General features: G+C 65.3%; 92 protein-coding genes, 1 tRNA gene and 1 pseudogene. 48 read left to right on the top strand and 46 right to left on the bottom strand.

Annotated features, from left to right (window positions below; all coding sequences use genetic code 11):
- Positions 1 to 283 precede the first annotated feature (283 nt).
- A complete protein-coding gene (locus tag CG471_RS30550; protein WP_180275618.1) occupies positions 284 to 664 on the bottom strand; it encodes a transposase in 381 nt (126 codons plus the stop codon).
- An 87-nt stretch (positions 665 to 751) separates the two neighbouring features.
- Here CG471_RS30550 and CG471_RS31180 point away from each other — a divergent pair, with 87 nt between their 5' ends.
- Entirely contained in the window at positions 752 to 940 is a 189-nt protein-coding gene (locus CG471_RS31180) for a hypothetical protein (protein WP_257211444.1), read from the top strand.
- Between the two features lie 160 nt (positions 941 to 1,100).
- On the opposite strand, the gene CG471_RS06405 is transcribed toward CG471_RS31180, so the two are convergent.
- The 3 genes from CG471_RS06405 to CG471_RS06395 all read right to left on the bottom strand — a co-directional run bounded on the left by CG471_RS06405 (position 1,101) and on the right by CG471_RS06395 (position 2,493).
- On the bottom strand, positions 1,101 to 1,913 hold the full coding sequence (locus CG471_RS06405) for a phosphotransferase family protein (protein WP_099231241.1): 813 nt from the start codon (positions 1,911 to 1,913) through the stop codon (positions 1,101 to 1,103).
- A 12-nt stretch (positions 1,914 to 1,925) separates the two neighbouring features.
- The gene (locus CG471_RS31745) at positions 1,926 to 2,099 is read right to left on the bottom strand and encodes a hypothetical protein (RefSeq protein ID WP_373562046.1); all 174 of its coding nucleotides are present in this window, start codon (positions 2,097 to 2,099) and stop codon (positions 1,926 to 1,928) included.
- 85 nt (positions 2,100 to 2,184) lie between these two features.
- Positions 2,185 to 2,493 (bottom strand): hypothetical protein, encoded by a 309-nt coding sequence (locus CG471_RS06395; RefSeq protein WP_180275626.1) that lies wholly within the window; start codon positions 2,491 to 2,493, stop codon positions 2,185 to 2,187.
- Positions 2,494 to 2,712: 219 nt separating this feature from the next.
- Between CG471_RS06395 and CG471_RS06390 the strand changes: the two are divergent.
- A pseudogene (locus CG471_RS06390) lies at positions 2,713 to 2,844 on the top strand (IS481 family transposase); the annotation flags it as partial.
- A gap of 561 nt (positions 2,845 to 3,405) precedes the next feature.
- Here CG471_RS06390 and CG471_RS06385 read toward each other — a convergent pair.
- Positions 3,406 to 3,918 (bottom strand): outer membrane protein assembly factor BamE, encoded by a 513-nt coding sequence (locus CG471_RS06385; protein WP_004209273.1) that lies wholly within the window; start codon positions 3,916 to 3,918, stop codon positions 3,406 to 3,408.
- A gap of 162 nt (positions 3,919 to 4,080) precedes the next feature.
- On the opposite strand from CG471_RS06385, the gene CG471_RS06380 reads away from it, so the two are divergent.
- The 3 genes from CG471_RS06380 to dinB are packed head-to-tail and all read left to right on the top strand — an operon-like array spanning position 4,081 to position 6,296.
- Positions 4,081 to 4,608: a ubiquinol-cytochrome C chaperone family protein gene (locus tag CG471_RS06380; protein ID WP_099231235.1), complete on the top strand. Its 528-nt coding sequence runs from the start codon at positions 4,081 to 4,083 to the stop codon at positions 4,606 to 4,608.
- On the top strand, positions 4,605 to 5,150 hold the full coding sequence (locus CG471_RS06375; protein ID WP_004209271.1) for a DUF177 domain-containing protein: 546 nt from the start codon (positions 4,605 to 4,607) through the stop codon (positions 5,148 to 5,150). Before CG471_RS06380 ends, CG471_RS06375 begins: the two co-directional genes overlap by 4 nt.
- Before the next feature lie 48 nt (positions 5,151 to 5,198).
- A complete protein-coding gene (gene dinB / locus CG471_RS06370) occupies positions 5,199 to 6,296 on the top strand; it encodes a DNA polymerase IV (protein ID WP_099231233.1) in 1,098 nt (365 codons plus the stop codon).
- Positions 6,297 to 6,299: 3 nt separating this feature from the next.
- Here the strand turns inward: dinB and CG471_RS06365 are convergent, their stop codons facing one another.
- Positions 6,300 to 7,103 (bottom strand): DUF1134 domain-containing protein, encoded by an 804-nt coding sequence (locus CG471_RS06365; RefSeq protein WP_099231231.1) that lies wholly within the window; start codon positions 7,101 to 7,103, stop codon positions 6,300 to 6,302.
- 231 nt (positions 7,104 to 7,334) lie between these two features.
- On the opposite strand from CG471_RS06365, the gene CG471_RS06360 reads away from it, so the two are divergent.
- Both CG471_RS06360 and CG471_RS06355 read left to right on the top strand, forming a co-directional pair.
- Positions 7,335 to 7,426: transfer RNA gene (locus CG471_RS06360), tRNA-Ser, on the top strand.
- A gap of 199 nt (positions 7,427 to 7,625) precedes the next feature.
- Entirely contained in the window at positions 7,626 to 7,901 is a 276-nt protein-coding gene (locus CG471_RS06355; protein ID WP_017499409.1) for an HU family DNA-binding protein, read from the top strand.
- A gap of 111 nt (positions 7,902 to 8,012) precedes the next feature.
- Here the strand turns inward: CG471_RS06355 and CG471_RS06350 are convergent, their stop codons facing one another.
- Complete coding sequence (locus CG471_RS06350; RefSeq protein WP_099231255.1) at positions 8,013 to 9,542, bottom strand: UxaA family hydrolase; 1,530 nt, start codon at positions 9,540 to 9,542, stop codon at positions 8,013 to 8,015.
- Between the two features lie 46 nt (positions 9,543 to 9,588).
- On the opposite strand from CG471_RS06350, the gene uxaC reads away from it, so the two are divergent.
- A complete protein-coding gene (gene uxaC, locus CG471_RS06345) occupies positions 9,589 to 10,998 on the top strand; it encodes a glucuronate isomerase (protein WP_099231229.1) in 1,410 nt (469 codons plus the stop codon).
- 4 nt (positions 10,999 to 11,002) lie between these two features.
- Here the strand turns inward: uxaC and CG471_RS06340 are convergent, their stop codons facing one another.
- Entirely contained in the window at positions 11,003 to 12,037 is a 1,035-nt protein-coding gene (locus tag CG471_RS06340; protein WP_099231227.1) for a LacI family DNA-binding transcriptional regulator, read from the bottom strand.
- 91 nt (positions 12,038 to 12,128) lie between these two features.
- On the opposite strand from CG471_RS06340, the gene CG471_RS06335 reads away from it, so the two are divergent.
- Positions 12,129 to 12,680, top strand: a complete 552-nt coding sequence (locus tag CG471_RS06335; RefSeq protein WP_099231225.1) for a phosphotyrosine protein phosphatase — start codon at positions 12,129 to 12,131, stop codon at positions 12,678 to 12,680.
- On the opposite strand, the gene CG471_RS06330 is transcribed toward CG471_RS06335, so the two are convergent.
- From CG471_RS06330 to CG471_RS06315, 4 genes are all read right to left on the bottom strand, one after another.
- Entirely contained in the window at positions 12,649 to 13,857 is a 1,209-nt protein-coding gene (locus CG471_RS06330; protein WP_099231223.1) for a carboxylate--amine ligase, read from the bottom strand. The genes CG471_RS06335 and CG471_RS06330 overlap by 32 nt on opposite strands.
- The gene (locus CG471_RS06325) at positions 13,854 to 14,834 is read right to left on the bottom strand and encodes a hypothetical protein (protein ID WP_099231221.1); all 981 of its coding nucleotides are present in this window, start codon (positions 14,832 to 14,834) and stop codon (positions 13,854 to 13,856) included. Before CG471_RS06325 ends, CG471_RS06330 begins: the two co-directional genes overlap by 4 nt.
- 157 nt (positions 14,835 to 14,991) lie before the next feature.
- The gene (locus CG471_RS06320; protein WP_099231219.1) at positions 14,992 to 15,489 is read right to left on the bottom strand and encodes a flavin reductase family protein; all 498 of its coding nucleotides are present in this window, start codon (positions 15,487 to 15,489) and stop codon (positions 14,992 to 14,994) included.
- 101 nt (positions 15,490 to 15,590) lie between these two features.
- Entirely contained in the window at positions 15,591 to 17,852 is a 2,262-nt protein-coding gene (locus tag CG471_RS06315; protein ID WP_099231253.1) for an NADP-dependent malic enzyme, read from the bottom strand.
- A 137-nt stretch (positions 17,853 to 17,989) separates the two neighbouring features.
- Between CG471_RS06315 and mutS the strand changes: the two genes are divergently transcribed.
- Both mutS and CG471_RS06305 read left to right on the top strand, forming a co-directional pair.
- The gene (mutS, locus tag CG471_RS06310) at positions 17,990 to 20,632 is read left to right on the top strand and encodes a DNA mismatch repair protein MutS (RefSeq protein WP_099231217.1); all 2,643 of its coding nucleotides are present in this window, start codon (positions 17,990 to 17,992) and stop codon (positions 20,630 to 20,632) included.
- Between the two features lie 9 nt (positions 20,633 to 20,641).
- Entirely contained in the window at positions 20,642 to 23,404 is a 2,763-nt protein-coding gene (locus CG471_RS06305) for a [protein-PII] uridylyltransferase (RefSeq protein WP_099231215.1), read from the top strand.
- A 23-nt stretch (positions 23,405 to 23,427) separates the two neighbouring features.
- Here CG471_RS06305 and CG471_RS06300 read toward each other — a convergent pair whose 3' ends face one another.
- The 13 genes from CG471_RS06300 to CG471_RS06240 form a co-directional block, all read right to left on the bottom strand.
- Positions 23,428 to 23,928, bottom strand: coding sequence for a L,D-transpeptidase (locus CG471_RS06300; protein ID WP_099231213.1), 501 nt, complete (start codon positions 23,926 to 23,928; stop codon positions 23,428 to 23,430).
- Positions 23,925 to 24,986: a GTP cyclohydrolase II gene (gene ribA, locus CG471_RS06295; protein ID WP_048938000.1), complete on the bottom strand. Its 1,062-nt coding sequence runs from the start codon at positions 24,984 to 24,986 to the stop codon at positions 23,925 to 23,927. Before ribA ends, CG471_RS06300 begins: the two co-directional genes overlap by 4 nt.
- The gene (gene xth, locus CG471_RS06290) at positions 24,986 to 25,783 is read right to left on the bottom strand and encodes an exodeoxyribonuclease III (protein ID WP_037508937.1); all 798 of its coding nucleotides are present in this window, start codon (positions 25,781 to 25,783) and stop codon (positions 24,986 to 24,988) included. The genes ribA and xth overlap by 1 nt, the downstream gene beginning before the upstream one ends.
- 247 nt (positions 25,784 to 26,030) lie before the next feature.
- Positions 26,031 to 26,669: an outer membrane lipoprotein carrier protein LolA gene (locus CG471_RS06285; RefSeq protein WP_099231211.1), complete on the bottom strand. Its 639-nt coding sequence runs from the start codon at positions 26,667 to 26,669 to the stop codon at positions 26,031 to 26,033.
- A gap of 407 nt (positions 26,670 to 27,076) precedes the next feature.
- Positions 27,077 to 29,401 (bottom strand): DNA translocase FtsK 4TM domain-containing protein, encoded by a 2,325-nt coding sequence (locus CG471_RS06280; protein ID WP_099231209.1) that lies wholly within the window; start codon positions 29,399 to 29,401, stop codon positions 27,077 to 27,079.
- A 231-nt stretch (positions 29,402 to 29,632) separates the two neighbouring features.
- A complete protein-coding gene (locus CG471_RS06275; RefSeq protein ID WP_099231207.1) occupies positions 29,633 to 30,124 on the bottom strand; it encodes a GNAT family N-acetyltransferase in 492 nt (163 codons plus the stop codon).
- On the bottom strand, positions 30,121 to 31,038 hold the full coding sequence (locus tag CG471_RS06270; protein WP_180275625.1) for a DMT family transporter: 918 nt from the start codon (positions 31,036 to 31,038) through the stop codon (positions 30,121 to 30,123). The genes CG471_RS06275 and CG471_RS06270 overlap by 4 nt, the downstream gene beginning before the upstream one ends.
- A 15-nt stretch (positions 31,039 to 31,053) precedes the next feature.
- Positions 31,054 to 31,284 (bottom strand): hypothetical protein, encoded by a 231-nt coding sequence (locus CG471_RS06265; RefSeq protein ID WP_099231203.1) that lies wholly within the window; start codon positions 31,282 to 31,284, stop codon positions 31,054 to 31,056.
- The gene (ispG, locus tag CG471_RS06260) at positions 31,281 to 32,426 is read right to left on the bottom strand and encodes a flavodoxin-dependent (E)-4-hydroxy-3-methylbut-2-enyl-diphosphate synthase (RefSeq protein WP_099231201.1); all 1,146 of its coding nucleotides are present in this window, start codon (positions 32,424 to 32,426) and stop codon (positions 31,281 to 31,283) included. Before ispG ends, CG471_RS06265 begins: the two co-directional genes overlap by 4 nt.
- Before the next feature lie 51 nt (positions 32,427 to 32,477).
- Complete coding sequence (locus tag CG471_RS06255) at positions 32,478 to 33,779, bottom strand: OmpP1/FadL family transporter (protein ID WP_099231199.1); 1,302 nt, start codon at positions 33,777 to 33,779, stop codon at positions 32,478 to 32,480.
- Positions 33,780 to 34,201: 422 nt separating this feature from the next.
- Positions 34,202 to 35,584, bottom strand: coding sequence for a phosphoglucomutase/phosphomannomutase PgmG (gene pgmG / locus CG471_RS06250; RefSeq protein WP_099231197.1), 1,383 nt, complete (start codon positions 35,582 to 35,584; stop codon positions 34,202 to 34,204).
- A gap of 19 nt (positions 35,585 to 35,603) precedes the next feature.
- Positions 35,604 to 36,062 carry a molecular chaperone DnaJ gene (locus CG471_RS06245; RefSeq protein WP_099231195.1) on the bottom strand — a complete coding sequence of 153 codons (459 nt, stop codon included), beginning with the start codon at positions 36,060 to 36,062 and terminating at the stop codon, positions 35,604 to 35,606.
- The gene (locus CG471_RS06240; RefSeq protein WP_004209209.1) at positions 36,062 to 36,868 is read right to left on the bottom strand and encodes a division plane positioning ATPase MipZ; all 807 of its coding nucleotides are present in this window, start codon (positions 36,866 to 36,868) and stop codon (positions 36,062 to 36,064) included. Before CG471_RS06240 ends, CG471_RS06245 begins: the two co-directional genes overlap by 1 nt.
- A gap of 108 nt (positions 36,869 to 36,976) precedes the next feature.
- Here CG471_RS06240 and panC point away from each other — a divergent pair, with 108 nt between their 5' ends.
- On the top strand, positions 36,977 to 37,822 hold the full coding sequence (panC, locus tag CG471_RS06235; protein ID WP_029547424.1) for a pantoate--beta-alanine ligase: 846 nt from the start codon (positions 36,977 to 36,979) through the stop codon (positions 37,820 to 37,822).
- Here panC and CG471_RS31175 read toward each other — a convergent pair.
- From CG471_RS31175 to hemE, 4 genes are all read right to left on the bottom strand, one after another.
- Entirely contained in the window at positions 37,819 to 37,953 is a 135-nt protein-coding gene (locus tag CG471_RS31175) for a hypothetical protein (protein ID WP_257211443.1), read from the bottom strand. The two genes, panC and CG471_RS31175, sit on opposite strands and share 4 nt — an antisense overlap.
- Before the next feature lie 173 nt (positions 37,954 to 38,126).
- Complete coding sequence (locus CG471_RS06230) at positions 38,127 to 38,732, bottom strand: hypothetical protein (RefSeq protein ID WP_048938008.1); 606 nt, start codon at positions 38,730 to 38,732, stop codon at positions 38,127 to 38,129.
- Between the two features lie 118 nt (positions 38,733 to 38,850).
- Complete coding sequence (locus tag CG471_RS06225; protein ID WP_099231193.1) at positions 38,851 to 39,291, bottom strand: CopD family protein; 441 nt, start codon at positions 39,289 to 39,291, stop codon at positions 38,851 to 38,853.
- Complete coding sequence (hemE, locus tag CG471_RS06220) at positions 39,291 to 40,352, bottom strand: uroporphyrinogen decarboxylase (protein WP_099231191.1); 1,062 nt, start codon at positions 40,350 to 40,352, stop codon at positions 39,291 to 39,293. The genes CG471_RS06225 and hemE overlap by 1 nt, the downstream gene beginning before the upstream one ends.
- Before the next feature lie 291 nt (positions 40,353 to 40,643).
- Here hemE and CG471_RS06215 point away from each other — a divergent pair, with 291 nt between their 5' ends.
- From CG471_RS06215 to CG471_RS06165, 11 genes are all read left to right on the top strand, one after another.
- Entirely contained in the window at positions 40,644 to 41,471 is an 828-nt protein-coding gene (locus CG471_RS06215) for a pyruvate, water dikinase regulatory protein (protein WP_026108809.1), read from the top strand.
- Positions 41,468 to 42,061 (top strand): nucleoside triphosphate pyrophosphatase, encoded by a 594-nt coding sequence (locus CG471_RS06210; RefSeq protein ID WP_099231189.1) that lies wholly within the window; start codon positions 41,468 to 41,470, stop codon positions 42,059 to 42,061. The genes CG471_RS06215 and CG471_RS06210 overlap by 4 nt, the downstream gene beginning before the upstream one ends.
- Positions 42,058 to 42,897: a shikimate dehydrogenase gene (gene aroE / locus CG471_RS06205; RefSeq protein WP_099231187.1), complete on the top strand. Its 840-nt coding sequence runs from the start codon at positions 42,058 to 42,060 to the stop codon at positions 42,895 to 42,897. Before CG471_RS06210 ends, aroE begins: the two co-directional genes overlap by 4 nt.
- Positions 42,898 to 42,908: 11 nt before the next feature.
- Positions 42,909 to 43,502, top strand: a complete 594-nt coding sequence (coaE, locus tag CG471_RS06200) for a dephospho-CoA kinase (protein WP_037508908.1) — start codon at positions 42,909 to 42,911, stop codon at positions 43,500 to 43,502.
- A 32-nt stretch (positions 43,503 to 43,534) separates the two neighbouring features.
- Positions 43,535 to 44,236 carry a DNA polymerase III subunit epsilon gene (dnaQ, locus tag CG471_RS06195; protein WP_004209199.1) on the top strand — a complete coding sequence of 234 codons (702 nt, stop codon included), beginning with the start codon at positions 43,535 to 43,537 and terminating at the stop codon, positions 44,234 to 44,236.
- Between the two features lie 71 nt (positions 44,237 to 44,307).
- A complete protein-coding gene (hpf, locus tag CG471_RS06190; protein ID WP_004209198.1) occupies positions 44,308 to 44,904 on the top strand; it encodes a ribosome hibernation-promoting factor, HPF/YfiA family in 597 nt (198 codons plus the stop codon).
- 130 nt (positions 44,905 to 45,034) lie between these two features.
- On the top strand, positions 45,035 to 45,502 hold the full coding sequence (locus CG471_RS06185) for a PTS sugar transporter subunit IIA (protein ID WP_004209197.1): 468 nt from the start codon (positions 45,035 to 45,037) through the stop codon (positions 45,500 to 45,502).
- Positions 45,462 to 45,959 carry a PaaI family thioesterase gene (locus CG471_RS06180; RefSeq protein ID WP_099231185.1) on the top strand — a complete coding sequence of 166 codons (498 nt, stop codon included), beginning with the start codon at positions 45,462 to 45,464 and terminating at the stop codon, positions 45,957 to 45,959. The genes CG471_RS06185 and CG471_RS06180 overlap by 41 nt, the downstream gene beginning before the upstream one ends.
- Positions 45,952 to 46,302 carry a DUF1491 family protein gene (locus tag CG471_RS06175; protein ID WP_004209195.1) on the top strand — a complete coding sequence of 117 codons (351 nt, stop codon included), beginning with the start codon at positions 45,952 to 45,954 and terminating at the stop codon, positions 46,300 to 46,302. Before CG471_RS06180 ends, CG471_RS06175 begins: the two co-directional genes overlap by 8 nt.
- A 175-nt stretch (positions 46,303 to 46,477) precedes the next feature.
- A complete protein-coding gene (locus CG471_RS06170; protein WP_063975995.1) occupies positions 46,478 to 47,149 on the top strand; it encodes a cell wall hydrolase in 672 nt (223 codons plus the stop codon).
- A 103-nt stretch (positions 47,150 to 47,252) separates the two neighbouring features.
- On the top strand, positions 47,253 to 47,759 hold the full coding sequence (locus tag CG471_RS06165; RefSeq protein ID WP_010335781.1) for an MmcB family DNA repair protein: 507 nt from the start codon (positions 47,253 to 47,255) through the stop codon (positions 47,757 to 47,759).
- A gap of 39 nt (positions 47,760 to 47,798) precedes the next feature.
- Here CG471_RS06165 and CG471_RS06160 read toward each other — a convergent pair whose 3' ends face one another.
- The gene (locus CG471_RS06160) at positions 47,799 to 48,437 is read right to left on the bottom strand and encodes an ankyrin repeat domain-containing protein (protein ID WP_004209192.1); all 639 of its coding nucleotides are present in this window, start codon (positions 48,435 to 48,437) and stop codon (positions 47,799 to 47,801) included.
- A 44-nt stretch (positions 48,438 to 48,481) separates the two neighbouring features.
- On the opposite strand from CG471_RS06160, the gene CG471_RS06155 reads away from it, so the two are divergent.
- From CG471_RS06155 to CG471_RS06140, 4 genes are read left to right on the top strand one after another with little or no spacing between them, the layout of a single operon-like run.
- Positions 48,482 to 49,135, top strand: a complete 654-nt coding sequence (locus CG471_RS06155; RefSeq protein ID WP_099231183.1) for an SCO family protein — start codon at positions 48,482 to 48,484, stop codon at positions 49,133 to 49,135.
- A gap of 3 nt (positions 49,136 to 49,138) precedes the next feature.
- Entirely contained in the window at positions 49,139 to 49,564 is a 426-nt protein-coding gene (locus CG471_RS06150) for a YcgN family cysteine cluster protein (RefSeq protein WP_010335778.1), read from the top strand.
- Positions 49,521 to 50,255, top strand: a complete 735-nt coding sequence (locus CG471_RS06145) for a M48 family metallopeptidase (protein ID WP_373562045.1) — start codon at positions 49,521 to 49,523, stop codon at positions 50,253 to 50,255. Before CG471_RS06150 ends, CG471_RS06145 begins: the two co-directional genes overlap by 44 nt.
- 4 nt (positions 50,256 to 50,259) lie before the next feature.
- On the top strand, positions 50,260 to 50,520 hold the full coding sequence (locus tag CG471_RS06140; protein WP_099231181.1) for a hypothetical protein: 261 nt from the start codon (positions 50,260 to 50,262) through the stop codon (positions 50,518 to 50,520).
- On the opposite strand, the gene CG471_RS06135 is transcribed toward CG471_RS06140, so the two are convergent.
- Positions 50,517 to 51,341, bottom strand: a complete 825-nt coding sequence (locus CG471_RS06135; RefSeq protein ID WP_099231179.1) for a rhodanese-related sulfurtransferase — start codon at positions 51,339 to 51,341, stop codon at positions 50,517 to 50,519. The genes CG471_RS06140 and CG471_RS06135 overlap by 4 nt on opposite strands.
- A 65-nt stretch (positions 51,342 to 51,406) precedes the next feature.
- On the opposite strand from CG471_RS06135, the gene pdeM reads away from it, so the two are divergent.
- Both pdeM and CG471_RS06125 read left to right on the top strand, forming a co-directional pair.
- Positions 51,407 to 52,066, top strand: coding sequence for a ligase-associated DNA damage response endonuclease PdeM (gene pdeM, locus CG471_RS06130; protein WP_099231177.1), 660 nt, complete (start codon positions 51,407 to 51,409; stop codon positions 52,064 to 52,066).
- 190 nt (positions 52,067 to 52,256) lie between these two features.
- Positions 52,257 to 55,052 carry a TonB-dependent receptor gene (locus CG471_RS06125; protein WP_180275627.1) on the top strand — a complete coding sequence of 932 codons (2,796 nt, stop codon included), beginning with the start codon at positions 52,257 to 52,259 and terminating at the stop codon, positions 55,050 to 55,052.
- Here the strand turns inward: CG471_RS06125 and CG471_RS06120 are convergent.
- Entirely contained in the window at positions 55,030 to 55,764 is a 735-nt protein-coding gene (locus CG471_RS06120; protein ID WP_099231175.1) for a YggS family pyridoxal phosphate-dependent enzyme, read from the bottom strand. The two genes, CG471_RS06125 and CG471_RS06120, sit on opposite strands and share 23 nt — an antisense overlap.
- Positions 55,765 to 55,787: 23 nt before the next feature.
- Between CG471_RS06120 and CG471_RS06115 the strand changes: the two genes are divergently transcribed.
- From CG471_RS06115 to CG471_RS06105, 3 genes are all read left to right on the top strand, one after another.
- On the top strand, positions 55,788 to 56,342 hold the full coding sequence (locus tag CG471_RS06115; protein ID WP_180275624.1) for a thiamine phosphate synthase: 555 nt from the start codon (positions 55,788 to 55,790) through the stop codon (positions 56,340 to 56,342).
- A gap of 95 nt (positions 56,343 to 56,437) precedes the next feature.
- The gene (locus tag CG471_RS06110; RefSeq protein WP_004209181.1) at positions 56,438 to 56,761 is read left to right on the top strand and encodes a carboxymuconolactone decarboxylase family protein; all 324 of its coding nucleotides are present in this window, start codon (positions 56,438 to 56,440) and stop codon (positions 56,759 to 56,761) included.
- Complete coding sequence (locus CG471_RS06105) at positions 56,748 to 57,167, top strand: putative quinol monooxygenase (protein WP_257211442.1); 420 nt, start codon at positions 56,748 to 56,750, stop codon at positions 57,165 to 57,167. The genes CG471_RS06110 and CG471_RS06105 overlap by 14 nt, the downstream gene beginning before the upstream one ends.
- 61 nt (positions 57,168 to 57,228) lie before the next feature.
- Here CG471_RS06105 and CG471_RS06100 read toward each other — a convergent pair whose 3' ends face one another.
- Positions 57,229 to 57,957 (bottom strand): hypothetical protein, encoded by a 729-nt coding sequence (locus tag CG471_RS06100; protein ID WP_004209179.1) that lies wholly within the window; start codon positions 57,955 to 57,957, stop codon positions 57,229 to 57,231.
- Between the two features lie 234 nt (positions 57,958 to 58,191).
- Between CG471_RS06100 and CG471_RS06095 the strand changes: the two genes are divergently transcribed.
- The 6 genes from CG471_RS06095 (at position 58,192) to CG471_RS06070 (ending at position 65,622) form a co-directional block, all read left to right on the top strand.
- Entirely contained in the window at positions 58,192 to 58,638 is a 447-nt protein-coding gene (locus CG471_RS06095; protein ID WP_004209178.1) for a DUF3576 domain-containing protein, read from the top strand.
- A 103-nt stretch (positions 58,639 to 58,741) separates the two neighbouring features.
- Positions 58,742 to 61,255, top strand: a complete 2,514-nt coding sequence (gene leuS, locus CG471_RS06090) for a leucine--tRNA ligase (RefSeq protein ID WP_099231169.1) — start codon at positions 58,742 to 58,744, stop codon at positions 61,253 to 61,255.
- Positions 61,256 to 61,319: 64 nt separating this feature from the next.
- Complete coding sequence (gene lptE / locus CG471_RS06085; RefSeq protein ID WP_099231167.1) at positions 61,320 to 61,865, top strand: LPS assembly lipoprotein LptE; 546 nt, start codon at positions 61,320 to 61,322, stop codon at positions 61,863 to 61,865.
- Positions 61,862 to 62,890 carry a DNA polymerase III subunit delta gene (gene holA, locus CG471_RS06080; RefSeq protein ID WP_004209175.1) on the top strand — a complete coding sequence of 343 codons (1,029 nt, stop codon included), beginning with the start codon at positions 61,862 to 61,864 and terminating at the stop codon, positions 62,888 to 62,890. The genes lptE and holA overlap by 4 nt, the downstream gene beginning before the upstream one ends.
- Before the next feature lie 43 nt (positions 62,891 to 62,933).
- The gene (gene msrB, locus CG471_RS06075; RefSeq protein WP_004209174.1) at positions 62,934 to 63,338 is read left to right on the top strand and encodes a peptide-methionine (R)-S-oxide reductase MsrB; all 405 of its coding nucleotides are present in this window, start codon (positions 62,934 to 62,936) and stop codon (positions 63,336 to 63,338) included.
- A 190-nt stretch (positions 63,339 to 63,528) separates the two neighbouring features.
- On the top strand, positions 63,529 to 65,622 hold the full coding sequence (locus CG471_RS06070) for a transglycosylase domain-containing protein (RefSeq protein ID WP_099231165.1): 2,094 nt from the start codon (positions 63,529 to 63,531) through the stop codon (positions 65,620 to 65,622).
- 9 nt (positions 65,623 to 65,631) lie between these two features.
- On the opposite strand, the gene CG471_RS06065 is transcribed toward CG471_RS06070, so the two are convergent.
- Positions 65,632 to 66,597, bottom strand: coding sequence for a retroviral-like aspartic protease family protein (locus CG471_RS06065; RefSeq protein ID WP_099231163.1), 966 nt, complete (start codon positions 66,595 to 66,597; stop codon positions 65,632 to 65,634).
- A gap of 278 nt (positions 66,598 to 66,875) precedes the next feature.
- On the opposite strand from CG471_RS06065, the gene rho reads away from it, so the two are divergent.
- Positions 66,876 to 68,132, top strand: a complete 1,257-nt coding sequence (gene rho / locus CG471_RS06060) for a transcription termination factor Rho (RefSeq protein ID WP_004209171.1) — start codon at positions 66,876 to 66,878, stop codon at positions 68,130 to 68,132.
- 116 nt (positions 68,133 to 68,248) lie between these two features.
- A complete protein-coding gene (locus tag CG471_RS06055) occupies positions 68,249 to 68,968 on the top strand; it encodes a YjbE family putative metal transport protein (RefSeq protein ID WP_004209170.1) in 720 nt (239 codons plus the stop codon).
- A 39-nt stretch (positions 68,969 to 69,007) separates the two neighbouring features.
- On the opposite strand, the gene CG471_RS06050 is transcribed toward CG471_RS06055, so the two are convergent.
- From CG471_RS06050 to CG471_RS06040, 3 genes are all read right to left on the bottom strand, one after another.
- Complete coding sequence (locus CG471_RS06050) at positions 69,008 to 70,030, bottom strand: phytanoyl-CoA dioxygenase family protein (protein WP_180275623.1); 1,023 nt, start codon at positions 70,028 to 70,030, stop codon at positions 69,008 to 69,010.
- Between the two features lie 147 nt (positions 70,031 to 70,177).
- Positions 70,178 to 71,149, bottom strand: coding sequence for a quinone oxidoreductase (locus CG471_RS06045; protein ID WP_257211441.1), 972 nt, complete (start codon positions 71,147 to 71,149; stop codon positions 70,178 to 70,180).
- Complete coding sequence (locus CG471_RS06040; RefSeq protein WP_099231159.1) at positions 71,149 to 71,850, bottom strand: dienelactone hydrolase family protein; 702 nt, start codon at positions 71,848 to 71,850, stop codon at positions 71,149 to 71,151. Before CG471_RS06040 ends, CG471_RS06045 begins: the two co-directional genes overlap by 1 nt.
- Before the next feature lie 164 nt (positions 71,851 to 72,014).
- Between CG471_RS06040 and CG471_RS06035 the strand changes: the two genes are divergently transcribed.
- The 7 genes from CG471_RS06035 (at position 72,015) to pepN (ending at position 80,528) form a co-directional block, all read left to right on the top strand.
- A complete protein-coding gene (locus tag CG471_RS06035; RefSeq protein ID WP_004209166.1) occupies positions 72,015 to 72,272 on the top strand; it encodes a DUF6489 family protein in 258 nt (85 codons plus the stop codon).
- Entirely contained in the window at positions 72,273 to 73,559 is a 1,287-nt protein-coding gene (mnmE, locus tag CG471_RS06030; RefSeq protein ID WP_099231157.1) for a tRNA uridine-5-carboxymethylaminomethyl(34) synthesis GTPase MnmE, read from the top strand. It begins immediately after the preceding gene.
- Positions 73,560 to 73,648: 89 nt separating this feature from the next.
- Positions 73,649 to 75,499: a tRNA uridine-5-carboxymethylaminomethyl(34) synthesis enzyme MnmG gene (gene mnmG, locus CG471_RS06025; RefSeq protein ID WP_099231155.1), complete on the top strand. Its 1,851-nt coding sequence runs from the start codon at positions 73,649 to 73,651 to the stop codon at positions 75,497 to 75,499.
- Positions 75,496 to 76,137, top strand: a complete 642-nt coding sequence (gene rsmG / locus CG471_RS06020; protein WP_099231153.1) for a 16S rRNA (guanine(527)-N(7))-methyltransferase RsmG — start codon at positions 75,496 to 75,498, stop codon at positions 76,135 to 76,137. The genes mnmG and rsmG overlap by 4 nt, the downstream gene beginning before the upstream one ends.
- Entirely contained in the window at positions 76,134 to 76,916 is a 783-nt protein-coding gene (locus CG471_RS06015) for a ParA family protein (protein WP_004209162.1), read from the top strand. Before rsmG ends, CG471_RS06015 begins: the two co-directional genes overlap by 4 nt.
- Positions 76,913 to 77,842 (top strand): ParB/RepB/Spo0J family partition protein, encoded by a 930-nt coding sequence (locus CG471_RS06010; protein ID WP_004209161.1) that lies wholly within the window; start codon positions 76,913 to 76,915, stop codon positions 77,840 to 77,842. The genes CG471_RS06015 and CG471_RS06010 overlap by 4 nt, the downstream gene beginning before the upstream one ends.
- Positions 77,843 to 77,924: 82 nt before the next feature.
- A complete protein-coding gene (gene pepN / locus CG471_RS06005; protein WP_099231151.1) occupies positions 77,925 to 80,528 on the top strand; it encodes an aminopeptidase N in 2,604 nt (867 codons plus the stop codon).
- 42 nt (positions 80,529 to 80,570) lie between these two features.
- Here the strand turns inward: pepN and CG471_RS06000 are convergent, their stop codons facing one another.
- Genes CG471_RS06000 through CG471_RS05985 form a run of 4 tightly spaced genes read right to left on the bottom strand, consistent with a single transcriptional unit; the run spans position 80,571 to position 84,150 of the window.
- Positions 80,571 to 81,185 (bottom strand): ABC-type transport auxiliary lipoprotein family protein, encoded by a 615-nt coding sequence (locus tag CG471_RS06000; RefSeq protein WP_180275622.1) that lies wholly within the window; start codon positions 81,183 to 81,185, stop codon positions 80,571 to 80,573.
- Positions 81,186 to 81,196: 11 nt separating this feature from the next.
- A complete protein-coding gene (locus tag CG471_RS05995) occupies positions 81,197 to 82,159 on the bottom strand; it encodes an MlaD family protein (protein WP_099231149.1) in 963 nt (320 codons plus the stop codon).
- Between the two features lie 3 nt (positions 82,160 to 82,162).
- A complete protein-coding gene (locus CG471_RS05990; RefSeq protein WP_004209157.1) occupies positions 82,163 to 83,038 on the bottom strand; it encodes an ABC transporter ATP-binding protein in 876 nt (291 codons plus the stop codon).
- Positions 83,038 to 84,150, bottom strand: a complete 1,113-nt coding sequence (locus tag CG471_RS05985) for an ABC transporter permease (protein ID WP_004209156.1) — start codon at positions 84,148 to 84,150, stop codon at positions 83,038 to 83,040. The genes CG471_RS05990 and CG471_RS05985 overlap by 1 nt, the downstream gene beginning before the upstream one ends.
- Positions 84,151 to 84,248: 98 nt before the next feature.
- Here CG471_RS05985 and CG471_RS05980 point away from each other — a divergent pair, with 98 nt between their 5' ends.
- The gene (locus tag CG471_RS05980; protein ID WP_180275621.1) at positions 84,249 to 84,923 is read left to right on the top strand and encodes an HAD family phosphatase; all 675 of its coding nucleotides are present in this window, start codon (positions 84,249 to 84,251) and stop codon (positions 84,921 to 84,923) included.
- Positions 84,924 to 84,925: 2 nt separating this feature from the next.
- On the opposite strand, the gene CG471_RS05975 is transcribed toward CG471_RS05980, so the two are convergent.
- The 5 genes from CG471_RS05975 to CG471_RS31170 form a co-directional block, all read right to left on the bottom strand.
- The gene (locus CG471_RS05975; protein ID WP_180275620.1) at positions 84,926 to 86,779 is read right to left on the bottom strand and encodes an AsmA-like C-terminal region-containing protein; all 1,854 of its coding nucleotides are present in this window, start codon (positions 86,777 to 86,779) and stop codon (positions 84,926 to 84,928) included.
- Between the two features lie 67 nt (positions 86,780 to 86,846).
- Positions 86,847 to 87,779 carry a 2-hydroxyacid dehydrogenase gene (locus CG471_RS05970; RefSeq protein WP_099231143.1) on the bottom strand — a complete coding sequence of 311 codons (933 nt, stop codon included), beginning with the start codon at positions 87,777 to 87,779 and terminating at the stop codon, positions 86,847 to 86,849.
- The gene (locus CG471_RS05965) at positions 87,779 to 89,119 is read right to left on the bottom strand and encodes a cystathionine gamma-synthase family protein (protein WP_180275619.1); all 1,341 of its coding nucleotides are present in this window, start codon (positions 89,117 to 89,119) and stop codon (positions 87,779 to 87,781) included. The genes CG471_RS05970 and CG471_RS05965 overlap by 1 nt, the downstream gene beginning before the upstream one ends.
- Before the next feature lie 194 nt (positions 89,120 to 89,313).
- The gene (locus CG471_RS05960) at positions 89,314 to 89,616 is read right to left on the bottom strand and encodes a type II toxin-antitoxin system RelE/ParE family toxin (RefSeq protein WP_099231139.1); all 303 of its coding nucleotides are present in this window, start codon (positions 89,614 to 89,616) and stop codon (positions 89,314 to 89,316) included.
- Positions 89,613 to 90,055, bottom strand: a 443-nt coding sequence (locus CG471_RS31170; RefSeq protein ID WP_257211439.1) for a CopG family ribbon-helix-helix protein, incomplete at its 5' end; no start/stop codon positions are given. The genes CG471_RS05960 and CG471_RS31170, both read right to left, overlap by 4 nt.

The following is a 90,055-nucleotide window of genomic DNA, read 5'->3' as shown; positions in this document are numbered from 1 at the left end:
GGCAGCGCCGCCCGCCAAAAGCTGATCGAGAAGCTCATTCGGTATGGCAGGTTCTTTGCGTCGTGACATAGTGGGACTCCTTGTTGCCCATTATGCCCGGCCACACACGGAAATCCTGACAGTCCCCGCGCGTGCCTTTAGGCGCCTGTTCTTCGGGGCACGACCGCGTAAACGGGTCATCTTCGTCGTCGTTGCCGTTTTGTCGATAAAATAAAGCCGGTGCCGCTCTTCGCGCATGCGCGGCTGCCGGTCCAGTCGCCACCTCCGGCGTGCCAGACTGACATCATCGCGTCCGCACTCCGACGCCATCAGCTGTTTTTTTATATCGGAAGTCAGCTGAAAGGAGGATCCGGGACAAGGAAGCGGGGTGCGCCTTCAGCCCGCTATTTTGCTCCAATTTCTTTGCCAGTTCCGGCATCGTGATGTCAGGTTGCTCGTCCACCCAGCGGATCAATGTCGTCAGGTACGCCGCTAATTTCCCCGCACCTGGCGGTCGGCCTTGCGGTGCCGGTGCCGCTGATCCCGTCTTCGAAACCCGCTGCACAAGCTTGATCGCGCAACTCGGACTGACTCCAAAACGGCGGGCGGCTTCACGCCGCGAGTACCCCGCCAAAACATGTGCCGATATCCGTTCTCGAAGATCGCTCGAATAGGACTTACCCATGTTCCACCTCCGCCAAGAAATGAATCATGGATCCGCAAAAAAGGGAATCTCCAGCGCGATTCCCATTTCAGGTTCGATGCTCTAGATATGGTCGTCGACTGGTCGGTCTTCACTTATCTCTATCCGGGCAAATCCTATCTCTACACTGTCGACGCCTTTTGCGCGCTGAAGCCCGGCGGCAAGATGATCTTCTCCTTCCTCGAATTGGAAGAGCCTGCCCATGACCGGGTATGGAACGCCAATCTAGAGCATCTGCGGACAAGTCATCCCGCATAACATCTCGATGCCTTCCTGCATCGCGACTAGAACCGCCGCTTTGCGCGCGACGCCGGTTTTAAAGAACCACGCTTTACCGGTGGTTTGGGCGAAAGCCACCATCCACCATTCCGCGTTCTGGCAAAGCCTGGCCGAACTGGAAAAGCCAGCCTGATCCTTCTCATCGGGAGACGGGCAGCCCCACCTGTTTCAGCGCCGCGTCCAAATAGCGCATGAACGCCGGCGTTCGCCCGGTGGCATCGCGCGCGCGCAGCCAGGCCAGCGCTACTACGGGCCGCCAGTTATCGATGTCGCGGGAGCTGACACCCGACGCCGCATGGGGCCTGCGCAACCGCCGCGCAGCCCAGTCACGCCACAGGTTCGTTACCCAGTCGGTCGGCCCGACGCCAAATCGCATTAGCATTTCGGATCGCACCACGTCCGCCGCAGGATGTCCGGCTGCTGCCTTCGACCAGTCGATTACCATCAAGCCCTGCGGCGTCATCATGACATTGCCCAGATGAAAATCGCCATGGGTCAGGGTGTCACTATCTGGCAATGTCTCAAGATAGGCGGTGGCGGTGTGTTGCAGCGCATCGGGCGCGGGGCCGTGGACAATATCGGTCGCCAGCACCTGTTTCAGCGACCGCAACTTTCCGCCACCTGTCCGATGCATGGCTGCGTGAAGTTCACCCATCTGGTCCAAAGCCCACCCTGCCCGCATCGGATAGCGACGGACCCAATCCATCAACGTCACGCCCTCCAGTCGGGGATAGACGATGCCCCGTCGCCCATCCCATACCCTTTGCTCAATCGCCACCGCTGTAGGCACGCCGCAGGCTCCGGCATAGACCGACGCGTTGGCCTCGCGCGCGATCATCTCGTTCGACACACTGTCGCGAAACAGCTTCAGTGCCTGACCTGCTCCAATATCGAAAAGTTCCGCGCTCGCGCCTTTGGCTATGATTGAATAGGGGGATGTACGCTCGTTCATTCGGGTATGCTATCAGACCCTGTGGCTATGGTCATGTCCGCGCATAGCGATCTTCACAACGGATAATATCATCCTCCCCGGCATAGGGATCGACCAGCACATCGATAAAAAAATGACGATGCAGCCCGCATTTTCGATCCGGTGCTGTGCCTCGACCGGTATGTAGATAGACTGGCTCTCCATCATTACTGACACGCTACCGTCAAGTGTGACGTGCGCCATCCCTTCGACGATGATCCAATGTTGGACCGGTGGAAATGGCTTTGCAGGCTCAGTGCCGGGCAGTAATGCGTTTGACTTGGAAGTGCCCGCTAATCAGCAGGCTGTCGTGCAACCCCATGGCCGGTGATTCGGGGAGAAAGCCTCTGCTCCGCGCCGCCTTTGTTTGTAGCGCCTCGACCACCTTATTCATGTCCTGCGCACGCGATTTGTCTGCGATCAGCACCGCATCGCTCATCGCCACCACTTCAATATGGCCGATAATCTCCAGTCGGTCGCTTTCGGATCGCAACAACGTATTGCGGCAATCCATCACGGTTGCCGGGCCGGACGGCGAAACTCCAAGTGTGTCCGGCTCCATGTGGCCCCTGACCGCGTTCCAGTCGCCTAGGTCTAACCATCCCACATCATAGGGGACGACAGACAGATTGTCGGCACAATCCATAAGGGCAACCTCGATGGCAGTATTGTCCGCCCTGCCCCACGGGCCGGCCGGTAGGCGCAGAACCCGATATCTGCTTCAGCCTGTTCGTCGCCATGCGAACGCTGTCCAGCATGTCCGGCACTTGCCGTTCGAACACGAACCATCAAGGACGAGACCGTGAAACGCTTCCACTACAAGAGGCATGACTAGCTCCAGGCGCACCACGCCGACTTCATGGCCGCCTACAACCTCGCCCGCCGGCTCAAAACGCTCAGCGACCTTACACCCTAAGAATACATTTGGTAGAAACAGGAAGTCAGAGCAAGACAGCTCATCCTCAACTCGATCCAAAGCTAGCGCGCCCCCTTCCTGGCTCTCGCCTGTACTATCCAAGCCGTCGGCAAAAATTGTGGGCGCTCAATTTTCTCATCGAAGGGATACGGCATCGCCCCTAAGGCTGCCAGCTTTTCTCACACTCGCCAGTAGTACGAATAATCGACAGCGTCGAACGGAGCCACCATTGATCGAAGGCACGGAACCGAATCATTATGTCCACATTCGTCCAGCCTTTTCCACGAATTGAAAGCATGCTAATGATGCCGTTGGCGAATTCGCAAGTCTACGATTTGACTGTAAAATTAATCGTTTAGGTCGTTAGACCGAAAGCTCTTCTGCACCACTTTCCTTCGGTAAGAAGGAAGCAAAAACCGCCGGAAACGGCGGTTTTTTTGTGCCTGGCGCAGCTCGAACCGCTGTCGATCCGATGGCCAGATCATGCCATCCGAACAAAAACGCCGCCCGGTCCATGATGGACAGGACGGCGCCTATAACTTCGCAGTGCGACCAGCCTCAGCTGCCGTTCGGGCCGCCGCCCGGACCGGCGCCGCCGGCCGAGCCGGCACCCATGGCACCCACGGCACCGATATTGCCGAAAATCTCGTCGAACAGGCTGCGATGGCGACCCAGCGTCGGGGTCTTGTCGCCGGTCGGCGAGATGTGCGCGACCTGCTCCAGGCCCATGCGATCGACCGCGACGACATTGCCCGCCGGGTCGAACCGGACATGCAGAACCGTCTGCGACACCGGCTTGGGATTGGAGAAGGCAAGCGAGCGCATGTCGCGCGACACATAATACCAGTCCTGTTCGCCGAACTGGGCGACGAAGCTGGGACGGCCCAGCGTGCCTTCGACCGAGGCACGGTTGTCGATGCCGGGCTGGACGGAGTCCACCAGCAGCTTGTCGACCTGATAGCCCTGATGCGTGCGGATGCGGGTACAGCCCGATGCGCTGATCACGATCGCGCCGAGGCCCAGAGCCAGCAGGAAACGCCCGCGGCGGGACTGGCGGCTAAACTTGCGCATGGTCTTCTCCTGCGGGGACGGGCCCGCGAACCCAAGAAACAGAAAGCCGCCATTGCATCGGGCGGCCCAGCGATCAATATGGAAATGCGCAGGCCCCGGCAAGGGGCGCACGCGCCCGCGAAGCCCGCTGGCCCACATTCCATCACGAAAAGACGGCAACCCATGTCTCAATCCCGTCCTTCCTTCCTCCAGCGCCTGCTGGGCCGCGATGATCCGAAGGCGGGCCTGATGCCGCTTTATCATGCGGTGGTGGCCGAGGGACGGCAGCCGCACTGGTATCTGCAGGGCGGTGTGCCCGATACGCTGGATGGCCGGTTCGACATGATCGTCGCGATACTGGCGCAGGTGCTTATGCGACTGGAGGCGCTGGGCGCGGCGCAGGAGAGCGTGTGGCTGACCGAGCTGTTCGTCGACGACATGGACGGCCAGCTGCGCCAGGAAGGGATTGGCGATGTCGTCGTGGGCAAGCATATCGGCCGGATGATGAGTGCGCTGGGCGGACGACTGGCGGCCTATCGTGCGGCCTTGACGGGGGAGGGCGATCTGGAGGATGCGCTGCGCCGAAACCTGTATCGCGGCGATGCCCCGTCGGCAGAAGCGCTCTGCCATGTCGAGGGCGCGCTGCGCGCACGCTGGACAAGGCTGGCCTGCCTGACCCGCGACGCCTTGCTGGCTGGAGACCTTGGATGAGCGACATGATCGAATTTTCGCGCCCCGTGCGCGCCGACCAGCTGGGCAAGCTGGGTGACAGCCTGGTGACCATCAGCGCCGATGAGGGCGAGCGTGCCGCGCTGATGCGCCGTTTTGCGCTGCTGGCGCTTGATCGGCTGGAGGCGGATTATCGGCTGAGCGCGGAGGGCAGCACGATCCTGGCACGCGGCCGGGTCCGCGCCGCCCTGGCCCAGCCCTGCGTCGCCACCGGCCTGCCGGTGCCCGAAACGATCGACACCGATTTCCTGCTGCGCTTCGTGCCCGAGAGTGGCGACCTGCCCGAGGGCGAGGAACTGGAGCTGGACGCGGAGGATTGCGACACGATCGGCTATGACGGCAATGTCATCGACATGGGCGAAGCGGTGGCCGAGACGGTGGCACTGGCGATGGAACCCTATCCGCGCGCGCCGGAGGCCGACAGCTATCTGCGCGAGGCCGGGGTGCTGACCGAGGATCAGGCGAGCCCCTTTGCCGCGCTGCTGGCCATGGCTAAGGATGAAAAGGGCAAGAAGAAGGGCTGACACGCCCGACTGTTTCCCTTTCGTTCCCATGGTGGCATAAGGCCGGCCATGGACGCCCCGCCGCCCACGCTGCGCAAGATCATCCATATCGACATGGACGCCTTTTATGCGTCGGTCGAACAGCGCGACGATCCGAGCCTACGCGGCAAGGCGATTGCCGTCGGCGGCGGCGGTCCGCGCGGTGTGGTCGCCACCTGCAGCTATGAAGCGCGGAAATTCGGCGTGCGATCGGCGATGCCGGGCGCCAGGGCACGGCGGCTGTGCCCCGACCTGCTGTTCGTGAAGCCGCGCTTCGAAGTCTATCGAAGCGTATCTGCCCAGATCCGCGCGATCTTCGCGCGCTTCACCGACATGATCCAGCCACTCTCGCTCGACGAGGCTTATCTGGACGTGACGCAGAACAAGCCGGGCATCGCGTCGGCGACGCAGGTGGCGCAGGAAATCCGGCGGCTGATCCAGGAGGAAACGGGCCTCACCGCATCGGCGGGCGTGTCCTACAACAAGCTGATCGCCAAGCTGGCGTCGGACCAGAACAAGCCCGACGGGCTGTGCGTGGTGCGGCCGGCGGAAGGCGCCGACTTCATGGCGCGCATGCCGGTGCGGCGGATTCACGGCATCGGTCCGGTTACCGCCGAACGGATGCACAAATTGGGGATCGAGACCGGCGCCGACCTGCGCGATCGCGACTTGCCCTTCCTCCAGACCCATTTCGGCAGCAGCGCGCTCTTCTATTATCATGCCGCGCGCGGTGAGGACGACCGGCCGGTGCATGAGCGGCAGGAGCGCAAGTCAGTCAGCGTCGAGGACACCTTCTTCGAGGATCTTGTCGCCGAGGAGGCGCTGTTGCACGAGATCGAGCGGATCGCGGAAAGCCTGTGGACCCGGATCGAGAAAGCACAGGCCTATGGTCGGACCGTGGTGCTGAAGGTGAAATTCGCCGATTTCCGCATCATCACCCGGTCGCGCAGCTTTGCCGCGCCGGTCCGTTCGGTCGAACAATTGGTGGACGCTGGTCGCGCGCTGCTGAAGGCGCAATTACCGCTGCGCATGGGAGCCCGGCTGCTGGGCCTGGGCGTGCATAATCTGGAAGGCGAGGGGGAAGCGGGGGAGAGCGGCGATGCGGGCGCCCAGCTCTCCCTGCTATGACCGTCAGAAGGGCAGCCAGGTCCGCTTTTCGCTGAACTTCATATAGCCGGCATTGACGCCGAGGCGGTAACCGACGCCCAGGCGGATCGGGATCAGCACCACGCTGCCCCAGCGCAGATAGCTGGCGGTGAAGCCACCGACCAGATAGGCGGTGCCTTCGGCGGCCGGGAAACGATGGTAGAGATCCTGGCTGTCATAGAGATTATAGACCAGGACGAAGGTGTTGGCGGCATTGCCGCCGACGTCGAAGCCGATCGACGGGCCGGTCCAATAGACTTCGCGCTTACCCTCGATCTTGTGGTTGAGCGTGCCCGAACCATAGCGCAGGCCGACCACGAAGGCGCCCGACGCCTCACGCCCGGAAATATAGGCATTGGGCTGGCCCTGATCCTTGAGGATCTTCTCGATGATGCCGGCCAGGCCCTCGGCCCCCTTGCCGAAAACGCCTTCGGCCGCGCCGATCAGATCATCTTCCTGATAGGATTCGCCCGGCGCCATAGCGGCCGGCGGCGAATTGGAGGTGACCGGCGCGCCGGTGGCGGTCGCCCCGCCGGCAGCGGGGGCGGCATTATAAGTGCCGGAATCAGTCGAGCTGGCTGGCGGCGGCAGGCTGGTATCGACGCCGGGATCGGTCGGCGTGCTGTTCTGGACCGGCGGCGGCGCAAGATCGGAATCGATCGCCGTGTTGGGATCGACCGTGCGAATCTGCGCGCTGGCGACCGGCGCCAGCAGGAGCCCGCCGAGTGCCGCCATCAGGGCACCCACCCGTGCGAAGCGGGCGCCCGTGCGCCCCATGCTGCCGATCATTACCCGATACTCCCCGAAGCCCGCGCTTGAAAACATTGGACAGATTATCCGTCGCCAAGCTGAAACGACAATGAACGAACGCCCACCGGAGTCGATTCTAAGCCAGATTGAATCCGATTGTGCAAATCCGCATGAAAAATCGCACATTTGGACCGTTGCCATGGATCAAAGCCGTCGCTATAGCCCGTCGCCTAGCCACTGCCTCCCGGTTTCCGGTAGGCAAATTCGTGCGGAGACGTGGGTGAGTGGCTGAAACCAGCGGTTTGCTAAACCGTCGTAGCCTTAAGGGGCTACCGAGGGTTCGAATCCCTCCGTCTCCGCCACCTTTCCATTGATAATGATCCGGCCGCTCAGGCCGCAACATCGGCCTTCGAACGGCCGGTTGGCATCGTCGCATGCACAAAGCGTCGAAAACGCCCCATTAACCGCACTTTTAAGCGCAATCGGACGCTTGGGGGCGATGGACCTTGGCTTTCGTGCCAGCTATGCAATGCGCGCCAACAACAAAGGAAAGTCTATTCCATGAACAACAGCGACCTCGCCGACAGCCTGGCTTCGGCCAACAACATCACCAAGGCCGATGCTCGCAAGCTGGTCGATGGCGTGTTCGCCGCGATCGCCGATGCTGCCGCGAAGGGCGAAGAAGTTTCGCTCAACGGCTTCGGCAAGTTCAAGGTCAAGGACACGCCCGCCCGCGAAGGCCGCAACCCTTCGACCGGTGCGACCATCCAGATCGCTGCCGCCAAGAAGCTGACCTTCACCCCTGCAAAGGCGGTCAAGGACAAGCTGAACGGCTGAGGAACTGGCCCGGTGCCCGCCTGATGGCGCGGCACCGGGCTTATTCTCCCGGCATCCTCCGGTCCCGCACGGACGGATCGCCCCAACGCCCATTGATCCTTGGGCGAAAAACTAAAGGGTTACGCCGCGCTTCCAGATGCCGATGGCGCGTTCGTCATTTACCTCGTTCCGGGCCGGCGCCCCGTTGGCAATCGCGACGATATGCGCCAGCAGCGCATCGGCCACGGCATCCATCCCTTCCTGCAGGACGCGTCCGGCGTCGAAATCGATCCAGCCCGGCTTGCGATCGGCCAGCGCGCTGTTCGACGCGATCTTGACCGTCGGCACCGGACTGCCGAGCGGCGTGCCGCGACCGGTCGAGAACAAGGTCAGGGTTGCGCCAGCCGCCGCCAGCGCTGTCGTCGACACGGCATCATTGCCGGGGCCTTCCAATATGGTGAGGCCGGTGCGGCTGATCCGGTCGCCATAGTCGATGACGTCGGTCACGGTGGCGATCCCGCCCTTCTGCACCGCGCCCAGCGATTTTTCCTCCAGCGTGGTGATGCCGCCGGCAATATTGCCGGGACTGGGATTTTCCGACACCGGCTCGCCATGGTCGAGGAAATAGCGTTTGAAGCGGTTGACCACCTGCGTCAGCCGATCGAACACGGCCTCATTCTCAGCGCGCTGCATCAACAGCGTCTCCGCGCCGAAAATCTCCGGGATTTCGGTCAGGATCGCGCTGCCCTGTGCCTGGGCCACGGCATCGGCCATCCGACCGATCAGCGGATTGGCGGTGAGCCCGCTCATCGCATCGGAGCCACCGCATTTGACCCCCAAACGCAGCGCCGAAAGCGGCACATCCTGCCGCTGATCCACGCTGGCGAGATCGATCAGTTCGGCGAGCGCCGTCATGCCGGCCTCGAACTCGTCGCTTTCACTCTGCGCGCGCACGGTGCGCAGCCGGTCGCGGCGATCCGGCGGAATGCGCGACAGCAGCGCATCGAGCTGGTTGGATTCGCAGCCCAGTCCAAGCAGCAACACCCCCCCGGCATTGGGATTGAGCGCCAGAGAGGCGAGAATCGCGGCCGTGCCGTCCAGATCGGCGCCGAGTTGCGAGCAACCAAAGGGGTGATTGAAGGCATGGACGCCGTCGATACGCCCCTCCGCCAGCGCCGCCCCCTTCATCGCCAGCCGCTCACCCAGCCGGCCGACACAGCCCACGGTCGGGAGAATCCATATCTCATTACGCGTGCCGACACTGCCGTCGGCGCGGACATAGCCGCGGAAATGCGGGACGGGTCGGTCCGTCGGGGATAGCGGCTGCGGCTGCGCGCCGGTGAAGCGATAGGCCAGTTCGCCCGAAAGCGCGGTGTGGAGATTATGGCTGTGGACATGCTCGCCGGCCAGGATCACCCGCGTCGCCAGGCCGATCGGCGCGCGATAGCGGCGGACCGGCGCGCCGGCCGGAATCTCATGAAGCGCGAACTTGTGCCCGGCCGGGACCGGATCGCGCAACTGCACATCGGCCTTGCCGACCCGCACGGTCTGCCCTGCCTCCAGCGGGTGCAGCGCGACGGCGACATCATCTTCGGGTGCGACCTGAAGGGCCAGCAGCGGGGCGGTTTCGGCAAGGATCGACATGGGTTTGGAATAGGCCATTGCCAGCGTTGGCACAAGGCGGTAACCGGCGGACAAGGAGATCGCCATGCATCCGCTTACCCTGTCGCCCGACCGCCTGTTCCCCGCCGATCCCACGACCCGTTCGATCGCCCGCGCGCTCTATGCCGAAGTCGCCAACCTGCCGATCATCAGCCCGCATGGCCATACCGACCCGGCCTGGTTCGCCACCAATGCCCCCTGGTCCAACGCGACCGAACTGCTGCTGGCGCCCGACCATTATCTGTTCCGCATGCTCTATTCGCAGGGCATCGCGCTGGACGATCTGGGCGTGCCGCATCGTGGCGGCCTGCCCGATACCGATCCGCGCGCCGCATGGCGCCTGTTCGCCAGCCATTATCATCTGTTCCGGGGCACCCCGTCGAGCATGTGGCTAGACCATGTCTTTGCCGAAGTGTTCGGGCTGGACATGGCACTGGACGCGCAAAGCGCCGACCAGGTCTATGATGCGATCAACGCGGCGCTCGCCACCGACGCCTTCCGCCCGCGCGCGCTGTTCGAGCGGTTCAATATCGAATTGCTGGCGACGACCGAAGGGGCGGACGACGATCTGCGCCATCATCAGGCGATTCGGGAATCCGGCTGGCAGGGGCGGGTGGTCACCACCTATCGCCCGGATTCGGTGATCGATCCCGAGCATGAGGAATTTCGAGACGCGCTGGTCCGCTTCGGCAACATGACCGGCGAGGATGTCGAAAGCTGGCAAGGCTATCTGGCCGCCCATGCCAAGCGCCGCGCCGATTTCCGCGCCATGGGTGCGACCGCGACCGACCATGGCTTTGCGACGCCGCGCACCGCCAATCTGTCGACGGTGGAATGCGAGGCGCTGTTCGCGAAGATCGTCGGCGGCACGGCCGATGCCGAGGATGCCGAACTGTTCCGCGCCCAGATGCTGACAGAAATGGCCAAGATGAGCCAGGCCGACGGCATGGTGATGCAGATCCATCCCGGTTCCTGCCGCAACCATAATGCCGCCCTGTTCCACAGCCATGGTCGCGACAAGGGCGCCGACATCCCGATGCGCACCGACTATGTCGGTGCCTTGAAGCCGATGCTGGACGTCGTCGGCAACGACGCCAACCTGACCATCATCCTCTTCACCCTGGACGAGACCACCTATGCCCGCGAACTGGCGCCGCTGGCCGGCCATTATCCGTGCCTGCGGCTGGGCCCGGCCTGGTGGTTCCATGACAGCCCGGAAGGGATGCGCCGCTTCCGCGAGATGACGACGGAGACCGCCGGCTTCTACAATACGGTCGGGTTCAACGACGACACCCGCGCCTTCCTGTCGATTCCGGCGCGGCATGATGTCGCCCGTCGTATCGACTGCGCCTTCCTGGCGCGACTAGTCGCCGAACATCGGCTGGCCGACTGGGAAGCGGCCGAGCTGGCTAAGGAACTGACCGTGGGCCTGGTGCGTCGCGCCTATCGGCTCTGATCGGTCAGGCGGGGGCGGGACCGCTCGATTCCGCCTCCACCAGGCGCAGCGGCGGGGGCAGTTCGGCGGTCACGGCCTGCCCCTCGATCCGGTCGATCAGCTGCTGGGTCGCGATCCGCGCCATATCACCAAAGGGGCGCCAGATGGTGGTGAGCGCCGGCGACACGACATGCGACAGCAGGCTGCCGTCGAAGCCCACGACCGACAGCGACTGCGGAACGGCAATGCCCTTGATTCCGGCGCATTTGAGGACGCCGGCCGCCATGACGTCATTGGCGGCGAAGATCGCCGTGGGCGTGGTCGGCAGCGACAGGAAACGCTCGGCGGCGGCAAGCCCCGACTGGAAGCCGTAATCGCCCTCGGCCTCGTCCAGCAAAGTGACACCGGCGGCGGCCAGCGCCTCGACAAAGCCCGCCCGGCGCTCCTGCGCGGAGATGGCGTTGGCCGGGCCGCCGACCATCGCGATGCGGCGATGGCCAAGATCGAGGAGATAGCGCGCTACCTGTGCGGCCGCCTCGCGCTCGGGCGACAGGATCACATCGGCATAGCCGGTGATCGGCAGGGCCGACAGGGCAACGGCGGGAATGTGTTCTCGCGCCAGGGCTTCGGGCAGGCCGGCAATGCCCGATACCGGCGGCAGCACCACCAGACCGTCAGTGCGCGAGCGGCGGACGAATTGCAGCACATCCTCGACCGAGGCCGCGGCATCCATCGGGGTTGGGTGGACGACCAGTTCATAACCGCGCCGGCCCGCTTCGCCGACGATACCGCGCTGCACGGCGTCGAGCACCAGCGCGTTGCGATCATTATGGACCATGCCGATCAGGAAGGAGCGGCCCATCGCGAAGGCGCGCGCGCGCATGGAGGGACGGAAATTGAGCGCCGCAATCGCCTGCTGGACGCGCTCGCGGGTTTCCGCATTGACCTTGGGCGACTGGTTGAGAACCCGTGATACCGTTCGGATCGAGACGCCCACCGCAGCGGCGACATCGGCAATGGTGGAATCGCTTCCCTGCGGGCTGTCCTTTGTTGATCGCATCTTTGCGGCTAGCCACAGGGAGAGGGAAATCGCAACCTGTTTGGGCTAAGGCCCTTCCAATGGATTCCCTGCTCCCCATCGGCACCGTCGCATGATCAACGCGCGGTTCGGCACATTTCGCGGTCTGGTGCGCCTGGCCCTGTCCTATCCGCAGCTCGCGCTGGGGCGATCGGCCACGCTGCGCCCCAGCCCGGCCGAAGTGCGCCGGCTGGTCTTCGTCTGCCAAGGCAATATCTGTCGCAGCGCCTTTGCCGATGTGGTGGCCCACAAGGCCGGCGCCCGCACGGCCTCTTTCGGCCTGTCGACCACCACCGGACGACCGGCCCATGATCCGGCAATCGCGGCGGCGCAGGCCCTGGGTCACGACCTGTCCGCCCACAAGGCGCTCGATAGGACGGACTATCAGCCGCAGCCGGGCGACCTGCTGCTGGCGATGGAAGTGCGGCAACTGCATCGACTGGCTGCCGATCCGCGCCTGTCGCACCTGCCGCGCCAGTTGCTCGGCACATGGACACAGCCGATGATGCCGCATCTGCACGATCCCTATGGCCTGGACGATCGCTACATGGCCTATTGCCTGCAGCGGATCGAGCAGGCGGTAACGGCGCTGGTCAGGACTTATCCCGGCGCAACGCCTTCCTGACGATCTGCCCCAGATCGCGCAGCAGCGGCCGGGGATCGCTGAAGCTGAAGACATAATAGCGCATGCGCAGGTCGAGAAAGCCGAGCAGATAGGCGCAAAGGTCGCGCCATGGGCGGGCGCGGAAGAAGGGATCGGCGATCTTTCCGCCCATCAGCAATCGCAACAGGCGCTTGGTTTCCGGCACCATGTAGCGGGCGCGCAGCGTATCGCGGGGCAGGGGCGCCGCATCCGTTTCACCCAGCACCGCCCGGCGATAGGCTTCCCAGGCGAAATGGGCATGGCAATGGCCGGCCAGCGGCAGGCTGCCCCAGAAACGGCCGTTCACCTCCATCAACCAGTAATGATCGCTGGCTTCATCATAGCGATATTCGACCATGGCCGGCCCCTGCCAGCCGAGCGCGCGCAGCAATTGTTCGGACAATGCCATCTGTGGCCCATGGCGATCGCGCGGTTCGGCACGGCACAGGGTCGATACGCCCCCTTCGGGCGGCCATTCGTGCAGGCGGCGATGCTGGAAATGCAGGGTCGCATCACCATCGGCCATGAACAGCATCTGCCCGAGGCCCACGCCGCTGCAATATTGCTGGATCATCGGCCAGATACCGACCGGACGATAGCGGGCAAGCAGCGCCTGCAACGCATCCGGCGTCCGTACATATTCCGCCTTGATCCATTCCAGCCCGGCCCGTTCGAGCAGCGGCATAACCGCCGGCGGGTTGGCCCATTTGGCGACCAGCGGATAGGGCATGGATGCGGCATGGGCCTGGAAATCGTCGCCCGCCATCGGTTGCCAGGTTCGCGGTATCAACAGGCCCTGCGCCGACGCGACCGCCAGGGTGCGGCGCTTGTCAATCACCTGGTTGAGCGCTTCGGCGCGCGGAACCAATATATGGCAATCGCCGATCATCGGCGGCAGCAGCGCCAGATCGAGCAGATCGGTCTCCGAAATGGCGAAGACAGCGCGGGCGCCGGTCCGGGCGATCAGGCCGGGCAGCCAATCGGCCGCCGGACCTGACGGCCGACCGGTGCTGTCCGTGCAATAGCGCGATGCCGCCGCGATCCCGCTTGCCGGCCCGACGCCATGGACCGGCACGCCATGGCGGCCGAGTTCCCGGACGATGGTCAGGCTGATCGCATTTTCCAGGCCGATGACGATCGCGCAGGGCAGGCGGCTCACGCAGGCACCAGCCGATGTTCGTAGCGCCAGGTCGCCCAGGCCTGTTGCGCGACACGCAGGCCGGTGCGCAGCCGGTTGGGCGGCACGCGGGTCAGGGTACGGGCGGGGGCATCGGCGAGCGCGGGCGACAGATCATGGAAGCCGGCAGGACGCATGCCCGGCGTCGCCGCTGCGGTCCGGCACAATTGCTCGAACCGGCGCATCACCGCGCGGTTCGGGCGCATCCGGTCGCGCGAGAGCATTTCGAAACTATGGGTGACGATGACGAAGGCATCATGACCTTCCTGCGCGGCGTGACGCATGCCGGCGCGCATTTCGGCGGCCGACATGGCGCAAATTTGTGCAGGGCGGAAATGGCCGGGGCGATCGGCGATCCCCGACACGGGCAGTTCGACCAGCCCCTGGGCGCGAACCGCGCCGATCTGGCCGGCATCCATGCTGATGCCGCACCCATGACCGAGATAGGCCGGATTGACGCTGCTGTCCCAGCCGATGCCGATCGCCGCCAGCGCCCGCAGCGTATCGTCATTGGCGCCGAAATTGCCGGCCCGGAACGCGCTGATCCGCGGAGCGCCCGCCTGTTCCAGCAGGTCGCGACCAAGGCCAAGCAGGGTGATCTGGTCGGCTAGGCTAAAATCGCCGATATTGCGGCCCTGTCGCCCTTCAATCGGCGAATCTTTGGCCCAGGCCAGCCATTCGCTGTGCAGATGGAGCTGCACTTCATGCCCACGCCCGACGATGGCCGCGACGATGGGCTGGAGAAAGGCGGGACCGTGGATCAGCGCGGGCAGGGGATCGAGGAAGAAGACGCCCTTGAGGCCATGACGGTCCATCAGGTCCATCTGCCAGCCGATGCCGAAAGCACCGGCCGCCGTCTCGCCCCAGATCGACTGGCGTAGATTCTGCTCAAGACCGACGCCGCGCTGGTGCAACGCTGCGGACAATTCGGTGTCGATGGTGATGAGCAGCGCAGTCATGATCAGTCCGATCCGGAATGGGGACGATGATAGACGGCAGACGTTAAGGAGCCGTGATGTTTCTGACCCATGTATGGATCATTACGGCCTTTTAACGAGCTTTACCCCTTTTTTCTTGCCCTCTTGCCCGATCAGACGGCGTCGCGCCGCCCGTTCCTCATGCCAGCAGCGAAAATTCGCCATAATTGCCCTGGAAGAACAGCAGCGGCCGGTCGGGCCGTTCCACTTCCAGCGCAACCACCTCACCCAGCACGATATAATGATCGCCGGCTTCATGCACGGCATGCAGGCTGCAATCGATCCAGGCGACGACATTGTCGATGATGGGCGATCCATTGTCGGATACGCGGTGCGACACGCCGGCGAACTTGTCGGGGCCAGGTGCGGCCAGCTGGCGGCAGAGCGGCTGCTGATCGCTGGCGAGGACATTGACGCAGAAGCGGCCGATCTGCTGGATGCGCGGCCAGCTGCCCGAGCTTTTGGCCGGGAAGAAGGCGACCAGCGGTGGATCGAGCGACACCGAGGTGAAGGAGCCGACCACCATGCCAACCGGGGTGCCATCCTCGGCGGACGCGGTGACGACGCACACGCCGGTCGGATAATGGCCCAGGACGCGGCGGAAGGTGGCACTGTCGATCATGGTTGCGCTGTTCATGCCATGGTCTTCCAGCAGACGATGGCGCAAGGCAAGCGAAACCGGTCAGAAACCAACCGGTCGTAGCGGATAGGGGCGGGGCTGGTGCCCCGCCCCCCTCATCAGAGCGCGATACCGCCGGCGGCCAGCACGGCCAAGGTCAGCAGTTCCGACGCGTTGGACGACATGGTCGCGATCTGCACCGACTTTTCCATGCCGACCAGCACCGGGCCGATCATCGACGTGCCACCGAGTTCGCGCAGCAGCTTGGCTGAGATATTGGCCGACTGCAGCCCCGGCATGACCAGCACATTGGCCGGACCGGACAGGCGGCTGAACGGATAATTCTTCATCACGGTCGGATTGAGCGCTGCATCCGGCGTCATTTCGCCTTCATATTCGAAATCGACGTCGCGCTGGTCGAGCAGCTTCACCGCATCGCGCACATTGTCGAGGAAGGCGCCGGGCGGATTGCCGAAATTGGAATAGGACAGGAAGGCGACGCGCGGGTCATGGCCCATGCGGCGCGCGACCGCGACCGTGCCCTCGGCAATGTCGGCCAGTTCGGACGCAGACGGCCGTTCATGGACGGTGGTGTCGGCCAGGAAGACGGTCTTGTCCTTGGTCACCATGACATGGATGCCGAAGGGGGTACGGCCGGCCGCCGGGTCCATCACCCGCTTCACTTCGCGCAGGGTCTGGCCATAGGGCCGGGTGACGCCGGTGATCATCGCATCGGCCACACCCATCTTCACCAGCAGCGATCCGAAGATGTTGCGGTCGCGGTTGACCATCCGCTCGCAGTCGCGACGCAGATAGCCGCGCCGCTGCAACCGGGCATAGAGAAGATCGACCATCTCGGGCACCAGCGGCGAATTGACACTGTTGTGCAGTTCGAAGCTGTCGGGATCCTGGACGCCCAGTTCCTTGAGCTTGTCGCGCACATGATCGCGGCCGACCAGCACGGGAATACCATAGCCCAGCTCGCGGAACTGGATCGCGGCGCGCAGCACCACTTCCTCTTCCGCCTCGGCGAAGACGACCCGCTTGGGATTGGCCTTAGCGAGTTCATAGGCGCTGGTGAGAACCGAGGTGGTCGGGTTGAGCCGCGCCTTGAGCGAGTCGCGATAGGCGGCCATGTCGGCGATCGGCTTCTGTGCGACGCCGGTATCCATCGCCGCCTGGGCGACGGCGGCCGGCACCACCTCCATCAGCCGCGGATCGAACGGCGCGGGGATGATATAGTCGGGGCCGAAGCTGTGCGAACGGCCATAGGCCTTGGCCACTTCCTCGGGCACCTGTTCGCGCGCCAGGTCGGCAATCGCCTTGGCGGCGGCCAGCTTCATCGCCTCGTTGATGCCGGTCGCCCGCACGTCGAGCGCACCGCGGAAGATGAAGGGGAAACCCAGGACATTGTTGACCTGGTTGGGGAAGTCCGAGCGGCCGGTGGCGACGATCGCGTCGGGACGCACGGCATGAGCGTCGGGCGGCAGGATTTCCGGGTCGGGATTGGCCATGGCGAAGATGATCGGATTGGCCGCCATCGACTTGACCATATCCTGCGACATGGCGCCGGCGACCGAAAGGCCCAGGAACACATCGGCGCCCTTGACCGCTTCGGTGAGGGTCCGCGCGTCGGTCTTGACCGCATGGGCCGACTTCCACTGGTTCATGCCCTCGGTGCGACCCTGATAGATCACGCCCTTGCTGTCACACATGATGACGTTTTCGTTCGGGACGCCCAGCGCCTTGATCAACTCGGTGCAGGAAATGGAGGCGGCACCGGCGCCGTTCACCACCACCTTCATGTCCTTCATGTCGCGACCGGTGAGCAGCGCGGCATTGATGACGCCCGCCGCCGCGATGATCGCGGTGCCATGCTGGTCGTCATGGAAGACCGGAATGTTCATCCGCTCCTTGAGCGTCGTTTCGATGACGAAGCATTCGGGCGCCTTGATATCCTCAAGATTGATGCCGCCGAAGCTCGGCTCCATCAGTTCGACCGCGTCGATGAAGCGATCGACATCCTCGGTCTTCAGCTCGATATCGATGGAATCGACATCGGCGAAGCGCTTGAAGAGGACGGCCTTGCCCTCCATCACCGGCTTCGACGCCAGCGCGCCGAGATTGCCAAGACCCAGGATCGCCGTGCCGTTGGAGATGACCGCGACCAGATTGCCCTTGGCGGTATAATCATAGGCAGTCGCCGGATCTTCGGCGATCGCGCGCACCGGCACCGCGACGCCGGGCGAATAAGCGAGCGAGAGATCGCGCTGCGTCGCCATCGGCTTCGACGCGATGATCTCGATCTTGCCGGGGCGGCCGGTCGCGTGGAAGAACAGCGCCTCGCGCTCGGAAAATTCCACATTTGACTTTTCGGTCATCGCGATACCCACATAATGGAACAATAGCGCCGCCCTAGCGGCAAGATTATCTTGTGGGCAAGTGCGAGAAGCGCAATTTTCCTGCCCTTTGGCGAAGCTCTGGTTTCAGCGGAGCGATCAGGCTATCCGCTTGCCCCATGGCCAATTCGACCTCCACCACCACCCAGCCTACCCCCATGATGGCACAATATTTCACCCTCAAGGCAGAGGCGCAGGATTGCCTGCTCTTCTACCGCATGGGCGATTTCTTCGAACTCTTCTTCGATGACGCCAAGATGGCGGCCGCGACGCTCGACATTGCGCTCACCAGCCGTGGCGAACATGCCGGGCAGCCGATCCCGATGTGCGGCGTGCCAGTGCATAGCGCCGAATCCTATCTCGCCCGGCTGATCAAGGGCGGCCATCGCGTCGCCATTGCCGAGCAGACCGAGACGCCGGCCGAGGCCAAGGCACGGGGCGGCAAGGCGCTCGTGGCACGCGCCATCGTCCGCTATGTCACCGCCGGCACGCTGACCGAGGAAACCCTGCTCGACAGCCGGCGCGACAATATGCTGGTCGCGCTGGCCCAGACCGGCGGCGAAGGCGAGCTGGGCCTGGCCGCCGCCGACATCTCGACCGGCCGGTTCGAGACGATGACCGTGCGCGCCGGCGACCTGCCCGCCGAACTCGCCCGGTTGCGGCCAAGCGAAGTGGTGATCGCCGAAGGGTCGACGCTGGAGGTCGCCAACAGCCATCCGTTCGACAAGGCGGCCTTTTCCAGCACCCGTGCCGAAGACGCGCTCAAGCGCCTGTTCGCGGTCGCGACGCTGGATGGCTTCGGCCAGTTCAGCCGCGCCGAACTGGCGGCTATGGGCGGCCTGATCTCTTATCTCGACCATGCGGGGAAGGGCACGCTGCCCTTCCTGGCGCCGCCGTTACGCAAGACCAGCGGCGCCCATGTCGCCATCGACGCGGCGACGCGCGAGAGCCTGGAAATCGTCGCGACCACCGGCGGCACCCGCGCGGGCAGCCTGCTGGGCGCGGTCGACCGGACCGTCACCGGGGCAGGCGCCCGGCTGCTGGCACAGGATCTGTCGGCGCCGCTGATGGATGCGCCGCTGATCGACGCGCGGCTAGGCCTGGTCGAGCTGTTCCATGATGACGCGACGTTGCGCAGTCAGTTGCGTGCGGCGCTGCGGGCGCTGCCCGACATCGGCCGCGCGCTCGGCCGTGTCGCCGTGGGGCGGGGCAGTCCGCGTGACCTCGGCCAATTGCGCGACGGCCTGGGCGAAGCGCGATTGCTGCGCGAGCGGCTGGGGCGGCTGGCCGATCAGCCACTGCTGCTGACGCAATTGCTGCCGGCGCTCGACGGCCATGGCGCGCTGGTCGATGCGTTGGCGCGCGCACTGGTGCCGAGCCCGCCGACCGAGACCAATAATGGCGGCTATATCGCCGACGGCTTCGACCCGGCGCTCGACGAACTGCGCCGCCTCGCCGGTGACGGCCGCCGCGCGATCGCCGCGCTGGAGGCGCAATATCGCGAGCAGACGGGGATCAGCGCGCTCAAGATCCGCCATAATGGCGTGCTGGGCTATCATGTCGAGGTGCCGGCCCGCGCCGCCGACCAACTGATGCAGCCCGAAAGCGGCTTCACCCATCGCCAGACGCTGGCCGGGGTCGTGCGCTTCAACTCGATCGACCTGCATGAACAGGCCGGACGGGTGGCGCAGGCCGGTGCCCATGCGCTGGTGGCGGAAGCCGCCCATCTCGAAACGCTGATCGAGGCGGTTCTGGACCGCAAGGCCGACATCGCCCGCGCCGCCGATGCGCTGGCACGGCTGGACGTTGCCGCCGCGCTGGCCGAGCGGGCAGCCGAAGGCGGCTGGCAACGCCCCCATTTCGTGGTCGAGGACGGGGTCGGCCCCTGCCTCGACATTGTCGGCGGGCGCCATCCGGTGGTCGAGGATGCGCTACGCGCGCAGGGCCAGCCTTTTGTCGCCAATGATTGCCGGCTGGTCGCGACCGACCGGCTATGGCTGGTCACCGGCCCGAACATGGGCGGCAAGTCGACCTTCCTGCGGCAGAATGCGCTGATCGTCATCCTGGCCCAGGCCGGTGCCTTCGTACCGGCGGAATCGGCGACGCTGACCCTGGTCGACCGCCTGTTCAGCCGCGTCGGCGCCTCCGACAATCTGGCGCGCGGCCGGTCGACCTTCATGGTCGAGATGGTCGAGACCGCGGCGATCCTGGCGCAGGCGACCGAACATAGCTTCGTCATCCTGGACGAAGTCGGGCGCGGCACATCCACCTATGACGGGCTGGCGCTCGCCTGGGCGGTGGTCGAAGCGGTGCATGAGGTCAATCGCTGCCGCTGCCTGTTCGCCACCCATTATCATGAGCTGACACGCCTGTCTGAAACGCTCGATGCGCTGTCGCTGCACCATGTGCGGGCGCGCGAATGGAAGGGCGACCTGGTGCTGCTGCACGAACTGGCCGAAGGGCCGGCCGATCGCAGCTATGGCCTGGCGGTGGCGCGGCTTGCCGGCTTGCCGCCCCTGGTGCTCAAGCGCGCCAAGGATGTGCTGGGCCGGCTGGAGGCAGGCAAGGCGAAGACCGGCGGCATTGCCGCAGGGCTGGACGACCTGCCGCTGTTCGCCAGCGTAGCAACCCAGGCCGAAGAGGTGGTCGATCCGCTGCGCGCGGCACTGGATGGCATCGATGCCGACGCCCTGTCCCCGCGTGAGGCACTCGATCACATATATCGGTTGAAACAACTGGCTGCCGCCAGTCACCACGAGTAGACGAGAGCCATGGTCATGCAGTTCCCCAGCCTGGGGTCGCGCCGCGCGATCATTGATCGGCGCGCGATTTCCGACAGCATCAACGCCCTGGCGCAGGAGCATCGGGGCGATCCGATCAAGCTGCGCGGGCTGATCGTCAAGGAACTCAAGGCCGCTCTGGAGCATGGCCGCGAGGATGTCGCGCGCCGGCTGGAGGCGAAACCGACGCGCGGGCGCGAGGCAGTGACGGCCTTTGCCTTCCTGATCGACCAGATATTGCGGCTGCTCTACGACGCCACCACCCATCATCTTTATCCCGCCGGCAACCGCAGCACAGGCGAGCGGATCGTGCTGATCGCCGTCGGCGGCTATGGCCGGGGCGAGATGGCGCCGCACAGCGATGTCGACATCGGCTTCATCACCCCCTGGAAGCCGACCGGCTGGACCGAGCAGATCATCGAATCCATGCTCTATTCGCTGTGGGATCTGGGGCTGAAGGTCGGCCATAGCAGCCGTTCGATCGACGAGACGATGCGGATGGCCAAGGCCGACCTCACCGTGCGCACCGCCCTGCTGGAAGCACGCTATGTGTGGGGCGACCGGGCGCTTTACGAGGAAGTGGCTGTCCGCTTCGACAGCGAGATCATGCAGGGCACCGCCCGCACCTTCGTCACCGAGAAGCTGGAGGAACGCGACGAGCGCCACCGCCGCATGGGCGACAGCCGCTATGTCGTCGAGCCCAATGTCAAGGAAGGCAAGGGCGGCCTGCGCGACCTGCACACGCTGTTCTGGATCGGCAAATATGTGAACCGGGTGAAATCGGTCGCCGAACTGGTCGATGTCGGCCTGTTGACGCAGAGCGAGCTGCGCCAGTTCCAGAAGGCCGAGGATTTCCTGTGGGCGGTGCGGTGTCACCTGCACATGATCACCGGTCGGGCCGAGGATCGGTTGACCTTCGATCTGCAGCTGGAAACCGCGACACGGATGCATTTCACCGCGCGGGCCGGCCGATCCGGGGTCGAGCGCTTCATGCGCTATTATTTCCTCAACGCGAAGGCGGTCGGCGACCTGACTGCGGTGTTCCTGGCGCATCTGGACGACCAGCTGGCCGAGCGCGGACGCCGCTATATTCCGTCGATCTTTCGCCGACCCAAGAAGCTGGACGGTTTCGTGCTGGATCGCGGGCGGCTGGCGCTGCCGAGCGATGATTTCTTCCAGGCCGATCCGGTTCGCCTGGTCGAGATTTTCGCCGTGGCCGACAGGCATGGGCTGCAAATTCATCCGAGCGCGATGCGCGCGGCCAGCCGCGACGCCGGCCTGATCACCGCCAAGGTGCGCAAGGATGCACGGGCCAATGCCGCCTTCATGGATGTGCTGACCAGCCCGCGCGACCCGGAAACGGTGCTGCGCTGGATGAACGAATCTACCGTGTTCGGCCGGTTCATCCCCGATTTCCGCCGCGTCGTGGCGCAGATGCAGTTCGACATGTATCATCATTATACGGTGGACGAGCATACTATCCGCGCCGTCGGCCTGCTGGCCCGGATCGAAAAGGGCGAACTGGCTACCGATCATCCGCTGGCGACCGAGCTGATGGGCAAGATATTGTCGCGCCGGGTGCTCTATGTCGCGGTGCTGCTGCATGACATCGCCAAGGGGCGCGGCGGCGACCACAGCATATTGGGTGCGGAAGTGGCGGAGCATCTCTGCCCGCGCCTCGGCCTGACTGCCGCCGAGACCGAGACCGTCGCCTGGCTGGTGCGTTATCACCTGTTGATGTCGGCCACCGCCTTCAAGCGCGACCTGGCCGATTACAAGACCATCCTCGATTTCGTCGAAGTCGTGCAGAGCCCCGAGCGACTGCGCCTGCTGCTATGCCTGACCGTGGTCGATATCCGCGCGGTGGGGCCGGGCGTCTGGAACAGCTGGAAGCGGCAGTTGCTGGGCGACCTTTATGACGCGGCCGAGGAAGTGCTGCGCCTGGGCCACAAGCAGAAGGGCCGCAGCGAACGCGTTGCCGCCAAGCAGGAGGCGCTGCGCGAGGCGCTGGGCATGGATGAGGCGACCTTCGCCACATTCAGCGGCCGCATGCCCGAAAGCTACTGGATCGCCGAACCGGATGATATCCTGGTCCATAATGCCCGGCACATATTGGAAGCGGGTGACTCCTCGCTGTCGATCGCCGCGCAATATTATCCACAACGTGGTGCGACTTTGGTCACCGTCTATGCGACCGACCATCCGGGCCTGTTCTACCGCATTGCCGGCGCCATCCATCTGGCCGGCGGCAACATCATCGACGCGCGCATCCATACGACGCGCGACGGCGTCGCGATCGACAATTTCCTGGTGCAGGATCCGCTGGGCGGTGCCTTCCACAGTCCCGAGCAGCTGGCGCGGATCAAGGCGGCGATCGAGGATTCCCTGTCCAACCGCCACCGCATGATCACCAAGCTGGAAGCGCGCCCGCTGCCCCGCACCCGCGCCGAAGCCTTCCGCATCGAGCCCAATGTGCTGATCGACAACAAGGCGTCGAACCGCTTCACCGTGATCGAGGTGAATGCCCGCGATCGGCCGGCGCTGCTGTTCAGCCTGGCCAATGCGCTGTTCCAGTCGAAGGTGACGGTCCACAGCGCCCATGTCGCCACCTATGGCGAGCGCGCGGTCGACACCTTCTACGTCACCGACCTCTTGGGCGGGAAGATTGAGAGCAAGGCCCGGTTGCAGACGCTGGAGCGGCGGCTGCTGGAGGCGGCCGGCGGCGAAGTGGGCGAGGCACTGGAGCGCGCCTGATCGCTACTCAGGCGCCTAAATTCTCAAGCAATAGTCATGACGTCGCCGGGTGACAGCAAGGGTAACAGGCGCAGCATGTCGTCGCGGTCGACCGCGACGCAGCCGGCGGTCGGACGTCCTTCGGATAGATGGAAGAAGATGGCGCTGCCCATGCCCGGCACCGGCGGCGCATCATTATGGCCCAGGATGACGATCACGTCATAGGCGTCGTCGCTGCGCTGCAGGCTTTCGGTCGAGAAGGGCCGGGGCAGGCGCACGGGACGGTTATAGGCGGGATCGGCCGGATCATCCGACCAGCCATCCCCCGCATGGGTCCAGCGCCAGGGTAGGGCGATGCCGGTGGCGGAGACCTTGCCGGGGCGCAGCAGCACCGCACGGATCGGCCAATTGCCCAAGGGGGTGCAGCCATCGCCTTCGCGCTTGTCGGCGGCCGCGCAAGCGCCGCTGCGGCCGATGGTGCAGGCCATGTCGAGATCGCCGAATCGCAGCCGCCCGGCGGCGACATCGACATGGATGACACTCATAGCTGGTGGCCGGTCCGGTCGCGCTTGGTGGCGAGATAGCGTTCATTATGCGGATTGGCCGGCAGGATGATCGGCAACCGCTCGACCACTTCGATCCCGGCCGCCTGCAACCCGGCAACCTTCTGCGGATTGTTGGTGAGCAGCCGCACCCCGCCAATGCCGAGCAGGTCGAGCATCCGCGCCGCGACCGAGAAATCGCGCGCGTCGATCGCGAAGCCCAGCCGCACATTGGCGTCAACCGTGTCGAAGCCCTGATCCTGCAGCGCATAGGCGCGCAGCTTGTTGACGAGGCCGATGCCGCGCCCTTCCTGGCGCAGGTAGAGCAGCACACCCCATTGGGCGTCGGCGATCTGGTGCAGCGCCTGATGCAATTGCGGGCCGCAATCGCATTTCAGGCTGCCGAACACGTCGCCGGTCAGGCATTCGCTGTGGATGCGGATGACCGGGGGCGATGCGTCACGCTTGCCGACCACCAGCGCGACATGTTCGCGCGGCTCGTCGGGGCTGCGGAAGGCGATGATCTCCGCGCTCTCGCTCGCCGATACGGGCAGGCGGGCACGGGTGGCGATGGCGAGGTGGATGGCATCGTCATAATCGCCGACATCATCGGCGCTGACTTCCGCCTCGACCGGGCCGTCGCCTTCGGTAAGGAAATAGGCGGGCAGGATACCAGCCAGCCGGGCAAGGCGCAGCGCGGCCTTGGCTGCCTGCGGCGCTGGCAAGGCCCGCGCGCGGAATGGCCCCTTGAGCGGCGAGGCGAGGTCCAGCACGGGATCGGAAATCGAGGTCGCGACATCCGCGTCGATCCACGGCGCTCGTTCGATCAGCACCGGCAGGTCGGGATCAGCCGCCGCCAGCTGGTTGGCGAGCTTCAGCGTTTCGGCGCGGGCGGCGGAGATCAGGATATCGGCCTGCCCCTGCGGATCGAAATCGGCCAGCGTCACCGCATCCGCGCCCTCGATCGCCATCAGCCGGATGGCGCCATCGGGCGCGGTCAGGCGGATCGCCCAGCCGCGACGCAGCGCATCGATGGCGCGGGCAGCATCCCGCCCGTTCATCAGAAGGCGAACTCGGTGATGATCGGGATATGGTCGGACGGCTTTTCCCAGCTGCGCGCGGGTTCGACGACACGGTGGGCGACCGCCTTGTCGGCGACATCCTTGGTCATCCACATATGGTCGAGGCGACGGCCGCGATCCGACGCCGCCCAATCCTTCGCGCGATAGCTCCACCAGGTGTAGAGGCGCGCGGGGGCAGGGTGGAAATGGCGGCCGATATCGACCCAGTCGTTCGACGCCTGCAACCGGCCCAGCAGCGCGCATTCGACCGGCGTATGGCTGACCACGTCGAGCAGCTGCTTGTGGCTCCAGACGTCGCATTCCAGCGGCGCGATGTTGAAGTCGCCGGTCAGGATCGTCGGCTTGTTGTCGAGCGCGCCGGACCACTCGATCATCCGCTCGATAAAGTCGAGCTTCTGGCCGAATTTCGGATTGACCGTGCGGTCGGCGACATCGCCGCCGGCGGGGACATAGACATTCTCGATCCGCACGCCATTGTCGAGGCGGATGCCGACATGACGCGCTTCGCCATTGGCCTGCCAGTCGAACCGGTCATCCTCATGGATCGGCACCTTGCTCATGATCGCGACGCCATGATGCATGCGCTGGCCGTTCAGCACTTGATGGACATAGCCCAGCCGCTTGAACATGTCGGTGGGGAAAATCTCGTTCACCACCTTGGTTTCCTGCAGGCAGAGAATGTCGGGCGCTTCCTCGGTCAGGAAGCGTTCGACGATGTCGATCCGGGCGCGGACGCTGTTGATGTTCCAGGATGCAATCGAAAGGGTATCGGCCATGAAAAGCACCTAGGGTGCCGCGCGCCCGCGCGCAAGCGCCGGACAAAGTAAGACCCCCGCTCCGGGGGCGTGGAACGGGGGTCTCGATCGCGCCCTTGAAGCGCTTTGCGACGGGAGCGGTGTGCCGGGTAACAGGGGGGAAATCCCGGTCTACGTCTCTCGCCGTGATCTCTATCTAGGCGATCCGATATGAGCGGCAGATGAACGATGGCAGAAAGTTTTCAGCCCATCGTTCCTGCGGCCCGCCCTAGCCGTTCGGACGGCCGCGCGGACGCGGATCGGTCCAACGGAAGGCGGAATCGGCGACCGGCACGCCATATTGCTGGTTCGACAGGCGCACCGCCGTGCGATTATTCTGCGCGTCGAGCGCGACCCAGCCATAAAGCTCCAGCCCGGCCGGCGACGCGGGCTTGCGCTTGAAGATCATGGTGATGGTGCCGAATTCGGGCCGCTTGGGGTCTTTCGCCTGCACGCTCAGCACGGTCGGGTCGCCGGTGGGGACGACGGTGCCGAATTTCGACAGATCCTTGGTCGGGTCGATCAGGGCGGCCAGCGGCGAATTGCCGATCGGCCAGCGCTGCACCTGGCGCACCTCATAGTCGATCAGGGTCAGCGCCTTGCCATCACCCACGATCAGCAGCGGCACGCCCTTTTCATATTGGAAGCGGATCTTGCCCGGCTGTTTCAGGGTCAGCTTGCCGGTCAGCACCTGACCATTGCGGTCGGTCTGGCTGAAATCGGCGGTCAGGGTGGTGACGGCGCGGATATAGGCATTGACCTGATTGAGGTCGGACGGTGCCGTCTGCTGGGCAAGGGCATAGCCCGCCGGCACCGCAACCAGCGCGGTGGCGAGGGACAGGGCGACAGGCGCGAGGATGCGCTTCATGCAATCATCTCCGGGTTGTTCGGAAAAGGGGGCATAGGAGGTGGGGCTTGAACCCGCTGTGAACCTTGCTGTTCCATCGCAGGGAAAGGATCGATCGGAAAGACCAGACGGGGGAGAGCGGCCGTGAAATGGCTGGCTCGATCCCCCGTGCTCCCGCCTCGCCATGCCGGTCTTACCGGCGGCACCGCTCCAATTATGTTTATCGGCGCGGCAGCAGCGACGCCTGCCTAGACCGATTCGCGGACAAAAAAAAGGCTGATCCGAAGATCAGCCTGAAAAGTTTTTAGGAGAGGATGCCTGAAAGGCCTGTTCCTAATGTCCCAAAGCCCCTGTCACGACAAATGCGAAGGCAGCAAGCATGGTTGCACGGAACGCAATCGCTCAAGGAAAACAGGCATTTCGTAGCGTCAGAGCGGATTGCCATTCTCATCGCGCAGCACTTCGCGGCGGCCGACATGGTTGGGCGGGCCGACCAGCCCTTCCTCCTCCATCCGTTCGATCAGGCGTGCGGCGCTGTTATAGCCGACTCGCAGCTGGCGCTGCAGCCAGCTGGTCGAGGCCTTCTGATTCTCGAACACCAGCTGGCAGGCCTTACGGAACAGCTGCGCGTCCGGGCTGTCATCGCCCAGGTCCACGCCGTCGAGCGCGAAGCTGCCTTCTTCCGGCTCTTCCGTGACCGCCTGGATATAATCGGGCGCGCCCTGCGCGCGCCAATGGTCGGCAACCACGCGCACTTCATCGTCCGAAACAAAGGGACCATGGACGCGCATCAGGCCCTTGCCGCCATGCATGTAGAGCATGTCGCCCTTGCCCAGCAGCTGTTCGGCACCCTGTTCGCCCAGGATGGTGCGGCTGTCGATCTTGCTGGTCACGAAGAAGCTGATGCGGGTCGGCAGGTTTGCCTTGATGACGCCGGTGATGACGTCGACCGAGGGACGCTGGGTCGCGAGGATCAGGTGGATGCCGGCGGCGCGCGCCTTCTGCGCCAGACGCTGGATCAGGAATTCGACTTCCTTGCCCGCCGTCATCATGAGGTCGGCCAGCTCGTCGACCACCACCACGATCTGCGGCAGCGGCTGGAAATCGAGCTGTTCTTCCTCATAGATCGGCTTGCCGCTCTCGGGGTCATAGCCGGTCTGGACGCGGCGGCCGAGCGGCTTGCCCTTGGCCTTGGCGGCGCGAACCTTCTCGTTGTAGTTGGCGAGGTTGCGGACCGAGATCGACGCCATCATGCGATAGCGATCCTCCATCTGCTCGACCGCCCATTTGAGCGCGCGGATCGCCTTGCTCGGTTCGGTCACGACCGGGGCAAGCAGATGCGGGATGTCGTCATAGGTCGACAGTTCCAGCATCTTGGGATCGATCATGATCAGGCGCAGCTGGTCCGGCGTCATGCGGTAGAGCAGCGACAGGATCATGGCGTTGAGGCCGACCGACTTACCCGAGCCGGTGGTGCCTGCGATCAGCAGATGCGGCATCGGCGCCAGATCGGCGATGATCGGCTCGCCCGAGATATTCTTGCCCAGGATGATCGGCAGGGTTGCTTCCGCACCGAATTGCTCGCTGGTGATCAGTTCGCGGAAGGACACGCCCTCACGATTGGTATTGGGCAGTTCGATGCCGATGACGGTGCGGCCGGGAATGGTCGCGACGCGTGCCGACAGCGCCGACATGTTGCGCGCGATATCGTCGGCCAGCGCGATCACGCGGCTCGCCTTGATGCCAGGTGCCGGCTCCAGCTCATACATGGTGACGACGGGGCCGGGGCGGACCTCGACGATATTGCCCTTCACATGGAAGTCGTCGAGCACGCTCTCCAGCAGGCGGGCGTTGCGTTCCAGCGCCGCCTTGTCGATCTTCTGCCCCTGATTGGCGGGAATCGGATTGAGCAGGTCGGCCGGCGGCAGCGAGCTGTGGCCGAACAGATCATCCTGCGACACCGGCGCGGTCGAGCGCTGCACCGGGGCGGGCTTGGGTGCCTGGATGGTGATTGGCGGCTTGGGCTCGTTCGACACCTGCTTGCGCGGCGCGATCACCCGCTCGACCGGACCGTCATCATCCTCGTCCAGATCGGCAGCTCCCCCCTGTCCCGCAAAGGCGAGCGAGGGGCGCGGCAGGCTGAGCCGGGGCAGGGTCGGACGGCGGATGGTGAAGATCGGCTTTTCCAGCGCCAGGCTGCGATACCAGACGAAGAGGCCTGCCAGCATGGCCACGACCACCAATATGCCGATGATCCAGCCCTGCGCGGCCGGCGCCTGGGCGGTCAGGCTCATCACCCCCTTGGCGGTGACAAGGCCGATCATGCCGCCCCAGCCGGAGGGCAGGCCTACCAGCGGATCGGGCTGGAACAGGGCCAGCGCGATGCCGATCAGGATGATGCCGACCAGGCATTTGCCGAACTGCGCCTTCCACCCGATCATCTCATGATCGCCCCACAGGCGACGGGCGGTAATCCCCATCAGCGGCAGCAGCAGCGCGATCGGCACGCCGAACAGCAGCAGCAGCATGTCGGCCACCATGGCGCCGGGCGCGCGCATGATGTTGGCGACATGATCGCCCGCCACCGTGCTCATCGACGGGTCGCTGGGCTGATAGCTCAGCAGCGCCAGCGCCAGGAACAGGGTCGCCAGAAACAGCGAGATCGCTCCGATCAGCGCGCCGCTGCGCACGATGCTGCGCTTGAGCATTTCGCGCCATTCCGGCGCGCGCTTGGCTCCGCGGCTGACAGCCATGGTCAAATGTCCCCCAAATGTTCCGTTCCGGCACAATGCGCCGAGCCAGGAGTCCCCGTCAAGCCTGCGGCCCCTCGGCTCGTCCCGCCCCATCCGCAACATTGCGTATGTCGCGGGCCTGGGGCGCAGGCGCAAAATAGGCGGCGAAAGGAGATATCGCCATGTTCGCCTCTTTCTATCCCGCCTTTGTCGTGATTGCCCTGAGCAGCTTTGCGATCGTGCTGCTGGGCGTCAGCCTGCAGGATGCGATGCGAGGGCGCTGAGCGCGTCGCCATCGACGCGCTGCACGGTCCATTCGTCCATCGGCCGGGCGCCGAGCGCCCGGTAGAAGGCGATGGCCGGCGCGTTCCAGTCGAGCACCGACCATTCGAGCCGAGCGCAGTCGCGCGCGATCGCCAATCGGGCGAGACGGGCGAGCAGCGCCTTGCCTGCGCCGAGGCCCCGCGCTTCAGGCAGGACGAACAGATCCTCCAGATAGAGGCCCGGACGCCCTTCGAAGGTCGAGAAATTGTGGAAGAAGAGGGCAAAGCCGATCGGCGCGCCATCATGCTCGGCGATCAGCACCTCCGCCATTGGCCGGGGTCCGAACAGATAGCGGGCCAGCGTCTCGCGGTCGGCCTTCACTTCATGGGCCAGCTTCTCATAGTCGGCGAGCGCCAAGATGAAATTCCGGATGGTATCGATATCCGTCGATTGCGCGTCCCTGATGATGACCTTGCTCATGCCGCTCCTGCTTCCACATGGGCGATATCCGCCTGTTTCGTGCGCGCGGCGATAAGGCAGCCGGCGACGATCAACAAGGCACCGGCAAGAGTGGTGAGCGTCAGTTGCTCGCCAAAGGCGAGCCAGCCGAAGATCGCGGCCCAGACGAAGGCGGTATATTCGACCGGGATCAGCCGCTGGGCCTCCGCACGCGCATAGGCCCAGGCGAGCGCGGCGAGGGAGGTGAAGGCCAGGATTGCAGCCAGCAGCACCAGCGGTAGCGCCGATCCGGTCGGCACGATCGCCCAGGCCGGCGCGCCGACCGCGAACACGCCCAGCATGACGAGATGCTGGAAGAAGGCGACCTCGATCGGCGTGGCAAGCTGCGCCTGCTGGCGCTGGAGGATCAGGTTCCAGGCGAAGAGCATCGCCGAGAGCAGCACCGCGCCGGCGCCCATCAGCGCGTCGCCATCATAGTCGCCGCGCATCCGCCCCGACAGGATGACGCCCACCCCGACCAGGCCGAGCAGCGAGGCGCCGATCGCCTGCCGCCCGATCCGTTCCTTGAGCAGCAGCGCCGCGAGATAGAGCGCGATCAGCGGAGCGATGAAGGAGAGGGCGATGGCTTCGGCCAGTGGCAGGCGCATGATCGCCCAGAAGAAGAAACTGGCCATCAGCGCCACGACAACGCCGCGCAGCAGATGCAGGCGCAGCACGGAGCGGTTGGGCCAGCGCTGGCGGGTGGCGAACATCAGGACCAGCCCGAGCAGGCTGCCGGTGATCGCGCGCCAGAGCAGCGCATTATAAAGGCCGATCGAGAGGCTAAGCCCCTTCATCGCCGCATCCATCACCGAAAAAAGCGCGACGCCAAGGCAGCAGATGAGGAAGGGCAACAGCACGGACGGGCTGCGGGGAGAGGAAAGCGGACGATCCATCGACGGGTGAAGGGATCAGTCGCGACCGGGGCCGACGATCCTGCCGATATGCAATTCGTCGATATGAAGCCGGGTGATCCGCGCCTTGCCGATGCGCAGTCGACCAATGGCCAGGGCGCCGACCGCTATTGCGCCCAATGCGACCGCGCCCAGGGCCAATGCCCCAAGAACGGACGCGCCGACCGCCTGCGCACCCGTGGCGCTTGCGCCATGGACGATGGCGGACCGGTCGGCGCTGTCCGTCATTCGGCTGCCTGGACCTGTCCCGCGTCAATTGCCGCCGCTTCGATCTCGGCCGCCTTGGCCTCGACCAGCCTGACGATATGGTCGACCATGTCGGCGTCCTGGATCGTGTGATCGGTGACGCCCGACAGATAGACCATATGCTTGCCGTTGCCGCCGCCGGTCAGGCCGATATCGGTCTCGCGCGCTTCGCCCGGACCGTTGACGACGCAGCCCAGCACCGAGAGCGAGAGCGGCGTGTTGATATGCTGCAGCCGTTCCTCCAGCGCCTGGACGGTGCGGATCACATCGAAGCCCTGCCGCGCGCAGCTGGGGCAGGAGATGACCTTGACGCCGCGGGTGCGGATGCCGAGCGTCTTGAGCATCTCATAGCCGACCCGCACTTCCTCTTCCGGTTCGGCCGAGAGCGATACGCGGATCGTGTCGCCAATGCCGGCCCAAAGCAGGTTGCCGATGCCGATCGCGCTCTTGACCGTGCCGCCGATCAGGCCGCCGGCTTCGGTGATGCCAAGGTGCAGCGGGCAGTCAACCGCGTCGGCCAGCTGCATATAGGCCGCGACCGCCAGGAACACGTCGCTCGCCTTCACCGCGACCTTATATTCGTGGAAATCCTGGTCCTGCAGCAGCTTGATATGGTCGAGTGCGCTTTCGACCAGCGCTTCCGGGCAGGGCTCGCCATATTTTTCGAGCAGGTCGCGTTCCAGGCTGCCGGCGTTGACGCCGATGCGGATCGAGCAATTATTGGCCTTGGCGGCGTCCACCACTTCCTTCACCCGCGCGGCCGAACCGATATTGCCCGGATTGATGCGCAGGCAGGCAGCACCGGCATCGGCGGCTTCCAGCGCACGCTTATAGTGGAAATGGATGTCGGCAACGATCGGCACACGCGCGGCGCGGACGATCTGTTTGAGCGCCGCGGTCGATTCCTCATCGGGGCAGGACACGCGGATGATGTCGACGCCGGCATCCTCGCAGCGACGGATCTGATCGATCGTCGCCTTGACGTCATGGGTCAGCGTGTTGGTCATGGTCTGCACCGTGACCGGCGCGCCGCCACCTACGGGGACATTGCCGACCATGATCTGCCGCGACTGCCGTCGGGCGATGTCGCGCCATGGGCGCAGGCCGGGATTATGTTCGGACATGAAAAGGGGCTCCAGATCTCTGGAGCCCCCTATAAGCATTAAAGCGGCTTTTTAGAAGCGCGCGGTCAGCGATGCGGCAACCTGGTCCGCATTGCCGCTGGTCTGTGCCAGGGTCGTGGCGGTGACGGTGGCCGGCGACGGGTAATAGCTGTCGGGGCGGATGATGTTCGCCTTTTCCACCCAGGTATGGGCGTAGGCGACGTTCAGCGCGAAGGCCGGCGAGATATTCCAGGTCGCGCCGCCCGTCAGCCACACGCGATCGCCATCGGGCACGCGGGTGGTCAGATGCTGCGGATTGGTCGGCGAACGGTCGAACATGGTGCCCGCGCGCAGCGTGAAGGCGGGGCTGAAATCATATTCGCCGCCCAGGCTGACGCTGTAGCTGTCCTTGTAATCCAGTTCCTTGTTGGTGGTGCCGGTGGCCGAGGTGACCGCGATCCCCTTGAAGCTGGACCAGCCATACCATTTGCCGGTGATCATCGCGCGCAGGTTCGGCGTCAGTTTGTGCATGAAAGACACGGTGACGATATCGGGCAGGTCCAGCGGTGCCGAGGCATCGAACTCGCCATTGGCGGCGCTGAGCGGCGTCACCAGGCCGGAAATGGTCTGGGTGCCCTTGAGCTTGTGGTTGATGCCCGACCGATAGTGGACGCCGACATTGGTGGTGCCGTTGGTGTAGAACAGGCCGGCGTTCCAGCCGACGGTCCAGTCATCGCCCTTCAGCTTGGTGAAGCCGTCGGTGGTGACCAGCGGCGACACCTGCGGCAGCGCGTTGGTCAGGTTCGCCTTCACATATTGCACGTCGACGCCGCCGCCGATCGAGAAATTGTCGTTCAGCTTGAACGCGGCCGACGGCTGGATGTTGTAGGTCTTGAGGTCGGTGTAGATCGAGTCATAGCGACCGAAGAAACCGTCATCATATTCCAGCTTCAGGCCGAAGGGCGCATTGACGCCGAGGCCCAGCCAAAGCCGGTCGGTGACCTGCGCCGAGGCGTAGAAATTGGGGACCGGAATGACGCTTTCGAACGGCTGGCCACCGTCATTGCCGGTCACCGGCACGCGGGCGGTCGAACCGGGGACCGAGCGATAGCTGCCACGATTGGTCTGGTGGGCGGAAGCCATCAGGGCGTTGACGCCGGCCGAAACCTGGACGCCCGACAGCTGGGTCATGGCGGCAGGGTTGAAATAGATGGTCGAAGGATCGTCACCTGCAGCGGCGCCGCCAGCCATGGCGCGGCCGGTTTCCACCGGCGACTGTTCCTGAAGATAGAAGCCACCGGCCAGCGCCGGCATCGGTGCGACAATCGCGCCGGTCAGCAGGATGGTGGGAAGAATGCGACGGCGAAGGGACATGGCGTTTCCTCTGCTAAAAACTCATTTGGCCATTTGGTGCGGGCGCTTAAACGCCTCATGCGACTTATGGAACCATGCGCATAACAGCTATCCCGACGATTTCTACAGGCGCCAATGACGGATTTCCGCGATTTTTCGTTCAATTGCCCGGATTTCGGCCGGCTGGACGCTACGGCAAGTGCCGCCCTGTTGCGTCAACGTCACAGGTCAAAAAAAAAGCCGCCCCGAGGGACGGCTATGAAGTTTTAGGAGAGGATGCCTGAAAGGCGAGTTCCTTTTGCGGCCAGACGGCGTTCGTCGCAAATGCGAAACATGATGGCGCGATTGCGTTTCATGCAACCGGTGTCACAAGACCATGTTTCCCTAAGGGAAATTCCGCATGAAATAATGATAGCGATATCAATTTTGCGCGCTGCGTCAGGCTATTTCGCCGCTTGCAATCGCTGATCGACGCCCGAATCACGCAAATGGGATTCGATTTCGGCCAGCAGACGCGCCAATCCTGCGGCATCCGACGCCTCCGCCCGCGCGGTCAGCGCATTCTGGGTGTTGGACGCGCGCAGCAGCCACCAGCCATCGACAGTGCGGACGCGGGCACCATCGATCGACTCCACGATTGCGCCGGATGCAATCAGGCGGTCGCGCAGGTCTTCGATGATCGCAAACTTGCGGTCTTCCGGCACGGCGATGCGGATTTCCGGCGTGTTGACCATTTCGGCCATGTCGCCGCGCAGGTCGGTGATGGTGCGGCGCAACCGGGCCGCGGCGCGGATCAGGCGAACGGCGGCATAGAGTCCATCATCAAAACCGTAGAAATCGTCGGCGAACATGATGTGGCCGGTCATCTCGCCACCCAGCGGACTGCCAATCTGCTTCATTTTGGACTTGATATGGCTGTGCCCGGTCTTCCACAGCACCGGTTCACCGCCCAGCCGCTCAACCTCGTCGAACAGGGCCTGGCTGGCCTTCACATCCGCGACGATCGGGGCGCCGGGACGATCCTTCAGCACCACCTGCGCGAACAAGCCGAGCAGCTGGTCGCCCCAGATGATCCGACCGAGGCCGTCGACCACGCCGATCCGGTCGCCATCGCCATCGAAAGCCACGCCGAAATCGAGCTTCCTGGAGAGGACAAGGGAACGAAGATCGGCCAGATTCGCTTCTTCGGTGGGATCAGGATGATGGTTGGGAAAATTGCCGTCTACATTGGTGAAGAGCAGATGATGCTCACCCGGCAGGAGTTGCACCAGCTTCTCCACGACCGGTCCTGCGGCGCCATTTCCCGCGTCCCAGCCGATCCGCCAGGCGGCGCCGTCGAAATCGCGCACCAGCCGTTCGACATAGGTCGGCATGATATCGACATCGCGCACCCGGCCTTCGCCCGCCAGCCAGTCGCCGGCCGCCGCCATGGCGCCGAGCTGCTGGATCGCCTCGCCATGAAAGGGCGCATGATCCAGGACCAGCTTGAAACCATTCTGATCTGCGGGATTATGGCTGCCGGTCACCTGGATGGCGCCCGCCACGTCCAGTTCGGCCTCCGCATAATAGAGCATGGGCGTGGGACCGAGACCGACACGCAGCACATCGACACCACTGTCGGTGAGGCCGCGCACCAGCGCGCCCTCCAGCATGGACGAACTCAGCCGCCCGTCATAGCCGACCGCGACCGCTGATCCGCCGGCGCGCCGGACCCAGGTCGCGAAGCTGCGCCCCAGCGCATAGCCGTCCGCTTCCCCGAGCATCGGGCCGACAACGCCACGCATGTCATATTCGCGCAGCAGGGTCGGGTGGAAGCGATGGGCCATATAGTCCTTTCTGGGGCAATCAGCCGGCGGACGGACGATCCCGCTCGGCAAGGTCGGCCAGCAACAGGTCGCGCGCGGCATTGATCTGGGCAGCCAGCGCTTCGGTTCCACCCTTGTCGGGATGGACCGAGGCGATGAGGCGGCGATGTGCGGCGCGGATGTCGGTTGCGCGGGCATCCGCCGACAGACCGAGCAGGGCGCGGGCGCCCTCCACGTCGGCCCTGTCAGTCTGCACCGGCGGCGCAGCCTTGCGCTTGGCGCGGTTAGCCCCCTTCTTCGCCTTGCCCTGCGACGCGAAGAAAAGGGCCGCGCCCAGCAGGATCGGCGCGCCGAGCGCCGGCTTGCCCTTGGCCGCCAGCACTGCGCCGACCAGCGCCGCCCCCAATGCCATGCCATCCTTGGTCGACATGCGCTGCAATCTCCCGGTCCAGATGAGCCAGCCCGCCAGGCCGATCAGCACCAGCGCGATCAGCACCATCAGGCAGCGCCGAGCATGTCCACGGACGCGGCATGATCGCCGGTCGGCAAGGCCAATCCGGCCACCATCTCGCGCAGTTCCTGGCGTGCGGCGATATGGCTGATGCCCAGGTCGCCCAGATGTCCCTTGTCGAGCAGGGTCAGGCCCGAGGGAAAGAGTTCGCGGAAGATGACGCGTTCCGACAATCCGGGAATGACGCGGAAGCCGACCCGGCGCGACAATTCCATCAGCGCATCGCCGACGCGCTTCTTGTTGCGGGCGTCATGATGCTGGACACGGTTGCGCAGCACCACCCAGTCGATCGACACGCCATCGGCCTTGGCGCGGGACTTGCGCGCTTCGAAGATGAGTTCGGAATAGAAGGACAGGCGGCGCACCCGGAAGGTTTCGGCATCGACCTGGCCGATCAGGTCGAAATCGACGAAACTGTCGTTCATCGGCGTGACCAGCGTGTTGGCGCGGGCCGCCATATGCCGGGCGAAATCATCGTCGCGACCGGGCGTGTCGACGATCAGGAAATCCTTGCCCTCGGCAACCGCGGCCGCCTGTTCGTCGAGCGCGGCGACATTGTCGCCCTGAAACACCGCAAAGTCGGGCGCCGACAGGTCGATGCCGCGGCGGCGCGCGGTTTCGGCGCGGTTTTCCATATAGCGGGTGACGGTGCGCTGGCGCGGGTCGAGATCGATCAGGCCGACGCTATGGCCGAGCGCGGTCAGCGCGATCGCCGTGTGGACGGCGGTCGTCGACTTGCCGGTTCCGCCCTTTTCATTGGCGAAGACGATGAGGTGCGTTTGCGCGTTCGCCATCGGACCTTGATAACCCCGTGTTTGTCGCTCTAGATTCTTGACGGTCCCGTGGCGCGAAGCCTAGCAGGACGCCCCTGTGTCCCTGCCCTTATCGGAGCCCCTCGTCCCGTGCAAATTCTCCGTGACCTTCCCGCCCTGCGTGCCGCCGTTGCCGCGCTGAAGTCCGACGGAAAGACGCTGGCGCTGGTTCCCACCATGGGGGCGCTGCATGACGGGCATATGGCGCTGGTGGAGGAAGCGCGCCGCCATGGCCGGCACGTCGTTGTGTCGATCTTCGTCAATCCGCGCCAGTTCGGCCCGAACGAGGATCTGGACGCCTATCCCCGGCGCGAGGCGAAGGACGCGCAGCTGCTGCAGGCGGCCGGCGTCGACATATTGTGGGCGCCAAGCGTGGAAGTCATGTATCCGGCCGGCTATGCCACCAATATCCGAGTGTCGGGGGTGAGCGAAGGGCTGGATGGCGCGGCGCGGCCGGGCCATTTCGACGGCGTCGCCACGGTCGTCACCAAGCTGTTCAACCAGGTCGCGCCCGATGTCGCGATCTTTGGCGAGAAGGATTATCAGCAGCTCGCCGTGATCCGCCGCATGGTCGCCGACACCAATCTGGACATCGAGATCATCGGCATGCCGACCCAGCGGGCCGAGGATGGTTTGGCTCTGTCGTCGCGCAACGCCTATCTCAGCGAACAGGAGCGCAAGGATGCGCTGGCGCTGCCGCGCGCGCTGGGTGAGGCGAAGCGGCAGATCGAGAAGGGCGAGCCGGTCGAGGCGGCACTGGCCAAGGCAATCGCCACGCTGGCGACCCATGGTTTCGACCCGATCGACTATGTGACCCTGTGCGACGCAGACAGCCTGGAGCCGATCGCGACGCTCGACCGTCCGGCACGGCTGCTGGGCGCGGCGAAGCTGGGCAAGACCCGGCTGATCGACAATATCGCGGTCGATCCGGCCTAAGCCGAAAGTCCGCGCTTGAGAAGGACAGCGGCAAGGACGAACAGGCCGACCACCGCCCAGCCCTCCCAGGTGCGGGGACCATAGCCCCAGCCGATACGCTTTGGGCCGAACCAGATGCGCGGGTCATTCATGGGCGCCTTCCGCTTAACTTCGCACATTTCCCGCACATTTTGACATTATGTTGCGCGGGGGCGATCCTATTCGCCTGTCACCCGATCGGCGACACTCCCGCTATAGCATGGTCATGGCGGCGTAGGACAGCAGCCGGAGGGACCGGGGCGAAGGCCCCGATCCCCCCTGTCGATCAAAGTGCGCCAGCGGCCGGAGAAGCGGTGCCGGCTTCGACCGGAGCCGGGGTCGCGGCGATCGGCGCGGGCGTCGCCGCCGCGCTGTCGACCGAGAAGGCCAGATCCTCGTCCAGGAAGGCGGGGATGATCGAGCCCGACGGGATGTTGGCGCTGGTGCCGGTGGTGAAGAAGCCGGCGACCGGGATCAGCGCGATCGCACCGACGACGCCGGCGGTGCCGGTCACGCCCTTGTCATTGAAGGTGCCGGTCAAGCGCACCTGCCGGCCCCCCAGCCGGACATAGAGCACGCGGCCCTCGATGAAGCCGGACTTGCCCCACATGCCCTTGTTCCGCACGCTGGTGATTTCCGCGATGCCGGGCGTGCCCGCAGGGATCACCACATTATTGCCGACCATCACGGCTTCGGCAGTCTCGATATTGACGCGATCGCCGACCTTCACCGCCTTCTTCTTGGTGGTGAGTTCCACCAGCGTGCGAACGGGCACCTTGGCACCGGCGCGCAGGACATTGCCATCGACGGCAGGCGCGATGGTGACGGCAGGCTGCTGCGCAGCCGCCATCGGCGCGGCCAACGCGGCCGCGCAGAAAAACAGACGAATCATGATACCCCCACAGAAAGTCCGCAGGATGCGGACCGGCGGAGGCAAAGCATAGTCCGAAGACTTGCGCCAGAGGCCAAGTAAAGCGCCCGATCTTTTCGGACGCTTTACGCTACGACCGTCAGAAGGGGCGGACGATCACCATGATGACGATCACCGCCGCGGCGATGCCGGGCACTTCGTTCAGCATGCGCAACTGCTTGTCGGCAAGGCTGCGCTGACCGCGTGCGAGCTTCTTTGCATAGCTGGCGGTCCAGCCATGATAGCCCGACAGCGCCAGGACGAAGAGCAGCTTCAGGTGGAACCAGCCGAAATGCCAGGCGCCGATTTCCACCATCAGCATCAGGCCGAAGACCCAGGTGAGGATCAGCGACGGGTTGAGGATGATCTTGAGCAGGCGCGTCTCACGCTCGATCCAGCGCTGGTCTTCCGCCGAGCCCGGCACGGTTTCCTGATGATAGACGAAGAAGCGCGGCATCATGAACAGCCCCGCCATCAGGAAGATGACGAAGATGACATGGGCGGCCTTCACCCACAGATAGGCAGCGCCGAGATAGGGCATCAGCGTGTCTCCGTTCCGCGCACATAGGCGATCAGCGCCTCGACATGGGCGATCGGCGTATCGGGCAATATGCCATGGCCCAGATTGAAGATATGGGGCCGGCCGGCAAAGGCGGCGCGCAAGTTATCCACAGCCTGTTCCACCGCCTGACCGCCGGCAATCAGCGCCAGCGGATCGAGATTGCCCTGCACCGGAAGCCCGGCGGGCAGCGCCTGGTTGGCCCAATGCGGGTCGACTGTTTCATCCACACCCACCGCATCGACGCCGGTGCCGATCGCATAGGCCGGCAATTTCGCGCCGGCGCCCTTGGGAAAGCCGATCACCGGAATGTCGGGATGGAGCGCCTTCAATTTGCGGACGATCGCGGCATTGGGCTCTATCACCCAGCGTTCGAACTGGAGCGGGGCAAGGCTGCCGGCCCAGCTGTCGAACAATTGCACCGCTTCCACGCCGGCTTCGATCTGGCCGGAGAGATAGATGACGGTTGCGTCGACGATGGCGTCGATCAGCGCGGCGAAGCGATCGGGCTGTTGATAAGCCATGCGACGCGCAGCGCCCTGGTCCTTGCTGCCCTGTCCCGCGACCATATAGGTGGCGATCGTCCAGGGACTGCCTGCAAAGCCCAGGAAGGTCACCGACGGGTCCAGCGCGGCCTTCACCTGCCGCACCGTTTCATACACAGCCTCATAGCGGCTGAAATCGGGTTTCAGCGACGACAGGTCGGTCTCCGCCAGGATCGGGGCGAGACGCGGGCCTTCGCCGGCCTCGAACCAGAGATCCTGTCCCATTGCATAGGGGACGATCAATATGTCGGAAAAGAGGATGGCGCCGTCAAAGCCGAAGCGGCGCAGCGGCTGGAGCGTGACCTCTGCCGCGGCGGCGCTGTCATAGACCAGTTCGAGGAAGCCGCCTTTGTCGGCCCGGAGTGCGCGATATTCCGGCAGATAGCGGCCGGCCTGGCGCATGAGCCACATCGGCGGGACGGGCGGCACCGCGCCGCGCAATACGGAAAGGAGCGGCTTGGCGCTGACTGCGCCGGCGTGAGCGTCGGGACCCGTCATGAACTCTCTACTTTATAAAGATATTTAAAAAGGAATGTTGAGGTTGTTGGGCTGTTGGTTCGGGGGTTTATGCGCTGTCCCCGCTTTTGCCAACAGCTTGACTCCCGGAGTCACGCGATTCCGCGGCGAGTCATCTGAATCATCCCCATTACCCACAGGCTGTGGATAAGATTCCGGCCCTGTTGAGAGGCTGTGGATAAGATTCCGCTTTCTGGGGACGAAATGGGGCGGCAAAGTTATCCACAACTCTATCCCTTGCTTTATCCACAGGGGACTCACAGAGATATGCCTGTGTCACGTATCCATCTTCACCTGCTTTCGGACTCCACCGGCGAGACGCTGGAGAATATCGCCAAGGCGGCGATCGGCCTGTTCGAAAATGTCGAGGCGATCCGCCATTTCTGGCCGATGGTCCGATCCGAAGTGCATCTCGACCGGATCATGGAGGAGATATCCGCCCATCCCGGCCTGGTGCTGTTCACGCTCACCAACCATGTGCTGCGGCGACGGCTGGAAACGCGCTGCCGCGCGCTCGGTCTGCCCCATGTCGCCGCGCTGGACAGCGTGGCCGATGCCCTGTCCAACATATTGGGGCAGGAAACCCGGACCCGGCCGGGCCGCAAGCATATCCTCGACGAAGCCTATTTCGCCCGGATCGAGGCGATCCAGTTCACCATCGCCCATGATGATGGCGTGGGGCATGAAAATTGGGAGGAGGCCGATATCGTCCTGGCGGGCGTGTCGCGCGCGTCGAAGACGCCGACCTCCATCTATCTTGCCAATCGCGGCTACAAGACCGCCAATATCCCGCTGGTGCCGGAATCGCCGCCGCCGCGCAGCCTTTATGGTCTGAAGCATCCGATGGTGGTGGGCCTGACCATCAGTCCCGAGCGGCTGATCCAGATCAGGCGCAACCGGTTGCTGTCGCTCAACCAGGCGCCAGAGACCGCCTATGTGGATAGCGACAAGGTGCAGGAGGAACTGGCCTTTGCCCGGCGCATGTTCGCCGACAATGGCTGGCCGGTGATCGACATGACCCGCCGGTCGATCGAGGAAGCGGCCGCCGCCATCATCAACCTGTTCAACGACCGCGAACTGGCGGAAGGAAATGAAGCATGATCGTCCTAGCCTCGCAGAGCGCCAGCCGGCGCGCCATGCTGAGCGCGGCCGGTGTGCCGTTCGAGGCGCTGTCGCCCGGTGTGGATGAAGAGGCCGCCAAGGAAGCGCTGCGCGCCGATGGCCATGACGGTCGCGCGCTGGCCGATGCACTGGCGGAGCTGAAGGCGCTCAAGGTGTCGCGCCGCGTGCCGGGCGCGCTGGTGCTGGGCTGCGACCAGACCCTGACTCTCGACGACGGGACGATGATCGACAAGGCGATCGACAAGGCGGATGCTGCGCGCATCCTGCGCCTGCTGTCGGGGCGGGTGCATCATCTCCACAGTGCGGCGGTGATCGTGCTCAACAATGAACCGATCTGGCGCCATGTCGAACGGGTAAGGATGACGGTGCGGACCCTGTCCGACGGATTCATTGACTCCTATCTGGAGGACGACTGGGACGAATGCCAATGGTGCGTCGGCTGCTACCGGATCGAGGGGCCGGGCGCGCAACTGTTCGCCAAGGTGGAAGGCAGCCAGTTCGGCATCCAGGGCCTGCCGCTGCTGCCGCTGCTTGACTTCCTGCGCATAAGGGGCGTTCTGGCGTCATGACCGACAAGCTTCCCTATGCCCCCCTCCCTTATGCAGAGGTGATCGGCGATCCGATCGACCACAGCAAATCGCCCCTTATCCACAATTTCTGGCCGCAGGCGCTGGATATCGAGGCGGAGTATAAGAAGACCCATGTGACGCCCGAGGGGCTGTCCGCCTATTTCCTGCAGCGTCGGGCCGATCCCGACTGGCTGGGCTGCAATGTCACCATTCCCCACAAGATCGCGGTGATGGACTATACTGATGATCCGGGTGGAGTGCGCGACCGGATCGGTGCGATGAACACCATCGCCAGCGAGACCGGCGGGCCGCTGATCGGCACCAACACCGATGCCGGCGGGTTCCTGCAGCCGCTGCTGCGCGACAAGTGGAAGGGGCGCCATGCGGTGCTGATCGGCGCGGGCGGCGCGGCGCGGGCGATCCTGTTCGCGCTCACCAGCCTGGGCGTCCCGGAGATCACGATCATGGCGCGCGATCCGGCCAAGGGACAGGCGCTGCTCGACCGGGCCGGGGTGAAGGGCAAGGTGATCGGCATGACGGATGCGCTGCCGGCCGCCGACCTGCTGGTCAACAGCACGTCGCTGGGCATGGTCGGCCAGCCGCCGCTGGATCTGGACCTGTCGCCGCTGCCGGCGAGCGCGACCGTCTATGACATCGTCTATGCGCCGCTGGAGACGGGCTTGCTGAAGGCGGCGCGCGACCGGGGCCTCAAGACGCTGGACGGGCTGGAAATGCTGATCGGCCAGGCGGCGCTGGCATTCGACATCTTCTTCGATGCGGAGGCACCGCGCGAACTGGACGCGGAACTGCGCGCGCTGCTGCTGGCGGCGGACTGAACGGCGACGGGGTGAAGATCTACGGCCTCACCGGCTCGATCGGCATGGGCAAGTCGGCGGTTGCGGCGATGTTTCGCCGCGAGGGCGTGCCCGTATTCGATGCCGATGCCGAGGTGCATCGGCTGCAGGGGCCGGGCGGCCGGCTGATCCCGGCGATCGAGGCGCGCTTTCCCGGTACCACCGGGCCGCAGGGCGTCGACCGGGCCAAGCTGGGCGCGGCGGTGTTCGGCCACCCCGCCGAATTGAAGGCGCTGGAGGCGATCGTCCATCCCGCCGTGGGCGAGTCGCGCCGGCGATTCCTCAAACGCCATCGGTCGCGCCAATTCGTGATCCTGGACGTGCCCCTGCTGTTTGAGACGGGCGGCCACCGGCGCATGGCGGGCATCATCGTCGTCAGTGCGCCCGCCTGGAAACAGCGGCGGCGGGTGCTGGCCCGGCCGGGCATGACGGTGGCAAAATTTCGTAGAATCCTGCACTTGCAGCTGCCCGATGCTGAAAAGCGGCTAAGGGCAGACTATATCATCAACACGGGCACGACATTTGCCGCAACCCGAGCACAGGTCAGGCGTCTGGTCGCTTGCCTTGGCGCCCGGACAGGCAGATAAGTAGAGTCATAGAGAGTCGGTTCAAAAGGGCGATGCGCGAGATCATTTTCGACACCGAAACGACGGGATTTGATCCGGCATCCGGCGATCGGCTGGTCGAAATCGGGTGCATAGAGCTTATCAATCGCGTGCCGACCGGCCGCACCTTCCATGCCTATTATAATCCACAGCGCGACATGCCCTCCGCCGCCGAGGCGGTGCATGGCCTGTCGAGCCAGTTCCTGTCGGACAAGCCGCTGTTCCGCGAGGGCGTGGCCGAGCTGATGGATTTCCTGGAGGACAGCCCGCTGGTGGCGCACAATGCGCGCTTCGACTTCGGATTCCTCAATCACGAATTGAAGCTGTGCGCGCGCGACGCCGTGTCGATGGACCGGATGATCGACACGGTCGCGATTGCCCGCACCCTGCACCCCGGCGCCAAGCACAGCCTGGACGCGCTCTGCACCCGGTACGGCATCGACCGCAGCCACCGCGTCAAGCATGGCGCGCTGCTCGACGCCGAACTGCTGGCGCAGCTCTATGTCGAATTGACCGGCGGCCGTCAGATCGGCCTGGGTCTTGCACAGGAGGAAGAGAAAGAGATCGTCAGGGTGGAACTGACGGAAACCGCCGTTGTTCGCCCTGTTCGTCCCGCGCGCGTCTTCACGGCGAGCGCGGAGGAGCTGGAGAGGCATGCCGCTTTCGTCGCGAAGCTGGATAAGCCGCTCTGGCTCGAGGAGGCGCCGCCGGCCTGAACCTGCCGGCGTTTGCCACGTGCCAACCGGGCCGCTGATCCGGCGTCCCGGCAAGAATAAGGAGAAGGCATATGGATATCCGTGTTTCCGGGCATCAGGTCGAGACGGGCGAGGCGCTCAAGCAGCACGTCAGCGACCGGCTGGAAGCGATAGCCGAGAAATATTTCTCCCGCACGATTTCCGCCCAGGTGACCTTCCGACCGGCCCCGCATGGCGCCTTCCATTGTGATATCGTCTGCCATGTGATGACCGGCCTGATCCTGAAGGGCGCCGGCGAGGCGCAGGAGGCGCATCCCGCCTTCGACCAGGCATCGGACCGGATCGAGAAGCAGCTGCGCCGCTATATGCGCCGCCTGAAGGACCGCAGCATCCAGGCCGCCGCTGCCGAGGCGCAGCGCGCCAATGGCTATAGCGTCGATGATATCGACGGCGCGGGTTACACCATCTTCGCCGGTGCCGCCGACGAGGAGGCCGAAGTGGCCGATGCGCCCCTGATCGTCGCCGAAACGCGGGTCGACATTCCCGAGGCCAGCGTGTCCGACGCAGTGATGATGCTGGACCTGCGCAACACCAATGCGCTGCTGTTCCTCAATGCCGGCACGTCGGCCTATAATATGGTCTATCGCCGTCAGGACGGCACGATCGGCTGGGTCGAGCCGCGCGGCTGACCCCCTGCCAAGCCGGGCCGCCTGTTGACCTCCGGGTGCAGGCGGCCTATGGGGCCGGGCTTTAGTTTCTCCGAGCAACGCGCATTTTTTTCGACAGGCTGGGCGCGCCTCGGCTGCCCCCGGAAGTAAAATGGTGCATTTCAACGATATTGTCTCGCCGGACGCGCTGGCCACCGAGGTGACTGTGAACGGCAAGAAGATGCTGTTCCAGAAGATCGCGGCTCTGGCGGCGCAATCCTATGGCGTGGATGCCGAAGCGGCCGCCGATGCGCTGCTGGAGCGCGAGCGTCTGGGCTCCACCGGTTTCGGTGGCGGCGTTGCCATTCCCCATGCCAAGCTGCCGGGCCTCGATCGCATGTGCGGCGTGGTCGTGCTGCTCGATCCGCCGGCGCCGTTCGACGCGGTCGATGATGCGCCGGTCGATATCGTGTTCGCGCTGCTGTCGCCGCAGGATAGCGGCGCCGAGCATCTCAAGACGCTGGCGCGGGTGTCCCGCTATCTGCGCGACGAGGCGCAGGTGACGCGCCTGCGCGGTGCGAAGTCGGCCGAGGCGCTGCATGCGCTGCTGGCCGGTGGTGAGGCGCGTGACGCCGCCTGAGGCCGCCGCGCTCGCCAGTGGCGAGGCGGCGCATTTCCGCGCGCTGGAGCATCTCTACAACAGCGCGCCGATCAACGACCTGTTCCTGTCGACCCTGCGCGTGCCGGAACCCAGCCGGTCGGTGATCGATTTCGAGGTCGACGAGCGGCATTTCCATGCCGCCGGCGCGGTGCATGGCACCGTCTATTTCAAGATGCTGGACGATGCGGCCTTCTATGCCGCCAACAGCCTGGTCAGTGATCGTTTCCTGCTGACCACCGCCTTCAACCTGCTGTTCACCCGGCCGATCGGCCCCGGAAAGCTGCGCGCCGAGGGGCGCTGGATCAGCGGCAAGCGCCGCGTCTATGTCGCCGAGGCGAGCATCCTCGATTCGGACGGGGAAGAGGTGGGGCGGGGCACCGGCACCTTCATGCGGTCGCAGATTCCGCTGTCATCGCTGCCGGGATATCATGGCTGAGGACAGTCCGGCCGCGCGGCTGACCAGCGCGATGCTGGTCGGCGCGCTGGTGAAGCGGGTGAATGCCGCCGGCGGATTTGCCATGATCCTGGCCAAGGGCGATGCAATGAGCGGCGTCATCCTGGTCCAGGTGATGGACAAGGGGCGGGAATCCGCAATTTTCGAGCGGGTATCGAACTTTCGCGGCGGCCATGCATTGATGCGCTGTGGCCCCCCTGCGGAAGAGGGGCCGGAGGCGTTCGCCGCCTACGCGGAACGCCGGCGCAGATCGGACCCCGACCTGTGGCTGGTGGAGCTTGATATCGCGGATGCGGAACGGTTCGCCGCTGAAACGATCTGCTGATCGTTGACTCCTTGCACGCGCGCGGGCAATGGCGGCCAACGCTGAACGCGCAGGTTGCCTGCATTCGTCCATGGGGGGCGGGCCGGTAAACACGCAGACGGGGGGCGGCCGAACGTCACAGAATATCGGTTACAATCGACGTTTCTGGCCAATAACCGCACGATTTTGAGCAATAATGAGTTTTCGTCTGAAGGCCGCGATCATCGCGGCATTTACGCTGTCGGCCGCTGCGGCTGTTACGGCGTCGGACATGTCGAGCGCCAGCGAGGCCTCCCTGTCCACGGTTTCCCTGCCGGAAACCGCCGCGCTGACTAGCGCACCCACGGCCGGCACCAAGCCTGCCGTCGTTTTCGCTGCGCCGCAGGAAGTCGCGCAGTCGCTGGATTCCGGCTCCAAGGCTGGCAGCAATTTTTCGACCGATATCGAGCCCAAGGCCGAGACCCTGGCAGCCCTGGTTGATGCGCAAGGCGCTCCCGAGGATGTCGAAGGCGACATGAAGTGCCTGGCCGGTGCGGTCTATTTCGAATCCAAGGGTGAAACGCTGGAGGGCCAGTTGGCCGTCGCCCGCGTCATCATCAACCGCGCCAAGTCGGGCCGCTTCGCCAGCAGCCTGTGCGGCGTCGTCTATCAGCCGAGCCAGTTCAGCTTCGTGCGTGGTCACGGCATGCCGCCGATCAACATCGCCAGCGATTCCTGGCGCGAGGCGGTTGCGATCGCGCAGATTGCCCTCGACGACAGCTGGGACAGCCAGGCCGAAGGCGCGCTGTTCTTCCATGCCCGCCGCGTGTCGCCGGGCTGGGGCAAGACCAAGCTGGCGTCGATCGACAATCACGTCTTCTATCGCTGATCCGCGCTCACCGCGCGACAGAGACGCCCTTTTGAAGGCCGGTTCGGACCCCATGTCCGAATCGGTCTTTTCTTTTGTTCCCTTCCTGTTCTAATCTGGTGCCATGACCATCCAAGACGCCGCCCAAGACGCCGATCGCTGTTCACCGCTGACCGACGGGACCGCGCTGGCGGTTGCGCGCGGCACGCTGCGCCTGTTTCATCGCCATGACATGAACGGCATATTGGAAGTGCCGTTGCCCAATGGCCGGCGGGCCGACATCATGGCGATCGACAGTGCCGGGCGCCTGACCATCGTCGAGATCAAGTGCAGCCGGGCGGACCTGCTGGGCGACATGAAATGGCCGGATTATTTCGACTATTGCGACCGCTATTTCTGGGCGGTGCCATCGGGCTTCGACACCAGCCTGTTCGACAGCGAGGCGCTGTGGCCGGCTCGCACCGGCCTGATCGTCGCCGACCAATATGATGCCGAACTGGTGCGTGCCGCGCCGTTCGAGCCGCTGGCCGCTGCCCGGCGCAAGGCAGAGACGCTGCGCTTCGCCCGCCGCGCCGCCCGCCGCCTGTCGGCGCTGGCCGACCCGGATTATGCAGCGGAACTGGGCTGGTAAGGGTTAAAGAAAAGGGCGGCCAGTCCGCCCTTTTTCATATCAGAAAACCGGACCCTGGACCGGGCCCTTGGGCGCTGCGGCGTTGGCCTTGGCGGAATCGAGGGCCTCGACCAGACCCGGCGTGCGGCTGTCGCGTTCGGCATAGTCGCGGGCGGACATGCCGGCGATCGTGTCGCGCTTGTCCGCATTGGCGCCCTGCGCCACCAGCAGGCGGACCAGGCCGATGTCGCGCAGCTGCACCGCGCGGATCAATGCGGTCTCGCCGCTGCCATTGGTCTTGTCGACCTGGGCACCGCGGGCGAGCAGCAGGCGCACGCCTTCCTCGTACCGGTTCTGCACGGCGAGCAGCAGCGGCGTGGTGCCATTATTGTCGGCCAGGTTCGGATTGGCGCCCTTCGACAGCATGAAGTTGAGCCAGGTCGTGTCGCGGCGGCCGATGACGATGTGCAGCGCGGTTTCACCGGTGGTGACGTCACGGCTGTTGATGACGGTCGAACCCGGCTTCTGCAGCAGGTCGGTCGCCTTTTCGCCGTCGGCGTCCTTCACCGCCTTGAGGAAGTTGTAATTGTTGGAAAACTGGGCCTGGGCCGCAACCGGGGCCATCAGTGCCAGGGTGATGGCGGCAGGCCGCGCCAGAAACAGCCAGGTGGAAAGTCCGCTCTTCATCCCAATCTTCATCGTCGCGCGCCCCGTTCGATTTGCAAATCGGCCCATAGCAAGGCATGGCAGGCGACACCATGAACAAAGCGCTGATCTCGCTCGCCCTGCCGCTTCTGGCCTTGCTGACGGCATGCAATATGGGGGCTGGCGGCAACGCATCAAGCGGCGAGAGCGAGCAGGGCAATCTGGTCGGTGCGCGCATCGGTGCGCCCTTCACCCTGACCGACCAGGACGGCAAGACCGTGCATTGGGACGATTATAAGGGCCAGTATCGGATCGTCTATTTCGGCTACACCTATTGCCCGGATGTCTGCCCGGTCGATCTGCAGCGGATCATGCAGGCGTTCAGTGCCTTCGAGAAGGCAGCGCCCGCCCGCGCCGCGAAGGTGCAGCCGATCTTTATCAGCGTCGATCCCAAGCGGGACACGCCGGCGGTGCTGAAGCCCTATGTCACAGCCTTCCACCCGCGCCTCGTCGGCCTGACCGGCACGCCGGAACAGATCGCGAAGGTGGCCAAGGACTTCGTCGTCCTCTACAATGCGGAAAAGCCGGAAGGGGCGAGCGACTATCTGGTCAGCCACAGCCGCACGCCCTATCTGTTCGGGCCGGACGGCAAGCCAATCGCGCTGGTGCCGGTCGATGATCCGGGCACGCCGGACGTGGACGAGGGCGCTCCGGATATCGTGCGCGCCTTTCTCGAAAAATGGGTCAAGTGACATTTGGACTTCTGGGACAAGCCCCTCGACAAGCTGAACCGCGCCGAATGGGAAGCGCTGTGCGACGGTTGCGGCAAATGCTGCCTGCACAAGGCGGAAGATGAGGACACGGGCCGCATCTATCCGACCAATGTCGCCTGTCGACTGCTCGACCGGCATAGCGGCCAATGCACCAACTATCCCGACCGGCGGCGGTTCGTGCCCGATTGCGTGCGGCTGACCCCGGCCAAGGTGAAGCAGATCAGCTGGCTGCCGCGCACCTGTGCCTATCGGCTGCGCGAGGCGGGGCTGCCGCTGCCCGAATGGCATTATCTGGTCTGCGGCGATCGCGAGGCGGTGCATCGGGCCAAGGAATCCGTGCGCGGCTGGACCGTGGCGGAGGCCGATGCGGGCGATTGGGAACATCATCTTGTCGACCGAGAGCTCTGAGGCAGAAATCCTGATCGATGGCGTCGCCATGCCGGTGCGGGTGCGCCGGTCCGCGCGGGCGCGCGCCTACAAGCTGACGATCGACGGGTTGCGCGGCGAATTGCGGCTGTCCTTGCCGGCGCGGGCGAACCTCAAGCGCGCGCTCGGCTGGGCACAGGGCCATGAGGATTGGGTCCGGGCGCAAATGGCGGTGACGCCGGCGGTGACGCTGCTGGGTGACGGCGCGACCTTCCCGCTGGAGGGGCGCGAGGTGCGCATCTGCTGGATTGCAGGGGCGACCCGGACGATCCGGCTGGAGGGCGACCGGCTGATCCTGGGCGGGGCGGCGGAATCGGTCGGTGCGCGGGTGCTGCGCTGGCTGAGGACACGGGCCAAGGCCGTGCTGGAGGCGGAGACGCTGGCGATGGCGCAGGACCATGGCCTGATCGTCGCCTCGGTCGGCACCGGCGACACGCGCAGCCGCTGGGGCAGTTGCACGTCGAGCGGGGCGATCCGCTATAGCTGGCGGCTGATCCTGGCGCCGGCCTGGGTGCGGCGATCGACCGTGGCGCATGAGCTGGCGCATCTGCTGCACATGGACCATAGCCCCGCCTTCCACGCCGCCCATGCCCGCATCTATGGCGAGGATCCACGCCCGGCGCGCGCCTGGCTGAAGGCGCATGGGGCGGGCCTGCACCGCTATCAGGCCTGAACCGATGGCGCGCCGGAAACGCTATCTGACCGCCACCATGCCCGACGGCTATGTGAAGAAGATCGGGCCGACCGCCGACCCCTTCACCCATTATTGGCGGATCGTCGCCATACTGGAAAATGGCAAGACCGAAGTGTTCTGGGGCCATACCCGCTCGCTGGCTGAGGCGAAGAAGAAGCGCGCCGCCGCACCCGACGGCGCGCGGATGCGCGGCTGGAAATCCTATCAGTTCGAGATGGTCGAACTGGTGGAAAGCGCGGATTAGCCCCGATGCGGCCAGGCGCCGTCGGCGTCGCCGCCGGGGCAGTCATGGTCGGCATCGCGCGGATAGGGCAGGCCGCAGGCGCTGCAGGTGGCATAATGGCCTTGCTTGAGGCCATGGCCGACCGCGACCCGCTCATCGAAGACATAGCAGTCGCCCTGCCAGCGGCTTTGCGCCTGTGGCATTTCCTCCAGATAGCGCAGGATGCCGCCCTTGAGGTGATAGACCTCGTCAAAGCCGCGCGCCTTGACCAGCGCGGTCGATTTTTCGCAGCGAATGCCGCCGGTGCAGAACATCGCGATCTTCGGGCTGCGGCCTTCGTCGCGCAGCTTGGCGGCGAAATCGTCGAACCAGGCGGGAAATTCGCGAAAGGAGCGGGTGGCCGGGTCGATCGCATTCTCGAACGTGCCGACCGCCACCTCATAGGCGTTGCGCGTGTCGATGATGACGGTGTCGGGATCGGCGATCAGCGCGTTCCAGTCCGCGGGATCGAGATGCACGCCGGCTTGATGGGCGGGGTCCAGGTCGCCCGCGCCCAGCGTCACGATCTCCGCTTTCACCTTCACCTTCATCTTGCCGAAGGGGGCGCTGTCGGCTGTCGCATATTTCACATCGACATCGGCGCAGCCGGGCAGGGCGCGGATATGGGCGACCAGCCGCTCGATCGCGTCGGCCGTGCCCGCGACCGTGCCATTGATGCCTTCACGCGCCAGGATCAGCGTGCCGCAGGTGCCAAGATCGGCGCACAGCACGCGCAGATCGGCGGCGGTTGCCTGCGGGTCGGCGAAGGTGGCGAAACGGTAGAGGGCTGCGACGGTGAACATGGGGAGCCCTATAGGCGCTGGCGCGCATACTTGAAAGCCGGGCGAAGAGGGCGCATAGCCGGGTGATGGTTCCCCTTTCGTTCGCAGGTCATGATTTCCTGGCTTTGCCGGAGGCGGCTTTGTTCTGGCCGGCGCAGGGCGCGCTGCTGGTGGCCGACCTGCATTTCGAGAAGGCGAGCTGGTATGCGCGCTTCGGCCAGTTCCTGCCGCCCCATGACAGCGCGGCGACGCTGGACATGATCGAGGCGCTGGTGGAACGGACCGGCGCGCGGGCGATCTGGTCGCTGGGCGACAGTTTCCATGATGCCGACGGCGCGGCGCGGCTGGACCCGCGGGCGCGGGCGCGATTGCAGGCGCTGACCGAACGGCTCGACTGGCTGTGGATAACCGGCAATCATGACGTCGGCGTGGCGCATATGCCGGGCGGACGCCGTGCGGTGGAGGCGGAGGTGGACGGCGTCTGGCTGCGGCATGAGGCCGACCCGGCCGACCCCCGGCCGGAGATATCGGGCCATTTCCACCCCAAGCTGCGCCTGTCGCTGCGCGGCCGGCATGTATCGCGCCGCTGCTTCGTCGGATCGCCGACCAAGCTGATCCTGCCGGCGCTCGGCGCGCTGACGGGCGGGCTGGATGCGGGCCATGGCGAGATACAAAAGGCCGTCGGGCCGGGTGCAATGGCGTTGATACCCGTTTCCGACCGATTGCTGCGCTTTCCGCTGACGTAAGCAAACGCTACGGAAACCGGGCGTTAAATTGTTGCTGCTAGGCAACAGGGCCATGCAGCCATCATCACGCAACTGCGGAAAACGCCCGGAATCACGCGATATATTGCGTTATTCCGACTGTGGCAGCATAATCGCGCATAGTCCCGACCCGGCAAAAAGCCAGGCGGGCCAGGAGAGGATGCACATCATGATGCACAAGAGCCTTTGGCTGCTGTCCGCCGGTGCCGTCGCGCTGGTGGGCGCCATACCGCTTGCCCATGCCCAGGATGCCGCGCCGCAGGCGGCGGTGGACACCGAAAGCGTCGACATCATCGTCACCGCGACCCGCCGCGCCAGCCCGTTGTCCGACGTGCCGATCGCGGTATCGGCGGTCGGCCAGCAGGCGATGCAGAATAGCGGCGCCAATGATATTCGCGCGCTCAACCAGCTGGCGCCGTCCCTGCTGGTCTCTTCGACCGGGACCGAGGCCAATGGTTCGGCCCGTATTCGCGGCATCGGCACGGTCGGCGACAATCCTGGCCTGGAAAGCTCGGTCGCGGTGTTCATCGACGGCGTCTATCGGTCGCGCACCGGTGCGGGCCTCAATGATCTGGGCGAGATCGAGCGGGTCGAGGTGCTGCGCGGGCCGCAGGGCACACTGTTCGGCCGCAACGCGTCGGCGGGCCTGATCAACATCGTCAGCAAGGGGCCGGAATTCACCCTGGGTGGCATGGCCGAGGCGACCTATGGCAATTATGATTATTGGCGCCTGGCCGGGCGCATCACCGGCCCGATCGCCAAGGGGATCGCGTTGAGCCTGGACGGCGTCTGGTCGAAGCGTGACGGTTTCTACGATCTGGTCGATACCAGCGGCAACAAGGTTGGTGATACCAATGATCGCGACCGCTATTTCCTGCGTGGTCAGGCGCTGATCGAACCCAATGATGCCCTGTCGATCCGGCTGATCGGCGATTATACCAATCGCGACGAAAGCTGCTGCGGCGCGGCCTATGTCGAGACGCGCGAACGGCGGCCGGCGACCGGCGGCGGCTATAGCACGGCGCCGTTCAACCGCATCGGCGCGATCCTGGCCGGGCAGGGCAGCGTCTTCCCCGCCGATCCCTATGATCGCGAGCTGACCATCACCGAAGGGCGCGACTATGTCAGCAAGCTCAAGGATTGGGGCGTGTCGGGCGAGATCAACTATGATCTGGGCGGCGCGAAACTGACCAGCATCACCGCCTATCGCGACTATAAATCCCGCGACTATGGCGATTATGACTATTCGGGCGCCGACCTTCTCTATCGTGATCCCAACACCTATCGCCAGTTCAAGACCTTCACCCAGGAATTGCGGGCGCAGGGTTCAGCCTTCAACGAGGCGCTCGACTGGCTGGTGGGCGGCTATTACGCCAATGAGAAGCTGACGCTGGAGGATAATATCCGCTTCGGCGCCGACTATGGCCGCTTTGCCGCCTGTCGCCTGATGGCGGGCGCGGGCGTCAACAGCAACTTCACCGCAGCGCAACTGGCGGCCTGCGGCAGCGGTCTTGCCACGTCGGCGCTGATCGGTGGCACGCAGGCCAATCTCAACGCCGGCCTGACCGCCGCGCTGATCAATGCCGGATTGCCGGCCGGCGTCGCGGCGGCACAGGCGGGGGCGATCTCCACCGGTCTTGGCAATGGCCTGCGCGCGCTGGCGGCGATCCCGGAAGGCACCGGTGACGTTGCCTCCATCTATCGCCAGAAGAGCGAGAATTGGGCGCTCTTTACCCATAATATCATCCACATCACCAAGCGGCTCGATCTGACCCTGGGCCTGCGCTACACCCATGAATCGAAGAAATTCTCTTCGGATTTCAATAACAACAACGCGACCTGCGCGGCGTTGCAGGCCTCTTCGCTGCCGACGCTGGCGACCAATGCGGCGCTGGGCAGCGCGGCGGCGCTGGCGGGCGGCATCCTGACGCTCGGCTGCCTTGGCAATGGCTCGACCACGCTCAATGCGCTCGACCTCAACGACAAGATCAGCGACGGCGAGTTCAGCGGCACGGCAGTGCTGTCGTGGAAGCCGATCGACGAGATGCTGGTCTATGGCAGCTATTCCAAGGGCTATAAGGCGGGCGGCTTCAACCTCGACCGCTTCCAGCTGGGATCGACCGGCCTGAACACGGTGCCGGCGGTCTATGCGCCGCGCACCAATGCCGATGTGACGAGCCTGCGCTTTGCCGCAGAGAAGGTCGATGCCTTTGAAATCGGCTTCAAATATACCCAGCCGAAATGGAGCGCGAACATCGCGGCCTTCCGCCAGGAGTTCAAGAATTTCCAGCTGAACACCTTCAACGGCACCAGCTTCGTCGTGCAGAATATCAATGGCTGTGACAGTGCCCTGTCGGCGGCGCGGACCTGCGATTCCGGCGATGTCGGGCCGGGCCTGATCAGTCAGGGCGTGGAGCTGGAACTGACCGCTTCACCGGTGCGCCATTTCCGCCTGACCGGTGGCCTGACCTACGCACGGGCGAAATTCGCCAAGCGGCTGGTCGGCAGCGGCGATGGCAGCGTGCCGCTCGATCCTGCGCTGTTCCTGTTGCCCGGATCGATCAACAGCAATGCGCCGCAACTGGTGACGACCGCGAGCATGGCCTGGACGCCGGATATCGGGTCGAACGGCCTGTCCGCGCTCTTCTACATCGATGGCCGCATGATGAGCGACTATAATACCGGCTCCGATCTGTTCCCGGAAAAGGCGCAGGACGGCTTTGCGGTGTTCAATGCGCGCGTCGGTCTGCGAGGCAAGGACCAGCGCTGGGCGGTCGAATTCTGGGGCCAGAATATCTTCAACCAGGATTATACCCAGGTCGCCTTCAGCAGCCCGCTCCAGTCGAGCAGCCCGGCGACATCGACCACCGGTCAGTTCGTGCAGGGCGCGCCGATGGCGAACCAGCTGATCTCTGCCTATCTGGCTGAGCCCCGCACCTATGGCATTACCTTGCGGGGGCGTTTCTGATCATCCCTAGGCCGCTCCGGGGGACGGGGCGGCTGACGGGGGCGCGTTCGCCGAACAGGGCGGTGCCGACGCGAATGTCGGTGGCGCCCAGCATCAGGGCGGTTTCGAAATCGCCCGACATGCCCATCGACAGGCGCGGGAGTCCCTCTTCCCGCGCCATTTTCGCGAGCAGGGCGAAATAGGGGGCGGGCTCCACATCGGCCGGCGGCACGCACATCAGGCCGAGCAGCGGGATGTCGGCGTCGCGCGCGGCGGCGATCAGCGCCGGCACATCGGCGATCGGACAGCCGCCCTTCTGTTCCTCGGCACCGATATTCACCTGGATGAAGCAGGGCAGGCGCTTGCCCGCGGCGTCCATCGCCTTGGCGAGCGCGCTCAGCAGCGAAAGGCGATCGAGCGAATGGATGACGTCGAACAGGGCGACGGCATCGGCGGCCTTGTTCGACTGCAACTGGCCGACCAGATGCAGGGTCAGATCCGAGAATTGCTCGCGCAGGGCGGGCCATTTGTCCTCGCTTTCCTGGACGCGGTTTTCGCCGAAGACGCGCTGGCCGGCGTGGATCAGCGGAAGGATCGCTTCGGCCGACTGGGTCTTGGACACGGCGATCAGGTTGATGTCGTCGGCGCTGCGCTGGGTCAGGCGGGCGGCGCGGTCGATCTGGTCGCGCAGGGTGGCGAGGCGGGCCGCAGCTTCGGGGATGTCGATGTTCATGGCGGCTGCTATAGGCGATGGCCATGCACGCCCGCCACCGCAAAAAGCTGCCCGGCCTCTGGCTGATGACCGATGAGCGGGTGGAGGATGCGTCCTTGCTGGCGGCGGCGGCGCGCATGCCACGCGGGCGCGCGGGGATCGTCTTTCGCCATTATCGCACCGAGGCGGTGAAACGACGCGCGCTGTTCGAGGTGTTGCGGGCGATTGCGCGGCAGCGGCGGCTGGTGCTGATGCTGGCGGGGGACGCGCGGACGGCGGCGGCCTGGCGCGCGGATGGCTGGCATGGGCGGGATGGGCCGAAAAATTTCCACAGACTTATCCACAGCCTGGCGGCGCATGATCGGCGGGAGATTCAGGCGGCGGCGCGCGCGGATATGGTCTTTCTGTCGCCGCTGTTCCCGACCCGGTCGCATCCCGGTGCCGGGGCGCTGGGGCGGATCGGTTTTGCGGCGCTCGCGCGGCAGGCGAAGGCCCCCGTGATCGCGCTGGGCGGGGTCAGGGTAAAGCACCGCCATATGCTGCGCGGCATCGGCGCGGCGGGCTGGGCGGCGATCGATGGATTGACCGATGATATATGAATCCGGGTCATGGGGCCTAGCGCGGATACGGGCCTAATAGCCTGTGGATAAGTCGGGTAGGCTGGGGGACGCCGTCCATTTTGCGGAGACCCTACATGACCGAACCCACTGACGCGCGCCGATCCTTTGGCGATCTGGCGCCTCATCTGGCGGAAATGACCGACAAGACCCTGTTCGGCGAAGTCTGGGCCGATCCGGCACTATCGCCGCGCGACCGCAGCCTCATCACCATCACCAGCCTCATCTCGCTCTATCGCGGCAATGAGCTGCCCTTTCACCTGCAGCGGGCACTGGACAATGGGCTGACGCGCGAGGAGATCATCGCGACCATCACCCATCTGGCCTTCTATGCCGGCTGGCCGCCGGCGATGACGGCGCTGGGGATCGCCCGCAAGCTGTTCGACGATGCGCAGGGCTAAGGCGGCGATGGGCGTATTGACGCTGGCCGCCTTCATGCTGGGCATCGGAGCGGGGCGACAGGCCAAGGCGCAGGCCGCGCCGGACAAGCCGATCGTGCGGATCGCGGAGCTGGAGATCGATCCGGCGCAAATCGAGGATTATAAGGTCTATCTGCGCGAGGAGATTGCCGCATCGGTGGCGCAGGAGCCGGGCGTGCTGTCGCTGTCGGCGGTGGCGATCGCCGGGAAGCCGGCGAGCATCCGCCTGCTGGAAGTCTATGCCAGTGACGCGGCCTATCAGGCGCATCTCAAGACACCGCATTTCCTGAAATATAAGCAGGGCACTGCCGACATGGTGCAGTCGCTACGCCTGATCGAGACGGAGCCGGTCATGCTCTGCGCCAAGGGTGGCGGCAGTTACTGCTGACGCATTGGAGTGATCGGCATCAGGCGATGCCTATCGTCCGTATCCTTGCTCTTTCAGGCGATCAGAATTTGAAGATGGTGCCCAGATAGACGGCCTGGTTGTCCTGGCGCTCGTCGGTCATCGGGGTCAGGCGGCCGGCAACGCTGTTGTTGTAGCGGATGCCCGCCGTCACGTTCAGGTTGCGGGTCAGCGAATAGGAGCTGGCCAGATCCAGCGAATAATCCTTGTCCGCACTCGGGTTGCGGACGGTCGCCGTCGGCTCGCGACGGCTTTCCAGCAGCACCTTGGTGCTGAAGCGATCCTTCTTGCCGTCATCCAGCGAGAAATTCTTCGCATCGACCATGGTTTCGACCGGCACCGGGTCCAGCGCCTTGCGGCCGGTATTTTCCGGCAGGGCGAACTTGCGCCAGCCATGCTCGCCGTTCAGGCTGAAGCTGACGGGCGCGATGTTGACCGGGACCACCGAGCGGTTGGCGGCGACGCGATCGACGTCGCTGGCGCGGACCATGACGGTGATCGAGCGCTGGCCGCTGAGCGAACCGCTGGTCGGCGTGAAGCGGAAATTCTGACGACCGGCCGAGGCGGCGATCTTCGCATAGGCCGCAGCCAGACGCGAATCCTTGGTCGTGGGGGTGAAGGAGGAAATGCTGCCCAGCGCGCCGAGCGACACCGGGGCTTCCTCACGCATGCGGACGAGATCGGTTGCGGCGCCAAAAGCGGGCGACAGCATGAAGCCAGCGACGGCGATTGCCGAGCCTGCCAATGCCAAATGTCCCCGTTTCACGCGCATGATTCGAATCTCTTCCCCACCGGTTATTTTTCAAGACGCATTAGACACCAAAAAGCGCCATTGACCAGAGGCGCTATCCGCTTTTTGTCTGAGCTGTTGCACAGAGCACACAGACTCCGAGGACGGGTTGCGACGATCCGTGGCGTGTCGGACCCGCGCGCCCCCTTGCCCAATGGCGCGCGTCGACTATAGAAGCGGGGCGTTTTTCGTCTTTTTCAAGCTAGGACATGCCTGATGGTCCGTCGCCTTCCCGTTACCCTTTCCTCCGGTCTTCTGCTGGCTGCGCTCCTGCCGCTTGCCGCATGCGGGGGCGGCGCGAAGGAACGGCCCAAGGCCGATCTGGCCGCGTCGAAGGTCACCACCATCGGCGTCAACGCCTATCTGTGGCGCGCCAGCCTGGACACGCTGTCCTTCATGCCGATGGTGCAGACCGATTCCAACGGCGGCGTCATCGTCACCGACTGGTATACCAATCCCAACACGCCGAGTGAAAGGATGAAGGTCACCGTGTCGATCCTGGACCAGGATCTGCGCGCCGACGCGCTGCGCGTGGCCGCCAGCCGCCAGGTCAACCAGAATGGCCAGTGGGTCGATGCCCCGGTGCAGGCCGCGACGGTGCAGAAGCTGGAAGAGATCATCCTGACCAAGGCGCGCGACCTGCGCCGCATGGCGATCGGCTGAACCACCCCTTTCGGGCGCGACTGATACGGTAACGCCCTGTTTTCAAACCATCGGGGCTGGGCTTTTACAGAGCCCAGCCCGCTTGCATTTGTAAGGACATGACATGCAAAGGCGCTTCAACCCGCTGGAGGCCGACGCCCGCTGGCAGGCCGTCTGGGACGAGAAGCAGAGCTTCAAGGCGGACGATGCCTCGACGAAGCCGCGCAGCTACGTGCTGGAGATGTTCCCCTATCCGTCGGGGCGCATCCATATCGGTCATGTCCGCAACTACTCGATGGGCGACGTGCTGGCGCGCTTCCGCCGGATGACCGGCCATGAAGTGCTGCATCCGATGGGCTGGGACGCGTTCGGCATGCCGGCCGAAAATGCGGCGATGGAAAAGAAGGTGCATCCGGGCGAATGGACCCGGTCCAACATCGCCAACATGCGCGCGCAGCTGAAGAAGCTGGGTTTCGCGATCGACTGGAGCCGCGAACTCGCCACCTGCGAGCCGGATTATTATGGTCATGAACAGGCGCTGTTCCTGGACATGCTGGAATCGGGTCTGGTCTATCGCAAGGAAAGCCAGGTCAACTGGGATCCGGTCGACATGACCGTGCTGGCGAACGAGCAGGTGATCGACGGGCGCGGCTGGCGCTCGGGCGCGTTGGTCGAGAAGCGCAAGCTCAACCAGTGGTTCCTCAAGATCACCCAGTTCGCCGACGATCTGCTGGAGGGCCTCCAGACGCTCGACCAGTGGCCCGACAAGGTGCGGCTGATGCAGGAAAACTGGATCGGCAAGTCGGTCGGCCTGCAGTTCAGCTTCAAGCCGGTCGCGCCGTTCGACAGCGAGATCGAGGTCTATTCGACCCGCCCCGACACGATCTTCGGCGCCAGCTTCGTCGCGATCGCGGCCGACCACCCGGTCGCGCAGGCCGTCGCCGCGAACAACCCCGATGCCGTTGCCTTCATCGAGAAGTGCAAGGAAGGCGGCACCACCGCCGCCGAGCTGGAAACGGCGGAGAAGCTGGGCTTCGACACCGGCCTGACGGTCGCGCATCCGTTCGATCCGGAATGGCACCTGCCCGTCTTCATCGCCAATTTCGTGCTGATGGACTATGGCACCGGCGCCGTCATGGGCGTGCCCGCGCATGACCAGCGCGACCTCGACTTCGCGCGCAAATATATGCTGCCGGTCGAGCGTGTCGTCGCGCTGGATGGCGAAGCCGACAAGCCGATCCATGACGAGGCCTATACCGGCCCCGGCCATCTGGTGAACTCGCGCTTCCTGGACGGCATGGCGGTCGAAGCCGCCAAGGCCGCCGTCATCGCCCGCGCCGAGGGTGAAGGCTGGGGCGCGGGCAAGACCGTGTTCCGCCTGCGCGACTGGGGCGTGTCGCGCCAGCGTTACTGGGGCACCCCGATCCCGGTCATTCATTGCGATGATTGTGGCGTGGTGGGCGTGCCCAAGGACCAGCTGCCGGTGAAGCTGCCCGAGGATGTGACCTTCGACATTCCCGGCAATCCGCTGGACCGCCACCCGACCTGGAAGCATGTCGATTGCCCGTCCTGCGGCAAGGCAGCGCGGCGCGAGACCGACACGCTCGACACCTTTGCGGATTCGAGCTGGTATTTCATCCGCTTTGCCAGCCAGCCCGACGACAAGCCGTTTGATCGTGCGACCGTCGAGCAGTGGTTGCCGGTCGGCCAATATATTGGTGGCGTGGAACATGCGATCCTGCATCTCCTCTACGCCCGCTTCTGGACCCGCGCGCTGCAGCATATGGGCCAGCTCGGCTTTGCCGAGCCCTTCACCGGCCTGTTCACCCAGGGCATGGTGACGCACGAAACCTACAAGGCCGGCGATGGCAGCTGGCTGTCGCCGCAGGAAATCAAGAAGTCCGGCGACGACTATATCCATATCGAGAGCGGGGCGCCGGTCACGGTCGGCCGCGTCGAGAAGATGTCCAAGTCGAAGAAGAATGTCGTCGATCCCGATGACATCATCGAACAATATGGTGCCGACGCCGTGCGCTGGTTCATGCTGTCGGACAGCCCGCCCGAGCGCGACCTGCCCTGGACCGAAGCCGGCATCGAGGGCAGCTGGCGCTTCGTCAACCGCGTCTGGCGCCTGTTCGGCGAAGCCGATGCGGCGGCGGAAGGCCAGGACAAGGCGCTCGACCGCAAGCTGCACCAGACGATCGACGGCGTCGCCAAGGATATCGAGGCGCTGGGCTTCAACAAGGCCGTCGCCAAGATCTATGAGTTGGTGAACGCGATCGAGAAGGCCAAGCCGTCGGCCAGCCGCACCGCGGCGATCCGCGCACTGGCGCTTCTGGTCGCGCCGATGACCCCGCACCTGGCCGAAGAGGGCTGGGCCGAGATGGCGCAGCCGGGCCTGATCGCCGAAGCCGCCTGGCCGGCGGTCGATCCGGCACTGCTGGTCGAGGATGAAGTGACCATCGCCTGCCAGGTGATGGGCAAGCTGCGCGACACCATCACCGTGCCCAAGGGCACGCCGAAGGACGAGCTGGAAAAGCTGGCGCTGGCCGCGCCGAACGTCGTTCGCACGCTGGATGGCGCCACCCCCAAGAAGGTGATCGTGGTGCCCGATCGTCTGGTCAATCTGGTCATCTGACCTGTGCCCGTCACCCCGACCTTTGGTTCGACAAGGGCGGGGTGACGGGATAAGGATCATGCCCATGAAGCGCATCCTTCCCCTCGTCGCCCTGACTCTCCTTACCGCCTGCGGGCTGCGCCCGGTCTATGGCGGCGGCAGCCATGGCGCGGTGGCGCAGGGGCTGGGTCATGTCGAAGTGCAGGATATTGCGGGCAAGGGCGGCTGGCTGATGCGCAACGCGCTCAACGACCGGCTTGGCGCGATCAGCAATGGTTCCGGCCCCAGCTACAAGCTGGTGGTGAAGCTGGACGACCAGATCAGCGGTTTCGGTTTGCGGTCCGACGCGGCCATCACCCGTGAGCGGCGCACGCTGCGGGCGCGCTATCAGCTGATCGACGAAGCGACCGGTGCGCAGGTGCTGGACGACAGCGCCGGGTCGGACGCCGGCATCAACGCGACGTCGAGCGAATATGCGACGATCGCGGCGGAAGACACGGCGCTGGAGCGGCTGTCGGAGATCGTGGCCGACCAGATCGTCACCCGCCTGGCGCTGTATGCGACGCGCAAGGAAGGCGCCCAGGCGGCGCCATCGCCGGCCCCGTCGTCGGCGGCGTCGACCGGCCAGTGAAAGCCAATCGCGGCCAGATAGAAAAGGCGCTCGACGCGCCGCCGTCGGATATCCGCTTCTTCCTGCTCTATGGTCCTGACGAGGCGGGCAGCACGGCGCTCGCCAGGCGGCTGGAGCGGGCGATGGGGCCGGGGGCCGAGCGGGTCGACCTGGACGTGGCCACGCTGCGCGAGGATCCGGCGCGGCTGGCGGACGAGGCGGCGTCCTTCTCGATGTTCGGCGACAAGCGCTGGGTGCGGATCAACGGCATGGGCGATGAATCGCTGCCGGCGGTTACGGCGTTGCTGGAGGCGGAGGCGGCGGGCAATCCGGTGATCGCGATTGCCGGTGCGCTCAAGGCGACGTCGAAGCTGGTCAAGCTGGCGCTCGACCACAAGGGCTGCATGGCCTTCATCTCCTATCAGCCCGATGCGCGCGAGGCCGAGCAGATCGCCATGGCGACCGCGCGCGAGAACGGCCTGCGCCTGCCGCAGGAACTGGCGCGCCGCATCGTCGACCTGGCCAATGGCGACCGGGCGCTGATGGGAATCGAGATCGAGAAGCTGGTCCTCTATCTCGACGCCGCGCCGGAACAGCCGCGCGAGGCGACGGCGGAGGCGCTGGACGCGCTGTCGGCCGACAATCCCGATTCCGACGCGGCGCCGCTGGTCAATGCGGTGTTGGGCGGCGACCTCAGGGCGATGCACAAGGAACTCAACAATCTGGCGGAGATCGGCGCGGCCATGGCATCGGTGATCCGGCCGCTGCTGACCCGCGCCATGCTGATCGCCAATATCCGCGCGGATTTCGACAGCAGCGGGCGGCTGGAGGCGGCGGTGGAATCGGCCGGCAAGGCGGTCTTCTGGAAGGAGAAGGGGCTGGTCACCCGACAGGTGCGGCTGTGGGACGCGACCGGCATCGCCCGCGTCATCCAGCGTCTGGCCCAGGCCGAACGGTCCAGCCGCGGCGGCAAGGGGCTTGGCGACCTACTGGTGCGGCATGAGCTGCTGGCGATCGCCCGACAGGCGGCGCGCGAGCGGGCCTGATCGCGGACTTGATAAGGTCTTCGGCGGACGCCATATTGCGGCCATGGAAAAGCTGGACCTGAGCGAAGCCGAATGGCGTGCGCGCCTTTCCCCCGAACAATATCATGTGCTGCGCGAAGCGGGCACCGAACGGGCCTTCACCGGCAAATATAACAGCAACAAGGCGGACGGCGTCTATTATTGCGCCGGTTGCGGCGCGGAGCTGTTCGATGCCGAGGAAAAATATGACAGCGGGTCGGGCTGGCCCAGCTTCACCGCGCCGGTCGATATCGACGCGGTCGAGGAAATCCGCGACGCCAGCCATGGCATGATCCGCACCGAGGTGCGTTGTGCCACCTGCGAAGGCCATCTGGGCCATGTCTTCCCTGATGGCCCCGGCGTCAACGGCCTGCGTTACTGCATGAACAGCGCGTCGCTGGATTTCAAATCGCGCGACGACGCGGAATAAGAGCGTCATAGGGACGGACTGGTGCGGGGCGGGGGCAGCATGTCCTGCCCGCCCCGGCTTGTTCGTACCTCCACCGATAATATTCATCGCGGGTAAAGCCGCATCATCCTTACAGACCGGGGAGTTTTCCGGACGAGCGCCCTGATTTGCGCTGGTCCGGGCCGGTAATAGCGCGTATCCGGGGCGGCAAATGGCACGATCTGACAAGAGCAAGAAGGCGCCGGGCAAGGCGAAGAAATGGCTGGTGCGCGGGCTAAAGATCGGTCTGGTCGGCGCCTTTGCCGGCTTGGTCGCGATCGGCGTGGCCGTGTTCATCGCGATGCAGTCACTGCCCGACTATAACAGCCTCAAATCCTCCCCCAATGGCCAGATGATCCGCGTCCATGCGGCGGACGGATCGGTCATCGTCTCCCTGGGGCCGAGCTTCGGTCGCTGGCTGAGCTATGACCAGATTCCCTCGGTCATGGTCGATGCGATGGTGTCGACCGAGGATCGCCGTTTCTACATGCACCCCGGCGTCGATCCGGTCGGCATGGCACGCGCGGCCTGGGTCGCGCTGGAACGACGCGGCAGCGGCCGGCGCTGGCAGGGGGCTTCGACCATCACCCAGCAGGTCGCGCGCAACATCTTCCTCAACAACAGCTATAGCTGGGGCCGCAAGGTCCGCGAGATGGTGCTGGCGATGGCGCTGGAGCGCAAATTCTCCAAGCAGCAGATCCTGGAACTCTATCTCAACAAGGTCTATTTCGGCGGCGGGGCCTATGGCATCGACGCCGCCAGTCGCAAATTTTTCGGCCATCCCGCGCAGAGCCTGGACCTGCCCGAGGCGGCGATCATCGCCGGTTTGGTGAAGGCGCCGTCCAGCTATTCGCCCACTGCCGATGCCGAGGCCGCGATCGGCCGCGCTGGCGTGGTGCTCGACCTGATGCAGGAAAATGGCAAGATCAGCGCTGCCGATCATGCCAATGCCAATCTGGACGGCGTGCGCATGGCGCCCGAGCCGCCGCAGAACAGCGTGCGCTATTTCACCGACTGGGCGCTGCCGCAGCTCGATACGCTGATCGACGAGCCCAATGAGCCGCTGGAAGTCTATACCACCATCGACCTTGGCATGCAGAATGCCGCGACCGCGGCGGTAAAGGCCAATGTGTCGAACGGCATGCAGGGCGCGCTGGTCAGCCTGGATCGCGACGGCGCGGTGCGCGCCATGGTCGGCGGGCTGGACTATGTGACGTCCAACTATAATCGCGCGACGACCGCCGTGCGCCAGCCCGGCTCGGCCTGGAAGATCTTCGTCTACATGGCGGCGCTGGAGGCAGGCTATACGCCTGATACCGGCGTCACCGACGAGCCGGTGACGATCAATGGCTGGAGCCCGCGCAACAGCAATGGCCGCTTTGCCGGCGCGATCGATATCCGCACCGCCTTTGCCTATTCGATCAACACGGTCGCGGCGAAGCTGGGCGTGGAGGTCGGCTTCCCGACCGTCGCCGACATGGCGCGCCGCTTCGGCATCACCACGCCGATCAACACCCACCCCTCGATGGTGCTGGGCACGTCGGACGTGCGGCTGATCGACATGACCCGCGCCTTCGCCTCGATCGCGCGCAAGGGTGTGGCAGTCACCCCCTATGGCATCACCAAGGTGACGACCGCCGACGGACGGATGCTCTACCAGCATCAGGACGATACCAGCCGCGTGCTGGTGGCGCCCTGGGTCGCGGCGGGCATGACCGACCTGATGCAGACCGCGGTCAGCACCGGCACCGGCAAGGCGGCACAGATCGGACGCCCGGTCGCGGGCAAGACCGGCACCACCAACAGCGGCAAGGATGGCTGGTTCCTGGGCTTTTCCAGCGGCATCACCACCGGCGTCTGGGTCGGCCGCGATGACGCCAAGGCGGTGCCTTCGCTCTATGGCGGTCGCGCGCCGGCCCACGCCTTTGCCGATTATATGAAGGTCGCCGTCGCCAAGCGGCCGGTGGAGCAGTTCGAGACCCAGGTCACTCTGCCCGAATGGCAGCTGGAGCCGGACGAGGAAGCTTATTATGGCCAGCCGGATAACGGCATGGAAGGCGGCATGATGGTCGATGAAAATGGCCTGCCGATCGACCGTGCCCGGCCGGCCGGCAGCGAGGCGGAGGATGGCGAGGAAGCGGCCCAGCCCGATCCGGCCGATCGCCCGGCGCCGCCGCGCCTGGACCAGCAGTGGATCGACAATGTGCTGGGCCGCACGCCGCGCCAGCGCCAGCCGGCCCAGCAGCAGCGACCCGAAAATCCCTGATCCCGTGCCTCAGCGTCCCTGACGGGGCGCTGAGGCCGCCAGCCGGACCGGATCGAGCGCGCCGGTATCGGGCAGCAGGAAATCCACCTTGCCCCGGCCGAAGTCGATCGCCACCCGGTCGAACAGCCGCAGCGCGTTCATCCCCAGCATCAGCGCGGGCTTGTCGGCCAGGCCCAGCTCGGCAAAGGGGCTGGCCTCGGCGAACAGCACCGGCACGCCGGTCAGCTTGACCCGGCCCATGCGCACGAAATCCAGTCGCCCGACATCGCCGGTCAGCGTGTCGCCGGTCACGCTGATCAGGCTGGCCTGCAGCAGTTCGGGGGCGCGTTTCTTGCGGAGCAGCTTGTCGCGCAGCGCCAGATTGCCGACGCTGAAATTGGCGCCGGTATCCAGGATGATGTTCACCTTCATCCCGTTGACGTCTGAATCGAGCAGGATCAGCTGCCCCTTGCGCCGGCGCGCCTCGACGATGATCGCATCGGGATCGCGCGGGGCCAGGCGGCGGCTTTCGCTGATCTCCATCCGGCCAGTGCGGAAATTGAGCAGCACCCGCTTGGCATGCAGGCTGTCGAGGCCGAGCAGGCCGGCGGCGCCAAGATGCTCGCCGTTCAGCACCGGTGCCTCTATATCGTCCACCGTGGTCGCGCCGAAGCCGAGCCGGGGCACGGCGACGGTCGGCACCTCCGCCTTGCCCGTCATGCTGAGGATGGTGACGATCCGCCGATTGGGCAGGGCGAGCCGGTCGGCCAGGTCGCGGGCGATGACCGTGCGCTGCGAGCCGGTGTCGATCACGAAGTTCCACGGCCCCTTGCCGTCGATATTGATGGGAATGGTGACGCGGTCGTCGAGCGAGGGGCCGGTGCGGACGACGGTGGGGGGTATGTCGGGATCGAGCGGGGGGCTATCCTGCGCGGCGAGTGGCAGCGCGGTGAGCGCGCCCGTGGCGATCGCCATCAGGGCACGGAAATAACGCATTTCCTCATCCTTCCGATATTTTATGTCTCATCATATCATGGGGCAGGATATGTCGTCCATCGCCGCAGATGGGGCACCACCTGTCGAAAATCCCCGGATAGCCCATGATTTCAGGCGGAATAGGGAAATGTCCTCGCTTGACTTGAGGGCCGGGCGCTCGCTAAACGCCGACTATTCCCCTCGCCCGTCCGGCGCGAGGCTTTCCCGAGACATTGACCGGGCAAAATCTCCTTTCTTACCCGGCTATTCTATCCCTCACTCCATCGGACCGACTCGCAATGCATCTCAAGGACCTCAAGAAGACAGTTCCCGCCGACCTCGTCACCATGGCGGAAGAACTGGGCGTCGAGGGCGCATCGACCCTGCGCAAGCAGGATCTGATGTTCGCCATCCTGAAGGCCGAGGCCGAAAATGGCGCGCAGATCATGGGTGAGGGCACGATCGAGGTGCTGCCGGACGGCTTCGGCTTCCTGCGCAGCCCTGAGGCGAATTTCCTGGCCGGTCCCGACGACATCTATGTCTCGCCGAACCAGGTCCGTCGCTTTGGCCTGCGCACCGGCGACACGGTCGAAGGCGAGATCCGCGCGCCCAAGGATGGCGAGCGCTATTTCGCCCTGACCAAGCTGCTGTCGGTCAATTTCGATGATCCGGACGTCGTCCGCCATCGCGTCAATTTCGACAACCTGACCCCGCTCTATCCCGAGCAGAAGCTGCGGCTCGACACGCTGGACCCGACCATCAAGGACAAGTCGGCCCGCGTCATCGACATCGTCTCGCCGCAGGGCAAGGGCCAGCGTACGCTGATCGTCGCGCCGCCGCGCGTCGGCAAGACGGTGATGCTGCAGAACATCGCCAAGGCCATCACCGACAATCATCCCGAAGTCTTCCTGATCGTCCTGCTGATCGACGAGCGCCCGGAAGAAGTCACCGACATGCAGCGCAGCGTGAAGGGTGAGGTCGTTTCCTCGACCTTCGACGAGCCTGCCACCCGCCACGTCCAGGTCGCCGAAATGGTGATCGAGAAGGCCAAGCGCCTGGTCGAGCACAAGAAGGATGTCGTCATCCTGCTCGACTCGATCACCCGTCTCGGCCGCGCCTACAACACTGTCGTACCCTCGTCGGGCAAGGTGCTGACCGGCGGCGTCGACGCCAACGCGCTGCAGCGCCCGAAGCGCTTCTTCGGCGCCGCGCGCAACATCGAGGAGGGGGGCTCGCTCTCGATCATCGCGACCGCGCTGATCGACACCGGCAGCCGCATGGACGAAGTCATCTTCGAAGAGTTCAAGGGCACCGGTAACTCGGAAATCGTGCTGGACCGCAAGGTTGCGGACAAGCGTATCTTCCCGGCGCTGGATGTCGGCAAGTCCGGCACCCGCAAGGAAGAGCTGCTGGTCGAGAAGCCGACGCTCAGCAAGATGTGGGTGCTGCGCCGCATCCTCATGCAGATGGGCACGGTCGACGCGATGGAATTCCTGCTCGACAAGATGAAGGATTCCAAGACCAACGAGGATTTCTTCGCGACCATGAACCAGTAAGCGCGGCGGCGGCTGCGCGGATGTGCGGCCACCCTGCCATATATTTTGCGGTGAGAGCCGGGCCATGTATATGGTCCGGCTTTCTTCATTTTCACATACAGGGACGTTAGGCCGTCATGCTCGACCTTATCGCCACCGCCGCTTCGGCCGCCCAGGGGCTCGGTTCCCCGGCGGATATCTGGCAGCATATCGTCAACGACTTCAGCAATATCGGGACGCCCAGCGCCCTGGCCGCCTTTGGCCAGGTGCTGATGATCGATATCCTGCTGGCGGGCGACAATGCGATCGTCGTTGGCGCGCTGGCCGCCGGCCTGCCGCCCAAGCAGCGCCAGCAGGTCATCCTGATCGGCATCATCGCCGCGCTGGTGCTGCGCATAGGCTTTGCGCTGGTGGTCAGCCAGCTGATGCAGATTGTCGGCCTGATCCTGGCCGGCGGCCTTTTGCTGTTGTGGGTCAGCTGGAAGATGTGGCGCGAATTGCGGCCCAATGCCGGCGCGCATACGCCTGATGATCCGAGCGACGACGATGTATCGGGCGTGCGCCCGGCCAAGAGCTTTGCCGCCGCCGCCTGGTCGGTGGCGATCGCCGACGTCAGCATGAGCCTGGACAATGTGCTGGCCGTGGCCGGCGCGGCGCGGGAACATCCCGGCATCCTGATCATCGGCCTGATCCTGTCGGTGGCGATGATGGGCATCGCGGCGAACATCATCGCCAAATATATCGAGCGCTTCCGCTGGCTGGCCTATCTGGGCCTGGCGGTGATCGTCTATGTTGCCTGCTCGATGATCTATGACGGCATCATGGACCGGTCGGTCGGCATATTGACGCTCTTCTGATCGATCTGATCGACGCTATCGCAATCGGCCCGCCCACGCTCAGTCGTCGGCGGGCCTTTTCATGCCTGCGGGCCGCCAGGGATGGCCGATCCAGCGCGCTACGGCATCGCGCAGCCCCCAGCGCAGGTTGATGCGCCGTTCGGTGATGCCGGGCAGGCTCCAAATGTCGAGCCCCACCAGCGGGCGGAAGGGGTTGCGCCGGCCATAGGCCCAGAGTTCGACGCGGGTGGAACGCTGTGCCGCTTCGCCCCGCGCATGGAAGCCGAATGTGTCGGCGATCACCAATTTGTTGGCAGGGACCGGAAACTGGCGCGGCGGGGGGAGGCCAAGACCGGCCAGTTCCGCTTCGTCGATCCGCAGCGATCCGCGCGCCGACAGGCGGCAATCGCCATCACGCGCTGTCAGGCTGCGCTGTTTCTCCCAGGCCGCGCGCGCGGGGGTCAAGCGATGCGATCCGGGCACATAGGTGAAGGGGCCGCCTTCGGCCGGGACATCCTCCAGGAACAGCCAGGCCTTCATCGCGGGATGGAAGGTATCGGCGTGCAGTTGGGTCTGCGGATCGGGCGCGCCGTCCCGCCGATGGGTGAGAATGGTCTGGATGTAGATCAGCGGCTCGACGTTGAAGCCGGCGGCATAGCGCGCCAGCGCACGCCAGCGGGGATGATCGAGAAAGCGGGCCATAGCGGGCATGGCGCGCCGTGCAGCCCCGTCCAGCGCGTAACGGCGGGTGATGGTGTGGCCCTGTGCCATTTCACGTGGAACAGCCTGATAGGCCGCAATCTGCTCGCGCAGGGCAGCAAACTGCTCCGGCGGCAGGAAGTCGCGAATCTCGATGAAACCGTCGCGATCAAAGGCATGACGATCGGCTGCGGAGAGATCTGCGGCGAGACGCGAGCGACGACGGGCTGTCATCCATTGGGCGAGCCTGACGCGCCCGACATGGAGGCCCAGCGCATTGAGCCGGGACGAACCGATCAGCGGATTGTCGAGAAAAGATTTGGCGCCAGTTGCCAGCTGCACGGTCCACCATGGCAGCAGGATCAGCTTGGCCAATCGGGGCATGTTCTTGTTCTTCCGGGACGGCTGCATCTCCTGTCGGATACTGCAAATGGCGATCAATAGGGAAGGGCGGGCAGACCGCCTGCACAAAAAAAGGGACGGCATGTGCAAATGCCGTCCCTGATAGGATTATGCAGATCAACCAGAGGCTTAGGGGATCAGGATGGTGCTGCCGGTCGTCTGGCGCCCTTCCAATGCGCGATGGGCGTCCGCGGCGTCGGCAAGAGCGAAGCTCTGGCCGATCTGCGCTGACACGATCCCGCGTGCCATACGGTCGAACAGGCGTTCGGCGGTGTTGGCCAGATCTTCCGCCGTCGCGACATAGTCGAACAGGGTCGGGCGGCTGATATAGAGCGAGCCATTGCGGCTGAGGTCGAGCAGGCTGATCGGCGGCACCGCGCCCGATGCATTGCCATAGCTGACCAGCAGGCCGCGGCGGCGCAGGCTCGCGAGCGATGCGGCCCAGCTATCCTTGCCGACGCCATCATAGGCGACGGCGACGCCCTTGCCGTCGGTCAGGTCGCGCACCTGTGCCACCAGATCGTCGAGCGGGCCGGACAGGCTGTGATCGGCATCGACTTTGGCCGCCTTTTCCGGCGATCCGCTATGGGCGATCACGACCACGCCCTTGTCGCGCAGCCAGGGCACCAGCACCGATCCCACGCCGCCCGCGGCGGCATGAACCAAGGCGACATCGCCGGGCAGCAGATCGATCATGTCCTCGGCGAGGTAGCAGGCGGTCATGCCCTTGAGCATCATCGCGGCGGCATCGCGCGTGCTGACAGCATCCGGGATGCGCACGACCCGATCGGCCGGGACGATGCGGTGGGTGGCATAGGCGCCCAGGCCCGCCGCGCAGCCGACCTTGTCCCCCACGGCAATGCCGTTGACGCCAGGACCGACGGCGAGGACATGGCCCGCACCCTCCGATCCCAGCGTCAGGGGCAGGGGGGCAGGGTAGAGGCCGGTGCGATAATAGGTGTCGATGAAATTGAGGCCGACCGCATCCTGCGCGATCAGTACCTCGCCCTCACCCGGCGCGCCGGGATCGAAGCGCTCCCGCTCGATCGCCTCGGGCCCGCCATGGGCCCGGACGATCATCCGCCATGCATCACCCGACATCAGGCGAGCGCCTGCGCGAAGAAGTCGGCGGTGCGGCGGTCGGCCAATTGCGCGGCTTCCTCGACCCGGCGATCGCCCATCTCGGCGGCGAAGCCATGATCCAGCCCTTCATAATCATGCAGGGTGACGTGGCGGTTGTCCTTCAGCCCGTCATGCATCTTGGCCTGAACATCAGCGGGGACGAAGCCGTCATGGGTCGGGATATGCAGCATGGTCGGCTTGCCGATGGCATGTTGTTCGCCCAGCAGCCCGTCGATGCCCACGCCATAATAGCCGACAAAGGCATCGCCATCGGTGCGGCAGGCGGTCATGAAGGCAACGCGGCCGCCCAGGCAATAGCCGACGACGCCGACCTTGGCCGGGCCTTCCAGCATCGCGCGCGCGGCGCGGATGGTCGCCTCGATATCGCGGACGCCCTGATCCTGGTTGAAGCGGGGGATATAGTCGAGCGCCTGCTGCATCTGTTCGGGGATGTCAGCGTCCAGCTCGATATGCGGATCGATGCGCCAGAACAGGTCGGGCGCGATCGCCAGATAACCGGCGCGGGCCCAGCTGTCGCACTTGCGGCGGATGCCTTCATTGACGCCGAAAATTTCCTGGATGACGATGATCGCCGCCTTGGCCGGGCTGTCGGGCGTGGCGACATAGGCGTCGAACTGGCCGTCGCCTTCCAGCGTCTTGATCGGAATATAGTCTGCCATGGGATATCCTTCCGCCTTGGAGAGTCTGTTGGTCGAGGCGCATATTGGCGCCTTGGGCGAGGGGCGCAAGCGCGCTGTCACGCCCAAAAAATTTGCCATCGCCGGCCTGTTTGCGGCATGAGATGGAGCGACAGGCGGATGACCGCGACAGGGAAGGGCAGCAGATGAAAGTGACCGTCGACGTGGATTGCACCCCGGCCGAGGCGCGCGCCTTTCTGGGCCTGCCGGACGTCAGCCCCATCCACGACAAATATATCAAGACGATGCTGGACAGCATGGACGGCATCGGCAGCGTCGAGCAGATGGAGACCCTGTTCAAGAGCTTCTCGCCGATGGGCGATGCCGGCGTGCGCCTGTTCAAGCAGATGATGGATATCGGCCTGTCCGGCATGGCGGGCAAGAATGGCGACAAGAAGGATTAAGTGAGCGAGACGATCTTCGCCCTGTCGAGCGGTGCGCCGCCGGCGGGGATTGGCGTGGTGCGCGTCAGCGGCCCGATGGCGGGTGCGGCGTTGCAGGCGCTGGCCGGGCGACTGCCCACCCCCCGCATGGCGAGCCTGGCGCTGCTGAGCGATCCGCGCGACGGTACGCCGCTCGACCGGGCGTTGCTGTTGTGGTTGCCGGGGCCGCGCACCGTGACGGGCGAGGATATGGCCGAGCTCCATTGCCATGGCGGCCGCGCGGTGATTGCGGCGGTCGAGGCGGCGCTGGGGGCGATGCCGCAGTTGCGCCGCGCAACTGCGGGCGAATTCACCCGCCGCGCCTTTGCCCATGGCCGCATGGACCTGAACGAGGTCGAAGGATTGGCCGATCTGCTGGCGGCCGAGACGCAGCAGCAGCGGCGTGCCGCGCTGGCGATGATGGAGGGCCATTTCTCGCAGCGGATCGACGGCTGGCGGATGCGGCTGCTCGACCTGTCTGCGATGGCCGAAGCGGCGCTCGACTTCTCCGACGAGGATGATGTCCCCGACGCCGATATCGAGGCGCGGATCGGGCAGGGGGTGATGGCACTGGCGGATGATGTCGGCGCACTGTTATCCGCACCTTCTGCCGAGCGGCTGCGCGACGGCATTCGGGTTGTGCTGGCCGGGCCGCCCAATGCCGGCAAGTCGACCTTGCTCAACCGGTTGGTGGGACGCGAGGCGGCGATCGTGTCCGACATTGCCGGCACCACCCGCGACCGGATCGAGGTGCCCGCTGCGATCGGCGGCACCGCCTTCCTGTTCACCGACACGGCCGGGCTGCGCGACGAGACCGGCGATGCGATTGAGGCGATCGGCATCGATCGCGCACGCGCCGCGCTGGAGGCGGCGGACATCATCCTGTGGCTGGGCGACCCGGCCGAGGCACCGCGCGAGGATGCGCTGCTGATCGCGGCGCAGAGCGATGTCGCGCTATATGGTTCCGACCGGGCCGGTTTGCGTCTGTCGGCGCGGACGGGGGCGGGGGTGGACGCGCTTGTGACGATGCTGCTCGATCGGGCGGCGACGCTGCTGCCGGGCGAGGGCGACTACGCCCTGCATGCGCGGCAGCGGGAGGGCGTGCGGGCTTTGCATGACCATCTGATCGCGGCAGGCGCGGCCCGTGATCTGCTGGTATTGGCGGAGGAGTTGCGCCTGGGACGGCGGACGATTGATGCGCTGACCGGACAGGCGGGGACCGAGGATATGCTCGACCGTCTCTTCTCGGGATTCTGTATCGGGAAGTAGGTGAAATTTCCGCGTGTGATGGCTAATAGTGTGATGTTCCACGTGGAACGCTTTTGACCGCAGGCCCCTGAATCTGATATGGGGCCGGCATGCGAACAAGCTATGATGTGATCGTGGTCGGTGGCGGCCATGCCGGCTGCGAGGCGGCCGCTGCGGCAGCGCGCAAGGGCGCTGCGGTGGCGCTGCTCACCTTCGAGCGGGCGACCGTGGGCGCCATGTCCTGCAACCCGGCGATCGGCGGTCTGGGCAAGGGCCATCTGGTCCGTGAAGTGGATGCGCTCGACGGCTTGATCGGCCGCGCCGCTGACGCCGGTGCCATCCATTATCGCATGCTCAACAGCAGCAAGGGCGCGGCGGTGCAGGGACCGCGCGTGCAGGCCGACCGCAAGCGCTACAAGGCGGCGATCCACCGGATGCTCGACGCCCAGACGGGGCTGGAGATTGTCGAGGGCGAGGCGATCGGCCTGATCGTCCGCGAAGGCACTGTGGCGGGTCTGGCGCTGGCCGATGGCCGGACGCTGGCGGCGCCCTCGGTCGTGCTCGCGACCGGCACCTTCCTGGGCGGCAAGCTGTTCCGGGGTGAGGATGTGGATGTCGGCGGTCGCACTGGTGAGCGGGCGGCAACTGCGCTGGGCGTGCAGTTGCGCGAGATCGGCCTGCCGATCGGCCGGCTGAAGACCGGGACGCCGCCGCGCATCGACGGCCGCACCATCGACTGGGCGGTGCTGGAGGAGCAGGCGTCGGACGGCGAGGGCTGGACCATGTCGCCGTTGTCGGATCATCGGCCGCTGCCGCAACTGGCTTGTGCCATCACCCGCACCAACGAACGGACCCATGCGATCATCCGCGAAGGGCTGGGGCGGTCGCCCTTGTTCAGTGGCGCGATCGAGGGGCGGGGGCCGCGCTATTGCCCGTCGATCGAGGACAAGGTGATCCGCTTCGGCGATCGCGACGGCCATCAGATCTTCCTGGAGCCCGAAGGGCTGGACGATGCGCTGGTCTATCCCAATGGCATCAGCACCTCGCTGCCGGCCGATGTGCAGCGGGCCATGATCCGGTCGATGCGCGGGCTGGAGCATGCCGAGATCGTCGTGCCGGGCTATGCGGTCGAATATGACCATATCGATCCGCGCGCGCTGGATGCCAGCCTGGAAGTGCGGGCGCTGCCCGGCCTCTTCTGCGCGGGGCAGATCAATGGCACGACCGGCTATGAGGAGGCGGCGGCCCAGGGGCTGGTCGCCGGCACCAATGCCGCGGCGCGGGCACGGCGCGAGGCACCGATGATCCTCGATCGGGCCAGTTCCTATATCGGCGTGATGATCGACGATCTGGTGTTGCAGGGCGTGACCGAACCCTATCGCATGCTGACCGCGCGGGCCGAATATCGCCTGCGGCTGCGCGCCGACAATGCCGAGACGCGGCTGGGCGAGATCGGCCTGGCCCATGGCATCATTGGTCCGGATCGGGCGGCGCGCTTTGCCGCACGGGCCAGTGCGCGTGCCGCGATCGAAGCGGAATTGGCGCAACCCTTTACCGCGACCGAGATGGCGCGGGCAGGGGCGAGTGTGCGGCAGGATGGCGCGCGGCGCAGCCTGTTCGAATGGGCGCGCTTCCCCGAGGTGCAGGCCGATCTGCTGGTGACGCTGGCGCCGAGCCTGGCAGAGGCGCCGGCTGACCTGCGCGCCGAGATATTGGAGGACGCCCATTATGCGCCCTATCTCGAACGACAGGATGCGGAGATTGCCGCCCTGCGTCGGGATGAGCGCGTGGCCATTCCGGCGGACTTCGACTTTGCCAGCGTCGGCGGCCTGTCGACCGAGATGATCGAGCGGCTGGACGGGGCCCGTCCCGACACGTTGGCCGCTGCGGGCCGTATCCGCGGCATCACCCCGGCGGCGCTCGCCGCTATCCTTGTCCATGTGCGGCGGAAGGCAGCATGACCGAAGACGAAGCGCGGGCCTGGCTCGACGCGCATTTTGATGTTCCACGTGAAACATGGGATCGGCTGGAGCGCTATGTGTCGCTTTTGCTGTCCGCGATGGACGAGCAGAATCTGATCGCCGAATCGACGCGGCCCCATGTCTGGGCGCGGCATATCGTAGACTCGGCCCAGCTGCTCCTGCATGCCAAGGATGCGGGGGAGGGGCTGTGGATGGACCTCGGCTCTGGCGCCGGCCTGCCCGGCATTGTCGTCGCCAGCATGTCCGACCGGCCGCTGATCATGGTCGAATCGCGCCGCAAGCGGATCGACTTCCTCAATGATGTGATCGCCGAGCTGGGGCTGAGCAACGCCTCCGTCTTTGGCGGTCGGGTCGAGGTCGCGCCGCCGACCAAGTCGGCCGTCATCAGCGCCCGCGCCTATGCGCCGTTGCCCAAATTGCTCCAGTCGGCCCAGCATCTGTCCGATGAAAAGACGATTTGGGTGCTGCCCAAGGGACGAAATGCGCAGAATGAACTGGAGACCGCGCGTCCGGCATGGCAAGGTGCGTTTCATGTGGAACGCAGCGTGACCGACGCCGACAGCGCCATCATCGTCGCGCGATCCGTCAAACCTGTCAAAAAGAAGGGTCGAGGATGATTTGTATCGCCATCGCCAATCAGAAGGGCGGAGTCGGCAAGACCACCACGGCTATCAATCTGGCGACCGGCTTGGCCGCGACGGGGCTGCGCGTGTTGCTGGTCGATCTCGATCCGCAGGGCAATGCCTCGACCGGGCTGGGCGTCAATCATGCCGATCGCGAACGGTCGAGCTATGACCTGCTGGTCGGCAATTGCGAACTGGACGAGGCGGTGGTCACCACCCGCGTGCCCAAGCTGGACCTGATCCCGGCGACCCAGGATCTGTCCGGCGCCGAGATTGAGCTGATCGATTATGAGCAGCGCACCCACCGGCTGGAACGGGTGCTGGCTGAGGCCCCGGCTGGCCGCTGGGACATCTGCCTGATCGACTGTCCGCCCTCGCTCGGCCTATTGACGGTCAATGCGATGGTGGCTGCGCAGTCGCTGCTGGTGCCGTTGCAGTGCGAATTCTTTGCGCTGGAGGGGCTGTCGCAGCTGTTGCAGACGGTCGAGCGCATCCGCAGCCGGTTCAACACCGGCCTGTCGATCTTGGGCGTGGCGCTGACCATGTATGATCGCCGCAACCGGCTGACCGATCAGGTCGCCGACGATGTTCGCGCGGTGCTGGGCGACCTCGTCTTCACCACCGTCATTCCGCGCAATGTGCGCCTGTCCGAGGCGCCGAGCCATGGCGTGCCGGCGCTCATCTATGATTTCCGCTGTTCGGGGTCGGAAGCCTATATGCGTCTGGCGCGCGAATTGATCGCGCGTCTTCCCCGGCAGGAGGTAGCGGCTTGAGCGACGAAATTGGGGAAAAGCAGAAGCCGGTAAAGCGGCCGCACGGTCTGGGCCGTGGCCTGTCGGCGCTGCTGGGCGATGTGAGCCGGGAAGAGCCGGTGGCGGCGAGCGCCAACAGCGCCGCGCCGTCGAGCAAGGCGGTGCAGAATATCGAGGTTGCGCTGATCCAGCCGCACCCGGAACAGCCGCGCCGTCATTTCGACCAGGATGCGTTGCAGGAGCTGGCCGACAGCATCGCCAAGCGCGGCGTGATCCAGCCGATCATCGTGCGTCCGCACGGCGGTGGTTTCCAGATCGTCGCGGGCGAGCGGCGCTGGCGCGCGGCGCAGAAGGCGCAGCTGCATCGCATCCCGGCGATCGTGCGCGACTTCGACGAGCAGGAAACGCTGGAAATCGCGCTGGTCGAGAATATCCAGCGCGAGGATCTCAACCCGATCGAAGAAGCCGAGGCCTATCGCAAGCTGATCGGCGAATTCCATCATAGCCAGGAAGCGCTGGGCCGCATCGTCGGCAAGTCGCGCAGCCATATCGCCAATCTGATGCGCCTGCTCGACCTGCCCGATCCGGTGCAGCAGGCGGTGTCGCACGGGCGGATCAGCATGGGCCATGCCCGCGCGCTGATCGGCGTGCCGGGCTGCGAATCGATGGCGTTGATGGTCGAGCAGAAGGGGCTTTCGGTCCGCGAGACCGAGCAGCTGGTGCGCAAGACCAAGAAGGGCGAGGATGCCGAGCCCAAGTCGCGCGGCGCAACTCCCGGTGGCAAGGATGCCGATATCGCCGCGCTGGAACAGCATCTGGCCGATATTCTCGGCCTGAAGGTCGAGATTGCCGACAGCGGTGAGGGACCGGGCACATTGTCGCTGCGCTATTCGACCCTCGACCAGCTGGACATGCTGTGCCAGCGCCTGTCGGGCGAGCGGATCTAAAAACGCCGCGTCGGTTCGGTTCTGGATGAGGGGGACGTGCAAAGCGCTTCCCCCTCACAGAATCAGGCACTAGGCTGGTGCCATGGCCGATATCCAATCCACCCAAGCCGCCGCCCCCGCCATCATCCGCCGCGCCGATTATCGCGTGCCCGACTGGCTGATCCCCGACATCGCCCTCGACTTCGACCTGGATGCCGCGCGGACGCGGGTCTGGTCCGACATGTCGGTGGCGCGCAATGGTGACCATGACCGGCCGCTGCGGCTGGACGGTGACGGGCTGGTGCCGCTGGCGGTGAAGGTCGACGGCCGCAGCCTCAACGAAACGGAATGGACGCTGGAGGCCGGCGCGCTGGTTGTGCCGCTCAGCGATGCGACGCACAAGGTCGAGGTGCTGGTCGAGCTGGCGCCCGAGAGCAACAGCAAGCTGATGGGCCTTTATGCCAGTGGCGGGCTGCTCTGCACCCAGTGCGAGGCGGAGGGCTTCCGCCGCATCACCTTCTTCCCCGACCGGCCGGATATCCTGTCGCGCTACAGCGTGAAGCTGACCGCCGACAAGGCGCGCTACCCGATCTTGCTCGCCAATGGCGATCCGGTCGAGCAGGGCGATCTGGAGGGGGGCCGCCATTGGGCGCTGTGGAATGATCCTTTCCCCAAGCCCTGCTATCTCTTCGCGCTGGTGGCCGGCGACCTCGCCTGCAACGCCGACCGTTTCGTGACGATGAACGGGCGCGAAGTGGCGCTGGGCATCTGGGTGCGCGAGGCCGACCTGCCGCGCACCGACCATGCGATGCAGGCGCTCAAGAACAGCATGGCCTGGGACGAGCGCGTCTATGGCCGCGAATATGATCTGGACGTGTTCAACATCGTCGCGGTGGCCGACTTCAATTTCGGCGCGATGGAGAATAAGGGCCTCAACATCTTCAATTCGCGCTACATATTGGCCGATCCCGAGACCGCGACCGACATCGACTATGATGGTGTCGAGGGCGTGGTGGCGCATGAATATTTCCACAACTGGTCGGGCAATCGCGTCACCTGTCGCGACTGGTTCCAGCTGTCGCTGAAGGAAGGCTTCACCGTCTTTCGCGACCAGAATTTCTCGGCCGACATGGGCAGCCATGCGGTCAAGCGGATCGAGGATGTGCGCATCCTGCGCGCGGCCCAGTTCCAGGAGGATTCCGGCCCGCTGGCGCATCCGGTGCGGCCCGAATCCTACATGGAAATCAGCAACTTCTATACGGCGACCATCTATAACAAGGGCGCCGAGCTGATCCGCATGATGGCGCTGATGCTGGGCGCGGAGCGGTTCCGCGCCGGCACCGACCTCTATTTCGACCGGCATGATGGCGAGGCGGCGACCTGCGAGGATTTTGTCCGCGCGATGGAGGAGGGCGGCGAGATCGACCTTGGCCAGTTCCGCCGCTGGTATGAGCAGGCGGGCACGCCCCATGTCCGCGCGCTGCTGAGCCATGATCCGGTCAGCCGCACGGCAGAACTGTTGCTGGAACAGAGCGTGCCGGCGACGCCGGGCCAGCCCGACAAGCGGCCGATGGCGATCCCGCTGCGCGTCGCGCTCTATGATCCGGCGACCGGCAGCCATCATGGTGACCAGTTGCTGATGCTGACGGAGGCGCAGCAGCGTTTCACGTTCGACAATTTCGCCAGCCTGCCGATCCTGTCGATCAACCGCGGCTTTTCCGCGCCGGTGATCGTCGAGACCAATCGCAGCCAGGCCGACCTTGCCTTCCTGTCGGCGCATGATGACGATCCCTTCGCCCGTTATGAGGCGATGCAGCAGCTGATGGTCAATGTGCTGGTCGGCCAGGTGGCGGGCCAGAGCGTCGATATGAGCGCGGTGGTCGACGCGGTGCGCAACACCATCACCGATCCGCTGCTCGATCCGGCCTTCGTCGCGGAGGCTGTGCGCCTGCCGAGCGAAGCCTATCTGGGCGACCAGATGAAGCAGGTGGACCCGGATGCTATCCATGCCGCCCGCGATGCCCTCCAGACGCGCCTGGGCGCCGATCTGGAGCCGCTGTGGCGCGATATCCATGCCAGAACCAAGGCGAACGGCTTTGCGGTCTCCCCGGCCGCCAAGGGCGCGCGCAAGCTGCGCAATGTCGCGCTGCTCTATTTGGTCGCCTCGGGCGCCGAAGACGGCCCGGCGATCGCCTATGCCCAGTATAGCGAGGCCGACAACATGACCGAACGCCAGTCGGCACTGGCGACGCTGGCAAGCGGCACCAGCCCTGAGCGGGAGGCGGCGCTCGACATCTTCTATAATCGCTACAGCGACGACGCGCTGACGCTGGACAAATGGTTCCAGACCCAGGCCTTCGCCTTCCATCCCGATACGGTGGAGCTGGTTGCAGAGCTGGGCCAGCACAAGGCGTTCACGCTCAATAACCCGAACCGGGTGCGATCGCTCTATGGCGCCTTTGCCGGCAACCAATGGGCGTTCCACCACAAGTCGGGCAAGGGCTATCGGCTGGTCGCCGACTGCATCATCGCGCTCGACAAGCTCAATCCGCAGACGGCGGCGCGGCTGGTGCCGCCGCTCGGCCGCTGGAAGCGCTTCGATGAAGGCCGCGCCGCACTGATGCGGGCGGAACTGCAGCGCATCCTGAACGAGCCCGGCCTGTCCAAGGACGTGACCGAGCAGGCGAGCAAGAGCCTGGAGGGATAAGGGAAAGGCGGCGGCCGGGGCGCTCAAACCCCGGCCGGGCCATCAGTCCTTTTGCGCCGCGACCCAGGCGGCGACGTCGGTCGCCACCTTGTTGGCGGCGCTGTTGAGTGGCGCGCCGACGCTGCCGGCGTCGATCTTGCCGCCGACCGGCGCGCTGGCGGTGAAGCGCTGGCGGGCGATCGCGACGCCGGCCGGGGTCATCAGTGCCGCGTCGAAGGTGACGACGGCGTTGTTGCTGGCCTGGTCGATGGTGAAGCTGATCAGCTCGCCGCTCAGGCGCTGGCCGCCGTCACCGGAAAACTGGCCGGGATCGAGCACGATCCGGTCGGTGGTTGCCGACACGGTTTCGGCCAGCAGGCGGCGGAACAGATGGCGGGGCGTTTCGGCCCATTGCACCTTGGTGACATAGGCGACGGAGGTCGGCGTCACCTGCACCGGCACGCGCACCGTGTCGATGACGCGCGCGGCTTCGGGATCGACGATGATCAGGCTGCGGCCGCCGCCGGCATTGCTCTGCGTGCCTGTCGGCACCTTGTGCGCGGCGTCTAGCGTCAGCAACTGCTGCGGCGGCTTGCTGCCGATCGAGACGCAGCCGGACAGGGCGATTGCAGCGGCCAGCGCCAGCGATGCGCCACCCAGTTTCTTGTGGACCATCATCCGGCTCCCTTTCATGGCTTATAGTCGGGCAGCTGGGGCGATCCGACGATCGAGCCCGCGCCCTGCTGGTCGAGTTTTTCGGCGACGCCGCGGAAGGCGCGCGACATTTCGCGCAGGTCGCGAACCAGGCGATTCACTTCCGGCATGGTCTGGTTGCTGAAGGCATGCACGCCCGGCTGCGCTTCGGCGATCGTCTTGTCGAGCGTGTCGATGCTGCGGCTGGCCGAGGCGACGCTCTTGCGCAGGTCGGCCATCAGCGGACGGCCTTCGTCGTTGATCAGGCCGTTGGTGGTCGCGGCCAGCTCGCCAATCTGCTGCGCGGCGACGCCGGTGCGCTGCACAGCGATGCGCGCTTCGGCGAGGGTCGCGGCGATTTCCGGGCTGCGATCGGCCAGCGATCCGGTCACCCGGTCAAGATTGGCGAGGATGCCGGCGATCGACTGCTGATTCTTGTCGTTGAGCAGCTCGGTCAGCTTCTCGGTCAGGGTCGACAGCCGCTCCAGCAGCTGCGGCGCATTGTTGAGCAGTTCGCCCAGCGCACCCGGCTTGGTCGGGATCACCGGCACGCCGTCGGGACAGGCGGAAGTGATATTCTCGGCCGGGCAGATGATCGGCGGCGCGCCCTTGACCGCGCCGTCCAGCACGATCTCGCTGACGCCGGTGAAGCCCACGCCGGCGATTGTCGCGGTCGTGCCCTGCAGCACGGGGGTGCCGTCCTTCACCGAAATGCGCACCTTCACGAAGCTGGGGTCGCGCTTCCACAGCTCGATCTTCTCGACCTGGCCGGAAGGGACGCCGGAATAATTGACGCCCGATCCCTTGGCGAGGCCGTTCACCGACTGCTTGAAGAAGATGTCATATTCCTTGTTGTCGCCCTGCGACAGGCGCGAGAACCAGAAGGCCGCCGCCATGATGGCGGCCAGCAGCAGCAGCGTGACCGCGCCGACCAGCACATGATTGGACCGGGTTTCCATATCCTATTGCCTTCCGTCCGCTTGTTTTTCGGCAGCGGCCTTGCCGCGTTCGCGCGTGACCGCCGCGGTTGCGGCGCGGCCTCGCGGACCGTTGAAATATTCCTGAATCCAGGGGTGATCGAGCGCCAGCAATTCGTCGATCGTCCCGACCGCGATCACCTTCTTGTCGGCCAGCACCGCGACACGGTCGCAGATCGAATAGAGGGTGTCGAGATCATGGGTGATGAGGAAGACGGTGAGGCCCAGCGTTTCCTGCAACTTGCGCGTCTGGTCGTCGAATGCGGCCGCGCCGATCGGGTCGAGGCCCGCGGTCGGCTCGTCGAGGAACAAGAGGTCCGGGTCGAGCGCCAGGGCGCGGGCCAGGCCGGCGCGCTTCTTCATGCCGCCCGACAGTTCGGCCGGATATTTGGGGCCGGCTTCGGCCGGCAGGCCGGTCATGCGGATCTTGTAGGCGGCGATCTCGTCGCGCAGCACCGGGCCGATATTGGGATAATATTCGCGGATCGGCACTTCGACATTCTCGGCCACGGTCAGCGTCGAGAAGAGGGCGCCACCCTGGAACAGCACGCCCCAGCGCTTGCGGATCGCCAGAGCCTCGTCATCGTCGAGGCGGCCGACCATATCCTCGCCAAAGACATGGACTTCGCCCTCGTCGGGCACCTGAAGGCCGATGATCGAGCGCATCAGCACCGACTTGCCGGTGCCCGATCCGCCGACCACGCCCAATATCTCGCCCTTGCGCACGTCGAGGTCGAGATTTTCGTGGACGGTCTGGTCGCCGAAGCTGTTCTTCAGGCCGCGCACCGAAATGGCGATGTCGTCGGACGCGACCGCGCGCTCGATCCGCTCTTCCTTGGCCTGGCGTTCATCGGTGGTCATCAGTTCCAGCCCACCCAGGTGAAGAAGACGGCGAAGAAGGCATCGAGCACGATCACCAGGAAGATCGCCTGGACCACGGCCGCCGTGGTGCGCAGGCCGACTTCCTCGGCATTGGCCTTGACCTGCATGCCCTGGAAACAGCCGCTGATGCCGATGATGAGGCCGAACACTGGCGCCTTGATCAGGCCCACCCACAGATCGTGGATCGGCACCACTTCGCGCAGGCGCTGGACGAAGGTGATCGGCGGAATGTCGAGCGACACGGCGCACAGGAAGCCGCCGCCGATGATCGCGATGATCGAGGAATAGAAGCCGAGCAGCGGCATCATCACGACCACCGCCAGGGTGCGCGGCAGCACCAGCGCCTCCATCGGCGAGACGCCGATGGTGCGCATCGCATCGACCTCCTCGGTCAGCTTCATCGTGCCGAGCTGCGCCGCGAAGGCGGAGCCGGAGCGACCGGCGACCATGATCGCGGTCATCAGCACGCCCAGTTCGCGGAAGGTGAGGCGGCCGACCAGGTTGATGGTCAGCATCTCCATGCCGAACTGGCGCAACTGGACAGCGCCCTGCTGGGCGATGACGATGCCGATCAGGAAGCTCATCAGGCCGATGATGCCCAGCGCCGAGACGCCGACCACCTCGAACCGCTGGACCACGGCATTGATGCGGAAGCGGCTGGGATGGCGGATCAGGCCCCAGACCGTGACCAGCACGCCGCCAAAGAAGCCGAGCAGGCCGACCAGCGTGTTGACGGAATTGATCACCGCCTCGCCGATCTGGCCCAATACCCGGTTGAAGGGGGAAACATAGGTCGGGCGGATATCGACCGGCTCGTCGATCTTGCCGACCGCGCCGATCAGTCGCTTGCAGTCCGTGCTGCCGCCGGACACTTCGGTTTCCAGCCGCTTGGCGGTGCGATGGATGGTCCAGGCGCCGATCGTGTCCATATGATCGATATCGGCGACGTCGATGCTTGCGACCGGGCCGGAAATGGCATCCAGCCGGTTCGGCATGTCGTGCAGACAGGCGATCGACCAGGTGCCGGACAGGCGTATGACCTTGCCGCCGTCGTCGCGGCTTTCCTCAACGAGATCAGCGGCTTTGTTCATGTGGAGGGATTAGTGGTCCATTATCGGTTGCGCGGCAAGCCGAAACGGCCCATCCGCCAGACAGAACGACGGGCAAGGGCAAAAGTTTCGGACACGGCATGACATACAGGCTGGCGATTTACGACATGGACCGCACGGTGACCTTTTCGGGCACCTATACCGGCTTTCTCATCCATGTGGCCGCCCATATGGCGCCCTGGCGATTGATCTTCCTGCCGCTCATTCCCTTCGTCATGCTGGCCTATGTGGTGAAGCTGATCAGCCGCCAGACGCTGAAGGAAACCAACCAGTGGCTGATGATCGGCGGTCGCGCCGACCGGACGAAGTTGCAGCCGCATATCGAAAGCTATGCCGACAAGGTGATGGCGAAGAATGTCCGCGCCGGCGCGCTGGAGCAGATCGCCAAGGACCGTGCGGCGGGCTATCGGCTGGTGCTCGCCACCGCCTCCTACCGCCTCTATGTCGAGGCGATCTCGCGGCGGCTGGGCTTCGACACGGTGATCGCGACCGACCATGTCGGGCAGGATCTGCCCTATGTCCGCGCCAAGATTTCCGGTGAGAATTGCTATGACACCGGCAAGCTGCGGATGATCAAGGCGTGGATGGCGGCCGAGGCGATCGACCGCAGCCAGGCGCATATCCGCGCCTATTCCGACCATGTGTCGGACGCGCCGATGCTGGAGTTCGCTGACGAGGCCTTCGCGTCCAACCCGCATCCGCCGCTCGCCAAGCTGGCGGCCGAGCGCGGCTGGACGCGGGTGGACTGGAGCTAGGTTCACCGCATCGCTGTGCGGGCGAGCGCGTCGCAATCGGCGTCGCCCACGGTCGGCTGCTTCTCGCCGCCGATCGCATCGCCGATCATCCTGATGATGCCCTTGGCCGAACGGGCGTCCCTGGGCAGCTGAATATCGGGGGTCTTGATCGTGCCGCCGACCGGTACGCTGCCCTTCAGCCGTAACAGGCTGTCCTGCTTGGGAACCCCATTCAGTGCCAGCGCCAGCCGCTCGTCCGACAGGCGGATCGTGCCGGTGGCATGGGTCTGGGCGCGGGAGGTGTCGATCAGCACCGGACCCGGCCGGGCGATCCCGTCGCGCACATCCAGCCGGGTGATGATGCAGCGCAGGACGGCTTCCTTCCGCTTCGACAGGGTCAGGCCGCGGCCGACATCCTGCCCCATCAGCGCGGCGGTGCGGTCCGGGATGCGGCCGTCGCGGGCGACCAGCGCGATCGTGCCGGTCGATGTGCCCAGCGCCTGACGGATGGTTCTGCCCCGTCCCCTGACCGCGACCCGGCCGACCAGCGCGCCGTCGATCCGGGCGTCGGGGAAGAAATCGAGCAGCCGTGCGCCGCGCATCGCCATGGCGATATCGAGTAGGGGACCGCCGTCGCGCTGATCGACGCCGATCCGGCCCGACAGCGTGCCGCGTGTGAGGCCCAGCGTCAGCGGTTCGACTGACAGCCGGCTGCGTTCCAGGCTGATCGTGCCAGTGAGCGAGCGGAACGGGCTGGGGCCGGGCCACAGCAATTGCCGGACCTGGAGGTCCAGTTTGCCGTCCGTGTGATCGACGGTGGCGAGGTCGATCGCCGTATCGGGGATCAGGCGCGGTCCGAGCTGCGCGCGCTTGGCCGCCGCCTTCGCCTTGCCGGCATTGCTCGACAGATCGTCGAAATCGAAGCGGTCGGCGCTGAGCGCGCCGTCGATCCGGGTACGGCCGTCGCGTTTGCGGATGGTGGCATGGCCGGCAATGTCGGACCGGCCGATCGTGCCTTTCAGCCCCTCGACGATCCAGTCCGGCCGGTCGCGCGTGACCCGCGCGGTCAGGCGGACCGGCTGGGTGCCGGGCAGGCCGGCCTCGATGATGGCGTCGAGCAGGGCGAGGTCGGTGCCATGGGCGGTCGCCTCGCCGCGCAGATGGCCGATGTCGAGCGGGCCATCCATGGTGCCTTTCAGGGTGAAGCCGACCGCATCGCCACTGATCGCCGCGTCGAACGGCCAGCGCTGGCCCGGCCGGCTGTCGCGGATCGGGCCGCCGGTCGCGGTGACGGTCACGGGATGGCCGCGCACATCGCCGCTGCCCGACAGGCGCAGGCCGCGCGGATCGACCGTCAGCGCGGCATCGACCGATCGCCCGCGCTTGTCGTCGCGATAGGCGATGCGGCTGTCGGCGACGATCAGGCTGTGCAGCGCCGGACGGCCGCCGCGCCGATCGCTGCCCTTGCTGCGCTCGCCGCTCCAATTCTCGCGGCCCTGCGCGTCGCGATAGAAATGGAGCCGGGCGCGGCGGGCCTCCAGCCGCTCCAGCACCGGTCCGCCGGTCAGCAGGCCCCAGACCGAAAAGCCGGCGCGGATCTCGCCGATCCGGGCCAGGTCGGGCAAAGCGGGCCTGACCCATCCGGGTTGCGGCACGCGCAGGTCGCGCAGGGTGACGACGGGGTGGAAGGACAGGCTGTCCTCCCGCGTCATCGCGCCGATCGTCACCGGCTTGCCGATGCGGTCGGACAGGCGGCGTTCGATCGGCCCCTTCATCCAGCCCCAGGGAAAGGCGGCGAGCGCCAGCAGCAGGATCGCGCAAAGCAGGATCAGGCCCACCAGCCCACGCACCACCCATCCTTTTGCCCCGCTGGCCATTCCTGTCGCTCTCCCGTCCGGCCCGGTCGGCCGTGTCGGCGCTCAACGCGCGGCGTTGCGGCTTGGTTCAGAGCACACGATTGGGCAGCGGTTCTTCCGCCACGAAGGCGCGGATATTGGCGAGCAGCATCTGCGCCATCTGCGCCACCGCCGCGTCGGTCGCGCCGCCGGTGTGGGGGGTGAGGATGCAGTTCGGCACATCGGCCCAGCGCGCCGGATCGGTCGGTTCCTGCGCATAGACGTCAAGCGCCGCGCCGCCCAGCCGGCCGGCGCGCAGGGCGTCGATCAGCGCGTCCTCGTCGACCAATTGCCCGCGCGCGACATTGACCAGCAGGCCATTGGGGCCAAGCGCATCGAGGATCGCGGCGGAGATCATGCCGCGATTGTCGTCGGCCGCCCGCGCGGCGACGACCAATATGTCGCTCTCGCTCGCCAGTGCCGCCAGGCTCTCGCTGCGCGGCCAGGCGAGGCCGGGCTTGTCGCGCGGCCCCCACCAGCGGGTCGTCATGCGCAGCGCATCGGCGCGTGCCGCGATGGCGATGCCGATGCTGCCCATGCCGACGATGCCCAGCCGGGCGCCGGCGACCGAGCGGGTGATGGTCTTGCCGCCGGGCAGCCATTCGCCTGCGCGCAGCGCCCGGTCGCCGCTGACGATCTGGCGCCGATGGGCGAGGATCAAGCCGATCGCATGGTCGGCGACATCCTCCGCATTGGCGTCGCCCGCATGGCTGACGGCGATGCCGTTCGCCCGCGCCCAGTCGAGGTCGACCCCGTCATAGCCGACGGTGAAGCAGGCAATCAGCCGCAGCCGGCCCATCGCCGCCAGCATCGCGGGATCGAGCCGGAACTCGCCGGCCGTCACCACTATCTCCGCCTCGGCAAGGCGGGCGCGCCCGGCCTCCTCCCATAGCCCCATGACGTCATATTGCATCGCCAGGATCGGCAGTAGCGGCGCCAGATGGGGCTGGGCGATCAGGATGACCGGGCGCAGGCGCTCCATTATCCTATCGCCTTCAGCGCCTGGGCGAAGTCGGCGATCAGATCGTCGGCATCCTCGCAGCCGATCGAGATGCGCACCATATTGTCGCCGATCGCCAGCGCCTTCTTGCGCTCGGCCGGCACCGACAAATGTGTCATCGCGGCGGGATGGCTGGCCAGCGTCTCGGTACCACCCAGACTCACCGCCAGCTTGGCGATCTTGAGCGCGTCAAGGAAGGCGAAGGCCTCCGCCTCGCCACCCTTCAGATAGAGCGAGAAGGTGGAGCCGGCGCCGGTGCAGTGGCGGCGATAGATATCGGCCTGCCGCTCGGTTTCCGGGAAGCCGAGATAGACGACCTTCTCCACCTGCGGCTGGTCCTTCAGCCAGGTGCAGACCTTCTGCGCATTCTCGCCGGCGCGGCTCATCCGCAATTCCAGCGTCTCCAGGCTGCGCAGCAGCATCCAGGCGCTGTGCGGGTCGAGGATCGTGCCGATCGTGTTGCGCATCAGGCGAATGCTGTTGATGAGCGCGTTGGACCCCAGCACGCCGCCGGCGACCAGATCGCTATGCCCGCCGGCATATTTGGTCAGGCTGTAGATGACCAGGTCGGCGCCATGGTTGATCGGCCGGTGCCACAGCGGCCCCAGGAAGGTATTGTCGATCGCGATCGGCGGGACATGATCCTCGCCGGCAAACAGCGCGTCGCGGCGAGCGACCACCGCCTCCAGATCGACCAGCACATTGGTCGGGTTGGCCGGGCTTTCCAGATAGAGCATGGCGACCCGGCCCAGCCCCTTGGCCTTCTCGATCACCGCGCCAATCTCCGCCTCGGTCGCGCCGGCGGGGAAATCGAGCCACTGCACGCCAAAGCGGCCGAGGATGCGGCCGATCAGCGATTCGGTCGCGGCATAAAGCGGGGCTGAATGGACGATCACGTCGCCCGGCTGCACCAAGGCGAGCAGGGTGGTGGCGATCGCCGACATGCCGCTGGAAAAGAGCAGGGCGTCCTCCGCTTCCTCCCACACCGACAGCCGATCCTCGGCAATTTCCTGGTTGGGACCGTTGAAGCGCGAATAGACGAGGCCCTCCGCGCCGCCGGGGCGGATGCCGGTCACCCCCTCGAAATGGCGCTTGCCTGCGGCCGCGCTCTCGAAGGCGAAGGTGGAGGTAAGGAAGATCGGGGGTTTCAGCGATCCTTCGGACAGGGTCGGGTCATAGCCATGGCCCATCATCAGGGTCGCGGGCTTCAGCTTGCGGCCGTCAATCTCCAGGATCGGGGCCTTGGGGCGGCGGCGATTATGGGGCGGCTCGACGCCGGTCAGGTCGGCTTCGGTGACGGGGGGCGGGGTTTCGCCGGTCATGTCATTCTCCTGCATCTGGCGGCCTCTGCTGTGCCGCTCATGGATGGAGGGAGTGTAACGCAGGAGCGGGGCAGGGGGCCAGCGGAGAGTGATATAATCTTTCGTGACGGGGTATGATTGTTTCTAAGCGATGACCGATTGCGGGGAGCAGATATTCTTTCGCCATGGCAGGCGACCATGAGCCGGCAATCAGGTCAAATGCGCCGATCGTCGCTATCGCGCAACGGGGGCCATTGGCGCTTGGTATGAATGATGGTGAGAATCCAGATGGTGTCTGCGTATATCTCATAGATTAATCGGTAACTGCTGTGCGGCGTGAGTTCCCGCGTGCCGGGCACTTCGCCTTCATGCCCCAGCATCGGGAAATCGGCGAGTCGGGCGACCGCCTCGCTGAACAGATCATCGATCCTGACGGCGGCGTCGCCATCGTGCGCCGCGAGATAGTCCCATATATCGGCGCGGTCCTGGCGCGCCTCCGGCGTCCAGAGAATTTTCACGCGTGATTGGAAAGGCGCGCGCGGCGGTTGGTAAATTCCGCTTCGATCTCGTCATGGTCATAACCTTGGCCCGCCTGCATCGAGGTGCGCGCCAGAGCCACCTTGCGCTCGACGAAACCACTATGCTCACGCTTCATCCGTTGGCGCTCGATAAATTCCCGCATCAGTTCCCGCACGACCTGCGAAGCCGGTCGATGCAGGGCATCCGTCTCAGCCATGAAATCTGCCCGGAGATCGGCTTCCAGCTTCATCGTAAAAACGGCTTCCTTGGCCATGATCTCCACTCCGGCTGGTAATGATATTGTATATACGTCATCATTGCCAACGCGACAAGGCAATCGAGCGTCCTTCAAAAACATATTGGGATCATGCTGACGGAAATCAGCTGCTGTCCGATACGGCGAGTCTGTCTTTGCACCCGAATGGCCGTCTTTGGCGC

It is taken from the genome of Sphingobium sp. IP1 (genome assembly GCF_002708645.1).
GTDB lineage: Bacteria > Pseudomonadota > Alphaproteobacteria > Sphingomonadales > Sphingomonadaceae > Sphingobium > Sphingobium yanoikuyae.
Note: the sequence above shows the minus strand (reverse complement) of the source record. Positions and strands in the feature narration are given on the sequence as shown.

Coding starts and splice junctions, on each gene's coding strand:
- CG471_RS30550 (WP_180275618.1), bottom strand. CDS start 664: ATGGGTAAGTCCTATTCGAGCGATCTTCGAGAACGGATATCGGCACAT.
- CG471_RS31180 (WP_257211444.1), top strand. CDS start 752: ATGGTCGTCGACTGGTCGGTCTTCACTTATCTCTATCCGGGCAAATCC.
- CG471_RS06405 (WP_099231241.1), bottom strand. CDS start 1,913: ATGAACGAGCGTACATCCCCCTATTCAATCATAGCCAAAGGCGCGAGC.
- CG471_RS31745 (WP_373562046.1), bottom strand. CDS start 2,099: ATGATGGAGAGCCAGTCTATCTACATACCGGTCGAGGCACAGCACCGG.
- CG471_RS06395 (WP_180275626.1), bottom strand. CDS start 2,493: ATGGAGCCGGACACACTTGGAGTTTCGCCGTCCGGCCCGGCAACCGTG.
- CG471_RS06385 (WP_004209273.1), bottom strand. CDS start 3,918: ATGCGCAAGTTTAGCCGCCAGTCCCGCCGCGGGCGTTTCCTGCTGGCT.
- CG471_RS06380 (WP_099231235.1), top strand. CDS start 4,081: ATGTCTCAATCCCGTCCTTCCTTCCTCCAGCGCCTGCTGGGCCGCGAT.
- CG471_RS06375 (WP_004209271.1), top strand. CDS start 4,605: ATGAGCGACATGATCGAATTTTCGCGCCCCGTGCGCGCCGACCAGCTG.
- dinB (WP_099231233.1), top strand. CDS start 5,199: ATGGACGCCCCGCCGCCCACGCTGCGCAAGATCATCCATATCGACATG.
- CG471_RS06365 (WP_099231231.1), bottom strand. CDS start 7,103: ATGATCGGCAGCATGGGGCGCACGGGCGCCCGCTTCGCACGGGTGGGT.
- CG471_RS06355 (WP_017499409.1), top strand. CDS start 7,626: ATGAACAACAGCGACCTCGCCGACAGCCTGGCTTCGGCCAACAACATC.
- CG471_RS06350 (WP_099231255.1), bottom strand. CDS start 9,542: ATGGCCTATTCCAAACCCATGTCGATCCTTGCCGAAACCGCCCCGCTG.
- uxaC (WP_099231229.1), top strand. CDS start 9,589: ATGCATCCGCTTACCCTGTCGCCCGACCGCCTGTTCCCCGCCGATCCC.
- CG471_RS06340 (WP_099231227.1), bottom strand. CDS start 12,037: ATGCGATCAACAAAGGACAGCCCGCAGGGAAGCGATTCCACCATTGCC.
- CG471_RS06335 (WP_099231225.1), top strand. CDS start 12,129: ATGATCAACGCGCGGTTCGGCACATTTCGCGGTCTGGTGCGCCTGGCC.
- CG471_RS06325 (WP_099231221.1), bottom strand. CDS start 14,834: ATGACTGCGCTGCTCATCACCATCGACACCGAATTGTCCGCAGCGTTG.
- CG471_RS06320 (WP_099231219.1), bottom strand. CDS start 15,489: ATGAACAGCGCAACCATGATCGACAGTGCCACCTTCCGCCGCGTCCTG.
- CG471_RS06315 (WP_099231253.1), bottom strand. CDS start 17,852: ATGACCGAAAAGTCAAATGTGGAATTTTCCGAGCGCGAGGCGCTGTTC.
- mutS (WP_099231217.1), top strand. CDS start 17,990: ATGGCCAATTCGACCTCCACCACCACCCAGCCTACCCCCATGATGGCA.
- CG471_RS06305 (WP_099231215.1), top strand. CDS start 20,642: ATGGTCATGCAGTTCCCCAGCCTGGGGTCGCGCCGCGCGATCATTGAT.
- CG471_RS06300 (WP_099231213.1), bottom strand. CDS start 23,928: ATGAGTGTCATCCATGTCGATGTCGCCGCCGGGCGGCTGCGATTCGGC.
- ribA (WP_048938000.1), bottom strand. CDS start 24,986: ATGAACGGGCGGGATGCTGCCCGCGCCATCGATGCGCTGCGTCGCGGC.
- xth (WP_037508937.1), bottom strand. CDS start 25,783: ATGGCCGATACCCTTTCGATTGCATCCTGGAACATCAACAGCGTCCGC.
- CG471_RS06285 (WP_099231211.1), bottom strand. CDS start 26,669: ATGAAGCGCATCCTCGCGCCTGTCGCCCTGTCCCTCGCCACCGCGCTG.
- CG471_RS06280 (WP_099231209.1), bottom strand. CDS start 29,401: ATGGCTGTCAGCCGCGGAGCCAAGCGCGCGCCGGAATGGCGCGAAATG.
- CG471_RS06275 (WP_099231207.1), bottom strand. CDS start 30,124: ATGAGCAAGGTCATCATCAGGGACGCGCAATCGACGGATATCGATACC.
- CG471_RS06270 (WP_180275625.1), bottom strand. CDS start 31,038: ATGGATCGTCCGCTTTCCTCTCCCCGCAGCCCGTCCGTGCTGTTGCCC.
- CG471_RS06265 (WP_099231203.1), bottom strand. CDS start 31,284: ATGACGGACAGCGCCGACCGGTCCGCCATCGTCCATGGCGCAAGCGCC.
- ispG (WP_099231201.1), bottom strand. CDS start 32,426: ATGTCCGAACATAATCCCGGCCTGCGCCCATGGCGCGACATCGCCCGA.
- CG471_RS06255 (WP_099231199.1), bottom strand. CDS start 33,779: ATGTCCCTTCGCCGTCGCATTCTTCCCACCATCCTGCTGACCGGCGCG.
- pgmG (WP_099231197.1), bottom strand. CDS start 35,584: ATGGCCCATCGCTTCCACCCGACCCTGCTGCGCGAATATGACATGCGT.
- CG471_RS06245 (WP_099231195.1), bottom strand. CDS start 36,062: ATGGTGCTGATCGCGCTGGTGCTGATCGGCCTGGCGGGCTGGCTCATC.
- CG471_RS06240 (WP_004209209.1), bottom strand. CDS start 36,868: ATGGCGAACGCGCAAACGCACCTCATCGTCTTCGCCAATGAAAAGGGC.
- CG471_RS31175 (WP_257211443.1), bottom strand. CDS start 37,953: ATGAATGACCCGCGCATCTGGTTCGGCCCAAAGCGTATCGGCTGGGGC.
- CG471_RS06230 (WP_048938008.1), bottom strand. CDS start 38,732: ATGATTCGTCTGTTTTTCTGCGCGGCCGCGTTGGCCGCGCCGATGGCG.
- CG471_RS06225 (WP_099231193.1), bottom strand. CDS start 39,291: ATGCCCTATCTCGGCGCTGCCTATCTGTGGGTGAAGGCCGCCCATGTC.
- hemE (WP_099231191.1), bottom strand. CDS start 40,352: ATGACGGGTCCCGACGCTCACGCCGGCGCAGTCAGCGCCAAGCCGCTC.
- CG471_RS06210 (WP_099231189.1), top strand. CDS start 41,468: ATGATCGTCCTAGCCTCGCAGAGCGCCAGCCGGCGCGCCATGCTGAGC.
- aroE (WP_099231187.1), top strand. CDS start 42,058: ATGACCGACAAGCTTCCCTATGCCCCCCTCCCTTATGCAGAGGTGATC.
- dnaQ (WP_004209199.1), top strand. CDS start 43,535: ATGCGCGAGATCATTTTCGACACCGAAACGACGGGATTTGATCCGGCA.
- hpf (WP_004209198.1), top strand. CDS start 44,308: ATGGATATCCGTGTTTCCGGGCATCAGGTCGAGACGGGCGAGGCGCTC.
- CG471_RS06185 (WP_004209197.1), top strand. CDS start 45,035: ATGGTGCATTTCAACGATATTGTCTCGCCGGACGCGCTGGCCACCGAG.
- CG471_RS06180 (WP_099231185.1), top strand. CDS start 45,462: ATGCGCTGCTGGCCGGTGGTGAGGCGCGTGACGCCGCCTGAGGCCGCC.
- CG471_RS06175 (WP_004209195.1), top strand. CDS start 45,952: ATGGCTGAGGACAGTCCGGCCGCGCGGCTGACCAGCGCGATGCTGGTC.
- CG471_RS06170 (WP_063975995.1), top strand. CDS start 46,478: ATGAGTTTTCGTCTGAAGGCCGCGATCATCGCGGCATTTACGCTGTCG.
- CG471_RS06165 (WP_010335781.1), top strand. CDS start 47,253: ATGACCATCCAAGACGCCGCCCAAGACGCCGATCGCTGTTCACCGCTG.
- CG471_RS06160 (WP_004209192.1), bottom strand. CDS start 48,437: ATGAAGATTGGGATGAAGAGCGGACTTTCCACCTGGCTGTTTCTGGCG.
- CG471_RS06155 (WP_099231183.1), top strand. CDS start 48,482: ATGGCAGGCGACACCATGAACAAAGCGCTGATCTCGCTCGCCCTGCCG.
- CG471_RS06145 (WP_373562045.1), top strand. CDS start 49,521: ATGCGGGCGATTGGGAACATCATCTTGTCGACCGAGAGCTCTGAGGCA.
- CG471_RS06140 (WP_099231181.1), top strand. CDS start 50,260: ATGGCGCGCCGGAAACGCTATCTGACCGCCACCATGCCCGACGGCTAT.
- CG471_RS06135 (WP_099231179.1), bottom strand. CDS start 51,341: ATGTTCACCGTCGCAGCCCTCTACCGTTTCGCCACCTTCGCCGACCCG.
- pdeM (WP_099231177.1), top strand. CDS start 51,407: ATGGTTCCCCTTTCGTTCGCAGGTCATGATTTCCTGGCTTTGCCGGAG.
- CG471_RS06125 (WP_180275627.1), top strand. CDS start 52,257: ATGCACAAGAGCCTTTGGCTGCTGTCCGCCGGTGCCGTCGCGCTGGTG.
- CG471_RS06120 (WP_099231175.1), bottom strand. CDS start 55,764: ATGAACATCGACATCCCCGAAGCTGCGGCCCGCCTCGCCACCCTGCGC.
- CG471_RS06115 (WP_180275624.1), top strand. CDS start 55,788: ATGCACGCCCGCCACCGCAAAAAGCTGCCCGGCCTCTGGCTGATGACC.
- CG471_RS06110 (WP_004209181.1), top strand. CDS start 56,438: ATGACCGAACCCACTGACGCGCGCCGATCCTTTGGCGATCTGGCGCCT.
- CG471_RS06105 (WP_257211442.1), top strand. CDS start 56,748: ATGCGCAGGGCTAAGGCGGCGATGGGCGTATTGACGCTGGCCGCCTTC.
- CG471_RS06100 (WP_004209179.1), bottom strand. CDS start 57,957: ATGCGCGTGAAACGGGGACATTTGGCATTGGCAGGCTCGGCAATCGCC.
- CG471_RS06095 (WP_004209178.1), top strand. CDS start 58,192: ATGGTCCGTCGCCTTCCCGTTACCCTTTCCTCCGGTCTTCTGCTGGCT.
- leuS (WP_099231169.1), top strand. CDS start 58,742: ATGCAAAGGCGCTTCAACCCGCTGGAGGCCGACGCCCGCTGGCAGGCC.
- lptE (WP_099231167.1), top strand. CDS start 61,320: ATGAAGCGCATCCTTCCCCTCGTCGCCCTGACTCTCCTTACCGCCTGC.
- msrB (WP_004209174.1), top strand. CDS start 62,934: ATGGAAAAGCTGGACCTGAGCGAAGCCGAATGGCGTGCGCGCCTTTCC.
- CG471_RS06070 (WP_099231165.1), top strand. CDS start 63,529: ATGGCACGATCTGACAAGAGCAAGAAGGCGCCGGGCAAGGCGAAGAAA.
- CG471_RS06065 (WP_099231163.1), bottom strand. CDS start 66,597: ATGCGTTATTTCCGTGCCCTGATGGCGATCGCCACGGGCGCGCTCACC.
- rho (WP_004209171.1), top strand. CDS start 66,876: ATGCATCTCAAGGACCTCAAGAAGACAGTTCCCGCCGACCTCGTCACC.
- CG471_RS06055 (WP_004209170.1), top strand. CDS start 68,249: ATGCTCGACCTTATCGCCACCGCCGCTTCGGCCGCCCAGGGGCTCGGT.
- CG471_RS06050 (WP_180275623.1), bottom strand. CDS start 70,030: ATGCCCCGATTGGCCAAGCTGATCCTGCTGCCATGGTGGACCGTGCAG.
- CG471_RS06045 (WP_257211441.1), bottom strand. CDS start 71,149: ATGTCGGGTGATGCATGGCGGATGATCGTCCGGGCCCATGGCGGGCCC.
- CG471_RS06040 (WP_099231159.1), bottom strand. CDS start 71,850: ATGGCAGACTATATTCCGATCAAGACGCTGGAAGGCGACGGCCAGTTC.
- CG471_RS06035 (WP_004209166.1), top strand. CDS start 72,015: ATGAAAGTGACCGTCGACGTGGATTGCACCCCGGCCGAGGCGCGCGCC.
- mnmG (WP_099231155.1), top strand. CDS start 73,649: ATGCGAACAAGCTATGATGTGATCGTGGTCGGTGGCGGCCATGCCGGC.
- rsmG (WP_099231153.1), top strand. CDS start 75,496: ATGACCGAAGACGAAGCGCGGGCCTGGCTCGACGCGCATTTTGATGTT.
- CG471_RS06015 (WP_004209162.1), top strand. CDS start 76,134: ATGATTTGTATCGCCATCGCCAATCAGAAGGGCGGAGTCGGCAAGACC.
- pepN (WP_099231151.1), top strand. CDS start 77,925: ATGGCCGATATCCAATCCACCCAAGCCGCCGCCCCCGCCATCATCCGC.
- CG471_RS06000 (WP_180275622.1), bottom strand. CDS start 81,185: ATGATGGTCCACAAGAAACTGGGTGGCGCATCGCTGGCGCTGGCCGCT.
- CG471_RS05995 (WP_099231149.1), bottom strand. CDS start 82,159: ATGGAAACCCGGTCCAATCATGTGCTGGTCGGCGCGGTCACGCTGCTG.
- CG471_RS05990 (WP_004209157.1), bottom strand. CDS start 83,038: ATGACCACCGATGAACGCCAGGCCAAGGAAGAGCGGATCGAGCGCGCG.
- CG471_RS05985 (WP_004209156.1), bottom strand. CDS start 84,150: ATGAACAAAGCCGCTGATCTCGTTGAGGAAAGCCGCGACGACGGCGGC.
- CG471_RS05980 (WP_180275621.1), top strand. CDS start 84,249: ATGACATACAGGCTGGCGATTTACGACATGGACCGCACGGTGACCTTT.
- CG471_RS05975 (WP_180275620.1), bottom strand. CDS start 86,779: ATGGCCAGCGGGGCAAAAGGATGGGTGGTGCGTGGGCTGGTGGGCCTG.
- CG471_RS05970 (WP_099231143.1), bottom strand. CDS start 87,779: ATGGAGCGCCTGCGCCCGGTCATCCTGATCGCCCAGCCCCATCTGGCG.
- CG471_RS05965 (WP_180275619.1), bottom strand. CDS start 89,119: ATGACCGGCGAAACCCCGCCCCCCGTCACCGAAGCCGACCTGACCGGC.